Genomic DNA, 115,343 nt, shown 5'->3' on the forward strand with positions numbered 1-115,343 from the left:
CCGCGGCCGCTTGAGAAACGAAACCGTCGCCTACTCGAATTCAAGGACAGAGACCGCGCAAGAAGATTAAGTCGTGCGACAAAAAACGGATCGCAGCCTCAATCGACACCAGGTGCAACTCCGACACCTGCCGCCAGTGTCGTATCGACACCACAACTAGGAACTACCGTCTTAGGAAGTAATAAAGAGATGCTTCCGCCGACGACCGACGGAGCAGCAATCGATGACTTAACAAATGCGAGTCTGAAGAACGCGGCAGACGAGCGTTTAGAAGAACTCGATGCATATCGAATCGATCCGAATGAACGCGAGATCGTTTTTCACACGCTGGCGCAATTTGCGGCTGCCGTGGATCGGGATGCAGTGACCCGGATCATTGTTGAGTGTCGCAGGGCAATGCCGTTGTGTACCGCTGAGGACATTCAGCTTGCGATCGTTGCAAAAGGGCGTCAGATGCAGTTCTCTAGATCCATAGAAAATCCCCTCGGCCTGTTGATTTCAAAAGTGCCCCTTCTCATCGAGAGTGCCTGCCAACGCAGAAGGCGCACCAAGATTCAGGACGATGACGAAGCCGCGAAGCAGCGTCTGTCGGAAAAAGTTCATCGATACCTTGCCTCCCGCGATGATGACAATCCTTGGCACGCGTTCCTCGCCTGGGCCCAAATACATATAAACCCCCACAGCTTCGAAACCTGGCTGAAGCCCACGCGTTTCGCGGCGCTTGAGAACGGCATTCTGTCTGTTTGGGTGCCTGCTGTTGAATTCAAAACCATTGCGACGAAATACGAATCGCATTTAGCACAGGCAAAAGAAGAACTGAGTCTCGATGTTTCCACTTTTAGATTTGTGACGTCAGAGGACCTGTCGCGCGAACTTGCCAACATCGCCGAGGTGGAGGCGATCCGATGAGTTCGACAGGTGCCCTTCACGGTATTACCGCCACGACCTTTGAACAATCAGCAGATGTCGTCGACTTGCGTTACAAACGCTCTGATGCCGCCGCGCACGAGCGTCACACGTTGCAGATATTTTCTGTTTTTCTTCCCTCGTGCGGATTGTTTCGATTATCTGAAATCGAGACGCGGTCCGCATTGGATACGCGATACGTCAGCAAAGTTCAGCCACTTGACTCCGGCTCTGGTGCGGTTCACAGAAGTTCGCACCGAGGTAACCGAGGAAGACGATTAGTCGCTGATTCGCCTACTCGCCTGAGATCTTCGGCCTGCTGCGACAGAACGGCCACAGCGGTCGCCTACCACACTGCTTGTTGGCTAGCAGGAACCCATGCCGTCCGCCTACAGTCGCTACGCTCCTTGCGGTGGTCGGCGGGTTCCCAAGGGCTTTGCCCCTGTAACCCACGCGTACTTAGTAGTGCGCAAAAGGAGACTCAACACCATGTATGACACACCGAATGTTCAAGAACCCGATTTGTCGCAAGCGCGTCAGCATCGAAGAGCACCCCGCGACCACGTTAGCAGCTTTCGATGCAACGCCATCGATCTCGACCTGTGCAAGAGGAAAGCGGCTGCGCAAGGTATGTCACTTTCCGCCTACGCAGTGGCCGCTATGCTGAACCGCCGTGACAGACGGCCCTGCGTGCCCGAGATCAACAAGCGCGCCCACGCGACTCTAGGACGAGGGATTGGCTGCCTCAATCAGATTGCCCTTCAGATCAACAGGATTGCTGCCGACGAAAAGCGCTCCGCAAAAGAGGTGCTCGCCGACATCTTGGGACAGTACGCCGAGGTGTGGATTGAAACCCTGTCGAAGCACCGCGAGGAAATAAAACGCCTACGACTCGCTCTTGTCGGGATCGGTCTCAAGGAACAAGACCGAACCCTGAAGGGATTGAATGAGCGCGTCGAAACAACTGTGGAGAGCACCCAACCGTCGATGCAAGAGGTCCTGTGAATGCCGATCGGAACCGCGCATACGGGTTCGAGCTTTCGCGGTGTTCTTAACTACGCGCTGGGCAAGGACCGTACAACTAGCAATCCGGAGATCATTGGCGGCACGATGTCGGGCGAGACTGCCCGCGAACTGGCGAAGGAATTCGCCTACACGCGGGGCATGCGCCCAGACGTCACCAAGCCGGTACACCACCTCACCTTGAGCGGGTGCCCGTATGAGGTTGTTGGTAACGAGCGATGGATCCAGATAGCTGTTACCCACCTCCAAAATCTCGGCTACAACCTCGATGAAACCCAGTACGTAGTGGTCCGACACCACGACACCGATTCAGACCACTGGTCTAGGCCTGCCGGAAAAAAGCGCGAGATCGTCTACCTTGAGCCAGCAGACAGTGCCGGATGGAAATTTCATGAGGGAAAAGAGCACATACACATCATTGCATCGCGTATTCAGACAAACGAACGTTTGATTCGTAACAGCAATGACCGGTACAGGGTGATGTCTTCGTGCCGAGTTCTAGAGCAGACATTCGGCCTTGAAAAGGGCGCAGTGGAACTGGACGGCCCGAGTGAAAAGAGGCGCAGGGCCGCAGAAATTGGAGACCGCCTTCCAACACCCAGGGAGGTAGTGGCCCTTAAAAAGACGGGGGTGATACCCCTTCGAGTTCAGTTGCAAGCACACATAAAGCAAGCAGCGCAGGGTGAGCCGACCGTTCAACTGTATGTCAAACGACTGGAGGAGATTGGGGTCAGGGTGCATGCAACAGTTGGTGGAGGCAAGTGCACCGGGCTCTCGTACACGTTCGGAGGTCAGCGTTTCAAGGGTCAAGACCTTGGAGAGCGTTTTAAGTGGGCAAAGTTGCAGTCACAGATGGGAGTGAAATATGAGCCGGATCGAGACAGGGAGTTCCTCGAAAGACGAAGCACTGGAAGAAATGTACGAACGAGCGAACAGCACGGCAAAGCGGCAGAGAAGAGCGGTAAACCTGAGCCGACGAATCGCTCAATCTCAACAGCTAAGGAAGAGACTATCAATGGCAGTTACAACCACGGAGGCCCTATGTCAGCAGATCGAGATGGTAGCGGACGACGCAGCAGAAGCTACGAAGGAATGCCAGAACACACTGAAGCTGATGAGCGAAGCAGTCACGAAGCAAGAGAAACAGCTACTTCAAATTCAGCAAAGGATGGAAATGATGATTTCCACGGCCCAGTCAGCGGAACAGTCACTGAAGGCCGCGGTCAACAAAATCGAAGACGCAAAGCATTCGGCCTTCCGACAGATGGTCGAGAACTGGGCAGTCTGGGCAGCGATGGTTTTGATAGCGTTCTCCGCGACTTGGTTCCTGACATGGCGCGAGATCGGACCGATTGCCGCGCAGGTCAATTCGCTCCATCACTGGATGCAGACTTCCCAATCAAATGCGAATCGCAGGCCTCCGACACAGCATTCCAGTCAATAGAGCCGGTCGCTCCAATCCTGCAGTTCGGAGCCGCCGCCGACAAGGATGAACGACCGGAATCCGAATGGAACGTCATGTCAGAAGAGTCGATCGCCGGAATCCAGCGGAAGATAGCGCTGTCTCAACGACTTGCGACAGTGCGCACTTCAGTGAATCGTCGTGGCTTCCGAGAATACTCGATCGGCTCGAAGCTTTCAGTGATTGACAAGGGCAGCGTTGTAGCTGTGATGGACGGTGATGACGATTCGATCATGCTTGCTTTGCAGTTGGCAATCCAGAAATACGGGAACGTGTTAACTGCCAATGGTTCGTCAGAGTGGAAATCAAAGGTCGCAAAGCTCGCAGCACAGAATGGCGTGATTGTGCGCTTCGCGGACAGAGACATGGAGCAGATCCAATATGAGGAAAAGCTTAGAACTCATCCGGAATCGCAGATCGCACAGCACATGAGTGAGTTGCGGCAATCGCTGCAGCACGATGCAGGTTCTACTTTGAGGTTCCTCAACCGACGCGCAGCGGAGTCGTTTCTGGACGGCGTTTACGGATCCGGCAGAGGACGCGGCTTGATCGCGGACATGCATCACGGTCTCGGCTTGAATGAAACCCGGGTCGTAAACATAAGAAAAATAATGAAAATGGAAGTGATCCGGAAAGCCGATGATAGCTACATTTATCGTTTGATAAGCAACAAAGGGCGGGATCAGCAGGTGTTGAACGCTCTGTCGCAAGCAGAAAAGCTAGCGACAATCAAGGCCGAACGAGCAATGACTACGCCAGTACGGGTAAGCTCCAACTCGCGATGTAGAGCCAAGGAGGGAGTCACACGATAGATCGCGGGCTCGCAGTGTACTCTCGACATTCTCCGACCAGGACCGAATTGTACGAGTTCACGAAGAGCGCTACGGCGCTCTTCGCTTGCAAGCGGAATACTGCGTCTTTGGAGTGACCGATGGCTGATATAGATAATGCCGGAAGCGACACGCTACTGTTCCATCAAGGTTCTAAGCAGATTTGCGCTCACATAAGCGGCATATGCGTGATGTGAATCATTCTTCTGTCCGTCAGCGAAATCAACAATGCCCTTAATCACGAAAGGGATCGGCCGCGGCCTGGGAGATTCATCTGCCACCGCGAAGATTGCATATGCTTCCATATCAATGCCGATCACCTTTCGCTGCTGTGATTGAATGAACAACGAATGGGTATCGTCAGCCAGAACGCTCGCCCCTGAAGCCATTGGAGCAATGTGAAGTCGTAACAGCGTCCCAACTGGTTCGCCGGGCCACTCACTCCTTATGATGTCTAGAGCAGCGGCGTTTTGCGACAGAGCCTTAATCTTCGTCCTTATGAACGCATCCAAGGAGAGCTGCTCTGGCGCCGGCTCGAATGAAGGCATCCCGTCTGAAGTCTTGAATTTGCCACTTCCCCAATCCCAGCATGGATCCGCAGCTACAGCGTCACCCAAGGAACATTTGCCTTTGATTCCCGCCGCGATTCCAACCATAGCGAGATACTTCGGACGGAATCGATGAACCATCTTCATCGCTAGAGTTGCCGCGTATGGCATTCCCATCTTGGTGGCTGAGGCGGCCACTACCCTCTTTGTATCTTCACCGGCATTGAAGCGACCTTCCCAGTATTCCGCGGAATCTTGGCAACACTGTGATTTCTTCCAGTCCCAAGGAAGGCGCAGCACAGCTTTCAGTTCTGGGTCGTGCAGAGCAGTCACAACACACAGTTCGGCTTCATGCTCTGGTATCGCGGTTTTGTGAGCAGCTTCCGTTAGATACTGAATCTTCGCTCTCAACTGTTCTGCCCATGCTTCAGATGAGCGATCAAAGTGAACTAGAGTCCAGAGTTGATTCGAGAATTCTTGGCCCGCTTCCTGCGCCAAGTTATCGTAGGCAGTGAGTCCGACTATTTCTCGCGGCTTGATGTAGCGGTTGCCTCTCCCGATTGCTTTCAAAAGCTCCAGGCCACCTTTTGGATTTGGGTGTGATTCAGCGTTTTGAGGTAAGGCAACATCAAGTATCAGCAGATCGTACTGGGTTTCGAGCAACGCACGCTTCGCCTGCGCTGCGTTTTGGGCCGTATCGATCTGCAGCACGACTCCTTCAGCCTTCATCAACGCAGATGCGACCAGTTGAATCTTGTTTGCGTCGTCGTCCACCACTAGGATTCTCATTCCGATCGCTCCTGCTCCAAGTTCACAATTGCTTGCTGCAACTGCCGCTTCCACGCATCTACGGCACTGTTGTAATAGATCGTCTGCACACACAGACCTTCAAATCTCTGTGCGAGTGAGGCCCGCAACGTCTCAAGATCTAATCGTTCGTCTCCGTTGCCGAAGCTTTCAAATTGCGTTAGCACTATAACGGGCGTTCGCACATTCCGGCGCTTCATCTTCCTCAGGAATTCCTGTCCGCCTAAAGGATGAATAATGCCGCCGTCTTCATCAGTGTCTTGATCGAAATTTGGAAGCGTCATGTCGAGTATCACGAGATCTGCAACCCGCTTGAATACGGCGGCAAGTCCAGAATGCAGAGAATGTGCTATTTCAGTCTCTGTTTGGGGGAACGTCTCATTGAGGAAAGCCAAAATTTGAGAACATTTGTTCTCATCATCTTCGACAACGAGGACAGTCTTCATGGATCACACTCCCTTAGGTAACGATCGTGAACGGTAAGTCAAGTCTGACGCTAAAGCGATCGCCTACGACACCAAAATCCAGCTTCGAATCTTTTCCCGGATTGTCCGTTCTTATAATGTTCCAGAGTTTGACTAGGCCAGTCCCGCCCTCTGACCTAACTACATGTTGGTACCTTCCGCTCGCAATAATTTCTCGGATTTTCGCGAGTCGCGGCTCCGGATCTTCGATCATGTGGAAGTCGCTTACAACCTCTATCAGCATGTGTGCTCCTTGTTCGCTGATCGTCAAGTCGACCCTCGGCTGATACGACATCCCGCAGTGTTTCTGAATGTTCTCGAATATAATAAAGAACACATCCGAGAACCGACGTAGCTCAAGAATTTGTGTCGATACGGAGATGTTGCGAGATATATCGGGATCGAAGTTTGGGTGCAGTCGACGAATCTGTTGCAAGCTGATTTCAGCGATTTCGTCCATCGTGAACAGTTCTGTAGAGGCGGACTTTGGCGGATGAAACCAGGACTGCAGGCTAGCTAGCGCCTGATTCAACCGCGTCTGTGAGTGACGGACTGCACTGATCACTTCATCTACTGAATCAGTAAATTGACGAAGCGCTTCGATTTCTGAAACAAGTTTCCCGGTCACACTCATCAGGTCAGTCCGCAGTTCCGAATCTATGATCTCCCTGACATTAGAGAGTGAATGTTCTAGGTTGGCCCAGAACACATCAATGCATCCGTTAACGAACAGTGGGAATGCCGAGTCTGAGCGAATCTCTGCGGACACCTGAAGAAGGTCAAGGTTAAAGATGTTGTAGGTGAACAGCCCTTCTGATTTATCAGAAGTCTTGATTTGCAGTCTTCTATCCGCAAAGCTCTTCACGATCTTGTCAAAGCTCTCAGAGAACCGCTTAAGACTTTGGTCAAGTTGCTCAGCCACCCAGGGTTCTAGCGGAAGCCGCGTCATCCAGAACTGGTTTGACTGGTATTGGTTGTTGCCCTCTGCGCGCTGCGTAATGATATGCCCCTCTTCTAACGGTGCCCTAAGTTGTCCTGAGAGGGCACCGTGTCGCGTACGCAAGCTGAGATAAGAATCCAGGCCATAGAACGAATTGGTATAGCTTTCGTATAGAAAGCTGTCGATCATTTCCGTCAACAGGGTTACCGTTTCATCGCTAGCCATGTCCGGTAATGTGACTTTATCGTCAGCATTGACCGTTGCGTGCACAGTCGATGGTTTCACACCTGCAAATCGGAGCGCCTGCAATCGGGCGAACCCCTCCTTCAGGTTCTTCTCCGCCCACCTTCGGAGCGGATTGAGATCGATAGCGAATTTGCTTCTCTCAACATCTCGCAGCCCCTCACTAACAATTTGCTTTCGAGTAATCTCACGTAGTTCCGATTCGTATGCCGCGGCATTTTCCAAATCGATACCACGCAGCAGTTTACAAACTTCGATACGCTCAGATTCAAGACTCTTGGAGGTTTCGAAGTATGCCGAAGAAGACATCACCTCGGGGACACAGACGTAACGGAGAAAATAGATGATGTATCTTCGTCGATCCGCGGCGAAGTGTTCTAGATTGAGTTGGGAAGGTCTCTCGACACCCTGCACGGATAAAAAGTCTTCGTATGCGTCGTTTCGAATAAACGGGCGATCATCGCCAAAGTAGCGTAAATACAGGTCATAAACGATCGCCAAGAACAGTGGATCACCTGTAGTCTCTGCAATCTCGTCTTCGTCTAGCATCTCAACCGCCCGTGAGATCGGCAACATTATCAGCATTTGCGGATCTTCGAGGTAACCTTTGGCGATTGAGAAGAGTGCGTCCTCGATCTTCGATTCATCTAGCTGGAAATGAATTTTGCGCCGGATGACTTGGCGGGCCAAGCGCCTGAACTCCGCTGCAACAGGTAAGGAGCCGTCGGACAGTGCAGAGCGGTCCTCCGGGTCCATCATTCGCCACCTTAGGTCGCAGGGTGCAACGTTCGAACCTCGCTTAGCAGACTCGCCCAACTTGTAGCCGAGCCGGTGAAGAGCCAGGGTGAACGCACGCCGAGATGCATCTGGGATAATTGGCAAGACGAGCGGGTTCAGTTCTCCAGTTGACAAGAAATAACGCCTTCTAAGTGAGTCGTTGAAGTACCACTTCTCGGACGCGAGTTCCATCATCGTCGGTCTAATCGAGTCGGCAAAACGGAACGGCACGTAACATTCGGCGATGCGCAAAAGTTCATACAGATCGTCCTCATATCCTTCCGCTTTCGTCGCGACGTTGAACACTAAGGAAAGAATAGCCTGCCGGGGTGTGGGTGATTCAAAGACGGGAGGCTTATCGGAATCGCAGCGGGCCAGTGCTTCGACTATGGTGCTACCAATGTCGCTTGTGTTCGTCACATCACCTTCTATCGATTCGATTGCGCCGTGAGGGTTTAAGGAATCCAGTTGGAATTGAGCCTGGACAAAGAGCGACGGTGACACAGAATCCGGCAACGGTTTTATCCCAAAAAGAACTCGCAAGTGCTCCAGACGTGGGTCGTCTATACACGTAGAAAGGAGCTCTAGGGCCGCTGTCCCTTCCTGTGAATCTGCCGAGGTTGCCAGAGCGAGCAAAAGCGTTTCGTATTGATCGACTAAAGATGAGTTTTCGTCGTGACGAATGACAGCGGACAGCACGTCGCGGTCAGCAGATAGGTCCCGAAACAGCCGAAATCGCAGGTACTCTCGCAGGGGTTCATCAGCATCCGTGTGGACAATCGCCGATTCCACTCTGTGCTTGAAGAGTATTTGATTCGTAGCGCTTTCGTTCTTCTGGCTAAGGTAATGCGCGGTGAACTGCACAATTCCAGAACGTGCAACCTTTCTCACTTGAGCCAGGTATGACTTCTGAGGCTCAAGACCCTTCCAATGTTGCAAAAACGCAAGCTTTGTTTCGAGTAGGAAGAACGAGACGCCATATCCCATCTCGATTTGGTTGAGGAGACGTTCAGCCGAGACTTCCTCACCGTCGAGCCACGCTTGTTCCAGTGCGTCCTTCAGTTGAACAAACGCGTTGATGCGTGCTGCAGATAAGGCAACTCTGGTCGCAACCCATAGAAACTCCAGACCCAAGGGGATAGGATCCAAAGCAACCGACTGGGGCATCAGATAATCGTAGGAGCTTGGGAACGCGGGATTTAGTGGCCGTAACGACCCTTTACCAGCTAGACTTGGCAGCCAAGTAAATAGTTGGCGGTAGCTTTTCGGTGAAATCTCGTCTCGTAAGTGCGACAGTACAGCATGCGGATTTCGAGCTCCCCTAAGTACGTTCTTGAGGTTGTTGGACACGTTGGGCCTCCAGCAAAGCGCAATCAGCTCTTGCCGAAGGTGGGGGGTAGACCCGTGGCCAGAGAGGATCTAAAGCTGCAACAAAGTGAGTTGAACCATAATAGTACGAAGCTCGATTCGTAACGAGATGCAATATGAAAATTCAGATCTGCGATCCCGTGCGTTACACGTTGAGGGTTGATGCCCGACTTTGGAAGCTGAATTTGCTGCGTTATTGTCGAGAGATTCGGCATGAATGCCGAAGTGGTCTACCGAGCGACTCTTGTTAAGATTGGCCGCCGCTAGTAGTAACCGGTACTTTCACGGTACAGCAGTCAGTTCTGTCCAGCTTGTTAAAAGTACGCTAAATTACATTTCATCAGTTACTTACGGTTTCGCCACATTTCGGAGCATTTCGCTGCATTATCAATGGTTTACAGTATTCGTAGAAAACTCATAATCCTTTGGTTGTAGGTTCGAATCCTACCAGGCCCACCAATCCTTCATTCCCTATCCAGCAACCCAGATCAGCCGCGCACGTCGCTCGCTGTTTCAGCTTCCCTCGCTGGCAGTGCTGGTTTTTAACCGCAAAGACTCATCGCAACGCAGCACCGAACTGACGCGTGCTCACCCAGGCGATCCACTTCAGAATCCCGGGATGTTGACGGATCTGTTCAAGGTTGTTGTACTCGCGCTCGAGTTCCTTTTTGGTGAAGAGAGCATGGATCTGGTTATGACAGGGACGGCATAGAGCAACCGTCTGGTTACGCTCTGCGGAACTCGTCTCTCGCTTGACTCGTTTGTTGCTGTGCCGCGTGCGCGGAATCAGGTGATGGCGAGTGAGTCGCATTCCGTCCCGCCCGCAGAGAACGCAGATTCCAGTCATCAACTCATTCGATGAGCAGGAGCAATATTTAGATCTCAACCTGAGTAGAAGCTCTCTCTTCTTCCATCTCTGTTCCAAAGGGAGACTCTGCCCTGCCCTGTCTCTAAACGGTTCGAGCCGCTCAGGGAATCTCGGAACTGACGACTAAATCTCGCAGTTCCTTTGCTACATTACACATCTCGAGCATGTAAGTTCGCATCAAAATAGTTACCGGAGTAGTAGCGATTTTTTCTCTTATTTTTGCCGCGGATTGCGGCTCAGCGAGGGTCTATATATGCTGTCGAAGTGCTTCAACTCAAAGTGTTCAGCTACGTTTCAATACCTTGGACAGGGCCGTCTGTTCAAGATTGACTTCAGTGAAGCAGGCAAGAGGAACTCAGCGCACGGCAATTCAGCTACAAAGTTGAACCCGGCGCGCAGCAAAACGTATCCGATCGAACATTTCTGGCTGTGTGACAAATGCGCGAGCAAGATGGACCTCATCCTGAGCGAGAGCGGAGAGGTTCGCGTGGTTCCACTTCAAAAGCGAGTGGTAGTACCCGTCAAGAGCATTCAGAAGGTTCAGCGCGCAGCAGCCTCCTGATTTATGTCTGCGGCTTGCCCGGCGTGAGCACGGTTTCAGGCGTGGACGACACGACCTGGAACGTGGGCCGAGTATAGTGCCCTGTCAGTGCGTTCAGGCGTATCTTCATCAACTCAAGAAACATCTTTACGCCGTCCACAAGCGGATTGATCTTCGAGCGGTCGTCATTTGCCCATTCGACCGCCACCTCTGTCATCTTGAACCCAAACCTACGCGCGATGAATAGCAGTTCGGGATCGAATCCCCAACGCTCGATCTGCTGGCGGGTGAAGATGACCTCGGCTGCGTTTCGGGTGAAGGCTTTGAATCCGCACTGCGTATCTTTGTAGGGCAGATTCAGCATCAACCGGAGCAGAACGTTGTAGGCGCGTCCCACGAATTGACGCAAGAGGGACTGGCGACGGGTTTGCGTTTCGGCCAATAGCCAGCGCGAGCCGAACGCAACATCGGCACCCTTCTCGATGGCATCGATCAACTTCAGCGATTCTTGAATGGGCGAGGAGAAATCGGCATCACTGAACATCAGGATGTCGCCGTGAGCATTCAGCATGCCGTTGCGCACGCTGTAGCCCTTGCCGCGATTCCCTGGATTTTCGAGAAGACGGAGTTCGGGAGCATCGATCATCAACTGCTTTACGATCTCGGCAGTGTCATCTCTCGATCCATCGTTGACGACAACAATCTCAAAACTCCAATTGTGTGCACGTCCAAACGCGAGCGCCTTCTCGAGTCCCGGGCGAATTCGCGCACTTTCGTTGTAAGCAGGCAGAATGATGGAATATTGCACTGGCATTCACTAGTTGGACGCACTCAGATTGAAAAGCAGTTGTAAGTGCGATTGTAGCAAATAGCCTTAGTTCAAGCTGCGTGTTCGCGTAACGCAAGCATGGAGAAGAACTCGGAGACGATCGATTCGTCCCAAAGTCCCTGCTGTGCCTCGGAATGCATAGTCTCGCGCGCTTCCTCGTGAGTATGCGCAGGCTTGTAGGGACGCTCGGTGCGCAGAGCGTCGTAAACGTCCACAACCTGAAGGATGCGCGCAAGCAATGGGATCGCTTCGCCGGAAAGGTGATCGGGATAACCGCTGCCGTTCCAGTGCTCATGATGATGGCGAATGATGGGAAGCACCATGCGCAGGGATCGTAGCGGCTTGCAGATGTTTTCGCCAATGAGTGGATGCTGGCGCATGATGCGCCACTCCTCCGGCGAGAGCAGGCCGTGCTTTTTGAGAATTTCATCGGAGATGGCGATTTTGCCGAGGTCGTGGAGGAAGCCTCCGCGACGCAAAGCGAGTTGCTCATCCTCACCAAGTCCCATGTGGGCGCCGAGAGCGCTTGCGTACTCGGCGAGTCGTTCGCAATGTCCTTCGGTGTAGGGATCACGTGACTCTACACTGCGGCCAAGAGTGCACAGAACGGTGTCCGCATTTTCGAGCTCGTCGGTGTAGTCCTTGACCCGCAGGAGAGAGGCAACACGCGCGAAAAGCTCGACGGGAAAAATGGGCTTGTTCAGGAAATCATCAGCGCCGGACTCGATACCGCGAATCTTGTCTTCGCGGTCGCTCAGTCCGGTGATCATGACCACGGGAATGAGACGAGTCTCGGGAGAATCCTTCCACTCACGACAGAGCTCGTACCCGCTCTTTCCTGGCATGATGACGTCGAGCAGCACGAGATCGGGCGTGGAATTGCGCATGATCTCTTCGGCCTTCGCAGCGTTGTCCGCGATGGCGACGTCATATCCTTGGCGAGTCAGCAGTTCCTGCATGAGCAGAGTGTTATCGACATGATCGTCCACGACGAGAATCCGCTGGGAACGGTGACGAGTTCTCTCTGCCATTTGTAAGTGTGAGCACTGTCTCAAGGTGATTGGTTGCCAAGGTGACCAAAGAGAATTGCGGAAAACTCGAACCAGAGCTAGCCTCGAAATTGCGATGACCCTACGACAACTACGCTCAACTGTTTTTGCGCTGCTGCTATGCGCGCCGATTGCGGCGATCGGTGCAGGCAAGCCAAAGGTGCATGTAATCAGCTACGGAAAGATCATGACAGTGAAACTGTATCTTGGTCCGGACGAGGATCACACAGCCCCGATGAAGGTGCGCGCGCTTTATGTCGACTCGAAGCTGAAGGAGTTCGTGACCGGAGAGGCGCATGAAGTGACGGACCGTTTGTTCGTCGTACGGCGTGCTTACAGGCTGAATAACAATTTGCCGATTGATGAATCGAAGGCGCCGAACTGGGTATGGCAGCGCGGCGGATGGCTGCTGATCGATCGGCTGACGGCGCATGTGGCGCAGGTGCCGCTGGTGGAGTTCGATCCGTTTTACTCGCAGGCAAGCTGGTTTCGCGACTATGTGGCGTACTGCGGAGTGAGCGACAACGGCGAGAAGCTGAGCGCAGTGGTGATGCAGTTGGGGCGCAGAAAACCTGTGCTGAAAAAGGATTTGGGCGCGGCGAGCCAGGGAGATATGCCGGATTCGGAGTGCGAAGCGCCGACGTGGGAGAAGAAGCCGACGAGGGTGACATTCCTGCCGAAGCGCGGAGAAAAGCAGTCGTTTTCGATTTTCGGCCATGCGTGGGACGCGGCTCCGGGATCGGATGAAGAGTAGGCGCAAGAGTGAACGGAGAATGGGCGGGGAGTTTACGGGTGGTAAATAGGGTTGGCGTATGGTGGCAGGATTGACCATCTGGTTCATGGTTCGGCGTAGAGGGTTATAGATGTGTAGATGACTGGGCGGTTAATAACCGCTTGGGGTGAGAGCGAGCCCACGAATGCGAACCGAACGCAAAAGTGGAGCACCGATTTTTTAGTTCAACGGAGACGACAAAGGCCCCGGCCGGGACTCGAGATTGAGTCTGGTCGGGGCCTTTGTCGCGACGGAGAAATCTAGTCCTTCGGATTGGGAAGAGGAAGCGCGATGGTCTGCCCATCCCGGTGGAGTTCGAGGGTGTACTGCTTGGCTCGCTTCCCGTCGATTGGGAAATAGAGATATCCGGCGACAGGCTGCGTCATGTTTCCCTGCGGCAGGGCTTTGTCGCGGAGCTCCATCAGCATTACCTGGCGATTGATGGGCATGCGGCGCGGATATGGGCCGGCGGGGCCGACGCCTACTCCGACGCCGGTGGCGACACCGCTTCCCCAAGGTCCGTGTTCATAGCCGACGCCTACGCTGGGATAGACGCGCGGGCCGGAATGGTGCCTGATGTCGGTAACGACCTCGTCGGGAGGAGCGGGAAAGAATGCCTGGTCATCGTGGTTGGCGCGAAGAGTGAAGCTCTCGGTGCGCAGGTCCACGGTTTGCGCCTGGGCTGGATAGAAGCCGACCTCGACAACGAGGTAGTGCTTGCCAAGCGGAGTGCTGATGCGGCGCTCCACCTCTTCAGGAGAAAGCAGGCGAGCGCCGACGGCGAACTGCGCCTCTTCACGATAAGCCGGGTAGGCAGAGGGCTCGGGGCGCGGCAAAACGGCTGGCCGAACTGGGCGCTGCGGAGCTACGCGGACATGCGGCTGCGGATAGTACACGGGCGGAGCCTGCGGAGGCTGATCCGGATATTGTCCCTGCGGCGGATAGGGCTGCTGAGGATAAGGAGCCTGGCCGCCACCGTACGTGGGCTGGTCCGGTGCTGGCTGCGGATACTGCGACTGCGGCGCCGGGTATGGCTGCTGCTGCGGGTACTGTTGCTGCTGCGGTGGATAGGACTGAGGTGGATAAGGCTGCTGCTGTCCGGCGTAGGGCGGCTGTGGCTGAGGTTGCGGGTAGGGCGCCTCATCCGGATACGGCTGCTGCGCTGGCGGCGGCGGATACTGCTGAGCCGAGGACTGCGCAGGAGGATAAGCATCGGGCGCGGGCTGCGGCGGGTACTGCTGGTCAGCGTAGTCCTGATCGTCTTCGGCAGCGGCTTGTGCTTGCGCGTCGGCTTGCGACATTCCGGCGGGGGCCGGGGCTTCAGCAGAGGGTTCAGCAGACGAATTGCTTGCAGGCGGCTGGGGCTGAGACACGCCAGCAGTGGTCTGGGACTGAGCAGGTTGCGGGTCCCAGTAATCCGGCGGAACCGATGGCACGCCGGGTGTCTGCGCCGCGGCCGGAGCAAGCAGCGCGAAAAAAGCGAAAGTGCAGACGAGTGACTTCATGATTTTGCCTTTGCTTACGGTCTCTACTGTACCTGTACCTGCGAAGCCGGGACGACCCGAGCCGAGCTGGCCGGCGCCGGAGAGGATGGCACTGGCTGCTGGTTCATCGGCGGAGGCGGAGGAGGCGCTTGGTTAAGGCTCGTGTGCGGGCCGGGCTTCTCGAATTCCAATTTGACGCTGCGATTGGCGAGCACATAAACGCGCTCGTGCTGTGAGTCAGGACCGATGCGCTGCTCGATGTCGTAGGTGCCGGGAGCGAGATAGATGGTCTTCAGGTCGTGAGCGCGTCCGGCATAAGCGCCATTGATGTAAATGGCGGCGTTGGGGTCGGGACTCTTGAGGTGCACCTCTCCCACGGGACGGCCATAGTAGCCGTATCCTGCAGGCGGATAGGCATAGGGACCGTAGAAGCCGTAATAAGGATACGGATAGGCCCAGGGACCATAGTAGGGATAGTAAGGACCGCCGAAAAATCCGACGCCGACACCAACACGCGTGCGCGCGGCAGCCGAGGCGGGCAACATCATCGCCACGGCCAGCGCCGCGAAGACGAATGCTCTTGAAAAACGAATGTGGGACACGGGAAACACTCCTTTCATTCCCCCCTGTACTCCATTGTCTTGAGCAGAGAAGAAGGTTCCAAAACCTATTCGGAACCTGAACAGCTCGGAAGTTCGCTCCGCTCAAGCTTCGCTTGGAATAAACACGTGGACGGAGGTGAAGTTGCGGGAAAATCGCGAGGTGGTCAGGAGGACGACAATTTCGTCGCGGGGGTAGGGGTCCTTCGCTGCGCTCAGGATGACACCAAAGATCGATGGCAAGGACAAAACAAAGGCAAAGGCAAGGACAAAGTCAATAACAAGAACAAGAGAAGAACCAGTGGAGCGCGCTCGCGCGTTCTGTATTAGATCCCAACACACGCTCGCCAAAAGAGGCGAGCGGATGTGGGGCACCCGCGGTGCTTGGGTTCGTGCTGGCATCGAGGTCTTGCTCGCATGCCGCGTAGTTCTGCGCGCAAGAAAAAGCCCACCTCTAACAAGGTGGGCTGATGGTTATCGCCGAAGTGTTATGGCGTGGGGACGGTGGCGCTGGCCTGGGAGGAGTAGGAGCTCTCGCTGCCGCTCGTGTTCACCGTGGTGGCGACGTAATAGTACTTCGTGCCGGCCGCGACGTTGTTGTCAGTGTAGTTGGTTCCTGCAACGGGGCTGCTGGTGAGCTTGGTGTAGGAACCACTGGAGGTCGTCGCACGGTACACGTTGTAGCCCTTGATGCTGGAGGAGGTGCTGGCGGTCCAGTTCAAGGTGACGTAGTGGCTATTGGTCGGGGCGGAGACTCCGGTGCCGTTCATGGAGACGGTGGCTGTGGAGTTGGAGGCGCTGCTGAGCACGGTGAGGCTGCCACCGAGGGTTGCAGCAGTGGTCGGCTTGAAGGTGACGTTGAAGGTTGCGCTCTGTCCGGCGGCGAGTGTGACGGGCAGGGTGATGCCGCTGACGGTGAATCCAGAGGTGGCGCTGATCTGAGACACGCTGACGCTGGAGTTCGAGGCTTTCAAGGTGACGGACTGGGTGGAACTGCTGCCGACGGTCACGTTGCCAAAGCTCAGAGCCGTGGGGCTGACGGTGAGCGTGGGCGCGGTGGTGTTGGAGACGGTGATGTTGCGCGCGGTCTTGTAGATGCCGCCTGCGCTGTCCCAAGCCTGCACGACGATGTAGTGCGAACCGGCGGCCATGGAGAGTGACGTGTTGATGGATGAAGAGCTCGTAACGTAGGCGCTGACGTTGTCGACGTAAACGCGCATGGAGGTGATGGTGCGTCCGGTGGGAGCTTTGGCAGTGGCCACCACGGAGACGGGTGAGGTGACGGTGGCTCCGTTGGCAGGCGAGGTGACGGTGACGCCCGCAGTGGTGCTGGTGCTGCTGCCGACGGTGATGCTGATGCTCTTGGAGTAAGCCTTGCCGGATCGATCCCAGGCAACGATGGTGACGTTGTGCGCTCCGGTCGAGAGTGCGACGGAGGTGTTGAGGCTGGCGGCACCGACCGTGTACTTGCTGACGCTGTCAACGTAGAGACGCATGGAGCTGATGGGATAGGTGGTGCTTCCGCTGTAGGCGGACGCGATGAAGGTGACAGGCGATGAAACGGTGGCACCAGCAGTGGGAGAAGTGATGGTGACTCCGACGGTGGCGGCAGCAGTGGTGGAGTTGGGAGTGGCAGACTTCGAGAGAGATGACGTCGAGCTGGTGGTGAAGAACTCGCTCATCAGGGGAGCGGTGGCTGAGGCTGCAGGAGCGGTGGTGACGCCGAGGGCGGAGAGAACGGTGCGAAGCAGGCTCTGGTGCTGGTAAACGGTGGTGGACTTGTGCGAGAGCACGGCCTGCGGTCCGATGACGAGCGTGGCAACGTGTCCGCCGCCGTGGGCGGTGTCAGCGGAGGTGGACTCCTCAAAGGTAATGATGAGGATGCCGTCCTTCTGGAACGAAGGGTCGGCGAGAAGAGGTGCGATGTTGGTCTTGAGCCAGTTATCAGCCTGCGTGAGCGTGCCGCTTTGTCCGTTGTTGACGACGTTAGGGACGATGTAGCTGAAGTCGGGCAACTGGTTGCTGGCGAGATCAGCGGAGAACTGCGAGAACGGCACGAGGTTCATTTTTTGCGTGCTGCTGTTCTGAACGGTGGTGAAGTAAGCGAACGGATTGTTGCGAACGACGTAGTTGCCGCTGTTGCCTCCGGTGTAGCCGACCGAGGGGAGATCTTCGGCGTAGGACTTCCAGGTTTTACCGGCGAGCAATAAGGAATCAACGATGTTGTCGGCCTTGACCGGAAAACTGGCTGGCGTGACGGTGTTGTCGCTGGTCAGCGTGGCCCCGGTTGTCATCTCGAAGTAGTTGCCGATGGCTGGATGGGTATTCGCATAGTACTGGGTCGCAAGTCCGTACTTGGACGCCAGCGAATTGAGGTAAGGCATGGCGCTGCTTCCAATCACGCTGGAGTAGCTGCGATTCCCTTCTACAACCATGACGACATGGTTGCTGGTGGGAACTTGAGCGAAAGAGATCGCAGTTATTAGCAATAAGAATGAAACGGTAAGCCAGGTCCTCATCAAATCCTCGCATTCGGAATATCAACTGCGAGGAGCTTAGGGGACCATCAATTCTGCTTATATGCAGCGTCCGCACTAGTGGGTCTGCGTATTGACGCTAAGAGCGGACACGAATCGAACACTTAATGTTGCGCAGATTCTTGCGTAAGGTTTCGTCAGATGCTGAGCTCAGTTTTCATCAGTGAGTTATCCAGTACCGCTCGGTGGTTCGCATTATCATCTGAAGATATAGGCCGGAAGGAGGGCCCGCATTCATGGCACACAATGCAGAGATTCCGCGTCGCGAGCTTGGCTCGACGGGAGAAACAGTTTCGGCAATCGGCATGGGAGGCTGGCATCTGGGGCTGCCCAAAGTGGATGAGAAGCTTGCGATTCGCTTGATTCATGAGGCAATCGATCGCGGCATCACGTTCATGGATAACTGCTGGGACTACAACGAAGGAACAAGCGAGATGCGCATGGGACGCGCACTGAAAGAAAATAACTCGCGCGAAAAAGTCTTCCTGATGACGAAGATCGATGGGCGCTCAAAAAAGGAAGCACGGCGGCAGCTGGAGCAATCGCTGGAGAGGCTGCAAACAGATTGCATCGATCTGGTGCAGCATCATGAGATTTTGCGATATGAAGATCCGAACAGGATCTTTGCCAAAGACGGCGCGCAGGAAGCGTTGCTCGAAGCAAAGCAGGAAGGCAAACTGCGACATATCGGATTCACCGGGCACAAGGACCCGAGGATACACTTGTACATGCTCGAGGTGGCGAAGGAGAACGGATACAAGTTCGACACGGCGCAGATGCCGATCAATGTGATGGACGCGCATTTTCGGAGCTTCTCGAAGATGGTGGTGCCGGAGATGGTGAACCAAGGAATCGGCGTGCTGGCGATGAAGACGCTGGCAAATGGATCGATTGTGAAGTCGAAGACCGTTACACCGATTGAGGCAATTCAATATGCGCTGAATTTGCCGACATCGACCGTGATCTGCGGAATCGATAGTGAGGAGATTCTGGAGCAGGCAGTGAAGGCGGTGACGACGTTCAAGCCGTTTACGGAAGATCAACTGCATGCACTGCTGACGAAGACGGAAAAGGCGGCGGCGAAGGGAGAGTTTGAGCCGTTTAAGACTTCGTCGATTTATGACGGAACGGCGCAGAATCAGGACTGGTTGGGAGAGGAGCCGGAGTATTTGAAGGCTCTGATGTTGCAGGAATAGGGGAAGAGCAAAGGCAAGAGCAAGAGCAAAGGTAAAGGCAAGAGCAAGAGCAAAGGCAAAGGCAAGAACAAGAGCAAAGGCAAAGGCAAGAACAAGAGCAACCCCGAGGTCCTTCGCTGCGCTCAGGATGAAACCTCAAAAACCAAACCAAAGCAAAGGCAAAGGAAAAGCAAGGGCAAGAGCAAATGCAACTACCCACCCGGTAACACCATGCATGTTGCTATCCCACATTCGCCAAAAGAGGGCGGATGTGGGCCACCTTAAATTGGGAGAAATGAGAAAGCCGCATCGTGGGATGCGGCCTTTTCTATTGAAGATGGGAAGCAGGTTAGCCGGCGCGGCGCTCTTCGGCGAGTACTTCGTCGAGAGCGGAGTCAAGAGCGCGGCCGAGGTATCCGGCGCGGCTGGTGAGTTCGCTTTCGATTCCTTCGTACTTGCGCTTGAGCTGGTAGTAGTCGTCGGCAATGTTGAGCGCGGCGAGCACGGCGACGCGCAAAGAGTCAACGGTGCTGGCGTGCTGGGCGATGGCGCGCATCTTGGAATCGACAACGTCGGCCAGGCGCTGAATGTAAGCTGGATCAGAACCGCGCAGATGATAGCTCTCGTCGTAAATTTCAACGCGAATGCTTTTTTCGTTTTCTGCCACTTGGTTCCCTCGCTTTCTCCGGGTGATCGAGGTCACGCAGAAAGTTCAACATCAAAGCGCCAGAAGCGCAATGTAAAAACAACGTCAGAGCCCGTAGGGGCTGAAAATGCGATGACAACGCGAGGATTGCTCCTCCCGCGAAACGCGCGTGGAGCTACTGCTCGAGAATTGCGTCCACGTCGCCGAGAAGCTTCTCGACACGGCTGCGGACTTCGGTGCGCTCGCGATGCAGAGCGTCGAGCTCTTTGCGGGTGGCCTCGGCCTCGGCGGTTTTGGCGCTGAGCTGTTCACGGGTGGCCGCGAGTTCCTGCTCGGCCGCGGCTTTTTGGGCGCGTGCGGTCTTGAGCAGTTCGATGGTGCGATAGATCTTTTCCTCCAGCAGATGGAAATCGCTGTTGGAGCCTTCAAATGCGAACTGGCCTTCAGCCAAAGAAGCCATGAGTACCCTCGTTCGGAACTGGTAACTTTGGGCAGTATAACGCAGAAAGACACACCGAAAGCCGCTCAGGATGTGGAGAAGTCGGATTCCAGAACGAGATGTGCGGGATTTAGCACATCGAGAGCTGGGGGAGGGAGGTTGGTGACCTGGGGTGCGGGGTGAAGATGCCAGCGGCGGCTGGGATCCTTCGCTGCGCTCAGGATGACACCTAAATACACAAGCAAAGGCAAAGGCAAGAGCAAGAGCAACGGCAACGGCAAAGGCAAGAACGACCATTTACTACGACGACAAGAGCAAAACACCCACCTCTGCCAGAGGCGGGCAGAGGTGGGGCACCAGCCAGTGGGGCAAGGGCGGATAAGGAGTTGTTATGCAGCTGTAAAATTAGCAATTGCGGAAGTTTAGAGTAGGAGTTTTGTGCAACCCCTGCTGTAACGGAAGTTCTAATATGGATAGGGTTGTCTCAGCCCTGAAGGCAAAACGATGAAATCGAAATTTGCGCTGTTGCTCACGTTGGTTCTTTCGCTGGCCTGCTACGGAGTGGCCGAGAGCAAAACGGACAAGCCAGACAAGACGGACAAGCAGGAAAAAAGCGAGTTGGACTTTCCGCACGACGGTAAGACCGACGACGTAAGCGCAATTGGCAATCGCAATGTGGGATGCAGCAAGGGCCTGGGAAACTGGTATTCGCTGGAAAGCCAGGTGTCGATGGGCAAGAGTTTTGCCGTGCAGGTGGAGCAAAGCGCCAAGCTCATCAACGATCCGGTGATCAACGAGTACATCAACCGTATGGCCCAGAACATTGTGCGTAACTCGGACGCGAAGGTTCCGTTTACGGTCAAGGTGCTGGATGATGATTCGGTGAATGCCTTTGCCCTGCCGGGCGGCTACTTCTATGTACAGAGCGGGCTGATTCTGGCGGCGGACAACGAAGCAGAACTGGCGGGCGTGATGGCTCACGAGATCGCACACGTGGCGGCTTGCCATGCAGCGCGTCAGCAGACGCGAGGGAACCTGGCGAACCTAGCTTCGATTCCGCTGATTTTTATGGGCGGCGGGTTGGGATACGGATTGTATGAGGCGGCGGGAATTGGCGTGCCGCTGACGTTTATGAAGTTCCAGCGCAACTTTGAGGCTCAGGCGGATTACCTGGGTGTGCAGTATCTGTATGCCAGCGGCTATGATCCGCAGGCATTCCCGCAGTTCTTCGAAAAGATTCAGGCGCTGGAGAAGAAGAAGCCGGGAGCGATCGCGAAAGCTTTTGAGACGCATCCGCCGACGCCGGCCCGCATGGAGCACACGCAGCAGGAGATTGAGAAGATTCTGCCTCCGAAGCAGCAGTATGTGGAAGACACGTCGGAGTTTCAGGAAGTGAAAGCACGGCTGGCGGCGCTGGAAAATCGCAGGAAGATCGATCAGGGGAAGGACAAGGGTCCGAGCCTGAGGAGAGCGTCTTCCACGCAGAACGATCCGAACAGCAAGACGGATGACCAGACGAAGAGTGGAGATGATCGTCCGACGCTGAAGAGAAGAGATTAGGAAAATTTGGTGTGGTGAGGCCCTCCCGGTGGGAGGGCCTTTTTGTTTGGTGTGACCCGCGCCGGTGGGGGAGGGTAGGGGTCCTTCGCTGCGCTCAGGATGACACTTCTAAAAGCAACAGCAAGGGCAGGAACAACAGCAAGACACCCACCTCTGCCAACGACGGGCAGAGGCGGGGCACCACATCGGAGCTGGCGCAGGATGGCAGAGGTGGGGCACCACATCGGAGCTGGCGCAGGATGGCTGAGGTGGGGCACCACATCGGAGCTGGCGCAGGATGGCTGAGGTGGGGCACCACATCGGAGCTGGCGCAGGACGGCGGAGGTGGGACACCACGGGGCAGCCGCAGTTGTTCGCTCGCGGGCGCTCATGCGACTACGTTGGTGCTTAGAGGCCGGCTTCGATGCGGGAGCGGGGGTCGAGGTAGTCGCGCATGGCGTCGCCGACGAAGTTGAAAGCCAGGACGGCAAGCATGACGGCTGCGGCAGGAAAGAGGATGACGTGCGGTGAGTCGAATAGGTGCGAGCGTCCGTCGTTGAGCATGGCTCCCCAACTTGGGACCGGAGGAGGGACGCCGAGTCCGAGGAAGCTCATGGTGCCTTCGGCAAGGATCGCTCCGGCCATGCCGATGGCGGCCTGCACGATGACGGGCTGCATGATGTTGGGCAGGATGTGGCGGGCAAGGATGCGGAGGTCGGTCGCTCCGAGTGCGCGGGCAGCCTCGACATATTCACGCTCACGGGCGGCGAGGACCTGGGCGCGGACGAGGCGAGCGTAGCCGACCCATCCGCCGATGACGAGGGCGAGAATAAGGTTCCAGAGGCCGGGTCCTAGAAAGGCGACAAAGGCGATGGCCAAGAGGATTCCGGGGAACGATAAGAACGCGTTCATCACGATGACGTTGACGAAGCGGTCGAGACGGCCTCCGTAGTATCCGGCGAGCGACCCGACGATGGTGCCGAGGAGAAGCGATCCGGCGACGACGGAGGTGCCGACGAGCATGGAGATGCGCGCTCCGTAGAGGATGCGCGAGAGGATGTCGCGGCCGAGTTCGTCGGTTCCGAAGAGATGATGCAGGGACGGGCCCTGCAGGCGCGAAGGGAGATCGATGGACGCAGGATCGCGCGGGGCGATGGTGGGTCCGAAGACGGCGGCGATGAGGAAGAGCGCGATGATGAGGGCTCCGAAGGTCGCAAGGGGGTTGCGGGAGAGGATGCGCGCGAAGTTGGAGCCGGTGGGGTGCAAGGTTTCATGATAAAGCAGGGGAGGAGCTTTGCGCTGATAGGCAAGAGCGAAGGTAGGTGACCTGGGTCGGAGGTGGAGATCGGAGTGGGGGCAGGGGTCCTTCGCTTCGCGAAGGATGACCGGGAAAGCAAAGGCAAAAGCAACAAGCAACAAGCAGGAGCAAAAGCAAGAGCAAAAGCTAACCCCGAGGTCCTTCGCTTCGCTCAGGATGACACAACAATCGAAAACAAGAGCAAGAGCAAGGACAACAGCTAGAGCAAGGGCAAAAGCAAGAGCAAGAGCAAAAGCAAGAGCAAGAGCAAGAGCAAGAGCAAGAGCAAGAGCAAGAGCAAGAGCAACTACCCCACTCAAGCCAAAAGAAGGCTTGAATGGGGCACCGGCAAAAATGGGGCACCCGGAGGTAGCGGTAGCGTGACGGCGGGTAGGGTTACTGGCGGATGCGGGGGTTGAGAGCGGAGTAGAGGAGGTCGGTGAGGAAGTTGACGGCTACGTAGGTGAGGCCGATGCAGAGAAGGCATCCCTGGACGAGAGTGTAGTCGCGGTTGCTGATGGCGGAGATGGTGAGGCGTCCGATGCCGGGCCAGGAAAAGATGGTTTCGGTGACGATGGCTCCGGCGAGAAGGGCTCCGAACTGGAGTCCGATGACGGTGACTACGGGGATCATGGCGTTGCGCAGGGCATGTCGATAGACGACGGCTCGCTCGGTGAGTCCCTTGGCGCGGGCGGTGCGGATGTAGTCCTGTCCGAGTTCTTCGAGCATGGAGGTGCGGACCATGCGCGTGAGAATGGCGGCGAGCGACGCACCCATGGTGATGGCCGGGAGGATGAGGCTGCGCCAGCTTCCCGTGCCGGAAACGGGGAGCAGGTTGAGCTTGATGGCAAAGATGAGGATGAGGATGGGTCCGAGAGCGAAATTAGGAAACGAAAGGCCGAGAAGGCTGACGAAGCTGAGCGAACGATCGTCCCAACGATTGCGGCGGGTGGCGGAACGGACTCCGGCGGGAATGGATAGCAGGATCGCCACGGCGAGCGCCGCGAGGGTGAGCGAGAGCGTCGCGGGATAGGCCTGGGCGACGAGGTCCTTCACGGGTTTGTTGAGGCGCAGGGAACGTCCGAGATCGCCGTGGAGGACGCCGCGCCAGTAGCGGACGTATTGCGTGGGTAGAGGCACGTCGAGGCCGTAGGCATGGCGGGCGGCCTGGATGTCGGTTCCGGCAGCGCCTTCGCCGAGCATGGCTTGGATGGGGTCTCCGGGGACGAGGTGGATGAGAAGGAACACCACGGAGACGACAAGCCAGACGACAGGCAGCATGTAGGAGAGGCGAACGAAAAGATAGCGGATCATCAGGCGGGGCGCCTCCCGCCGGGAGTGTCGGCATCGAGGGCTTCGGTGCCGGCAGGAGAGTCGGGAACGAGATCGATCTTGACGACACCGACTCGGCGGTCCTCCATCTCGACTACGGTGTAACGGCGCTGCTGGTAGAGGAACGAGTCGCCGGGCTTGGGAATGCGCTGAAGCTGGGTAAGGACGAATCCGGCGAGCGTCTCGAAACCCTCTTCGCGAGGAAGGTGGAGGTTGTACTGCGTCTCGAGATCGCGGATGTTGAGCGCGGCGTCGAGCACGAGCGAAGAGGCGTTGCCGTGATTTGCGCGAGGAACGACATCGAATTCGTCTTCAATTTCACCGACAAGTTGCTCGAGAACGTCTTCGACGGTGACGACGCCGACGGTGGAGCCGTATTCATCGACAACGACGGCGAGATGGCGACGACGGTACTTGAATTCGTCGAGCAGGTCGGGGAGCGGTTTGGTTTCGGGAACCACGAGCACGTCGCGCATGATGTGTCGGACGGCGAGCGAAGGCAAGGTGGGCGGCGTGGACGAGGCGCGACGCATGCGGAACTGCATCCAGCGCATGAGGTCCTTGGAGTAAAGCACGCCGATGATGGCTTCGGGGCCGCGGGTGGCGTCGTAAACGGGAACGCGGGAGTGCTGCTCTTCGACGACCTTGACGATCGCTTCCTCTAAAGGCATGTCGCCGGGAATGGAAAAGATATCAGGGCGCGGGACCATGATTTCGCGGACGGTGATGTTTTCGAGGTCGAGCGCGCGGTGGAGAAGCTCCTGCTGCAAGGTCGAGATGAGGCCGTAGCGATGAGATGCCGTAACACTGAGCTTGAGCTCTTCGGGAGTGTGCACGCCGCCTTCGCGAATCTGATTCCATCCAAAAAAGCGCAGGACGAAGCGCGAGGACGCGGCCATGGTGCGCGTGACGGGGCTGAAGATGGTGATAAACACGTCGAGCGGAGCGGCGACGGCGAGCGCAACTTGTTCCGCTTTCTGAAGCGCGATGGACTTGGGAACGACTTCGCCGAGGATGACGTGCATGTAAGTAATCGTCGTAAAGGCGAGCACGGCAGAGAGCGCGTGTGCGTAGATGTGAGCGTGAGGAAGGCGCGCAAAGGGGACTTCGAGGACGCGCGCCATGGACTCTTCACCGATCCAGCCGAGGGCGAGGCTGGCCATGGTGACGCCGATCTGGATGCCGTTGAGGACCTGGTCGAGTTTCTGGTGGAGCTTGCGGATGGTGCGCGCGCCGATGCGTCCCTGCTCGATTAATTGCTGCACGCGGGTGTCGCGGATGGAAACCAATGCGTATTCGCCCGCGGCAAAGAAGGCGTTGGCCGCAACGAGCAGGATCACAGCAATGACCCGCATCAGAACGAACGTGAACAAGAGCGCTCCTCGAAAGCACGATTTTAGCAAGGTTTGGGGAGGGAGAGGGGAAGCGAGGTTTCGCGAGGTGGGCGAGGTTTCGCGAGGTTGAGAGTCAAAAGCAACAGCAAAGGCGAGGTCAACTGCCCCACCCTAAACTCGCAAAAGGGGCGAGTTTACAGGGTGGGCACCCGGCGATGATCAGCGCAGGCTTCGTCTCAGGAATAGGAAAAAGATGCCCAGGATGATGGCGACTATAGCAGCCAGCGAAAGGAAGCCTGTTCCGCTTCCGTCAACGAAAGCTCTGTAAATATGGGACACGGCAAAAACGATATAAAAAACTGCGACAATGCCGAAGCCGACTAGTGCCGGAGTCGAAAGCTGGGGAAAGCGCCGGTTCCGCATCGCTTGATAGAACTGTTTCTCAGGAGTGTCCGCAGGCAGCTCACGCCCGCTTACAGGCAGCGGGAGGATTTGTTTCCGCAGTTTGTAGCGCCTGCGGACAGATTGTTCATCAGGAGGGGGCGTATTCTGCGGCATTCTCGCTGCCTCTCAAAAGACCGGTGACATTGGATTCTAGCATCGGGCGGAGGGGATGCTCGTTATGGGTCACCGGGGGAAATCTCGAATTCCCGAAAAGTTCATGTGATTGCGGAACCAGATCACATCTGCGTGCGTACATGGGGATGTAAGCAGTAGAGTTTCGCGTGGAAGAGTGCGTGGAGGCAATCATGGCAAACGGCAATGGAAAGCGCCGTCGCAAGACGATTTGGATTGTGGCAATCATCGCTGTGGTGTGTCTGGTGGCGGTCGCGGGATTGATGGCGGCGCGAGGCTCGGGTGCGAAGATCGATCCGACGAAGCTGGCGAAGGTAGAGCGCGGCGACCTAGTGAAGAGTGTCGTAGCCACCGGAAAAGTTGAGCCGATCACGAAGGTCGAGATCAAGAGCAAGGCCAGCGGCATTGTGAAGAAGCTCTACATCGAAGCGGGCGATCATGTGAAGGCCGGGCAGGTGTTGGCGGAACTCGATCGCGTGGAGATGGAAGCGCAGGTACGTCAGTCGGAAGCGCAGTTGCAATCGGCCGAGGCAACGCAACGCTCGGCGGAGGCAGACCTGTCGCGCTCCAAGGTGGATGCTGAGGGCGTGGACGTTCCGATGCTGAAGCGGACGTATGAGCGCGCGCTGTCGATGGCGAAGGATGGAGTGGTGTCGCATCAGGCGCTGGATGATGCGGAGAAGAATTACCAACTGGCAGTGAACAAGCAGCATGTGGCGCAGGCGCAGGTGCAGGTGAATACCGCGAAGGTTATGCAATCGCGGGCAGATGTGAAGCGAGCGCAGGCTACGCTGTCTCAGTTGCGCGAGCAGTTGAGCTACACGACGATTGTGGCTCCTATTGACGGAATCGTGCTGTCGCGCGATGTGGAAGTGGGAGACGCGGTGAGCTCGATCCTGGTGATGGGCTCTTCGGCGACGCTGGTGATGACGATTGGCGATACGCGCGAGGTGTACGTCAAAGGCAAGGTGGACGAGAGCGACATTGGCAAAGTCTATCTGGGACAGCCGGCGAGGATTCGCGTGGAGTCGTTTAAGGACAAGACGTTCGAGGGCAAGGTGACGAAGATTTCTCCGATGGGCGTGGAGAAGGAAAATGTGACCACCTTTGAAGTGAGAGTGTCGATCAATAATCCGGGCGGCGAGTTGAAGGCAATGATGACGGCGAATGCGGAGATGATTCTGGAAGAGCACAAGAACGTGTTGAGCGTGCCGGAAAGCTCGCTGATCTATGACCAGAACAAGTCGGCTTCGGTGGAGATTCCTGATGCGAAGGCAAAGGATGGAAAAGCGAAGATCGCGGTAAAGGCAGGGATTTCGAATGGAGCGAAGACGGAGATTCTGAGCGGGTTGAAAGAGGGACAGCAGGTGGTGTTGCAATAGGGCGAGGTTTCAAGGTTTCGCGAGGTTGGTGGTGGGGCGAATGTCGTGCTCACCTGAGGTTTGGAGGTGGAAGTAGGGGTCCTTCGCTTCGCTCAGGATGATACTGAAGAGCAAAAGCAAGAGCAAAGGCAAGAGCACGAATAGGAGCAACCCCGAGGTCCTTCGCTGCGCTCAGGATGACACTGAAATTTAGAATGATAGTTGCGCCTGCTGCGGTTCGTGGCAGGCGTTTTTATTTGTGAAACAATTGTGAGGCAATTGTGGAGGAAGATTTGGCGGCTGGACGATTGATTACGCTTACGACGGATTTTGGGGCTTCGGATCACTTTGTGGGGACCATGCGCGGCGTGATTCTGGGAGTGAATCCTGCGGCGGAGATTGTGGACATCTGCAATGCAGTGAGTTCGTTTGACGTGCTGGATGGGGCGCTGACGATTGCGCAGGCGTACAAGTATTTTCCGGCAGACACGATTCATGTGGTGGTGGTCGATCCGGGCGTGGGGTCGGCGCGGAGGCCGCTGCTGGTAACGACTTCGAAGCACTATTTCGTTGCTCCGGATAATGGCGTGCTGTCGCTGGTGATGGAGCAGGAAGAGCGCGTGTCGGTGAGGCATATTACGGCGGATCACTATTTCTTGCAGCCGGTGAGCAATACGTTTCATGGTCGCGATGTGTTCGCTCCGTGTGCGGGATGGCTGAGCAAGGGAGTGGAGGCGGCGAAGTTCGGCGAGGAGATTATGGATTATGTCCGGTTTACGCTGCCGAAGCCGAAGCGGGTGGCAGAGCGAGCGATCAAGGGCGCGGTGCTGAAGGTGGACAAGTTCGGAAACCTGATCACGAATCTGACGCCAGAAAATGCGGAAGAGGTGTTCGCGGCAGGGACGCAGGTGAGGATCTCGGTGGGTCAGGGGAAGGCGACGGGGATTGGCAATAACTATGCGCAGGGGAAGCCGGGAGAGCTGTTTGGTGTGCTGAATAGCATGGGCTTTCTGGAGATTGCGGCGAACCGCGGAGCGGCAGCACATGCGGCGAAGGCGGGGAGAGGAAGCGAAGTGCTAGTGGAGTGGTGAGCCTAAGAGCTACTGCAACGGCAAGAGCAAGAGCAACTGCAACGGCAACCCCGAGGTCCTTCGCTGCGCTCAGGATGACACCTTTTTTAAGAACAACAGCAAAACGACAGCGCTCAGGATTGGGATTTCTTGGCTTCGAGATATTGCTTGAGGAGTAGGGCGCTGTTGTGTTCGGGGTCGCGCGCGGCGTAGATGAGAGTGACGCGGCCGTGGCGCGAGGCGTCGAGAATTGGCTTCCATGCGGCGGGGTTGGCGTCGAGTTCGGCGCGGTAGCGTTGCTGGAATTCGGGCCACTTGGCGGGGTCGTGAGCGAACCACTTGCGCAGAGCGGGGCTCGGTGAGACGTCCTTGAGCCAGTCGTCGAGAGGCAGGTCGGTTTTCTTGATGCCACGAGGCCAGAGGCGTTCGACGAGGTAGCGGATACCATCGGTTTTGGTTGCGGGGTCGTAGGCGCGCTTGATCTGGATCATCGTGCGGTATTCACCAATTCAATTTGATCAGCCCCAGTCCTGCGTGGATGGGTTGCGTGGCTTGACGCGGGCGTAGTTGTCCATCTTCGCGGTCCACAGCAGGAAACGCCACATCTGGCGGTAGTCGCGGGCCATCAGGCCGGCAATTTCGAGCAGGCCGATCTTCTCCATCTTGAGCCCAGTGTAGGTTTCGAGGCGCCACTTGAGGTATGGGCTGCGCCAGGGAGCAAGGCGGTGTCCGCGAGTCGCGTTCCAGAGGAAGCGGAGGATGTACCACATAAGGCAAGGGTAGCAAGGTTGGGGGAGATTGGCGAGGGAGAGGCGGAGGTTGGTGACCTGGATCGGTGTTTGAGATTGAGGTGAAAGTAGGGGTCCTTCGCTGCGCTCAGGATGACACCTAAATACAACAGCAAAGGCAAGAGCAAACCCTTAACTTCAACGACAAGAGCAAGAGCAAAACACCCACCTCTGCCAAAAACGGGCAGAGGTGGGGCACCGGGCACCGGGGGCACCGGAGGCTACCGGACTATGCCAAGTGAGGCATAGCGGCCAGACGGAGGATCAGAGGATCGAGAGCGTCGAATACTCGATCAGGAGAGGTCGTATTTTTTCATCATGTGGCGGAAGCTGCGGTAGCTGAGCTTGAGGAGTTCGGCGGCGCGGGTTTGGACTCCGTTGGAGCGGCGCAGGGCGGACTGGAGAAGACTCTTTTCGAGGTCGGCGATGTAGCGCTCGAGGTCGAGGCCTTCGGGAGGAAGGGCGACGCCGAGGGCTCCGGCGCTGCCGACGGCAGTGGGGATGGAGCTGGCGGTGGAATTGGGAAGTTCGACGCGGAGCTCTTCTTCGTTGGAGAGGGCGACGGCACGCTCGATGGTGTTTTCGAGGACACGGACGTTGCCGGGCCAATCGTAGCCCTTCATGAGTTGCAGGCTTTCACGTGAGAGACGCAGGACCTGTTTGCCCATCTGCACGGCGAACTTCTTGAGGAAGTGATTGGCGAGAAGGACGACATCGTCTCCGCGGTCGCGCAGGGGCGGGACCTCGACGGGGATGACGCTGAGGCGGTAATAGAGGTCTTCGCGGAAGGTGCCTTCCTGCACTTGCTTGAGCAGGTTCTTGTTGGTGGCGGCGATGACGCGAACATCGATGGGCGTTTCCTGGCCGCCGCCGACGGGACGGATACAGCGCTCCTGAAGGACACGCAGGAGCTTGACCTGCATGCCGAGAGTGGTTTCGCTGATTTCGTCGAGGAAGATGGTGCCGGCAGAAGCGAGTTCGAAGAGGCCGCGCTTGTTGGACGTGGCTCCGGTGAAGGCTCCCTTAACGTAGCCGAAGAGTTCGCTTTCGAGCAGGGTTTCGGGAAAAGCTCCGCAGTTGACGCTGACGAAGGGGTTACCTGAGCGCGGCGAGCAGGTGTGGATGGCGCGCGCGACGAGTTCCTTGCCGGTGCCGCTCTCGCCGCTGACGATGACGGTGCTGTTGGTGGTGGCGATGGTGCGGATAGTTTCCTTGAGTTTGCGCATGGGCTCGCTCTCGCCAATGATGTTGTCGAGCGAGTTGTGCTGGGCGGCATCGCGCAGAAGAGCGGCGTTCTGCTGACGAAGCTGCGAGCGGTCCATGGCAAGGGCGGCGGCGCTGAGGACGTCTTCGAGGAGCTTGGGGCCTTTGCGGATGTAGTAGAAGGCTCCGGCGTTGAGGGCCTCGATGGGGACTTCGCTGTCATCGACGGCGGTGATGACGATGACGAGGGTGTCGGGAGAGACGCGACGCGAGTGCTGAAGGACTTCCATGCCGGTGACGTTGGGCATGCGAACGTCGGTGACGACGATGTCGTAGAGGTTGGAATCGATTTTGCGGCAGGCCTGCTCGCCGGAGGTCACGGTTTCAACGCGGTGGCCCTGGTTTTGAAACGCGATCTGCAACATCTGGCAGATGGAGCGCTCGTCATCACAGACAAGAATGTATCCCATGATTACCTGCTTTCGTGGCTGTGACCAAGGCCGTGAGTGTTGGATAGGTCTTCAAGTGGAACAGCAGTCGCGGTTTCCGGAGGCGCAGGCCGGAACAGCAAAGTGAACTCGGTCTGGCCGGGCTCGGAGCGCACGCTGATGGCGGCATCGTGAGCCTGCATGATGCGATAGACAATCGCAAGGCCAAGGCCGGTGCCGCCTTCAAAGCCGGACTGAAAGGGTTCGAAAATCTTTTCCAAGATGTGAGGAGCGATGCCGGCGCCGCTGTCGCGGAAACGCACGCGGAACTGCTGCTCGTGCTCGTCGAGCAGAACGGTGAGGGTGCCACCGTTGGGCATGGCACGCATGGCATTGCTGGCAAGATTCCAGAAGACTTGCTTGAGTTTGTCGCCGTCACCCTGAATGAATGCCCGCGGCCGCGAGAAGCGGTGCTCGATCTGAATGCTGGAGTCGCGATTGCCGAGAAGGGTGAGAGTGTCGGCGAGAAGCTGGCAGAGATCGATGCGCGAGCTCTGAAAATTGCGATCGCGCGAGTAGGTGAGGAAGTCGGTGATGATGGCGTTAAGGCGTTCAGATTCGCGGGTGACGATGTCGAGCAGGGCACGCTGATCGTCATTTAGGGCGGGAACGCGCGTGAGCATCTTTACCGAACCGGCGATGGAGGAAAGCGGATTGCGAATCTCGTGGGCGATGCCGGAGGCGAGGCGTCCGACGGCGGCGAGACGGTCGCGAAGGCGAAGCTCGCGCTCGAGACGGCGGATCTCGGTGAGATCGGTGAAGGTATAGATGTAGCCGATGGTGGCGCCCTTGGTGTTCTTGAGAGCGCTGCAGCCAATGCCAAACATTTTGTCGGCTCCGCCAGGGGTGCGGGTACGCACCTCGATGCGCGGAGAGCCGGGCGTGGGGAGCGGTTCGAAAAACAGCTTGTTGGCGTTGATGCGGACGAGTTCCCACTCGTTGCGGCCTAACAGAAGCTGCGCGGCAGGATTGACGAGCTTGATGTTGCCTTCGAGATCGGTGGTGATGAGGCCACTGGAGATGGAATGAACGATGTTCTCCTGCAGGGCCTGGAGGTTTTCGAGTTCGGAGCTTTTGTCCGCAAGTTCGAGACCGGCCTGCCGCATGCGGTTCGCCAGTTTGTTGGCGAGGTAGGCGATAGAGAAGTAGGCGAAAAGATTGATGAAGATGACGGCCTGAAGCGATTTGAGATCGGGCCGCGTGTAGGAATAAGAGTGAATGAGGTCGAAGTAGGAGAGCTCAAGAATGCTGCCCATCATGACGAACGACAGGCCGGCGGTGATGTAGGCCCAGCTCTCCGACAGGAGCGTGCTGGCAACAATGATGATGAGCGGGTAGAGGAAGTTGAACGATGTATCGATGCCACCGGTGATGTAGATGATGATGGTGGCAAAGATCAGGTCGGTGACGACCTGCAACTTCGATTGCAGTCGCCAGTCCCGCTGGCGGATGAACAGAAAAATGTGTACGGCGGCGACCACGTACCAGGCAACGATAACCAGCACGAAAAGGTGCCGGTTAACGTTGCTCGTGGTGAGAGTGGTGATCGCAAGCTCGATGGCGAGCAGGACGGTGATGATGATAACGCGGACCTTAACCAGCCACTCCAGCCAGATCCGCTCATTGATGCCTGATGCCATGCACCCTTCTCCCGATTAGCCTGCGAGCTTGGCAATCATGGAGAATAACGGCAAGTACAGGGAGATAACAATACCGCCGACGGCGACGCCCAGGAAACTGATGAGCATGGGTTCCATGAGGGCCAGCATGTCACGTGTAGCAGCATCGACTTCGTCTTCATAGAAGTCGGCAATCTTCTGAAGCATGCTGTCCATGGCACCGGTGGCTTCGCCGACACCGATCATCTGCGTCACCATGTTGGGGAAGACGCCACTCTCGCGAAGCGGATCGACGATGGTGCGGCCCTCTTCGATGGAGCTGCGAACCTTCATGAGCGCGCGTTCGAGAACAGCATTGCCCGAGGTACGGGCGGTGATGGCAAGGCCATCGAGAATGGGAACGCCCGAGGAAATGAGGGTTCCGAGGGTACGGGTGAAGCGGGCAACGGCGATCTTGCGGAGTACCTGTCCGAAGACGGGGAGACCTAGAAGGACCTTATCGGTATGAAATAAGCCCTGCGGCGTTTTGCGAATGTACTTGAGGGCAACGACGAGCAAACCGACGCCGAGGAAAATGAGCCACCAGAATTCCTGAACAAACTTAGAAAGATTCATGACGAACTGAGTAGGAGCGGGAAGCGGTACTCCGAGTCCGACAAAGAGGTTGGCGAAGATAGGCACGACGAACTTGAGCAGCGCTCCGACGACGAGAATGGCGATGACGATGACCGAGACAGGGTAAACAAGCGCAGACTTGATGGCCGCCTTCATCTTGACAGACTTCTCAACGTACGACGAGATGCGCTGGAGAATCGTGTCGAGAATACCGCCGGATTCACCAGCCTCGATCATGTTGGTGGTGAGTTCGTCGAAGATCTTGGGATAGGCGCGCAGAGCGTTGGCAAGAGTGGAACCACCCTCGACCGAGGTGCGGACGCCGAGCAGGGCACTCTTGAAGGTCGGGTTCTCCTGGTTGTTGCCGAGGATCTCGAGACACTGCACGAGAGGCAATCCGGCGTCGATCATGACGGAGAACTGCTTGAAGAAGACAGCAAGTTCCTTGGCTTTGACACTGCCGCCGCCAAGCTTGATGTTGAAGCCCTTGCCGCCCTTTTCCTTGATGACCTTGGCCTGAATGCGCTCGCGAGCGAGCGCGGCGCGTAACACCTGCTTGTTTTCAGCAGCGCGTTCGCCCTGCACTTTCTCGCCTGTTGCACTGGTTCCCTGCCATGTATAAACCGGCATTTTGCCCTCTCTACTCGATCGAACTTAGCTGCTACTTGCGGCCAGCGTAGCCAGCGGTGGACTTGCCGGCGTTATTGTTGGCGCGGTTAATCATTTCCTGCAGTTCATCAGCGTTGGAGGAGCGCATGAGAGCGGTCTCCAAGGTGATGGCCTTCTGCATGTACAAAGTCATGAGCGATTGATTGAACGTCTGCATGCCGTGCTTGTCCTGACCAGACTGCATGGACGAATAAATCTGGTGGATCTTGTCCTCGCGGATCAGGTTGCGGATGGCGGGGTTGGGGACAAGGATCTCCATGGCCATGGCACGGCCCTGACCTCCAGCCTTGGGCAACAAGGCCTGGCAGAGTACGCCCTCAAGCACGAGCGAAAGCTGGGCGCGAATCTGCGGCTGCTGGTGGGCGGGGAAAACGTCGATCACACGATTGATGGTGGACGCCGCCGAATTCGTGTGCAAGGTGCCGAAGGTCAAGTGTCCGGTTTCCGCGATGCGCAGGGCGGACTCGATGGTCTCAAGATCGCGCATTTCGCCGATGAGCACGACGTCGGGATCTTCGCGGAGCGCAGCACGCAAGGCGGCGGAGAATCCCTTGGTGTCCTGATGCACTTCGCGCTGGTTCACGAGGCAATTCTTGTGCGGATGCACAAACTCGATCGGGTCCTCGATGGTGATGATGTGCTCGTGACGCTCGCTGTTGATCTTGTCGATCATGGCGGCGAGCGTGGTGGACTTGCCCGAGCCGGTAGGACCGGTGACGAGAATCAATCCGCGTGGACGGTCGCACAACTTCGACACCACGGGCGGCAGATTAAGCTGCGAAAACGACTTGATCTCGAAGGGAATGACACGGAAGACGGCAGCAACGGCTCCACGCTGATTGAAGATGTTGGCGCGGAAACGGGCGAGTCCCTTGAGTCCGAACGAGAAGTCGAGTTCGAGATCCTCTTCAAAGCGATGCTTCTGAGCATCGGTCATGACGGAATAGGCGAGCTGCTTGGTGTCGGCGGGCGCCAGAGGAGGCATATCCAAAGGCTGGAGATGTCCGTGGACACGCACCTGCGGAGGTGAATTGGTGGTGATGTGAAGATCGCTTCCGCTGAGTTCAAGCAGCTTCTTCAACAGATCGCTGAGTGTTACCGGCATTGCTACTCCGTAGTTTCGTTATGCAGTTGCGACAGCGGGCGCGAGGGTACGCACCCGGAGCACAACGGTTAAAGCACAGTCTCGCGCAGGACCTCGTCCATGGTGGTGAGACCTAGCAGAATTTTGGTGATGCCGCTGCGGCGCAGTGTCATCATGCCGTTCTCGATGGCCTTCTTCTTCAACTCAAGCGAAGACGCGCCGATGAGGATGAGCTCGCGGAGGGAATCGTCGACCTCCATGACCTCGTAGAGCGCGGTGCGGCCCTTGTATCCCGAACCATTGCACTTTTCGCAGCCGCGGCCCTTCATGACTCGGGCGGTGCGGGCTTCCTGCTGGGTGAATCCTGCCTTGAGCAGCACGCTGACAGGAACATCGACGGGCTGGGCGCATCCGGTGCAGACGCGGCGAATGAGGCGCTGTGCCAGGATGAGGTGAATCGAAGTAGCGACAAGGAACGGCTCGATGCCCATGTTCATGAGGCGGGAGACGGTCTCAGGCGCGCCGTTGGTGTGCAGCGTGCTGAGCACAAGGTGTCCGGTGAGCGCGGCCTTGATGGCAATTTCAGCGGTTTCGAAGTCGCGGATTTCGCCGACGAGGATGATGTTGGGATCCTGGCGAAGGAAGGAACGAAGAGCGGCAGCAAAGTTGAGGCCGATCTGCTCCTTCATTTGAACCTGATTGACACCCTGCAACTGGAACTCGACCGGGTCTTCGGCGGTCATGATGTTGGTGTCGGGCTTGTTGAGCAGCGAGATCGCCGAGTACAACGTATTCGTCTTGCCGGAACCGGTGGGGCCGGTGACGAGCACCATGCCGTAGGGCTTGAGGATGGCTTTCTGAAAACGCTCAAGCGACTCGGGCTCGAAACCAAGCTGCGTCATGTCGAGACGCAGGTTGTCCTTGTCGAGCAAGCGCATGACGATCTTTTCGCCCCAGAGCGTGGGCAGTGTGCTGACACGATAGTCGAGCTGGCGGCGACGGCCGTTGATGCGCATGCGCATCATGATGCGACCGTCCTGCGGGAGGCGCTTTTCGCTGATGTCGAGCCGAGCGAGGATCTTGATGCGGGAAATGATGGCATCGCGCAGCTTGAGCGAGGGCTTCATGAGCTCCTGAAGCACACCGTCAACCCGGAGGCGAACGCGGTACTCCTTTTCGTAGGGCTCGAGATGAATGTCGCTGGCTCCGGCCTTGACGGCTTCGCTGAGGATGACGTTGACGACGCGAATGATGTTGACGTCTTCGGCAGCTGCTTCGAGATCGGCAAGCGAAGCTTCCTCACCTTCGAATTCGCCCTCATCGGCATCGAAGTCATCGCTGTAGTCGGCGAGGGGGTCGCCTGCATCGGGATCACGCTCGATGGTGCCTGGTTCGGGCGCGTTGTAGGCGTACTCGATGGCTTCGAGAATGGCGGCTTCATTGCCGACAAGCGGCTCGATGTTGTAGCCGGTAATGAACTTAAGGTCATCAAGGGCGCGATAGTTGGTGGGATCAACCATGGCGACCTGCAAGGATTGACCAACACGTCCGAGAGGCAGGATCTTGTACTTACGCGCGACCTCGATGGAGACCGATTTCACGATCTTGGGGTCGATCACGTAATTATTAGGATCGAATGCTGCGACTAAGGGACCTTTCGGTGGCGTAGCCAAAATCTTTCCTCACTTCAGAAAATCAAAATTGAGGTGGCTGGGAGATGCCGGGCGTAGCAATCCCATAGACGAAGTACGCGCATTTGACCACCGTGAATGCAGAGTAGCAGCTTGACATTAATTGTCAATTACATGGAACTCGGATAGTCATGACGAAGGGACTACAACAGAGCGGCAACCGGACTGAACCTATTCGCTACACTGAACCCGTGAGAAGTGAAACAGCACGGGGAGAGAAGATCCGGCAGATCTTTTTGACCTTGGAATCCGCAATGGGGCGCCAGCACTGGTGGCCAGCTGAGTCCGCTTTCGAGGTCGTAGTGGGCGCATACCTGACCCAGAATACGTCGTGGAAGAACGTGGAGCACGCGATGCGGAACCTGGGGCGGGCAGGAGTGCTCTCAGTGGAGGGGATCAGGCGGACGGGAATCGGGGAACTCGAGGAGCTGGTGAGACCTGCCGGGTACTTCCGGCAGAAAGCGGCACGGCTGAAGCTGTTTGTTGCGCATCTTGACGACCATTATGGCGGCTCGCTGGAAGCGATGTTTCAGGTGCCGACCGAGAAACTGCGCGAGGAACTGCTGGGGATGACGGGGATTGGGCCGGAGACGGCGGACTCGATCCTGCTGTATGCGGCGAACCGCGAGGTGTTCGTTGTGGACACGTACACACGTCGCATCCTGGGGCGGCATGGGCTGATCAAGGAAGGCGTGGGATACGAGGAGATTCGGCTGGCGGTGCAGGAGGCGCTTTCGCAGAGATGCGTCGCTCGGGAACCGGCCGGAGTGAGGGCTTCCCTGCCCCAAGGATTCGCCGTGCATGCGCCCTCGGCGACATCGCAGATGGAGCGGAGCGAGCTGGCGCAGAGATACAACGAATTCCACGCGCTGACCGTGCAGACAGCGAAACACTTTTGCGTGAAGGGAATGCCGCTGTGCGAGGAATGCCCGCTGCGCGGCGTGCTGAGCGGGTTTGGGACGGGAGAGAGTGGCGGAAAAGCCTTTTGATATTTGAGCATCGCTGAGATCCTTCGCCTGCGGCTCAGGATGACACATTTAAAAACAAGAACAAAGGCAAGGAACAACCCCGACATCCTTCGCTGCGCTCAACCATGAGAGTCTCAAATACTTCGCCGGGACGAGCCTGAAATCGAACTCAAGGGATGCGGGGATGGAGTTGCCGGCCTGTTTGGGAGACAAAAAGGAAAGAGTAGATGATGCAGGGTTTTTCTTGACGGACTACTCCAGATATGGAGAAATGATTCATCCCAATTTGGGAGTGCCATGAACGAGACACGAACATTAAGGTTATGCGAGGCGAGGATTGCGCCATATCGTAAGGCGTTGTTGCTTGGCAGCCCTGTCAGGAGATAGGAGTCTGCAATGAAAGCAAAACGCGTCTTGTTCGTGGACGACGAGGCGGGCCTCCGTCTTACCTTTCCCGAGATTCTCAAAGCCAAAGGATTTGAAGTAACAACCGCAGCTACGGTTTCAGAAGCTCTGCGGGAAATTACTACGCAACAATTCGACATTCTGATTTCAGACCTGAATATTGGCGAGCCGGGAGACGGGTTCACTGTGGTAAGCGCGATGCGGCGGACACAGCCGGATTGCATCAACCTGATCATGACGGGCTTCCCTGCCTTTGAAGATGCGCTCTCGGCAATCCAGCGGCAGGTGGATGATTTTGTAGTAAAGCCGGCGAGAGTGGCGGAGCTGGTGAGCAGGATTGAGAAGCTCGCAGAAAAGCCTCCGCACCACGAACGAAAGCGCCCGATCAGGCTGGCAACTCTGATACGAGATAACGTGCAGAGCATCAGTAAGAAGATTCTGCTGAGGATGAAGGTGGATCCTACGCTCGCTTCGGTGCCCCTGAGCGATGACGCACGGATCGATCATCTGCACTCGATGTTGATGGAGATTGCGATTCAACTGGAATCGAACGATCCGGACGAACCTACAGACCAGTCGCTGATTACAAGCTTTATCCATGGCAAGCAGCGGATGCACGAGGGATACAGCATCTCGATGCTGGTAACGGATACGTCGGTGATCGACGAGGTGGTGTATGACGAAGTACGCGAGAGCCTGCTGCTGATGGATACGAGCAATCTGGTGATCGACCTAAAACGATTCAACCTGGCGCTGCAAACACATCTGAAACGCGCGATTCATGCATTCTGGGCAGAGAGCGGGAGTCCGGCGACGAGGATTGATCGCGGGTAGATGCGCAAGTCCAAAGACACCCGGTTTGTGTAGGTTACCTTGGGCGGTAGATGAGATTGTATGGCCTGCTGGGATCCTTCGCCTGCGGCTCAGGATGACACCGCAAGGAACAAAGGCAAAAGCAAACCAGCCTAAGCTCGCGATGCGGGTTTTAGGATGGAGCACCCGGTCGCGAGCATCCAACTGGAAATGATGGGTCGTAGAGCTCTGCCCAGGGCGGGGGAACTGATAGGCGGTGGCGAGCCGGTGTCGAAAACGGCTTGGACGGTCGCACTCGGATTTGCGATTGGGATGTTTCCGCTAGTGGGAGTGACGACGATCGCATGCGCGGCAGTGGCAGGGGTGTTGCGGCTGAGGCAAGCCGCGATCCAGGTGGGGAACTATGCGGCACTGCCGCTGCAGATCATTCTGCTGATTCCATTCCTACGGCTGGGTGAGCAGGTGGCGGGGGCGGAGAGGTTTGTGTTTGACCCACCGGCGCTGCTGCGAGGATTTCCGAATATTCCAGAGTCAACGGCTCGAGCAGTAGTGGTGGCTCAGTGGCACATGATCGAGGGCTGGGCGGTGGTGGCTCCTGCGGCCCTGGTGATTGCGTGGCTGGTTGTGAGGGCGCTACTGAGGAGGAAAGAGCGGTTGGAGATGGTGGATGTGCGCAGGGCGGCGTAGGGGTCTTTCGCCTGCGGCTCAGGATGACACCTCGAGAAACGAAGCAGAAGCAAAGTCAAAAGCAAGTCGGGCGGAAGAGGTATTTGCATTCTTGCGACAGATTGTGTCTTTTCTGCAATAGAATGGCGGGGTAGAGGTTTCGTTGACTACTACTCAGCCAAATCGCTCCCGTAGGCGCAGGCTTTCGTGGCTTGGTGCAGGAATCGCGCTGCTGGTGTTCGTGATCTTCTCGCAGCAGTGGTTCAACCTGAAGTTTCTGCGACCGGATTCGCTAATCCAGACATTTGTATTTGCGGCACTGTCGGCGCTGATCTTTTTGGCGCTGGTGGCGCTGATCTTTGTGCTGTTGCGCACGCTGCTGAAACTGTATCTAGAGCGGCAGGCGGGGGCTGCTGGGTCGCGCTTCCGAAGCAAGATGGTGCTGGGGGCGCTGGTGCTCTCGTTCGGGCCGGTGATCGCCATGTTCCTGTTTGCCTATGGGCTGATGAACAGGTCGATCGACAAGTGGTTTTCGCAGCCGATTGAGGAAGTGCATGGAAGAAGCACGGCTGTCGCCGAATTGCTGAGCAGCTATGCGGGGCAGAATGCGATTGCCGAGGCGCGGGCGATTGCGACCAGTCCGGAGGCGCTCAGGACGTATCACTCTGGGAAATTTGGCACGCTGTTGCAGCAGTTCCGCGAGCATGAGATTACACTGCAGGGCGGGTTTGCGCTGGCGTTCTACAAGGGCGAGATCGAAGCGAGTTATGGCGCGCCTGCTCCGTGGAGCACGCTGCGCAAGTCGATGCCTGACATCGCGAGCGTTCAGAACAAGCCTCGGCAGTTCGCGCTGAACAGTCGGGTTTTCATCCTGGGCGTCGCTCCGGTGGAAGACATTGGGTACGTGGCGGTGGCGCTGCCGCTGCCGGCGAACTACAGCCAGGCGCTCTCGCAACTGGATGAGAGCGAGCGGCACTACCAGGAATTGCGGCGCAATAACAAGCTGATAAGGCAGACCTATATGCAGGCTCTGCTGCTGATCACGTTGCTGGTGCTGTTTGGCACGACGTGGTCGGCGCTGGCGCTGAGCAAGGTGGTGACGCGTCCGGTGACGGCGCTGGCGGAGGGCACGCAGGCGATCTCGGCGGGCAAGCTCGACTATCGCGTGGATGTGAATGCAGGCGACGAGCTGGGGCAGTTGGTGGGCTCGTTCAACACGATGGCCGCCGAGCTGGAGAGCAACAGACGGCAACTCGAAGACGTAAACGCGCGGCTGGATGAACGCAGGCTGCACATGGAAACCATTCTGGAAAGTATTCCGTCGGGAGTGCTTTCGCTGGATGATGCGGGGCAGGTGACACGCGTGAACGCGGCGCTGATTCGCATGTTCAGGCCGAAGGAGGTAACGCAGCCGGGAATACAGAACGGACTGCGGCTGGTGGACCTGTTCCCTGCCGATGCGGACGTGGCGGAAGACATTCGAAGGCTGACGCGCAAGGCCGACCGCATGGGCATGACGACGACGCAGATGGAAATTGCGACCGGCGAAGGAACACTTGAAGTCAGCGTTACGGTGGCTTCGATGGCGGTTCCGCATCAACGTCGGCGGCTGGGATACGTGATCGTATTCGAAGATATGAGCGACCTGCTGAAAGCGCAGAAGCAGGTGGCGTGGCGTGAAGTGGCGCGGAGAGTGGCGCATGAAATCAAGAATCCGCTGACGCCGATTGCACTGTCGGCAGAACGCATCAAGCGGCACATCGACCGCGGACTACGGGGCGATGCGCAGTCGCGCACGATTATTGAAAACTGCACGGACACGATCAGCAGCGCAGTGGAGACGGTACGCAAGCTGGTGGATGAGTTCTCGACTTTGGCGCGATTCCCGCAGTCGCAACCGCATCCGGCGGATTTGAACCGCATTGTGATGAGCGCAATGACGCTGTTTGATGGACGATTGGCAGGGGTGAATGTGCGGCTCAACCTGGCGGAGCACCTGCCGAATGTGATGGCCGATCCGGAGGCGATCAAGCGCGTGGTGGCGAACCTGGTGGACAACGCAGCCGAGAGCATGAAGGACGCGGTGGTGCGCGAGATCTGCATTACGACGACGCTGCTGGATTCGCGCGATGCGGTGGAGATCGAGGTCGCGGATACGGGCGAGGGAGTTTCGGCGGAAACGAAAGAGAAGCTCTTTCTGCCGTACTTCTCAACGAAGGCGCGTGGGACGGGATTGGGGCTGGCGATTGTGGCGCGAATCCTGGAAGACCATAACGCGACGATTCGCGTGGAACAGAATCATCCGGTGGGAACGCGGTTTCTGGTGGAGTTGCCGGTGGCAGGCACCGCCGAGGCGGCGGTGGAAGTCAAGGCCGAAACACGCGAGCAAGCTTAACGAACAGGAAAGGTAAATGATGACGCACATCCTGGTGGTGGATGACGAACCCAGCATTCGCGAGACACTGGGCGGCATTCTGGAAGACGAAGGATATCGCGTGACTCCCGCTGAAGATGGCGAAAGCGGGCTGGCGCTGATGCGGGATCAGCATTTCGATGTCGTACTGCTGGACATCTGGATGCCGCAGATGGATGGGCTGGCCGTGCTGCAAAAGGTGAAAGACCTGGAAGACCGTCCGGAGGTGGTGATGATTTCCGGACACGGCACGGTGGAGACGGCGGTGAAGGCGACGAAGCTGGGCGCTTATGACTTTCTGGAAAAGCCGCTGTCGCTGGACAAGACTCTGATTGTGGTGAAGAACGCGGCAGAGGCGCGCAAGCTGCGCTCGCAAAATCAGGAACTGAAACGGCAGATGTCGCACACGGAAATCGCGGGCGACAGCATTCCGATGAAAGCGCTGAGGCAGCAGATCGCGCTGATGGCTCCGACAAATGGGCGCGTGCTGATATACGGCGAAAGCGGGACGGGCAAGGAGTTGGTGGCAAGAGCGATCCATGCGCAGAGCTTGCGCAAGGATGAAATGTTCGTCGAAGTGAACTGCGCGGCGATTCCGGAAGACCTGATCGAAAGCGAACTGTTTGGGTATTGCAAGGGCGCGTTTCCGGGAGCAGACACGGAGAAGGAAGGCAAGCTGCGCAAGGCAGATGGGGGAACGCTCTTTCTGGATGAAGTAGGCGACATGAGCCTGAAGACGCAGTCAAAAGTGCTGCGCATGTTGGACGAAGGACGATTCGCTCCGGTGGGAATGGAAGAGCCAATCACGGTAAATGTGAGGGTGATTGCCGCAACGAATAAGGACCTGGAAGAGGAGATTGCAAGAGGGAATTTCCGCGAAGACCTGTTCTATCGGCTGAATGTGGTTCCGTTTGTGGTGCCTCCGCTGCGGGAGCGGAAGGAAGATATTGCGGTGCTGGTGAAGCATTTTGTGAAAGAGTTCTCGAGCCAATACAGCCGCAGGACAAAAGAGATTACGGACGAAGCACTCGACGTGCTGACTCGCTACTCGTGGCCGGGAAACGTGCGCGAATTACGCAACGTGATCGAGCGCGTAGTGATTATGAATCCGACGGTGCAGAGGCTGGAGCGTAAGCATCTGCCATCGATGCTGTATCGCGAGGGAACGCGGCGATCGCTGGGTGAATTCACGACACTACACCAGGCACGGGCGGCGTATGAGCGCGACTACATTCTGAAGAAGCTCGATGAGAACAATGGCAATGTGAGCCGCACGGCGGAGGTGCTGGGACTGGAGCGCAGCCATCTGTATCGCAAGATGAAGACGCTGGGGATCGCGGTGAAAGAGTAGCTGACGCAAAACGATAAAGGCCTCGTTCGTGTATGGTGCGCGAAGCGAGGCCTTTTTTATTGCGGCGGAACTTTGTTTGCGGAACTAGGCGGCTTCCTTCTTTTCGTTGGGCAGCCAGGGAATGGCTTTGCTGGCCCAAACGGTGTCGGGATAGCTCCGACGAAGTTCGTCGGCTACCTTGCCGAGAACGGTGTGATCGTTGGTGGCTTGATACTGCGATACGGCACGCCAGTACATGGCTCCGGCAGCGGAGTGCGACTTGCCGTAGCGAGTGACCACATCGTTGTACCAACGCTCGGAATCGTCGTACTTCTTGTGCACGAATGCAATGCGGCCAAGCGCGCTCTCGAGAGCGGCGAGGAAGTCTTCGCGGGTGAGATATCCCTCAAGACGGACTTGCTCATGGCCTTCGCTGTCAAGGACGAGCACGGTGGGCGTCCAGACGGCTCCGAATCGATGGAACCAGGCAGGATGCTCCTTGATGTGGGCTTTGACGGGGATGAAGTTCTTGTGGATGAAGTCAGCGGTGTTCTGATTTTCGTATGATTCGGCATCCAGCCGAGCGCAAGCGCCTCAAGCGGGAGCAGCACTGAAATCGAGCAGGATGGGGCGGTTCTGCTGCTTGGCTTCGGCGAGAGCACCATCGACATCTTTACTCCAATTGATCGCCATGTGGCATCCTCCTGAGAATGAGATGCTCAAAGTTAGCGGAGGATGCGAGTCACGAGCGCAATGTGAGCGCCTCAAGTTTGCGGAGAGTGTCGAGCATCTCGGCCAAACGTGACTTGCCAACCTGATTCTCGAAATCGGCTTGCAGGCGGTCGAAGGCACGAATGACGCGCAGAGCAGATTTTCTACCCTGAGGCTTCAAGGACAACAAGTAGGAACGGGCGTCGGCAGGGTCGATTTCGCGCTGCAGCAGGCCGCGGGCTTCGAGCGAAGAAATACAGTGGCTCACGTTGCCACGAGTGGTGGCGAAGGTTTCGGCTAGTTGCGAGGGCTTGGCTGAGACGGGGGCGTCGAAGAAGATGGCGGCGAGGACAAGTCCCTCAAGAAACGTGAGGCCGTCGGAGGAGAGGGCGTCGGCGGCAAGGGCATCAAAACGGCGTGCGGCACGGTTGATGGCGAACATCGGGCTTTGGCGGAGGAAGGCATCGATGCGCATGGTTCGATTGTACATAATTGAGATTGTCAATTATATGGAATGGGATTGAATCATCGTTGTGGAGGGAGGTACACGCGATGAGAATGAGTTTGAGGTGCACGGGTGGTTGGTGACCTAGGTCGGTGGTTCAGATTTGGGTGGCAGTAGGGATCCTTCGCTACGCTCAGGATGACACCTGCATTTATAGAGGCGAGGAATTATGAAGATTTGGGTATTCATATTGATTTGTTGTTCGGCGGCACTGGGGCAGGGGATGCCGGAGGCGAGTCCGGCGGCGCAAAACAAGATTCCTCGGCACGAGGAGCAGGTAGTGGTGACGGGGAGCTATGACGTGGTTCCGCTGGAGGAGACAGATCGCAGCGTGAGCACCGTGGAGGTGGGGCAGTCGCCCGCGCAGTATCGCAACTGGGCTGATGCGTTGCAGCAGGATTCGTCGCTCGATGTGCGCGAGCGGGCACCGGGAACCTCGGCGGATGTGTCGATACGCGGGGCATCGTTTGGCGAGACATTGATACTTGTCAATGGATTGCGGATCAATGATGTGCAGACGGGCCACAACAATCTGGATATTCCCTTCCCTTTCGAATCGGTCGAGAGGGTGGAGGTGTTGAAAGGTTCGGGCTCGACGCTCTATGGGTCGGACGCGATGGGCGGGGCGGTGAACTTCATTACGCGCGTGCCGCAGACGAGCGAGATCAGGCTGGGCGCGGGGATCGGGAACTTTGGGACGAATCAGCAGAATGGGGCGCTGACCTATGCGCGAGAGAAGTTTGGCGAGCAGTTGACGTTTGTGCGCGAGCTCTCGACGGGATTCATTCCGAATCGCGATTACCGCAACCTGGCGATTGCCTCGGAAACATCGATTACGACGGCGCTGGGGCGCAGCGATGTGCTGCTCGGCATCAGCGATCGGCCTTATGGGGCGCAGGGATTCTATGGGCCGTATCCGAGTTGGGAGCGAGGCAAAGGGTGGCTGGGGGCGTGGACGCAGCCGATAGGAATGCAGACGCTGGCGGACTTTGCGTACCGGCGGCACACGGATGAGTTTGTGCTGTTTCGCGCGCGGCCCTCGGTGTATGAGAACAATCACATCGATGAGTCGTATCAAGGAGCGTTAAGGAGATTTGAGAAAGTCGGCGAGACGATGCGCGTGTATTACGGCGTGGACGCGATGAGGGAGTCGATTGCGAGCACAAACCTGGGACGGCACGTGCGCGATCAGGGTGGATGGTATGCGAGCTTTGATGCCCGGGCTTTGAGACGATTTTCGTTGAACGTGGGCGCGAGAGAAGAGCTGTACACCGGAGGACGGCAGGTGTTCAGTCCGTCGGTGTCGGGAGCGTACTGGGTGAACAGCAGGATGAAGCTGCGGGCATCGGCTTCGCACGCGTTCCGGCTGCCGACCTATACGGATTTGTATTACAGCGATCCGGCGAATATTGGGAATCCGAATCTGAAACCGGAGTCGGCGTGGAGCTTCGAGGGCGGGGTGCAGGTGTCGCTGGCGCGAGGAGTGGTGCTGGAAGCAGATGTGTTTCATCGGCGCGACCGCGACGTGATTGATTATGTGCGCGCGGCGGGATCGACGGGAGCGTACACGGCGGAGAACATCGACAACCTGAACTTTACTGGCGTGGAAGTCGATGTGCGATGCGAGTTGCCGAGGCAACAGAGAATCGCACTGGCATACACGGGAATGCATGGCACGGCAGCGGCGCTGAATGGGCTGCAGTCGAAGTACGTGTTCAACTACCCGGTACACGCGGCGGTGGCGACATGGTGGAGCAGGACGGCGGGATTCGATTCACGATTCAGAGTGGCGGCGCTGCAGAGATTTGAGAGCGGCGCTTATCCACTGGTGGAATGGACAGTCGGGCGCGAGTTTCGGTATGTGAAGCCGTATGTGCAACTGACGAACCTGACGGACACGAAGTATGAAGAAATTCCGGGAGTGCCAATGCCGGGGCGCGGCGTGATCGCGGGCTTGGAATTAAGGTGGCGGGCTAAGTAGAAGATCGCTACATTCGCCAACGGCGGGCGATGTGGACCACCTGCGTAACTCGGCTGTCCGCAATGGGTGTGGGCAGCCTCGTCGAGACTGGTGGCGATGAAGACAGAACATTTCACTAAAGCCAACCTCCCGGTACGCCGACAATGTTGGGATGCGCGTGCTCAGGCGCGTGGAGCTTTGGCTTTCTTCGCCTGAGTCTTGCGCGGTCTGGGCTCGGAACCGTGGTCGTCGGGGTCCTTGCGCGTGAGCACGTCGAGCTGCTTGCGCCAGTCGATGGCTTCATCGACGTCGTTGGCGTTGTCGCGCCAACCCTTGCGAACGCGGACGAAGAGCTCGAGGAACACTTTGACACCGAGGATGCGCTCGATCTGCTGGCGGGCGCGGGTGCCGATGTGCTTGAGCATCGTTCCCTGCTTGCCGATGACAATGGCCTTCTGGCCGTCGCGCTCGACAAAGATAACGGCGGAAATCTTGGTGAGCTTCTTACCCTCTTCGAATCTCTCGACAAGCACGCCACTGGCGTAGGGAACTTCCTGCGCGGTGTTGATGAGGATCTGCTCGCGGATGAGTTCGGCGACGATGAAGCGCTCGGGTTGATCCGTGATCTGATCTTCGGGGAAATACTTGGGGCCTTCGGGAAGAGCATCGACAACGGCGGTGAGCAGTTCGTCTTTGCCGGTTTCTTTTTCGGCGGAGATGGGGATGATCTGCGCGAAATCGTAACGCGCAGACCATTGCTCAATTTCAGGGAGGAGGCGGGCCTTCTCGATGAGATCGATCTTGTTCAGCAGCAGGAAGGTTTTGACCTTGGCGCGCTTAACGATGTCAAGGACGAATTCGTCTCCGGTGCCGAACTTCTGGGTGACATCAACGATGAGAAGGACGAGGTCGCAGCCTTCGAGGGAGTCATAGACCTCCTGCATCATGCGGCGGTTGAGCTGGTCTTCGGGCTTGTGGACGCCGGGGGTATCGACGAGAACGATCTGCCCAGCGGAATGCTTACCGCGACGCTTGACGTTGACGATGCCGGTGATGCGGCTGCGCGTGGTTTGCGCCTTGTGGGTGACGATGGCGAGTTTTTCGCCGACGAGCGAGTTGAGCAGCGTCGATTTGCCCGCGTTGGGGCGGCCGATGATGGTTACGAATCCTGAATGCACTTATAGATGCTATTCCACCGGGCCGTTCTTGGGAATGGGGGACGGCTGTTTGGTGAGCACACGGAGCTTTTCGACACGGCGCGCGGTGGACTCGAGAATCTCGAAGCGGAGATCGCCTTCGTTGACGACTTCGCCGGGTAGAGGGATGTGTCCGGCGATTTCAGTGACGAGGCCGCCGACGGTGGTGGCGTGATGGTCCTCGGGAAGATGCAGGCCAAAGAGCTCTTCGAGGCGGTCGGCATCGAGCGTGCCGAGGACGATGTAGCTGCTGTCGCTCTCGCGCACGACTTCGTTGCGCTGCTCGCCTTCATTGCTGAGCTCGCCAACGATTTCTTCGATGAGGTCTTCGACGGTGACGAGTCCGGCGACGCCGCCGTATTCATCCACGACGATGGCCATGCGGCGGTTCGCGCGCTGCATCTCGTTGAGCAGTTCGTTGGCACGCTTGGTTTCGGGGACAAAGTACACGTCGGATTTCATGAGGCTGCTGGCGATGCGGCGCGGAGCTTCGCTGTCGGCAACTTGAAGAAGATCGCGGGCGGAGATGATGCCGACGATGTGATCGACATCGTTTCGATAGACGGGCAGACGCGAGAATGGATGCTGCGAGAGCAACTGGGTAATCTGCTCGATGGTGGTGTCGGCAGAAACGGCGATAACCGCGGGGCGAGGAGTCATGACGTCGCGCACGGTCTTGTCGCCGAACTCGACAACCGAGTGAATCAGCTCGCGATCACTTTCCTCGAGAATGCCCTCGTCCTGGCCAGCTTCAATGAGTGCATCGACAGCTTCGGAGGGGTGCTCGGGTTCTTCGTCGGCGTTCTCGGGACGGGTGAGAGAGACGACGGACTGGAGGAATCCGAGGAAGAGAGTGAGCGGGAAAACAGCCCAGATGAGCAGGCGCAGAAGCAGCGTGAAGCGGATGAGCCAGCCTCCGCGAGTGCGCGAAAAAAACAGATAGGGCAGAAAGCGGTCGAAGATGAGTACGACAACGACGGCGAAGAACACGGTCTCTGCCAGCTCTTCGGCGTTCCACGCGGGACGCGAAAAAAGCGAGTAGGCCAGCAGGAAGCAGATCGATGCCGTAAGAAGCTGCTCGAGCAGAGCAAAAGACAGAGCGGCGCGATGGTGGTTGAATCCGAGGCGCGGCTCAATGTGGTGCTCGAAGATCTCGATGTTCTCCTGGAACTCGCGCGAAAGGAATTTTCCACTCTCGGTGTAGAGGCGCGAGGCATATGCGCTGATGACGAGCAGTGCGGAAAGCAGGAGAAAAGCAAAAGCGAGGGCCATAGACTACGGCCTTCCCCGGCCAGCGGCGGCAGAGATGGTGCGCGGCTTGCCGGAAGTTTTACGCTTGGCTTTCGCAACCCTGGGAGCGGGTTGCTTGTCGTCCACTGTGCGCTCGATGAGGCCGGCGGGGAGATTCAACTCGGCGCGAAGGCGGCGCTCAAGGCGGAGCATCTGGCCGCGATCAGTCTCGTGGTCGTGTCCGGCGAGGTGCAGCATGCCGTGGAGGATGAGAACCTTGACCTCGGTATGGAGGTCGTGGCCGATCTCAATGGCCTGAGCACGTGCGGTCTGGAGCGAGATGGCGATATCGCCGCCGTCTCCAGAGGGGAAGGAAAGCACGTCGGTGGGCTTGTCCTTGTGGCGGAACTGCGCGTTGAGGCGCTGGATTTCAGCATCGCCGGTGAGCAGGATATTGACTTCACCGGTGAGTCCGGCGACCTTCTGAGCGCGGTTGGCAAAACGTGCGAGGGCCAAGCGGCTCAGGTCTTTCGATTTTCGTCGTTCGAGGATCACGATTCTCAGTTCCGGGCTGCACCCGGATTCCACGGAAAAAGGAAAAGGGGAGAGCACAAGGCTCTCCCGCTATTGTACCGAAACGGCTACTGCTGGACGGTCGTTGTCGGATTTACCTTCTCAGTCATGGGCGTCAGTTCAGCGGCGGTACGCGAAGCATCGTTCTCCAACTGGAGGCTAAGCTGGCGTTCGTCGCGCACCTTAAAATCCTCATAGGCACGAATGATGCGCTGCACGAGGTGATGGCGGACGACATCGTGCTCGTTGAACATCTGGAAGCGAATGCCTTCTACTCCCTGCAACACGCTCATGGCCTCAACCAGACCGCTGCGGCCAGGGTTGGGAAGGTCGATCTGAGTGACGTCGCCGGTAATGACCGCCTTGGAACCAAAGCCGAGGCGAGTGACGAACATCTTCATCTGCTCGCTGGTGGTGTTCTGGGCTTCGTCGAGAATGACAAACGAATCATTGAGAGTGCGGCCACGCATGAACGCGATGGGAGCGATCTCGATGACGTTCTTCTCGAGGAAGCGGTCCACCTTCTCGGGCTCCAACAGGTCGTAAAGCGCGTCGTATAACGGGCGTAGGTAGGGATCGACCTTTTCCTGCAAGGTGCCGGGCAGGAAACCAAGCCGCTCGCCAGCCTCGACCGCGGGACGTGCCAGAATAATGCGCGAAACTTTCTTGGACAACAGGGCCGAAATCGCCATGGCCACGGCAAGATATGTCTTACCGGTTCCGGCGGGTCCAATGCCGAAGACCATGTCGCTCTGCTCAATTGCATCCAGGTACTGCCGCTGATTCAGGCTCTTGGGCTGCACCTGACGTTTGCTGCCAGCAGAGCGCTGCTTGCCTGCCTCGGCAAGCTGACGCAGGGTGACGGCAGGATCGGCAACCAACACGCGCAGCATGGACGTGAGCTCTCCATTGAAGAGATTGTGCCCATGAGAGCGCAGGTAATCAAAGTCGGTGAAAACCTGCTCCACGCGGTCTACATCTTCGGCGGAGCCGTCAATCTGGATGGAATTGGGCTTGAGCTCGACCGTTACGTTCAGTCCGTCCTCAAGCAGATGAAGGTTCTCGTCACGCGTACCGAATAGGGTTTCGACATTGGGACGAAGTTCAATATTTTTCTTCATCTAGAGTTTCGATTCACCTCTGGCGCAGAAATGCGCGGATACGAAGCGCTGAAGCCATTTGAGTTTTTGAGGCGGAGACGCGAGAGTGCGGAGCCAACGGAAATGCCGCTTCGGAATGAAAGCAGTACCATTGGGCAGGAGCGTAACCCCATCGTCGCCCCGAGTCAACAAAAGAAGCGCAGGCGAGGGAGAGAACGCGAATTGGCCGACCACTGGTGCTGCCATCTGTGCCACTTATTAGATGTGGACTGGGGCAAATAGTCGCCTGATGTAGAAGAAATCCAGACCTCAAGGCAAAAACTTAATCGAGAAAATCTACGAAGCTGTCGGTGATCTCGGCGCCATGATTGTTGGCAATGCGGAGAGCTGCGGACTCGACCTGCTTCATCATGCCTTCAAGGTAGTCACGTGAAGGAGAAACGGCAACGACTCCTAACATCGCGGTTTGCCACAGGTCGGAGGGCTCGATCTCGGCAACAGAGACATTGAATCCGGAACGAAGGCGGTCCTTAAGGCTGCGCAAGACCTGACGACGATCCTTGAGCGATTGCGCTGCTTCGATGCGGAGTTCCAGGGTGAGATAAGCGATGGGCATGGCTTGGGCGCCCAGTGTAGAGACAAGCTAGAGGCAAAAGCAAGCGAAGAAACGAAAGGCTTCGCTCAGAGAACGAAGCCTTTGTCCCTGCTGTGGCGATGGTTACTTTGTGACGTTCTTACCGAAGCTGAACGTGGGACCGACGGAAACACGCACGCTGTTGCGCGAGTCCTTGAGGAGATCGCTGTACAGGAACACGTGCACGAACTCGACATCGGCACGCAGGTGGAAGTGCTTGGTCAAATTGTAGTCAGCACCGCCGCCAAGACCATAGAAGTAAGTCGTGTCGTTGGGCTTGGTGCTGTTCAGGATTCCAGCCTGCACCAGTTTCGGAACGATCAGCGTTGCATAAGGCTGGGGCGAGCCCTCGGTTGCATTCAGAGAAATGTTCTCGTGGATGATGCCGATGGAAGGGTGTGCGAAGAATGTGACCTTCTTGAAGTGCCGGTAGGTGACCTGTGGGCCAATGGTGTAGGTCTGGGTGGTGGCATCGAAGGGTACGGACAGCGCACCGGCTACCGTGGGTCCGACGAAACCAGTGAGCGTCGTCTGCAGCGAAGGCTTGAGGTCGCGGGTGACGAGAGAGGCGCGGCCTTCCTGAATGCTGTAATCAACGCCGAAGGCCAGCCAGCGCGTGAGATTGGCGCCGATCTGTGTGTTGAATCCGCGCTGCTGAAGGTTCAGCTTGGGCGAGTTGAGATAGCTAAATCCAGTGAATACGTCGTAACGGCCGACGTAGTCCTGCTGTGCGAAAGCGCCGGTACAAAGGGCAAAAAGCAGCGCTGAAATAATAAAGAGTTTCTTCATTCCTGGGCTCCCCTGATTGCAAATTGAGCTTCCCGATCGTTGCTAGTCATGAAATCGAGAATGAACTCTGAATTTTCTTACTGAATCCTCGGGCATTGCTTAGACCTGCCCGCCGAACTGAATCCTTTATCTCTCAACAAAAAGACTGGATTTGGCAAGCGTTACAAAGCGCTGCTCCTCCAGCTAAAGGCGTATCCACTTCCCCATTCTCAGCAATTCACTCAAAGTAGCTGAATTAAGCGCAGGAATGGTACACCGAACCCGCCACGGCGATCGAGAAAATTGTCACTGAGTACCACATTCACCAAGGTCAAAGGCGGAACTGTACCTTGGGCCGCAAAAATCCCGAACCTCAAAAATGAAATTCGGGACTTTTCACATCGGTCGTAAAGGGTGCCAGTGTCGCCACTGGCACTCGATACGTTTAAGCCAGTTGCGTTGCTACCTTCTCGCTGTGGAAGGCCTCAATAACGTCTCCGACCTTCACATCGTTGTAGTTCTGGATACCGATACCGCACTCCATGCCGTTGCGGACTTCGCTGGCGTCATCCTTGAAACGCTTGAGCGAGGAAACCTTGCCCTTGAAGACAACCACGTTGTCGCGGAGCAACCGCACTTCGGCATCGCGCTTGATGAGACCATCGATCACCTGGCAGCCGGCGATGGTGCCGACCTTGGGGATACGGAAGGTGTCCCTGACCTCGGCGCGGCCAAGGTAGGTTTCCTTGATGGTCGGATCGAGCAGTCCGGTCATCGCCTTCTTAATTTCATCCTGCAATTCGTAGATGATCGAGTGGAGACGGATATCGACCTTCTCCTGCTCGGCCATTTCCTGCGCCTTGCGTTCAGGACGAACGTTGAAGCCGATGATGATGGCGTTCGACGCAGCAGCCAGCAGAACATCGCTCTCGGTGATGGCGCCGACAGAGTAGCGCAGCACATTGATGCGAACCTGTTCGTTGGAGAGCTTGGTCAGCAGGTCGTTGATGACCTCGACCGAACCCTGCACGTCACCCTTGAGAATGATGTCGAGCTGCTTGGTACCTTCGTTCTTGATCTTCTGCGCCAGACCCTCCAGCGAAACGCGGGCGGTCTTGGCCAGCACGGCTTCACGCGCCTTGGCTTCGCGGTAATCGGCGATTTCGCGGGCCTTCTCGCGCTCGGCCACGACCACGAACTGATCGCCTGCCTGCGGCAGACCTTCGAGTCCGAGGATCTCGACCGGGGTCGAGGGACCAGCCTCTTCGATGGAACGTCCACGATCGTCAAACATGGCGCGAACCTTGCCGAAGATGTTGCCCACGACGAAGTTTTCGCCAGCGTGAAGGGTGCCGTTATCGATGAGGACGGTAGCAACCGGGCCGCGTCCACGATCAAGCTTGGCTTCGAGTACGCTGCCGGTAGCGAGGCGCTCGGGCGTGGCCTTGAGCTCCTTCATGTCAGCCACGAGGCAGATCATTTCGAGAACCTGGTTGAGGTTCGTGTGCTTCTTGGCCGAAACGTCCACAAAGATGGTGTCGCCGCCCCAGTCTTCCGGGAGCAGGCCACGGTCGGCCAACTGCTTCTTCACACGATCAGGCTGCGCGTCAGGCTTATCGATCTTGTTGACCGCGACGATCAGCGGAACGTTGGCGGCCTTGGCGTGATCGATGGCCTCAATGGTCTGTGGCATGACACCGTCATCGGCTGCAACGACCAGCACGACAATGTCGGTCACCTTGGCACCGCGAGCACGCATGCGGGTGAACGCTTCGTGGCCCGGGGTATCGAGGAAGACGATCTCGCGCCCCAAGGCAGGCGAGTTTGGATCGGTGATCTTCACCTTGTAAGCGCCGATGTGCTGGGTGATGCCGCCAGCTTCGCCTTCGGCAACGTTGGTGGAGCGAATCGCGTCGAGCAGGCTGGTTTTGCCGTGGTCGACGTGGCCCATGATGGTGACTACCGGAGGACGGGTAACGGTGTTGAACACCGCTTCGTTCTCCTGCTCGATGGCCTGTGCATCGTATTCCTGCTGAATCTGGTCTTCAAAGCTGATGACCGAGCTCTCGGCACCGAAATGGCGAGCCATGTCGCGAGCAAGCTCTTCACTGAGCGTCTGGTTGATGGTGGCGAATACGCCACGAGCCAGCAGGCGCGCGATGAGATCCTTGGCGCGGATTTCGAGCTTTTCTGCCAAATCCTTTACGCTGACACCCTCGGAGATGGTGATATTCCGAGTAATCGGCATGGGCTCATTGCTGAGCGACAGCCGTGGTGGCGGCGTGAAACCCTTCATCGGCCCTTCCTGCTTGCCGCGAGGAGCCTGATAACGCTGTCCGGGACGGCGGGAAGGCGCACCAGCACGAGCTCCGGGACGCGGAGCAGTGCCTGGAGGCGGAGCTCCGGCAGCAGGACCTAAGAGGCCGCCTGGACGTCCGGGACCACCAGGACGCGCACCCATGCCGGGACGTCCGCCCATGGGAGGACGACCGCCAGGAGTCGGCGCACTGCGAGTCGGGTGCATGGGACGACGCTCGCCAGGACGGAACGGCGGACGCGAGCCAGGTGCTCCCTGAGCTCCGGCCGGACCTTGTCCGGGACGAGGACGCTGGAAAATGGGCTGTCCGCGCACGGGCAGACCGGTGCGGTTACCCATGGAGGACGGCGGCTGCGGCGCGCGAGGTGGCGGCGGTGGCGGCGCGGTGTAAACCGGACGCGGCCCCGTCTGCGGCACGATCATGCGGCGCGGCGGAGGTGCAGGCTGGCCGGGCAGCGGCGGACGTGTAGAGCCGGGAGCGTTCTGAACCGGCTTTGCAGGCGCCTGTTTCGCCGGAGCGCCAGGAGCTGTGACCGACGCGGCGGGCGCAGGTTCGGCCTCCTTGGCGGGCGGTGCAGCGGGAGCCTTGGCGTTGCCATCCGAAGGCGGCGCGGCCGTAACTGGAGCCGGTGTGGAAGGTGCTGCCGCGGCGGGCGCAGCCGGGGCTGGCGCGGCCGGAGCCTTTTCGGGCTCGGCGGTCTCGACTGCCGTTGGCTTGGCCGGAGCCTCGGTCACGCGCTCAGCGGGAGGAGCCGCAGGCGTCGCGGATGCAACCGGAGCCTCGGGAACCTCAACCGCAGGAGTAACGGGAGCCTTGGGCGGTTCGACACGAGCATGATGCGCGCGCTGCGCGACCGATTCCGGCGTGACGAGGCGCGGAGCGCGCTCGGGGGTCGGAGGTGCGGCAGGCGGCGTCGCCTGGGCAGCCGGAGGTACAACCTTCGGCGCCGTCGGCTTGTTGACAATCGCCTTGGGCGGCGCGGGCGGAGGAGCAACCGGAGGCTTCACGGTGGTTGCAGCCTTCTCAGCCTGCTCCTTGCGCGCCAAAATTGCTTTCAGAGCGTCGCCGGGCTTGGAGATCTTGGAGAGATCGATCTTGGGACGGAACTCTTCTCCGCCGGTGCGATGACGGGCCGATGCACCGCTGATCTCATGGAAATATTTGCGTACCCTGTCGGCTTCATCGGCTTCCACGGAGCTGGAATGGGTCTTCTTCTCCGTGACGCCCACCTTAACGAGCACGTCGAGAATCTGTTTGCTTTTAACTTCCAGCTCGCGAGCCAGATCGTTGATTCGAATCTTCATCCGCCGTTCATTTCCTTATGCCACGCCGGTCTCCACCTGCCCGGATTCGGTGTGGCTGCGCGTGAGCGCGATACATCTACTGGAGATGTCTTGATTGAAGACATCCATGCTGCGTTTGCCTGGACACTCGGCGAACCGGCCCAGGAACTGCTTCCCAAAACAACCGCAGGCGTGGCCCGAAAGCCACACCCAAAAACCTATTTATTCGCCGGGTCGGCGTGCTCACCCGGGTGCTCCTCGTGCGTTTCTTCCAATGAAGCTGTCTCTTCAGCCTGCGCCTCTGCCTGCTCATCGGAAGCGTTTGCATCCGGAGCTTCAACCTCGGACTCGGCAGCAAGCATCGGGTCCGAAGGATACTCAACATCAACAGCTTCAGCTTCGGCCTCGGCTGCGGGCGCCTGCTGGGCATCAAGCCGCAAGAAGTAGTTGTTGACCGCAACCGAAATCTTTTCGACCGTCTCCGGACCGATACCGGGAATGGCTTCTAGTTCCTCGGGAGTCATGTCGGCCAGCGACTCGACGGTGCTGATGCCGGCTTCGGTCAGCTTCTCAAGAACCGGTTCGCTCAACTCGTCGCCAATCTGATCAAGCGAGGTCGATGTGCCGCCGACCAGCGAATTCATCTGCTGCTCGACTTCCTGACGCTTCTCTTCTTCGCTCTTGATGTCGATCTTCCAGCCGAGAAGCTTGGCGGCCAGACGAACGTTCTGCCCCTTCTTGCCGATGGCAAGCGAGAGCTGGGTGTCGTCAACGATGACCTCGAGATGCTTGTCCTGACTGCTCACAATGGAAACCCTGGAGACCTTGGCAGGTTGCAGTGCCTTTTCGGCAAAGACCACGGGGTCCTCGTGATATTCGATGATGTCGATCTTCTCGCCGCGCAGTTCGCGAATGATGGACTGCACGCGCATGCCTTTCATGCCAACACAGGCGCCAACGGCGTCCACATCCTTATCGCGCGACATGACGGCGATCTTGGTACGCTCGCCGGCTTCACGGGCAATGGCACGAATGACGACGGTGTTGTCGTAGATTTCCGGCACTTCGGTCTGGAACAGGTTGATCACCAGTTCCGGAGCGGCGCGCGAAACAATAACACCAGGTCCCTTGGTCGCCTTCTCGACGCGAACAATGACGACGCGAACGCGCTCGCCGACAGCGAAGGACTCTAGCTTGGACTGCTCCTTGCGCGGCATGCGAGCCTCGGCCTTGCTCAACTCGAAGATGTAGTCCGGGCCTTCGATGCGCTTGACGGTCGCGTTCACAACCTCATTGACGCGGCTGTGATACTCGTTGAATACCGTGTCACGCTCGGCCTCGCGCACCTTCTGGAAGATGACCTGCTTGGCGAGTTGGGCGGCAATGCGGCCCAAACCTTCAATGGATTTTTCCTGCAAAAGCTCGCCGCCGACAACGGCGTCTTCGCTGATCTTGAGCGCCTCTTCGAGCGAGATCTGAATCTGAGGGTCCTCGATGTCGTCTTCGCTGGGAAGGATCTCCTTCACGGAGTAGGCGCGGATGGCACCGGTCTCGCGATCAAGGACGGCACGGAGGCTTTCCTGAGTCTTATAGAACTTGCGCGTGGCGACAACAATGGCATCCTCAACAGCGGAGACGACGATCTCGGGATCGATTCCCTTCTCGCGGCTCAACGCGTCGATCACGTTATAAAGTTCACTTGCCATAATTTCCTGCCACCTCAACGTATGCGGGGCACGGCCCCGGTTGTATTCTTCCCTGCCCCGGCCTCGCACCGGAATCAGCTTGTTGGATGTTGCACGCGGTCACCACCGCGCTGAGTGGAACGACTGCGAAACTAAAACTCGGGTACCAGGCTGGCTTTCTCGACGTTGGTGAAAGGCACGACGATGACGCCGCCCCCCTGAGTCTTGGCCTTCTTGCGGCTGGCGACCTGATCCAGATCGACCGTAAGCTGGCCGTCGGCAAAACTTACCAGGCGTCCCTCAAAATGACGATTGCCATTCAGCAAGTCGCGGGTGCTGAACTTTACGAGACTGCCCGTGAACTGCGAAAAATGCTCCGGACGAAACAACTTGCGGTCGAGTCCGGGAGAGGAAACCTCGAGCAGATACGCACCGCCCGGCACCGCTTCTTCGACATCGAAGATGGTCGATACCTCGCGGCTGTAATCGGCACAGTCTTCATGCGTTACGCCTTCGGGTTTGTCGATATAGATGCGCAGGGTGCGATTTGCACCGCTTCCCTTCATCTCCAGATCCCATACGATCAGACCGTTGGACTGGGCGACTCTCTCGGCAATCTCACGAACTTTATCGAACGCAAAAGCCATGCTTAAATTCAGGACTCCGCAGCGAACTTACGCTGCCAACTGTGAACGACCGTAGCTCCCCTTTACAGGCCTGACGGCTGCCTGCCTTCGCCAACGTCGCAAATGGACAGGGGTTTGAAACCAGGACGCGGACCAGAAAAGGTTCCGCCGCTGCTCTCATCCGGCCCTACCCGAGGGCACAGAGGGATACCACCCGCAGCTACCACCTAAGAGTATAGCGCTGGTTCTATAGGGATTACAACCAAGGCCGACAGACTATACAGAATCCATCACCTGGAAGCCGCCTAAGGTGAAGCGCAACCGAATCCGAGAAATTTGATATTCGCAAGGTGGAAAAAGATTCAGGCAAGCTAATCATCCCCCGGCCACTGAATAGAATCGAAACTGATGTCCCACTCACACGGAGTATGCCGAGTTTTGCGCTTATCGATGGCCGCGACGCTTATCCTATCCTCTGCCCTGTGCTTTGCGCAGTCACAAACCACACCCAGCGATGCGCCTGCAGCAGAAACCTCGGCGGCTCCCGCGGTCGCCACGGATAAGCCTGAACTGCCGGACGCTCCGGAACCGAAGGACTCACAGGACTCCAAGGTGACGCCGCAGAACCAGCAGGTCGCGCCTTCAAAGCAGCAACCGAAGCGCATTCTGGGGATCATGCCCAACTACCGGGCCGTGAGCGCCGGGGCTCCTCGCACCGAACCGACAGCGAAACAGGCGTTCATGCTGGCGACCCGAAACAGCTTCGACTACTCGGCATTTCTCTTCAGCGGACTTACCTCGATGATCGCGAAAGGTGAAGATACTCACCCGCAACTCGGCAAGGGAGTCCCGGGATTCTGGCGTTATGCGTGGCGCGGCTATGTAGATAAGACAGACGGCAATTACCTTGTCCTGTTCGCCTTGCCTACGATCTTTCACCAGGACCCGCGCTTTTACACTAAGGGCAGCGGCAGCATCCCAAGCCGAACTTTGTACGCGCTGTCGACGATTGTGATTGCACCCACTTACAAGGGCAACAAGACGGTCAATGTGTCCGAACTGATGGGACGAGGGATCGCACAGGCAGTCTCGACCACCTACTACCCCGCGAAAGACAGGACGGTGGGAGAAGTAGCCAGCAAGTACGCCCTGGCACTCATGCGCGATGCGCTGACAAATACTTTTCGTGAATTTTGGCCAGATATCGCAACCCACGTACTTCACCGACATCCATAAAGACAGAATTTTAGGTGACCGGGATACGTCTCAGCACCAAGAAAATATATCAATTGATATAATTAAGTTGATCGATTGATTTTTATTTGTCGCCGGTTCTCCGGAACGTATTGGAGCAGAAGTGAAGATTCGAAACCTCTGGTTGGCTATGGCTTTGGTATTTGTCTTTGGGTCACTGGTCGAAGCTCAGGATCAGCCCACGCCTCAGGCGGCGAGCATGATTGGCACAGTTACGGACGTGAACAATGACCCAGTTCCCAGAGCCGCCGTCGTTGTGGATGGATTGAATTCGACTGACCGCCACATGCTACGGACTGACGACAGGGGTTTCTTTGAAGCTCACGATCTAAAGCCCGAGATTCCCTACCGGGTTCACGTTACGGCAGATGGTTTCGCTAAATGGGATTCGCCTGAGATCGTTCTTGCCGCTGGACAGTACAAGATTCTGACTGGAGCCAAACTGCGGATTGCGGAGGCGACCACGACGGTGGATGTGACCTACTCGCCGGAGGAGATCGCCACACAGCAAGTCGAGGTAGAGGAAGCACAGCGAGTGTTTGGAATCATTCCGAACTTCTACGTTGTGTATGAGCCCAATGCCGAGCCAATGACGACGAAGCTGAAGTTTCGGCTGGCGATGCGCGTGGCACGCGATCCCATTACGGTAGCCGGAATCGGATTTCTGGCGGGCGTCGAGCAGGCGGCAAATACGCCTGATTTCCAGCAGGGATTCAAGGGCTATGGCCAGCGATTTGGAGTGATTGCCGCCGACGGATTCTCGGACATTATGATCGGCGGCGCGATTCTGCCGTCGCTACTGCACCAGGACCCGCGCTACTTCTACCAGGGGCCGGGGAGCAAGCACCGCGCCATGAAGGCGATGATGCATCCGTTTGTCTGCAAGGGCGATAACGGAAAATGGCAGCCAAATTACTCCAGCATGGGCGGCGACCTGGCTTCGTCGGCGATCTCAAACCTGTACTATCCGGAGTCGAACCGAGGGGCTGGCCTGGTGCTTGGGAATTTTGCCATCAGCACGGCGGAGCGCGTGGCGAGCGCACTGGTTCAGGAATATGTGTTGCCGAGGTTCACATCGCGAGGAAAAGTGAAGTAAAAAAGGTGGCCGGAGTAAGCGGTCGTCACCGCCTTCCGGCCTAGGAGGAACTTTGGTAAACCCTGCTGTATTGCCTACGAGTTAGAGAATGCACCAGGATTTGCGGCTTGTGAAATCGGAAGTTTTTATCGCTGCTATAACGTATGGCGGCGCACAAAAGAGAGCTTGGTTTGCATGAGGTGAATGGACTTCATACAATGCTGTATGACCTCCCTCTTGGACAATCTGCATGATTAACTTCCCGGTTCCAGAGGCCCTGACCTTCGATGACGTGCTGCTGTTGCCAGCAAAGTCCGATGTGGTTCCGGCCGAAACCAACACACAGGTCCAGCTCACAAGCGATATTCGCCTGAATATTCCAATCATCAGCTCCGCCATGGACACGGTTACCGAGTCGCGCATGGCAATTGCATTGGCACAGCAGGGCGGATTGGGCATTGTGCATCGGAACCTGACGATCGAGCAGCAGGCGGGCGAGATTGACAAGGTAAAGCGCTCGGAAAGCGGAATGATCGTCGATCCGGTGACGATTGAGCCGGAACGCAATATCAGCGACGCACTGGAGTTGATGAAGCGCTACAGGATCAGCGGCGTCCCGGTAACGAAGGGCAAGAAGCTGGTTGGCATTCTTACGAACCGCGATTTGAGATTTGAAACGCGCACGGACATTCCCATCTCGCAAGTGATGACCAAAGACAACCTGATCACCGTGCCGGTGGGAACCACGCTGGAAGAAGCCGAATTCATACTGCATCAGCATCGCGTGGAAAAACTGCTGGTGGTCGATGAGCACTACGAGCTCAAGGGACTGATCACGGTAAAAGATATCCAGAAGAAGCTGAAGTATCCGGGTGCAGCCAAGGACAAGCAGGGACGCTTGCGTGTAGGCGCAGCGATTGGCGCCACGGGCGATTACCTGGAACGCGCGCAGGAGATGGTGAGACTGAAGTGCGATGTGCTGGCGATTGACAGCGCGCACGGGCACTCGACACGCGTGATGGAAGCCGTAAAGCGCATCAAGCACGCGCTGCCGGACGTGGCGCTGCTGGCAGGCAATGTCGCTACGTACGAAGGCACGAAAGAGTTGATCGAGTGCGGCGCAGACGGCGTGAAGGTCGGCATTGGGCCGGGATCGATCTGCACGACGCGCGTGGTAACCGGCGCGGGCGTTCCACAGATCACCGCTATCGCCGAAGCGGCGAGGGCGGCACGTGAAACCGGAGTTCCGGTGATCGCAGACGGCGGCATCAAGTACTCGGGCGATATTTCGAAGGCAATTGCGGCGGGAGCGAGCGTGGTTATGGTCGGCTCGTTGCTGGCGGGAACCGAAGAGAGCCCGGGCGAAACGATTCTGTACCAGGGTCGAACGTTTAAGGCATACCGCGGGATGGGTTCGCTGGGGGCAATGGCCCAGGGCTCGAGCGAGCGCTACTTCCAGAGTTTGGACGATCCGGGGCTTACCCATGGACGTCTCGACGCGGGCAGCGACGAGGGCAACCGCCTGGCGAAGCTGGTGCCGGAAGGCATTGAGGGACGCGTTCCATATCGTGGAACTGTGGCCATGATGATTCACCAGCTGGTGGGCGGACTGCGCAGCGGCATGGGATACGTAGGATGCAAGACAATTGAAGATATGCATCACAATGCACGGTTTATTCGCATCACCGGCGCTGGATTGAAGGAAAGCCACGTTCACGACGTGACGATCACGCGCGAAGCTCCGAATTACCGTGCAGAGTAGGCACGAGGCGGTAGCGATCGCATCTGATGAAGCAGACGAGCAGGGGCTTAGGTTTGGGCTCTTGCTCGTTCCGTCTAACGAACTGGGTAACTGCATCCGGTTTCTGCGAGGAAGATTGAAACACGCACGAGAACTCTTTTGGCATTACTGGGTGCCTTTGCTGGTAATGCTGACGCTGATCAAGATCGAGTCCACGGACGCCTTCTCGGGAGCGCACACAGGACACCAGTTGCAGGAGCTGCTTCTTGCGCTGGGGATTCACCTCGGAGCACGCCAGCTCGATCTGGTAAACCTGGTATTGCGCAAGTGCGGGCACGCCATTGGCTATGGCACGCTAGGCTTCTGCTGGATGATGCTGCTGCGAGGAACGTACTGGATGCAGCACGATTATGCAGGGTATATCAAGACGGCCGGCATCCAGGTGCGGAGGCTATGGTGGCGCGCCGAGTGGGCTGCGCTTGCGGTGTTGTTCACCTTTTGCGTTGCGGCTTCCGATGAACTGCACCAGATGAGCATTGCCAGCCGCACAGGAGCATGGCATGACGTGGTGCTCGATACCAGCGCCGCAGTAGTTGCCGTGAGCCTGGTGTGGGTTAAGGCAAACTGGATTTGCCAGAGCGCACCCTCAGCCTCGTGGAGTCGCGAAGAACAAGTCGCGGGAGATTAGCAGTTTTTCATGCACGATCAGCGGCGCTGGATATCTGCGCCGCTTTCTCGAAATAGGACTATCCTGATAGGAAAGCGACGCTGCTCAGTGATTGGCGAACTGAGCGCCTCAGGGTTCTCCTGACCCGCCCTCCAGATCTCCTCATCACTGAATCCGGCGACTGCGCTCTGGCACATGCGAAGAGCGCAAGCTGTGCGGCGCAACGCACCTTCAGAGGAGGAGTCATGGATACGAATCAGAAGGACGCGAATATAACGAACGACGTGCTCCACAACGAGAGCCACAGCAAGCTTTCGTCGGACGAAATTGCGAAAGCCGTGAAACGCCACAACCGCGAACACAAGGGCGATGCTCAGAAAGCCACGATGAAAGCCAAATCACCAAAACAGCGCTAGAGACCCCTAGGCGCTCTCCCGTGCTAAGCACTGCGGGAGGGCGCCAGAATCGCCCACCTCAAATTGTTATGGCCTGCCTACGTTGATCCACGCCCGGGTCTGATGATCACTGGTTCGTCCTATGGCGAAGGTGACGACGCCGAGCGGCGAGTTGTACAGCACTCCAATCGATCCACTTTGCGCGCTCTGCCATGATTGCGAGGGCTGGCGAAGGCCCGCTGCGTTGTACCAGAGTCCGAATTGCGGACGCTCTCCCCAAAACTTCATATTGCGAAATGGCGTGCGATAGGCAAGCGTTCCCGTGGCATGGGAAAGCGTGTGGAACTGCTGGAAACGGAAGGCCTGGAGATCTGTGGGGCCGCCGAGCGGGAAAAGATCGAAATAGTTCAGAGCGGTGCCGAAACTCGATGCCGCACTTACGGAAGCGGTCAGAGTGCCGAAGAACGCGGGCATGTGCTCGGCGAAGGAAAACTGGCCGAGAGGAACGGTGCGGCTTTCGGGCTGGCGATAGCGCGCGGCGATGCTGCCGGTAAAGACGGCGCCGCGGGTGGGGAGCGATGGATCGTTGAGAGTGTTCCAGTCAGCAGTGAGGTGAGGAGTGAGGAAGGCACCGTCGCGGGCAAGGCGAGCGCCCGCGAACTGCACGGCGGAGAACTGGTCGTATCCAGCTTCGAGGCCAAGGCGGAGGCGGAAGTGGCGGCGAATGTCGCGTCCGAAGTCGAATGCGGCAGAGTAGTGATCCTGCCAATGCGTGAAGTGCTGATCGCCCGCGTAGGTTGCGGTGTTCACGCGTTGGAGGTTGGCAGATGGAGACCAGAACCACGAACTGGCGGCGATGGGATGTTCGTACTGCGAGGCGATGAATGGGCTGTAGCCGATTGCAAACTGGACGCGGTAGCGAGCGCGATATTCATCGCGAGGCAGCAAAGTGGCAAATCCACGAAGCGCGCCGCGAGTGGGCTCACCGTTGGCGATGGCAAGATCGAGCGCGGGACGCACGAAGAGCTGGCTGCCGGAGCGGGGTTCGACCTCGGCGGTGAGTGCGGGTGAGTCGGAATTGGAAGCCTCGGCTGGCGAAAGGCGGTAGAAAGCTCCGGGAAGCGCGGCAGAGGCGACGAAGCTGGAAAGATCATCCTCGAGGCTGTCGAGCGATAGCGGCCCGCTGGATCGATTGAGGTTCGATTGCGCATAACGTTGGAGCGGCGGGTTGGTGGACTGCGCGACCAAGCGCGAGGCCTGCTGCGGAGCTTGTTTTATGCGGCTTTGGCGTTGCTGCTGGTAGGCGGCCCATTCGGCATCGCTTAGGCGCAGGGTTTCAAGGAAGCGCGCTTTTTGAGCGGCGGCCTGATACCCGCGCTCGATCAACTCGCGCGCGTGGCTGGGATCGGTGCCGCCGATTCCGGTGAGCGATGGTGCGAGCACAAGGTCGGCATTGCGAAGATTCTCGCGCTCGGTAACAGAGACAGCGACGGAGACGGCCTGCGTGAGCACGGCGGAGAGCGTTTGAAGCTGACGCGCCTGCGGCAGCGGTGTGGTGAAGTGCACGGCGATGACAACGTCGGCTCCCATGTCGCGAGCGACATCAGTGGGCAAGTTATCGACGAGACCTCCGTCAACGAGCACGTGCCCTTCCCACTCGACGGGGCTGAAGATGCCGGGTACGGCCATGGTGGCGCGCATGGCGCGAGCGAGATTGCCGCGACGAAGCACGAACTGCTCGCCGGTCTCAAGCTGAGTGGCGACGCAGCGGAATGGCGTGGGGAGTTTCGCGAAATCGTCTTCGCGCGAATAGGCAAGCACCTGTCGCGAGAGGAAGAGGTCGAGCGCATCGGCGGTGCTGATTCCAGATGGCAATGAAAGGCTGCGGCCGAGGCGCAAGGTGTAGCTGCCGGGATGACGGGCGCGATCCTGCTTGGGAACGATGGGCAGATCCTGATAGCGCGGCTGGGCTCGCAAAAGCTCTTGCCACCCGGCTTCGGCGAAGGATGACTCGATTTGCTGTGGGCTATGACCTGTTGCGTAGAGGCCTCCGACGATGCCGCCCATGCTGGTGCCGGCAATGGCATCGACCGGAATGTGATGCTCCTCGAAATAATGCAAGACACCGATATGCGCGAGTCCGAGAGAGCCCCCGCCGGAGAGGGCAAGAGCTACTCGCGGGCGCTTCGATGGTGAGGTCTGCGCTATGGACAGCGAGGCAAGCAGAAAGGTCGCGATGAGAAATGACGCGCGAAGGAATTTCATGGGAAGCGCTCGCCATTAGCATACCGCGAAGAGCAAGTAACGAGCGTATTACGCGATGCGCGCAGAACATTGCGGTCGCATGAAAGATACGAATAGGCGCTAGAATTCGTTTTTATGCAGTAAATATCTACACTTCCAGCACTGGGTCTGTGAAACTTTTCGACGCTCCGCGAGTCGTATGGGTATGGGTCCGAAATCAGTGATTCCATAGAGACCGACGACGCAAGGAAGGAGTACCTGGTAGATGTTGAAGTTTCCGTACATGGCTTCGGTGATTTTGCTTGGCGCAGGGATGGCGGTGGCACAATGCAGTACGGCGAGTCCGAAAGGCCAAAGCGAGAGCGCAAATGATCGCACACCCTCGGCGATCAATCCTCAAACAAACTCTCCTGATTCCATCGCAAGATTCAATCCGGTAACGGGTCAGAACGCCGACTCGCAGCGAAGCCCCAATGCAGTGCCGAAGACGGCTACTCACGAAGAAACCACGCCCTTGAATAGCGCAAGCGGCGTGAACACTACGGTCACGGAAGACCCGCATAACAGCAACTCCGCGGTGGTCAACAACGATGAAGAGTCGGATACGGTGATTGTCGTCTCTAGCGGCGCGGAATCGGGATCGCAGGAATAACTCACGAACATCTCAGAAAAGAAGAAGGGCACCGGACAGGTGCCCTTCTAAGTTCCGACTACTACGGACTACAACTGCATCTGTGCGAGAACCAGATTGTCTTCGAGATCCGGTGTGCTCAATTGGAATCCGAGCTTCTTGCACAGGCGCTGCATTTCCTTGTTTTCACCGAGCATGTTGGAGTGCACGGTGCGCAGACGCTGATCGCGAGCAACCTGAATCAAGCGGCGATAAAGCTCAGGTCCAAGGCCCTTGCGCTGGAACTCATCCTGCACCAGGGCAGCAAGTTCCGCTTCGGGGCGTCCGTGGATCTTGCTCATGCGTCCCACGGCGATGACTTCACAGCTTCCGTCGGCCTTCTTATGCTCGACGACGAGTGCCATCTCGCGATCGTAGTCGATGAAGCAGATGCGGGTCATGCGCTCGTGCGCCGTGCGCTGCGTGAGCTTTAAGGGCTGGAAGTAACGCAGGTACACGCTGCGTTCGCTCAGCTTCTTGTGGAACTCGACCATCAGCGGCTCGTCTTCGGGACGGATTGGACGGATCGTTACTTCTTCGCCGTCTTTCATCGTCCAGTTGGAAAGGTACTGCGTGGGATAGGGCTGAATGGCCGACTTCGGCAGCTTGTCGTCGGGCACATCCTTGTCAAACACCACGACACGAGCATCGAGGGCGAGCAAGCGCTCGGGGGAGGCCAGCACAGGATTGATGTCGATTTCCTTGATGCACGGATTCTCGATGACGAGATCGCTGAAGCGAACCATCAACTCCTCGAGTCCAGCGAGGTCCACAGGCTTGCGCCCGCGAACACCCTTCAGAGCCTTATAAATGCGAGTCTGCTCCATCATGCGGCGGGCAAGCGTGGTGTTGAGTGGCGGCAAGGCCAGCGAGCGATCTTCGAAGACCTCCACCAACTGTCCACCGGTGCCGAACAACAGCACGGGGCCAAACTGCGGATCGATGGACGAGCCGAGGATCAGTTCGTAGCCCTCCTGCTTGGCAAAGGGCTGCACGGTGACGCCCTGAAAGTGCCCTTCTCCGGCTTTGGCGGCGACATTGGTGCGAATCTGCGTGAAGGCCTTGCGCACACTGGCCGCGTCGGGAAGATTCAGGATGACACCGCCCACGTCCGTCTTGTGGGTGATGGTGAAGGAGTGCAGCTTGAGAACGACCGGGTAGCCGATCTTGTTGGCGGCCTGCTCGGCGGCTTCCTCTGTCTCTGCGATTTCGGTGGGCACGCTCGGAATGCCATAGGCTTCGAGCAGCTTCTTCGATTCGTACTCGGTCAGAATCGAACGGCCGCTTTCGCGTACGCCGTTGAGAATCTCGGAGGCACGCTGGCGGTCGGGCTGCTGCGAGGCCGAGTTGAGCGAAGGCGTTTCGTAAATGCCGCGCAGATTGTAGGCGTAACGCCACATGTAATTGAACGCGCGCACGGCGGTGTCGGGATAGTAGAAGCTCGGGATTCCGGCACGGTTGAGAATGTCTTCTCCATCCGCTACGGTTTCGCCGCCCATCCAGCTTGCAAGCACCGGCTTGCCGAGGCCCTTGGCATAGGGCTGAAGTTGCTCGGCAATCTGCGTGGGATTGGTCATTCCCTGAGGGGTCATGATGACCAGCATGCCGTCGATGTTCGGGTCCTTAGCAGCGATCTCAAGCGATTTGGCGTAACGCTCGGGTTCGGCATCGCCGAGGATGTCAACGGGGTTGGAGTGGCTCCACGCGGCGGGCAGGAAGGAGTTGAAGGCCGACATGCTCTCGGTCGAGAGCTCGGCGAGTTCGCCTCCGCCCTGGATGAGAGCGTCGGTAGAAAGCACGCCAGGGCCTCCGGCATTTGTAACGATGCAGAGGCGATTGCCCTTGGGACGCGGCTGCTTCGCCAGCACGTCGGTCATGTAGAAGATTTCAGAGATGGAGTTAACGCGCAGCACGCCAGCACGGCGGAAAGCAGCCTCAAGCACATCGTCGGAGCCGGTGAGCGATCCGGTGTGAGAAGCGGCAGCCTTGGCGGCGGCGGCCGTGCGACCAGCCTTGATCACGATGATGGGCTTGGTGAGCGAGACTTCGCGGGCGGCAGAGAGGAAAGAGCGCGCGTCACCGATGGATTCCATGTAGATGATGATCGAGTGCGTGCGCGGGTCATTGCCGAAGTAATCGATGAGATCGCCCCAGTTCACATCGAGCATGGAGCCGATGGAGACGAAGCCGCTGAATCCGACGTTTTCACGAATGGACCAGTCGAGAACCGCAGTACAGAGAGCGCCGCTCTGGCTGATGAAACCTACGCTGCCGGGACGCGCCATGGAGTTAGCAAAGGTGGCATTGAGGCCAAGTATTGGATTCATGACGCCGAGGCAGTTGGGACCGATGATGCGCATGCGGCCCTCAATAGCGTCCATGATCTGGTTCTCAAGCTGTACGCCGTGCTCTCCGGTTTCCTTGAAGCCTGCAGAGATGACGATGCCGCCGGGGACTCCCATGTCCACGCACTCTTTCAGCAGCGTCGGAACCCCGTCGGCAGGAGTGCACACAATCACCAGGTCCGGAACCTCAGGGAGCGCCTGCATGGAGGCGTAGGCACGGATGCCGAGAATGTTGCTGCGCTTGGGATTGACGGGATAAATGGTTCCACCAAAGGGGCTGCTGATCAGATTCCAGAGCACATTGCGACCCACCGAACCCGCTCTTTCACTGGCTCCCACAAGGGCCACGCTGGTCGGTTTGAAGATTGGGTCAAGAGGGTGACGGTCGGCTCTAAGGACATCATGGGCAGGGCTGACGTTGGAGACAGGGAGCTTACCTACGGGAGTCATGGGCAATACCTCTCACTGATTCACAAACTGGTTTTTAGCTTTTTGCTTGGTGTTGCTTTTGATTGGCTTCATCCTACAACGCAGCTTGCGCAATATCCACAAAGAGTTGTCTGACAAGCTGACAATTGCGTCCCATTTCTGCACGAAATCTGGTTCAACTAAGCCGTCCTCCTGAGTCTTTCGATTGTTCAAAACACCATCCGGCAGAAGCGGCATCCGAAAAGATAACCCAAATCTAGATTGAGGCTGACAGATATGTCGGAAATCAAAGCTCCGCGACGCCCGAACGCGGAAATCAAAGGGAATGGAATGAATGGTCACCAGGCAAGTTGGGCGAGACGAAGCAGCACGGTCGGCAGCATTCTCGCCGGCAGCGCGCTGGCCGTCTATGGCGCCACGCGAAAGAGCGCTGGAGGACTTGGATTAGCAGCAGCCGGGGGCTTTCTGGCGATTCGCGGTATTCGCCATGCGACCGCGCCGAAGAGCATACACGTCGAACGCAGTTTTACGATCAACCGCCCAGTTGAAGAGGTTTACAGCTTCTTCCGCAATTTTGAAAACCTGCCGAAATTCATGCAGCACCTGCGCGAAGTAAGAGTCACCAACGAACGTACTTCTCACTGGGTGGCTGAAGCTCCGCTGGGACTTGATACGGAGTGGGACGCAGAGATCATCGATGAAGAACCGAACCGTCACCTGATATGGCGATCGCTGCCGGGAGCCGTGATTCCCAATCGCGGGTCGGTGACATTCCGTCCGGCAAGCGAGTTCCACGGCGGCACCGAGATGACTTGCGTGCTGGAGTACGATCCGCCAGCAGGACGTGGCGGACAGCTCTTTGCCAAGCTCTTCGGGCGCGAACCGGAAATGCAGATACGCGAAGACCTGAGGCGCTTCAAGCAGTTGCTCGAAGCCGGTGAAATTCCCACCACGGATGGACAGCCGCATGGCAGGCGCACCGCTTTTGTACGCATGCTGGAAGCGGCAAACCAGCAACCGAAACATCGCGCAAAGCCGACGAAAGCAACCCAGGAACAACTGGTCAGCTAACGTGCACGGCTGTTGCTTATAAGGCGTTTTGAGTTCATCTCCTACGCACAGTAGGGCATCACGAAAGGAAGAGTTCTGATGAAAGCAGTTTGCTGGTTTGGCAAGCGGGACATGCGCGTCGAAAATGTACCCGACCCGAGAATTCTGAATCCGCGCGATTGCGTTGTGCGAATTACACGCACGGCGATCTGCGGCTCCGACCTGCATCTTTACAACGGATTCATTCCGACGATGGAGCAGGGCGACATTGTAGGGCATGAGTTCATGGGTGAGGTCGTCGAGATTGGCAGCGAAGTGAAGAAACTGAAAGTCGGCGACAAGGTCGTTGTTCCCTTCACTATCGCATGTGGGCAATGCTTCTTCTGCAAGCAGGGCATCTGGTCTGCGTGCGACAACACGAACCCTAACGCATGGATGCTCGAAGCGCAGTACGGACACAACGCTTCGGCACTCTTTGGCTACTCGCACCTGTATGGCGGGTATGCGGGAGGGCAGGCACAGTATGCGCGCGTGCCGTTCGCTGATGTGGGGCCCATCAAGGTTCCCGATGGAATGGATGACGAGAAGGTGCTGTTCCTCTCCGACATTTTCCCCACGGGCTATCAGGCGGCGGAACAATGCAACATCCAGCCGGGACAGGTGATCGCAATCTGGGGATGCGGGCCGGTGGGACTGTTCGCAATTCGCTCGGCGCAGTTGCTGGGCGCCGCGAGAGTGATTGCCATTGATCGCTTCCCTGACAGGCTGCGGCTGGCCGAGCAGGCGGGAGCCGAGACAATCGACTACTCGCAAACGGAAGACCTGATCGAACAACTGAAGGTGATGACCGGAGGCCGAGGTCCGGATGCGTGCATTGACGCTGTGGGGCTGGAAGCACATGGGCACTCGGTCGATTACTACATCGACTCGGCAAAACAAAAGATGATGCTGCAGTTCGAGCGCGCAAATGTGCTGCGGCAGTGCATCCAGGCGTGCCGCCCGGGTGGAACGGTTTCGGTACCGGGCGTGTATGCGAGCTTCATCGACAAGTTCCCGTTTGGCGCAGCGTTTGGCAAAGGGCTGACGATGCGCATGGGACAGACGAACATGATGCGCTATATGCAACCGCTGCTGGAGCGAGTGGAGAAGGGCGAAATCGATCCGAGCTTTTTGATTACGCATCGCGTGGCTCTGGAAGATGTGCCGCAGATGTATAAGACCTTCGTCAACAAAGAGGATCACTGCGTGAAGGTGGTCATCGATCCCTGGGCGCAACGAGCGGCATAGCAGAAAAAACGCCCCTGCTGAATATGTCAGGGGCGTTTTGCGCTTCAACACACACTCGCTGACCAGACATCCTGCGAGTGATAGGGAGCACGGCAGGATGTGACCGGATTTCACTACACATGGTCCCGAGTGCTAATCAAGCGATTGAACAACTCTGCTTTTGCTAGCACAATGTTGGCATGCGAAAAAGCGTAGGTGTGTTCTCTCTACTGATCCTCCTGTTGAACCTGTTTGCAATGGCGAAGAGCTCCGGGCCGGTTCCGGTGAAGGTCAAACGCGTCGATGACGGCTGGGTACTGTTGCGCGATGGCAAGCCTTACTACATCTATGGGGCGGGCGGCAGCGGCAGTCTCGAACTGGCGGCGCAACTGGGCGCGAATTCGATCCGGACGTGGGGCGTGCCAAGCCTTGCGCATGGAGACCTGCTGGCAAAGACGCAAAAGCTGAACCTGACGATTGCCGCAGGAATCGGGCTGGGACACGAACGGCACGGTTTCAGCTATGCGGATGCAGCACAGGTGAAAAAGCAGTACGACGAAGCAATCGCCGCAGTCGAGAAATACAAGAACGAGCCATCGATTCTGGTATGGGGCATTGGGAATGAGATGGAAGCGGACGGATCGAATGTCGCGATCTGGAAAGCGATCAACGATATCGCCCGCGAGATTCATCGCCGCGATCCCAACCATCCCACGATGACCGTTATTGCGGGGATTGGGCGCGATGGGTACAAGCTGAAGCAGTTTATGACCTACTGTCCGGACGTGGATATTCTGGGCATCAACACCTATGGCGGAATCGCGACGCTGGTGGACGAGGTAAAGGCAAAAAAGCTCGATCGTCCGTACATTGTGACCGAATTCGGACCGGTTGGGTGGTGGGAGCGCCCGAAAACCTCCTGGGGAGCGCCGCTGGAAAACACCAGCACGGAGAAATCAGAGACGTATCAGAAAGGGTACGAGCACTCGATCAAGGGCGCGGGAAATCTGGCGTTTGGCAGCTACGCGTTCATCTGGGGACACAAGCAGGAGCGCACCCATACATGGTTTGGGTTGCTGATTCCGGACGGCAAGGGCGGAGTGGAAAAGACCGCTGCGGTGGACGCACTGAGCTACGAGTGGACCGGCAAGTGGCCCGCAAACCGCGCACCGGAGATTTCGCCGATCGAGTCGGCGATCAACCAGAAGGAAGTGGCTCCGGGCTCGGAGTGGACGGCGACGGTTGCGGCCAAGGACTCCGATGGCGATACGCTGACCTACGACTGGGAAGTGCGGGAGGAAACGCACGACGCTCGCGAGGGAGGCGATGCGGAGGCCGTGCCGCCAACACATCCTGAGGCTATCGTGAAGGCCAGCGGGGCGAGTTTGAGTTTCCGGGCGCCGAAGCAGACGGGAGCGTATCGACTGTTCCTGACGGTTCACGATGGACACGGAAGTGCCGCTACGGCGAATGTTCCGTTCTTTGTGAAGGCGGACTGACGAATCAAGCGTGAAGACGGACTAACAACTAAAAGGGGCACTCCGATGCGGGTGCCCCTTTTCCATTCTCAAATATTCGGCCTTAGCGCAGTTCGAGAACCTTCTTTGGGAGCGATTGCTGAAGGTAAGTCCGCGTACGCTGCGTCTTTTTGTTATTTACCTGCGCCCTGACCAGAGATACAGCCCCGATGGCCGCACAGAAACCTCCGATGGTGCCGGTCCACCATGGAAGGCGAGTCAGGTCCACGGTCATCTGCACGGCAAAGAACGCTCCCATGAACAGGAAGCAGGCGCCCAGGAGCCGGATTTGCGACTCAGCCAGGGCATCGATCTGCAACTCGGTCCACGCGCCAGGCCATGCAATGTCGCGGGTTCGGGCGGGCAACAGGCGCTCAGGATGGAACTGGAGCCATCCGCCTGTGACGGCCACTGCCGCTCCGAAAATCACCAGTATCCAGTCGAGAAGTACCATCGTTCCTGATTTGCGCAGAGATATCCATGGCGTCGGAAAACGGCTGACATGGGTGAGTTGATCCTTTCCAGTATCGTGCCAACCATGGCAGGTGGGCAAACCCGGGAGTCGCTGTCCACTGGGAAGAGGCGGAATTGGTATGTGGGCCATGACTGCCGGTGCCGCGTGAATGCTACAATCGTGATGCGGCACCCACCGAACAATTCCTCACGGACGTGATTACCTTGGCTGACGATATTGAACAGAAAAGTCTGACCTACGCCGATGCGGGCGTGGACATTGAGCAGGCAAATCGCACGAAGCAGCGCATCAAGTACCTCGCCCATCGCACATTCAACAAGTGTGTGCTCAGCGAAATTGGCGGCTTTGGCGGGCTGTTCCAAGTAGATAAGAAAAAGTTTGTCGATCCAGTCATGGTGTCGAGCGTTGATGGAGTCGGCACAAAGCTGAAGCTCGCCTTCGAGATGAACGTGCACCACACGGTGGGCGGCGACCTGGTGAACCACTGCGTAAACGACATTGCCGTGCAGGGCGCGACGCCACTGTTCTTCATGGACTACCTGGCAGTCGGCAAGCTTGAACTGGAGATCGCCGAAAAGGTGGTCAGCGGATTGGCCGATGCGTGCAAGCACAATGGATGCGCGTTGATTGGCGGCGAAACGGCGGAGATGCCGGGCTTCTACCCCGAGGGCGAATACGATCTGGCCGGGTTCATCGTGGGCGCAGTCGAGCGCGACAAGATCCTTACGGGAAAAGACGTGCAGATCGGCGATGTGCTGGTGGGTCTGCCCTCCACCGGACTGCACACGAACGGCTACTCGCTGGCCCGCAAGCTGATGTTCAATGTGGCCGGGTACACGCCCGACACCTATGTGAACGAGATGAAAGGCAAGGTCGGCACCGAACTGATGAAGCAGCACAAGAGCTACTGGCCCATTGTGCGCCGCGTGGTGGATGCCGAGGCCGTGAGCGCCATGGCACACATCACCGGAGGCGGCATCACTGAGAACCTGCCGCGCGTGCTGCCCAAAGGCGTTGGCGCACTGGTGGAAATGGGAAGCTGGCCCGTCCTGCCGATCTTCGAGCATCTGCAGAAGATTGGAAACATCGAACAGGCAGAGATGATGCGCACATTCAACATGGGCATCGGGATGATCCTGGTGGTGCCGGCGAAAAAGTTCAAGAAGGTGCAGTCGATCCTGGATCGCGCCGGAGAAAAGGGCTACGTCATTGGCCGCATCGTCAAGGGCGAGCGCAAGGTACAGTACACGTAAATCGCGCGTTTAGGTACGACATGCCCCGCAGAACAGCGGGGCATTCTCATTTAGTTCCTTCTTTTGTTACTTCGCGGGCCAGATGCCGAGCAGGCGGCGGAGGGCGAGCAGTTCTCCGACGTGGTAGGCGCTGTGATCGATGATGAGCATCGCCTCGCGAAGCAGGTTCTGACCGTCGCCCCAAGGAAATGGCGTTGCAAGGTCCTGCCCTTTGTCCTGAACTAGCTTGATGACGGCATCGCGGTCGGCCAGGACCTTGTTGATGGATTCGTCCCATGCTGCGGCGGTGGGAGGCTCGGCAGAAGTGGGCCAGTAGTCGTCGGGCCACTTCATCTCCTTATAACTGCCGTCGTGATTGCGGATGAAGCGCAGAATGTCGTCTTGAGCAATTCTGATGTGCTCAAGCAGTTGCCACGCTGAGTATGGAAGGCTGATGCCGTTTCCACCTTCGACTTTTGCTCCGCGCAGCTTTTCGGGGAAGTTCTCCACCACGTCTTCGAAGGTCGCGTGCGCATGGCCGCCCTTTAGAGCGGCAACGAGCTCTTTGCGCAGCGCGCTTTCCGTGTCTTTTGCCATGAATGCCAGGCCTCCTGAGTGCTAGATTGCACGCGGACTGCGGGCGATGCACCCCAGCACAGAAATCGCGCGGCTTGAGCATCTCCCGCACGGGGCGATATGCTGAAAGTCCATGAATCGAAAATCGATGATTCGACTCGGGATACTTATTTCCGGACGCGGCTCGAACTTCCTGGCCATTGCGGACAATATAGTCAGCGGCAGGCTACAAGCGGAAATTGCCGTGGTCATCAGCAATCGCGAAGACGCAGCAGGGATCGAGGCGGCGCGAGAACGCGGATTGAAAACGCTGGTTCTACCAAGCCGCGGTCGCAAGCGCGAAGATCACGATCGCGCGGTGTCCGAAGCCCTCCGCGAGGCTGGAGTTGAACTGGTCGTGCTCGCGGGATATCTGCGACTTCTTTCGCCATGGTTCGTGCAACAGTATCCGGGGAAAATCCTGAATATTCATCCCTCGCTTTTACCCGCATTCCCGGGACTCGAAGCGCAGAAGCAGGCACTGGAATATGGAGTGCAATTCAGCGGATGTACGGTGCACTTTGTGGATGAGCATCTGGACCACGGCGCGATTGTGCTGCAGAAGGTGGTCCCGGTGCTGGCATCGGACGACGAACATGCACTTTCGGAACGAATTCTTGCGCAGGAGCATGTGGCGTATAGCGAAGCAATTGCGTTGGTGGCGAGCGGGGACTATCGAGTTGAGGGCCGCCGCGTGTTGCTGACCGGGGCAACGAGCCGGGCTAAAGATACCTCTAATGACTAAAACACGCCGAGAGGATATCGCTCAATATGCCAGACTTTCGTTTTGGGGATTATCAGTTTTCACGTCGTCAAAGAAATTTCACGTCGGCGATCGGCTTTCTTATGATTGGCTTGGGAGTGGGAGCCCTCGCCACATTGTTGTTCACCCCTAAGACCGGGCGCCAGGTAAGGAAAGAATTCCGTCGCCGGTATGAAGATGCCCGCGACACGATGGGCGACTGGACTGATCGCGCAGCAGATATGTGGGATCGTCGCGAGGAGTGGGCTGAGGCCGCAAAGCGCAAAACCGAGCCTGTAACCCGGGCATTCCGCAGCGCAAAGGGCTAAAGCAGGTTTCCGAAAATTGGCGCAGAAGCGCGCGCGGAAAGACTAGAGCTGAGGTTTCGGACACCGAAACCTCTTTGCCTTTTAGTAGAGGTGGAAGTTGACTTCCATGTTGACTTCCACGGGAACGGGCTTGCCGTCCTTCTGGCCGGGCTCAAATCGCCAGAGGCGTGCCGCCTCGATGGCCTTTTCGTCCAATCCCATGCCGAGCGAACGCACGACATTGATCTCGTGGGTCTTGCCGTCGGTGCCGATGATGACGCGCAGCACCACAACGCCCTGCCACTTGTTCTTGCGAGCTTCTTCGCTGAATTCGGGATCGACCTTATAGATGACTTTGGGAGCGCTGACACCGCCACCAACGCGATAAGCGCCGCCGCCGATTCCGCCGCCCCAGCCGGGACCGACACCGGGGCCACGGCCAGAACCAACACCACCGCCAGTGCCACTGCCGATTCCACCACCCGTGCCCGTACCATTCGAGGCCGGTCCGAGAACTTTCGATAGCGGATCGCCCATGGGGCCGACTTGCGGCATTTTGATCTCTGGAGGGACTACCACGGTGGGCGGTACGGCCAGTTTCGGCCTTTCCATCGGCAACACCGTGGGAGGCGCGATCTGCGTTTTCGCGAATTTGGGCAGCGCGCCCTTGGACGCCTGAAGCTTATCATGCGACCCGCCGCCACCTCCTCCGCCGGATACGGTTTTGGAAGATGGCATGACGTAGGGACTGATGTCCACAGCCGCACCGATGGTCTGCTTGATTTCGGGAGCGTGGGACGCCGTCCAGCTTCCGACCCAGATAAGGGAAGCCAGGATCGCCGAATTGAGCAGAAACGAGGCTACGAACGAGCCCTTCTTGACTTCGTAGAGCCCAGTTCCGTCTCCAAAAAGTGTCGGCAGCACATCGTGTTTTTGCTCGCCAGGGAGCGCCTGGCTCACCGGATTTTTCAATTCCGAGGTGGACATTAGTGAGTTCAAGTATAAATCGGCGCACTGTGAACTGCTTCAGAAAAACACCTGACAGGCGGCTGCGATTCGTCTCACTACGGTTCATGGCCAAATTAGGCAATTTGGGAATTGGAGGCAGGACTGTAGGATATGGCGGCTTACAGGGGCACGATGACGCGCAGGGCCCGGGGTGAAACCGAAATTTCCGCCGGAGCGTGGCATAGGTACTCGCCATCGGCATACATGGGCAGTGGAGTGTCACTCTCGACAAATACCTGTCGGGTGCGAAAGTAGCGCACGCCAGGAACCTTGAGGTGGGTGCCGGAGTAGATCCGATGGAAATGGCGCAATACCGCGCCCCTGGACATTGCCGGAACGAAACACAAATCGAGCTGGCCGTCATCGAGTTGGGCCTCCGGCAACATTCGGATGCCGCTACCATATTCGGGCGCATTGCCAACCGCCATCAGCAGAACCGAGCCGTCAAGACGGCATTCGCGGCCTGCGGCGTCATAGCTGTGCACGGTGACCGTGGGCGGAGTGTACCGCGTCAGCGCGCGCAAGGCCGCCAGCCCGTAGCCACCATGACGGCGAAGCCACGACGGCATCTGACTGGCACGCTGGTTGGTTTCCGAATCGAGCCCCAGCCCGGCGATTCCGGTGAAGTAAATCATGCGCTGCTGCCGCGCCGCCGTCTCCGCATGACGCAGGTGATGGCGCATGACCACAGGCCCGAGGGGAAGCTGCGGTTGCGGGATGCGGCCGTCAACGTCGGGGAAGGTGGTGGAATCCAGCGGCTCGAAGTCATCCTCTCCTCCCGGGTCGGCCATGGGACGCACGGTGCCAAGGTCGATGGTGCGCACGTTATCCCGGCGGTCAAGATAGCGGCGCCAAGCACGTAGCGCCTGGGTGAGATCCGGAATTCCGATGCAGCGCGCAAAGTCATTGGCAGTACCGGTGGGCACTATTAGGAGCGGTGTTTCCGCATAGGCGAGTGATGGAAGAACGCGATGGACTGATCCGTCTCCCCCGAAGACGACGGCCACGTCAGGAAGGTCAGCAGGGTCGAGCGCGTTGCCACGAAACACGTTGACCCGCGCGTCGCGAAAGGGCTCGACAACGCTGGGCTTCAGATACGAATGGACGATGGCTGCGGCTCGCACCGGGGAATTGTACAGCGGCCTGAAGCGCGAAAAACAAAAACCGTGAGCTGCTTAAAAACAGCATCTGGAGGCAGACCCGCCCAACAGAGCTACCCGGTCACCAGGCCGACCTGAAGGTCCTGAGCTGCCTGTTCGAGACTAGTCGCAGTGCCCAGGTCGCGCCAGTAGAAGTTGCTGGCGTCGAAGGCAACAACCCTGCCTCCCTCGTCGGCTATCCGAAGGTACACGGGAATAATGGGGAAAGGGCGGTCACTCTTCATGGCACCGCCGCTGCGCCGGAAGAACCCTGGCGAGATGACGTGAATTCCGGTGAATCCGAAAGGCTGGAACTCTGCTGAGACTCTCGCTAAATGTGGTCGCCCATCGAGCACGCGCCCGCAGAGAACGCCTTTATGGTCGAAGAGCAGCTGGCGCGAACTCTGGCGATGCTGCACGGCGAGAGTTACAAGCGCCTGCTGCTGATGATGAGACCTCACCATGGCTCCGAGATCGATGTTGCTGAGCACATCCACGTTGTGGACGATGAATGGCTCGGTCTCGTGCTCAAAAAAATGCGCGGCTTTTTGTAGTCCGCCTCCGGTGTCGAGGAGAACATCTTCATGAGAGATCTCGATGTGCATGCCGAAATTACGGTGCGCATGTAGATAGTCGATGACCATGTCGGCAAAATGATGCACGTTGATGATGACTTCGTGAATGCCAAAACCTCGCAGGCGGGAAAGCGTGATCTCGAGCAGGGTGCGACCGTCGAGTTCGACCAACGCCTTGGGACGTGTATCGGTCAGGGGACGCAAGCGGGTGCCGAGTCCGGCAGCGAAGACCATAGCCCTCATCGCACCCACCTCTCCTGCTCGCGATGCTGCACTACAACGTTTACTCCACGCGCTCGGAGGCGCTTTGCGACCTGCTCGGCAAGAAACACCGAGCGATGCTGTCCGCCGGTGCAGCCGAAGGACACCATTAGGTGGCGGAATCCGCGGCTGGTGTAGTTGCTGACACTGGCATCCACTAGCGACATGACAGAGGCGAGGAACTGGTGCACACTCTCCTGCTGGTTGAGGTAGTCGATGACAGGGGCGTCCTGACCGGAAAGCTTCTTGAAGCGCTCTTCCCGGCCGGGATTGGGCAGACTGCGCGCATCGAAGACGAAGCCTCCGCCGTTTCCGCTTTCATCCGATAGCGGCCCGCGATGAAAGGAAAAGCTTGAGACGAGCACCGTGAGTTTTGGCGGCTCGGCAACGATGCCTTGCAGCTTTTCCGAACCGACCATGCCGGTGAAGGCCTCCATGAGCGTGGGCAGCGCGATAGGTAGCGTGACGTTGTGCAGCAGCCATCGCAGGTTTCTCAGCGCATAGGGCACCGATTGCAGAAAGTGCGACTTGCGCTCGTAGAATCCGCGGAAACCGTAGGCCCCCAGAGCCTGCATGATTCGGATGTAAACGTAGGCGTAGTAATAGTTCATGAACTGCTCGCGATCTACGCTAATGAAGCGGGAGATCGCGTCGAGGTAATGTTCGAGCAGTTGTGCGCGCAGTTCGGGCGGCAGGTCGGCCTTGCCATCAAACAGCAATGAGGCGATGTCATATTGCAGGGCGCCGCGGCGTCCGCCCTGGTAATCGACGAACCAGGGCTCGCCGTCGAGCAGCATGATGTTGCGTGATTGGAAATCGCGGTACAGGAAATAGTTGTGATCGGCGCTCAGCAAGAATTTCGTGAGGCGGCTGAAATCCTCTTCGAGCGCTTGCTCGTTGAAAGCGATGCCCGCGAGCCGGAGGAAGTAGTACTTGAAGTAGTTGAGGTCCCACGCAATCGATTGACGGTCGAAATGCGCGCGCGGATAGCAGACTTTGTAGTTCAGGTCTTGTCCCGCCTCGACCTGGAAACGAGGCAGCACCTCGACTACCTTGCGATAAGCTTCGACCACCTGCGGTGCGATCTCGGCTCCGGCACGATGGCTGGAGAGAAACTGATAGAGCGTTGTGTCTCCGAGGTCCTCTTCGAGATATGCGCCTTGGCTGAGGTCATCGGCATAAATCTCAGGAACTGGAAGTCCATGTCTGCGAAAGTGACGAGAAAACTCAAGAAACGCGACGTTCTCCTCACGCACATCGTGAATGACACCGATCGCTTTGCAGTTGTCATTGGAAAGGCGGAGGATCTTGCGGCCCGATCCGCCAAGCTCGCCCTGTACGGCCTTGACTTCGGTGGCGGAGGAGTGAAAATGCTGCTCAAAGAGCTTTCTGAGAACGTCCATCGATTTGATTATTCCTGACCGTCTGCTGCTGCACTTCAACGTTAGCAGATTGTAACGGCAGAAACAGTTGGAACACCGTGCCGCTCGAACCCTCTTTGCGGCTGCTGCGGAAACGCAATCGCCCGCCGTGCTTGCGCGCAATCTCCGCGGAAATCCAAAGGCCAAGCCCTGTTCCCTTGATGCCTTTGGTTGTGAAGAAGGCCTCGAACAGACGTTTCTTGGTCAACTCGTTCATGCCCTCGCCGGTGTCGGCGATCGTGAGACGCAGGGTCTTGCGCCCATCGAGCCAGTCGGTCGCGATCTGGCTGCGCAAGAGCAAGCGGCCTCCGCGCCACAAGGCATCGACGGAATTTCCTATGAGATTGTTGACCACCTGACGAATTTCGCCATCGAAACACATGACCCGCTGATCCGTTCGATAATCCTTCTCGACCTTGATGCCCGAACTGCTCAATCGGCTCATATGCAGGGCGAGAATCGGATCGATCATCTCCGCCGCGTTCGTCTCAGTGGCCTTGGTCGATTGGCGATGGAAGCGAAGCGTATGGGTCACGATCTGCGAAACCCGCGCCAGTTCGCGCTCGGCGGCCTCAAGATACTGCTGACCTTCGCACGAAAGATTTTCTTCGCGAAGGAGGTAGAGGAGATTGGTCACTGCCTCCAGAGGATTGTTGATCTCGTGCGAGATGGAGCTAGCAAGCCGTCCGACGGCGGCAATCTTTTCGCTTTGGATCAGCGCTAACTCGGCACGCTTCTGCGCAGTGATCTCGAGAGAAGCCGCTGAAATTGCCTGAATTGTGCCGTCGGCGTCATAAACGGGATAGTAATTCACCGTCCAATAGCGATGCTCGCCGGGGCTCATGGGCAACTCGCCTTCGAGCAGAGCGTTGCTGATCGGCTTGCCGCGCGCTACCTGCTCGAACATCTCGCGCAGTCCCTCGATGGGCGCGATTTCGGTGAGCGTCTTGCCGAGGATCTCCTCCGGGGGGAGTCCTACGATTTCAGCTTGACGGCTGTTTAACCGGAGATATCGAAACTCAACGGGATCGAACAGAGCGAGTCCGATGGGCGCGGTGCGATAGATGGCCTCGAGTTCGGCCCACTGCTGCTGGGCTTCCTTGCGGCTCGCCTTCAACTCTTTTTCCGCGCGCTTGCGTTCGGTGATGTCCACAACGCTTCCCACAATGCGTTCGACAGAGCCAGAAACATTGCGGTGGATGTGCCCGGTCAGAGCAACCCAGCGTTCGCCTCCCTGCGCATCGACCAAGCGGTGATCGTGAACCTTCAGCAATTCGCCAGGTTGTGCGACAGTGGCGCGCAACTCGTGATCGAGCCGCTCGCGGTCGTGCGGATGCACCTGCGAAACGTAATACCGCCAATCGGGCTCTTGCGAGCAATCGAAGCCAACGGCGTCGCAAAACTCAGGCGACCACTCGATGGTTCCATTTGTCAGATCCCAGTGGAACATTCCGAGGTGGGCCGCCTTCTGGGCCAGATGCAGGCGTTCGCCGACGACCTCTAACTTGCGACGTGCGGCTACCTGCTCGGTCACTTCAGATGACACATTGAGAAGATCGCCATTCGCCAATCTTGTTACAGACCAACGCCAGTAGGTAGATCCGCGCGTGAAGCCAGCGTGTTCGTATTCGGTGCTGACAAAGGGCTCATGCGTATCGCGCACACGCTCCAAGATATGGAGCACCTCGGAAACATTCGGGGCGATGTCAGACAGCTTGCGTCCGATGAGGCTCTCGCCAGCCCATTCCTCATCAAAGAAATGGACGAAGTAGGGATTGCACCATTTCACGCGCAGCTCACTGTCGAAGACGGCGATGCCCGCAGGAGCGTTCTCCACAATACTGGCTAAGAGCTCGCGCTGCTGATCAACGGTCGCGAACAACTCCATGCTCTGAGCCTGTGCGGTATTGCGCTGCTCGAGATGAGCCTCACTCGAAAGCAGGCCGCTCATTCTGTTCGCTACGAGTTGGAAAAACAGTGCGTACTTGGCATCGAAGACCAGACGCGGATTGGCGCCAAGCAGCAACACATAACGGGCCTCTACGTCGCCGTCAACCGGCTCGAGATAAGCGGTTTGAATCTCTTCGGGCCATTGCTCGTCGAAGATAGGGCCAACGCGAGAGCTGAGATCATCGACGCGGCGGGGTCGGCCAGTAAGCGCTGCTTCCACTACGGGCAACCGCTCGGCCAAAAGCTGCGCGTCGGCTGACAGTCCAGTCTGCGCCACTACGCGCGGAATCCAATCGTCGAGGCGATACAGAACCGCAAAAGGGATGTCTCCTCGATTGGTGTCGAGCGTTCGCAGGAGCTGAATGGCGACCTCGTCCGTCGTCTCTGCGGTGACATCTTCCTGCTCGATAGTAAGCAGGGTTCGGAGTCGGCGGTCGTTCAATACCTGCTCGGTCGTCTCATGGCAGGTGACCAGAACCCCGCGTGCGCAGCCTTCGGAGTTGCGGACAGGACTATAGGAATATACCCAGAACACTTCCTCCATCTTTCCGTTGCGAAAGATGGGGACCAGCTTATTGACGTTCCAGACGGCCTCGCCTGTCCGGAGTACCTGCTCTACCTCAGCACCGACAATGGGCCAAACTTCTTTCCAGCACTCTCTTCCAGCCTGGCCTAAGGCATGGGGATGCTTGCCGGATCCGAGGATGGTGCGCGATCCATCGTTGTAGAACTGGATAAGTTCGGGGCCCCACCAGAGAAACATGGGGAACTTCGAGGCGAGCAGCAGATTGACCGTGGCGACCAGCTCGCCGGGCCATTGCGAGATCGGACCCAGGGGCGTGTTTTCCCACGCAAATCTCCGCGTAAGTTCCGCCATCTCACCCGAGCTGACGATTCGGTTGGGCACCGTCGTTCTCCATCGCCGTTTCCTGCACAGAAAGTCGCCCAGGAAACAGATCAAGCATTGCAGCAAGTATCCAGAACCGCCGCCTTAATGTAAAGTCCGCTCTGAACGGGCAGAACAGGTTTGAACAGTCGTGAACATTTCACCATTCCGATTCAAATCCGCTGGTGTTCGCTGGTAATTTCCGCTACTCTTGCCGGTCGAAAGAGAGTTCATGATGATTAAACTTCGCGTGGTTCTCGCAGGGGTTCTCGGCGGCATTGTCCTGTTTCTTTGGCTCAGCATCGCCCATATGGCCACACCACTCGGAGCAGCCGGAATTAGCCAGATTCCCGCAGACCAGGCTGTGATGGATAGCCTGCGTGCAAACGTGCCAGCCGAAGGACTGTATCTCTACCCCAGCCTGGGAGTTCCCTTCGACGCGCCGCGCGCTCAACGCCAGGCCGCGATGAATACCTATCTTCAGCGTTACTCCTCCGGCCCCGCCGGGATGCTCGTGTACAAGCCTGTCGGCGGCAGCATGATGACACCTGGACAGTTAATGGCAGAGCTGCTCAACAATCTCGTCCAAGGACTGGCGTTGGCTATGATCCTTGCCCTGCTCGCCTCGCACACGATCGCCTCAGGCATTTATGTCGGATTCGCCGCGGGCGTTTGCGCCGCTACGGCCACCAACGTTTCCTACTGGAACTGGTATGGATTCCCGGCCAAATTCACAGCCGCGGCCATCATCACCGAACTTATCGGTTACATATTGATGGGAATGACATGCGGTTGGCTTCTGAAACGGATGGCGAGAAGAACGGCTGGCGCATAAATGCGTATGGCTGCCCAGCGCACTTCCGCATTCGCGGACCGACGGCTATGATGAGGATCACCATGCAAGAGGGTAAGACAATGGCTCCGCGGGAACCCGAGCGCAACTTCTTCCAGAAGGCGGTCTATAGCTTCTTCGCTCTATACCTCGGGGTTACACCACCTGCGCCCGGGCAGGAAGGCTTCTACGCCGGACTGATCATCGCCATTCTGCTGGCGCTGGCCGGGGTAGGCTACCTCATCGTGCACTTCCTGCTCAGGCAAATGCTCGGTTAACGCTGGTCAGGCGGCCGGCTCCAGTACATCCATCTCCAACAGGTTCGGGCTGATGATCAGCTTGGGCTCGGTGGCGGCCTGCACCTGCTCGACTGTTACTCCAGGCGCAATCTCCTCCAGCACTAGACCTTCGCGACGCACGCGGATGAAGCCCATCTCGGTCACAATTGTGTCCACCACTTTGAGTCCGGTAATAGGCAGCCTGCAATGGTTCAGTATTTTCGGGTGCCCGTGCTTGTTGGTGTGCTCCATGGCGACGATGACACGGCGCGCGGCAGCAACGAGATCCATGGCTCCGCCCATGCCCTTCACCATCTTGCCTGGAATCATCCAGTTGGCCAGATTGCCCTCGGCATCGACTTCCATGGCGCCCAACACGGAAAGATCGACGTGGCCGCCACGAATCATTGCAAACGACTCGACAGAAGAGAAGAACGCAGTTCCGGGAAGTTCGGTGACGGTTTCCTTGCCAGCGTTGATGAGGTCGGGGTCCTCGTGGCCTTCTAGCGGATACGGGCCGACGCCGAGCATGCCATTCTCACTCTGCAGAATCACCCTGATCCCCTTGGGAACATGGTTGGCGATCAAGGTAGGCATGCCGATGCCGAGGTTTACGTAGTAGCCGTCCTTCAGCTCGCGTGCGATGCGCCGCACGATATATTCACGAATGTCGATTTTTGCTTCCGGAGTCTTGTTCATCATTTCCCTCTTAAGCTGCATGCTTGCGCACCTTGCGGCGCTCGATCCGCTTCTCTTCGCCCACCGCCTGGAAGATGCGATGCACATAAATGCTCGGCGTGTGAATCTGATCGGGCGGAATTTCTCCGGGCTCTACGAGTTCCTCGACCTCGGCGATGGTGACGCGGCCAGCGGTGGCGATCATGGGATTGAAGTTCTGCGCCGTCTTGCGATAGACGAGATTGCCCCACTTGTCGCCCTTCCACGCTTTCACGAGCGAGAAGTCGGCTTTCAGGGCGCGCTCCATGACGTAAGTGCGTCCATCGAACTCGCGCGTCTCCTTGCCTTCGGCAACGATTGTTCCTACGCCGGTGGGTGTAAAGAATGCAGGAATCCCGGCACCCCCGGCGCGAATACGCTCGGCTAAAGTGCCCTGTGGAATCAGTTCAAGTTGCAGCTTGCCGCTAAGAACCATTTCCTCGAAGAGCTTGTTCTCGCCAACGTAGCTGCCCTTGTGGCTGCGTATCTGCCCTTTGCGCAATAGCAGTCCAAGGCCGAAGTCATCGACGCCCATGTTGTTGCTGATCGTATCCAGATTGCGCACGCCTTTCTTCTCGAGCGCTGCAATCAGATTCTCTGGAATTCCGCATAGGCCGAAGCCGCCGACCATGAGCGTGGCGCCATCAGGAATATCGAAGATCGCTTCCTCGGCGTTCGCAAACACTTTATTCATGTTGTCTCGCTTTTCCCCTGAGTTTCAGCAGGCTGGAGTTGCCTGCCTCGTCGCGCTTGATTCACACGAGTGGATGCGGGCCTCCCCACAAGGCCGCCGCGCAACAGCCATTTAGATGCAGAGTTGTCTTCGAAGTTATCCGGGAGAAACAAGAAAACAAAGAGCGGATAGAGTGGACAGCGTTGGACGGCTAGCGCTAAACGAGCGGAGGTGCAGAAGAGCCCAGATTTGGGAACGTAGCTACTCGTCCACCGTATGAAACTCAACCATGTGGTCGTTGAGTTCTTCGCGCGAGCACGCAACGAAATCGCAACCAGGGCACTTCAGTTCACGACTGCTACACCCGGAGCGGCTGCAACCGGATTTCAGGTCGGATTTAAGTTGAGACTTCATTCGGAAGGGGAGGATGGTAGCCATACCTATGAAAATAGGCGCTCCAGCTCACCTCCACAATGAGCGATACCACTCAATCCTTGTCTCGGAAACCCTAGTCGCGTTTCCAGAGTTGAGTCGCACGAGTCGTGAGTGCAATCTGTACCAATGTATGGTGCCTGGCAACGTTGTAGGATCAATGGATGACCGAACGAATCGAGAACAGAAGGTGAGAGACTGGCCAGCATATCCGGTGGCCCGAAGGGTTTCCGAGCTCATTTACCCACGTTTCATGCGCGGGCTCGCGAACAACAACAACGGGCGTGCCGACTCGCCACATCGGCCCGAACTGGCCGACATCGAAGCCATGATCGACGCCACGTTCTGGGCGAGCCTGCGTCGCGAAGAAAGCTATGTTCCTACGATCTCCGCGGCATTTCTCGATCCCGATTCGGCGCGGGTACCATTGCGCTTCGCGCAGCCACTTCCCTTCGCGCCTGACGCTCTCGCACGGCTGGCTCCGGCGGTGGAGCGTCCTGGGGTACATCTTGGAGTGTGGCGCCGAGATGGAGAGCTGCAGGTATGGGGCACAGCAACGCGCATCCCGAAGCACTGCTTCGTCGTTGAAGTCACATCGCCGGGGTTGCTGGTGATCAAGGAGAGCCGCGGCGAGGACACGGGCAAATTTGCCAACGTGGCCGTGCTTGAGGGCGACCTGATCAAGGTGCTGAGCGAAGACTCGATGAATCTTCCCGAGTGCCTGCCAATGGTGCGCAACATGCTCGGCTTTGGGACGGAAACGACCCCAGCGGACGACCTGAATGTGCTGTTGCAGCTTGCAATCTCAATGCGCCTGCATGGGCGCGGTGGTTCCCTGCTGATTGTGCCGGGCGAAAGCACGAGTTGGAGCGAATCGATTGTGCCGCCTATCCAATACGGCGTGTCGCCGCCATTCCTCGGACTTCCCGAACTGCTTGCAACCGGACCCGCCGCACCTGATGCGGCATGGAAGAATTCGCTGCGTAGAACCGTGGACGCTGTAGCCGGACTGACCGCGGTGGACGGCGCAACAGTCATGAGCGACAACTATCAACTGATCGCTTTTGGCGCAAAGATCGGACGCCGCCCGGGAGGGACCCGGGTAGAACAGGTTGTCGTGACCGAACCTGTCGCAGGCTCGGCACCTGAAATCGTGCACCCTGCGCAACTCGGAGGAACGCGACATCTCTCGGCTGCGCAATTTGCGCAGGATCAACCTGACTCGATGGCACTGGTTGCATCACAGGATGGGCGCTTTACGATCTTCGCGTGGTCGCCGTGCGAAGACATGGTGCACGCCCGCCGCATCGAGGCGCTATTGCGATGAAAGGCTAGCGCGGACACCGCTACGGAGTTTGCAACAATGTGCCGAAACATAAGGGGACTCTTTAACTTCGATCCTCCGGCCACGCCGGAGGAGATACACGCCGCGTCACTGCAGTTTGTGCGGAAGATCAGCGGTTTCAATAAGCCTTCGAAGGCAAATGAGGAAGCGTTTCAACGCGCAGTGGACGAGGTGGCGGAGGCTTCCGCACGCCTGCTGCGCTCACTAGAAACTACAGCCTCACCCAAGAACCGCGAAGAAGAGGCGGCGAAGGCAAAGGCACGGAGCGCGGCAAGATTCCAGACATAAGAAGAATCAGCAGTGGCCACGCCTCGCATCGCGAATGCAGCTGATGCGAGCCTGATGGACCCGTTTCCGAATCTCAGGTGCGCTGGGAGCGCACGCCGATCCAGCTCAGCAGGGGTGTCGTCATGAAGGTGGTGACCAGCGCCATGATCACCATGAGCGCAAACATCTCTTTGGAGATGACCCCGAGATCGTAGCCGACATTGAGTACCACCAGCTCAACCAGCCCTCTCGTGTTTAGCAGAACACCGAGCCCGGTCGATTCGCGCCAACTAAGTCCGTTGGATCGCGCAACAATCATGCTGCTGTCGAGTTTTCCGGCTACGGCCACGGCAAGAACCGCGGCAAGCGCCAGCCACATGCCTGCTCCCCGCACGAGTCCGAACCTGGTGCGCAGGCCCGTGTGCGAAGAAGACCGGAAGCAAAAGCGTGGTGCTTAGAGGGTTGGCAATGCCATAGAGTGGCTCGACCGACATGCCGCGGCGGTCATAGATCTCGCATCTGGCGTGATCGACGCGCTCGACCAGCTCAGTCGAAAACTGTTTTGCTTCGGCGAGGTTGTCGAAGATATAGCAGCACTCCGCCCGCTGCGGGGCGAGGGGAGCTCCAGTTGCATCGAGAACGACGGATGTATGGACGTCGAGAATGAAGACCGCGTATTGGGCGTCGCCCAGCAATTCCATCCAGTGCTTGGGCACCCTGCGTGGATCATAGATGGCCACTTCACGCATGCAGCTGCGGCTACCTCCACGACTCTGATTACTTCTTGAGAAACTTCGAAAATTCCCTTGCAGACTCGAAGCTGCTGCGAAATTCCGCATCGCCTAACGCGTGGCGAATACGCCTCAACTCGGCTTCCATCGCTTCGAGCGCCACACTGATGTTCTCCCGGTTGCTGGCAGCGATTTGCTCCCACATGGCTGGATCGCTCTCGGCCAGGCGTAACATGCTGCGCAATCCGCCTGCATGGATTTGCAGCGAAGGATTGGAAGGCGAGCGGAACGCAACCTCAAGAGTGAGTGACAACGCCGTCGAAAGCATCTGCGGAAGATGGCTGGTGTAGGCAAGCGTGCGGTCGTGCTCTCCGGGAGTGTTGAAGACAACACGCGCCCCAAGCGCTTCAAGCACCGTGCGCAGCCGCAAGTGCGACGGGATTTCGAGAGCCGGCAGGGTAGCATCCACCGGAGTCAACACCCAAACACAACCCGAGTAGAGATTGGCTTCAGCATGGTCCAGTCCGGAGACTTCGCGGCCTGCCAGCGGGTGTCCCGGGAGAACTCGCGCGCTCGCGTCGGCACCGAAAATCCAATGTGCGGCTGCGGCAAACGCTGCTTTCGTGCTTCCGACGTCGGTGACCAGCGCTCCGGGCTTAAGCCTGGGCGCGATCTGTTGCAGCAGCTTTATGCTGGTCTCGACCGGGGTGCAGAGGAAGATGAAATCGCTCTCTGCGACCGCTTCGCACGCGTCGGTCGCACCGGAATCAATGGCGCCCAGCTCAACCGCACGCGACTGCAGCGCTTCGCGTCCACAACCGACGATGTGCTGCGCCAGTCCAGCGTGACGCAAGGCGAGCCCCAATGAGCCACCCATCAGCCCGAGGCCTATGATGGTGACACGGTTGAGGCCGGGGGCGGTAGAGGTCACGGACGCTCCAGCACGTCAGGCGATTGCAGCCGGCGCATGGCGGCAAGGATGGCCGTGTAGATGGTCGCAAGTTCTTCGTCAGGCATGGGACCGTTGTTGCACCGGGCTACATTAGCCATGACGACGGCTTCGCGCTTGGGTTCGTACACCGAGAGGTGTTTTTGCTGCTTGTAACGGCCGATTTCCAGCACGCAACGAGCACGCTGATTGAAGAGCTCCACCAACTTTTCGTCGATTGAGTCGATTTCACTGCGCAGTTGATTCAGGTCGGTCGGCGTCATGTCGCTCCCGTTCGTCGCTATTGTCCGTACTGCTTCACCCAGGCGTCCTGCTCGGCCTGAAGTGTCTTGTCGATCCAGCCTATGTATTTGCGCCCGTTTTCGTCTTTGCCAACCCACACGCGGGTCGAAGGATCAAGGTGTGCTTCGCCGTCGGCAAGGGACAGTTTCTGGCCGGCTTCGACTGCGGAGCGCGCGGCAGCAACATCAACAGGGAAAAACTGCGAGGTCATGAGCCGATCGTTAAAGAACGTCAGCACCAGTTCCCCAGATTGCCCATCGATGCTCGCGTTCTTTTTCGAGATGACCAGCAACCGGTATGGCGGCCGCGAATCGCTGGGCAGCGGCGCGCGATCAAGAAGAATATCGAAGTTGCCGCCCATCATATCGAGCTTGCGTTCGGCAGTCTGCAGACTTTGTCCGCTATAGAGATTGCCAGCCAGCTTGCTTGGCTTGAAGTTCTTCTCGCTCTGGCGCTTGCACGAGCTCACGAGGCACAGCATGAATACAAGGGCGCAGCATAACAGTCGTCTGTCGTAGGTCATAATAGCTGCTCAAAGTATAAATTCACCGCGCCAGAGTTGCCCAGTTTTGCTGGCGAGATACGCACTAGTCGGCAAGAACCCGCTGATTCCATCACGCGAATTCGCTTTTCATTCACCGCGCGCGCGAAATCTCTGCCTTTTACCGGAGGCTTTCCTACGGTCACCGTCCCACGAAAGCACAATCGGATGTAGCATGTTGAGTCGCGCTTTTGAGCGCGTACTCCAGGAGATAGCAATGCAAAGATCGGCAAAAGCCCATTGGCAGGGCGGACTTAAAGATGGACGCGGAACTCTGACAACGGACAGCGGAGTTTTATCTCAAACGCAATATTCGTTCAGCACGCGTTTTGAAAACGGCGCCGGCACCAATCCCGAAGAACTCATTGCAGCCGCGCACGCAGGATGTTTCTCAATGGCGCTCTCCGCACAACTCGACGGAGTAGGGCTGAAAGCGGAGGCCATCGACACCACAGCCGCACTGACGCTGGAAAAGACCGACGCGGGGTTCACCATCACGAAGATTCATCTCGACCTGCGTGCCAAGATTCCGAATGCCGACGAAGCCAAGTTCCAGAAGGCGGCGGCGGATGCAAAGGCGGGGTGCCCGGTTTCTCGCGTGCTGAAAGGCGCGGAGATCACGATGGACGCCAAACTGGTATAGTTTCCAATTCTCGATTGAGGGACTCGGCGCCCGCCGAGTCCTTTGTTATTGGAGAGCTCTGTAGGAATATCAGCAAACATCTGGGGCGTGACCTTCATCCAAACCTGAGCAGAATCGGTTTATGGGTCCGCGAATCGCGAGTGCGGAACCGGATGGTGCTTTTTGAAGATCACAGTCTTCGGCCTGACCTTGTCGTCTTCGTGGGGCAACGGTCACGCCACTCCGTATCGTGCAATCCTACGCGCTCTGGATCGCCTGGGGCATGATGTCACTTTTTATGAGCGCGACGTTCCTTACTATGCCAGGCATCGAGACTTCAGTGCGTGCAGCTACTGCGACCTGAAGCTCTATTCATCGTGGGATGAGATCCGCTGCGAGGCACTGCAGGACGCGGCAGAGTCCGACGTGGTGATGACCGCCAGCTATGTTCCCGAGGGCGATCGCATTGCTGACGAATTGCTCGTGATGGATGGGCCGCTTTGCGTTTTCTACGATTTGGATACTCCCATCACCTTGCAGCGGCTCGCAGAGGGCGATCTCGACTATCTCAGGGCGGAACAGCTGTCGGAGTTTGACCTGGTGCTCTCGTGGACCGGCGGGAAGGCGCTGGAATCGCTTGTCGGAGACTTCGAGGTGAAGCTCGCGCGGCCGTTGTTCGGCTGCGTCGATCCGGATGTGTACCTTCCGATAGAGCCGCGCAATGACCTGCGCTGCGCACTCAGTTATATGGGAACGTATGCTGCCGATCGACAGGCGAAGCTCGACACATTGTTCCTGGGGCCGGCGCGGCAGCGAACAGGGTTGTCATTCCTGCTGGCGGGCTCGATGTATCCGCCAGAGTGGCAGTGGCCGCAGAATGTCAGGCGCGAAGAGCACCTCACGGTTGCAGATCATCCGGCGCTGTACTGTTCTTCGCGGCTTACGCTGAATTTAACGCGTGAGGCAATGGCGGCCTCGGGATATTGCCCTTCTGGAAGATTCTTTGAGGCTGCGGCTTGCGGAGCGCCGATTGTGAGCGACTGGTTCCGCGGACTCGATTTCTTCTTCGAACCGGGTGAGGAACTGTTGATTGTGAACGATGCAAATGACGTGATGGGAGCGCTCGAGCTGCCCGATCGTGAACTGTTGAAGATGGCACAGAGAGCGCGCCAGCGAACGCTCGACGAGCACACGGGCGTCGAACGCGCACGCACGATGCTGGCGGCGTTTGAGGCTGCACGCTCACCTAACCCAAGCAAGCCAGAGATGGAGGCCGCATGATTGGCATAATTCCCGCAGCAGGCGCAGGATCGCGCATTCAGCCGCTCGGATGCAGTAAGGAACTCTTGCCTGTAGGTTCGCGCGAGATAGCGGGAGTGGAACGGCCAAAGGCCGTGTCGGAATACCTGGTGGAACGCATGATCGCCGCAGGCGCGACGCAGATCTGCATGGTGATTTCGGCGGAAAAGAGCGACATTGTCCGGTACTACGCAGAGCGCGACTATGCAGCAGAGATCTTCTACGTCGTGCAGCAGCACCCGAAAGGGCTGTGCGATGCGCTGTTTCGGGCTGAGCCGTTTGTGCGCGCCGAGGAACCGGTGCTGATTGGATTGCCGGATACGATCTGGTTTCCGGAGAACGCGTTTCGCGCATCGGTGGAGCAGGGTCCGGATGTGAGTCTCGTGCTGTTTCCGGTAGAAAATCCCAGCGTGTTCGATGCAGTGCTTTGCGATGAAATGGGGCGAGTGGAGCAAGTCGTGGTGAAGCAGCCGAATCCCGGTACGAATTGGGTGTGGGGAGCAGTCACGGCACTGGGACGCACATTCCACGAATTGCGTTTGCTATGGGAGGCGCGGCATCGCGAGGATGAGTATCTTGGACATTTGCTCAACGCATACATCGCGGCAGGAAACTCGGTTCACGCTGTGACAAATGGCGAGCACTACATGGACGTGGGTACGATGGAGGGCTACCATAAGGCACAGGATTTTTTGCGAGCGCGGAACCGCCAAGCAGCGGTGCATGCGAGCGAGCAGAAGCTGAGTGCCGCATAGTTCTGCGACGGAGGAATTGTCGCTCGCATCTAGGAACTATGTCCACAACGACAGAGAAAGACCGCACTACTTTCGAAACACGTCAACTCGGCAATTCAGACCTAAAACTTACTCCCATCGGCTTTGGCGCGTGGGCGATTGGCGGCGGAAACTGGGACTTTGGCTGGGGACCGCAAGACGATCGCGAGTCGGTCGAGGCCATTCTGCGCGCGCTCGATGGCGGACTCAACTGGATCGACACCGCTGCAATCTATGGGCTGGGGCATTCGGAAGAGATTGTTGCCAAGGCGCTGGCGCAAACATCACACAAGCCGTACGTTTTTACGAAATGCTCGATGCGGTGGCACGAGAACCGGCAGATCTATCGCAGTCTGAAGAGAGATTCGCTGCGGGAAGAGGCTGAGAACTCTCTGCGGCGGCTCAAGGCGGATGTGATCGATTTGTATCAAGTCCACTGGCCCGATCCTGATCCAGAGATTGAGGAAGGTTGGGAGGCGCTGGCGCGCATCAAGGAAGAAGGCAAGGTGCGTTACATTGGCGTCTCGAACTTCAATGTTTCGCAGATTAAGCGCGCGCTGAAGATTGCACCAATCACTTCTTTGCAGCCTCCCTACTCGCTGGTGAACCCTGCAGTGCAGGATGAGATTCTTCCCTTCTGCAAGCAGAATAGTATCGGCGTGATCAATTACTCTCCCATGGCGAGCGGACTGCTGACAGGCAAAATGACAGCGGAACGAATCGCCGCGATGCCGGAAGATGACTGGCGTCGGCGCGCTCCGCAGTTCGGGGAGCCGAAGCTGTCACGCAATCTGAAACTCGTCGAGTTGCTGCGCGAAGTTGGAAAATCGCACAACGTCGAACCGGGCGTGGTGGCAATCGCGTGGACGCTGAGAAATCCGGCTGTAACGGCGGCAATTGTCGGAGCACGCCGGGCGGGCCAGGTGGACGGAATTCTTCCGGCAGCGACGTTCCGGCTGAGCGATGAGGAGTTCTCACGAATCAACGATTTTGTGAGGGCGAATCCGGCGTAGAGAGCCAGGCTTTGTCGGTTGTGTAAGAGCAGAAGATAGAACTACAAGAGCAAAAACAACTACCCACCCTGAACTCGAAAGGCGCGAGTTCAAGGGTGGGGCACCCGAATTCACCGTCCAGTGACGTTCTATCTGCGGGTACTCGTAATCATCCGAACATTTTGACGAACATGACGATCGCGATGGTGAAGCCAACGCCGATGACGAAGCGGCGCACGACCACCTTGCCGATGCGGCGCGCAACTCCCGCAGCTGCGTAGCCTCCAAAAAGGGCGGCGAACATCATGGCCAGCACGTAAGGCCACACGACCATGTGCGAGGCAGCGAAGAGAATGGACGCGACGCCATTGGTGCAGAAGCCGAGAAAGCTGGTGTTGGCGCTCATCTTCAGAATGTCTTCCATGCCCATGAAGGCGAGCACAGTAAGCATCATGATGCTCATGCCTGCGCCGAAATAGCCTCCGTAAACACCAACCGCGAGTTGTGCAAGCGTGGCTCCGACGATCCACGTGGTGCTGCGTCTGCCATCCGGATGAGGTGTGGTTTGCAGCCGACGCTGGATGGGTGCCTGGATGGTGAAGAGCACCGTGGCGAAAAGGATGAGGAACGGGACGAGGTGATCGAAGACTCCGGGCGGCGTGCGGCGCAGGAGGTAGGCTCCTACGAGGCCTCCGATAACGCTGGGTATGGCAAGAAGGCGGAAGCGGGGATTCGTGTCGCGAATCTCGCGGCGAAAACCCCACATGCTGCCGAGCGATCCGGGCCAGATGGCGACGGTGCTTGTTGCGTTGGCGGCAATAGAGGGAAGGCCAAGTGCAATGAGTGCGGGGAACGTCACAAGCGTGCCGCCTCCGGCAACGGAGTTGATGCCGCCGGCAAGAAATGCAGCAGCCATGGCGATCAGGATATGCGGTGCGGAGAGCGTCACGTGCGGTAGGAAGAGGCTCAGCATGCTGACCTAAGACTACCAGTCGCGCAGGGCCAAGGTGAACAGAAACGAGAAGGGCGGCACGAGGCTGCCCTTCTCGATTTATGTCTATGGACGTTACACGACGACAGCTTTGGTCGGCGCGAGCTCGCGTAGAGACTGCTCAAACGGAGCAGTGGCGACACCTCGCTCGGTGATGATCGCCTTGATATAGCGCGCAGGGGTGACATCAAATGCGGGGTTCTCGACTTGAACACCTGTAGGCGCCATCTGCTTGCCGCCGATATGCGTAACCTCGGTCGAGGCACGCTGCTCGATGGGAATTCCGGAACCATCAGGCGTATCAAGATCGACGGTCGAGAACGGCGCAGCGATATAAACCGGGATGTTGTGCTCCTTCGCGAGAATGGCAACGGAGTAGGTGCCGATCTTATTGGCCGTATCGCCATTGGCGGCAATGCGGTCAGCTCCGACGATAACAGCCTGGATCTTGCCCTGCGCCATCATGGCTCCCGCCATGTTGTCAGAGATAAGCGTGACTGGGATGTTGTCCTTCATCAGTTCCCACGCGGTCAGGCGCGCGCCTTGAAGGAATGGGCGAGTTTCATCGGCGAAGACATGGATGTTCTTTCCGGATTCAACGGCGGCCCGGATAACGCCCAGGGCGGTGCCGTAACCGGCAGTGGCCAGGGCTCCCGCGTTGCAATGGGTCAGCACGCCACCCGCTTCGGGGAGCAAAGGAGCACCATAAGCTCCCATGGTGCGATTGGTGGCAATGTCTTCAGAGTAGATAGACAAGGCCTCATCAATAAGCGCCTGCTTGATAAGCGGGATGGGGCGTCCGCTGATGTCTTCAAAACGTCGCTGCATGCGGCGGATGGCCCAGAAGAGATTCACGGCCGTAGGACGCGTTTCGCCCATGGTGCGGCAGATCTGGCCGATGCCGTTACGGAATTCCGAAATGCTGGTTACATCGAGCTCGCGCGCGCCCAAGGCGATTCCCATGGCGGCGGCAACGCCAATGGCGGGAGCGCCACGCACGATCATGGTGCGGATGGCGTCAGCTACAGCTTCGTAGTTGCTGCAGGTGACCCAGATCTCCTCGGTCGGCAGCTTTGTTTGATCGATGAACAGAACACCGGCATCGGTCCACTTCAGGGTTTCGATCACAGGGAAAATTCCAGTCAGTTGAATTAAACCTAGTGTAACCGCTGGCGGTGAAATTGAAAACGAAAGGCCAGTGCTATGAGGCAAAAAGCATTTGGACCAGAGTGATCAACCTTAGCCGTTTAAAGACACCTTAGAGGGATGGAAAGTTGCCGCTCGAAGTGCTAGAAACAGAGTGGACGCCCAAAGTGACGTTCGTTGGAGGATGCAAAGTTGAAGAAATCGATTATCGCCGTACTCGCCGGTGTCCTGCTGCTGAGCGCAGCCATGCCCGCGTTTGCTAAGAAGCACCACAAGAAGCATCATCATCACCACCACCACGTCAGCCAGCGCGCCCAATAAGACCCGCACAGATACGAAAACCCTCCGCCACGGCGGAGGGTTTTCCTTTGCGGTGAGCTATTCGGCAACGGGCTCGGCGGGGAGCTTGTGCTGGCTGCGAAGGCTGCGCGCCATCTCGATGATCTGGATGCAGTAGCCATCGGGATCGAAGACCAGCGCCCAACGGCCGAAGGGCTCCTGCCGCGGGCCTACCGCGATTTTGCCGAAGCGTCGGCGAATCTCGGTGACGGCTTTGTCGATGTCGTCCACGTAGATTCCGATGCTCATGCCGGTCGTAGGACTGACCTTGACCTCGTCGCCGTCGGGGTGAAGTCCGATGAGGACATTGCCGGCATCAAGCTGGCTCCAGTTTTTTTGATGGATGAGAAGTTTAAGGCCGAGGACATCGCGATAGAAGGCGACACTGCGCTCCATGTCACGCACTACGACCATGATGAGACCGAGTTTGCCGAACATCATTTCCAGGATTCACCTCGGGCCACGCGTACTGATTACGGCCACGCAAACATCGTAGTCCGACGCGAGTTCGGAGGCAATTGTCAGCTCAGACCTGCTGACTTCAGGTGCTCGGCACGCACGTCAGAAGCAGTGAAGATGGAAACGAATGGCGCACCTGCGGCCGCCTGTTCAACAGCGGGACGGCCTTTAGATTCCTCACGTTCCACCAGACACATAACGCCGACGACCTCAAAACCAAACTCACGGGCGGCTTCGATGGCCTGAATCGTGGATCCGCCAGTGGTGCAGACGTCATCGACGATAACGACGCGGGCAGGTTTCTCGCGGAAACCCTCAATGCGCTGTCCGGTGCCGTGTGCTTTTTCGGACTTGCGGACGAGGAAGCCGTGAATCAGATCGTGCGTTGCGGGAGGCTGCGTCTCGGTAGAGCGCAAATGGGTTTCCTGCGCGCTGAGCATGGCGACGGCGACAACGATGGGATCGGCGCCCATGGTGAGTCCCCCGATGGCTTGCGGACGCCAGTTGCGGCGCTCGATTTCATCGAGGAAGACGCGTCCGGTGAGGCGAGCGCCCTCAGCGTGCAACGTGGTAGTGCGGCAGTCAATGTAGTAGTCGCTGGTGCCGCCACTGGATAGCTTGAAGTTGCCGAGACGGAAGGACTGCTGAGAAATGAGAGACAGGAGTTGCTGGCGCGCGTCAGACATGGTTTTCAACATAGCAAGGGGAGAAGAGGACGGCAAGGTGGAGGAAGAAGCAACTACTCCACTCAATGAAAGGAGCGTTGAGTGGAAACCTGCGAATTAGTGCGGAGTGAAGTTGGTGAAGCCGTGGGTCTCGATGAACAGCGCGGCAAAAAGCGCTCCGTTGTAGCCGACGTGGACAAGTGTGGAAGAGGCTAGCGAGCGGAAACGCCAGCGCACCAGGGTAAGGACGGCGCCAACAAGAACGATGCAGGTGACCTGGATCCAGGCGCCGGCGAGTTGCTGCCCGTGGATGGCTCCGAAGAGGACGGAGGTGGCAACGAGCGCGAGAACGGCACCAGCGCGGCGGGCGAGCGCGGGAAATAGCAGTCCACGAAACATGACTTCCTCGACAAAAGGCGCGATGAAGACACCGAAAATGCTCATCAACCAGGCGTCAGCCGCGGTGCGCAACATCTTGTCAATGGGAAGCTCTGGAGGCCGGGGCAGGAAATGCGAGCTGAGCAAAACGATGATCGCGAGCGCGGCGCCCGAAGCGAGAAATACGGGCCACCGCTGTGGCCAACGCCAGGAGAGGGCGCGGAAAAATCCGATGCCGAAATGATGCGAGAAAAGCCGCCACAAGGCGGTGAAGACGATGAGATATGCCGCAAACTGCGCGGGGACAAGGACTCGTGGATTGGTTGCGAGCTCGACGGGAGTGATGTGGCTGAGCGACGGAATGTGATGTGAAACGGCGATAGCCACTCCGCCGCAAAGAATGATTGCAAACAGGGTCGCCGCAAAAGTAACAGCGACCATCGCGATTCCGAACACCGGCTCCGGCTCAGGAGCCAAGGGCCAGGGGCGCGGGGCGGGCTGTGGAGGAAACTGCTCGCTCGAGGTGGACACAGATCACCGACTGCGATTGTACAAGAGTTGCTGGTGCGGGAGAAAAAGCGTGGCTGACAAGCGGGATTTGTTGGCGGGTGATCTGGATTTCACGGAGAGGATGTTGAGATTCTTCGCTTTGCACGATGATTGCAAGAAAAGCAAGAGCCCCGCCCTAGCTCAGCTGGGACGGGGCATCAAAAGTTCTTCTTCTCTTCCCTGTTAGGCTCCGGCTTTCTTCTCGATCTTGGCCCAAGTGTCTTTGAGCGGCAAGGTTCGATTGAAGACCAGATGCTCGGGCTTGGAGTCGGGATCGACACAGAAGTAGCCGATGCGCTCGAACTGGTAGCGGTCTTCGACTTTGGCCGAGGAGAGCGACGGTTCGAGTTTGGCATTCGCGATGACTTCAAGCGAGTTTGGATTGAGGTTGGCAGTGAAGTCTTCGCCGGGAGCCAGGTCGCTGGGATCAGGCTTGGTGAAAAGCTTGTCGTAAATGCGAACTTCGGCTTCGATGGCGTGTTTGGCCGAGACCCAGTGTATGGTGGACTTCACCTTGCGTCCGTCGGGCGAGTTGCCACCACGGCTGGCCGGGTCGTAGGTGCAGTGCACTTCGACGACGTTTCCTGCTGAATCCTTCACCACGGACTGTGCGGTGATGAAGTAGGCGTTGCGCAAACGAACTTCCTTGCCCGGAGACAGGCGATAGTACTTCGGCGGGGGAACTTCGCGGAAGTCATCCTGCTCGATGTAGATTTCACGCGAGAACGGAACCCGGCGATTTCCGGCCGAGGGGTCCTCGGGATTGTTTGCGACTTCGACGAACTCTTCGCCTTCCGTATAGTTGTCGATAACAACCTTGAGCGGGCGCAGCACGGCCATAGCTCGCGGAGAACGCTTGTTCAGATCTTCACGCTGGAAGTGCTCAAGCATTTCGATGTCGGTGGTGCCGTTGGTGCGCGAGGCTCCGATGGAGCCGCAGAAGGTGCGAATTGCTTCGGCGGTGAAGCCGCGGCGTCGAATGCCGGAAATGGTTGGCATGCGAGGATCGTCCCATCCACTGACGCGCTTCTCCTGAACGAGCTGCAGCAGTTTGCGCTTGCTCAGCAGAGTGTAGGTCAGGTTGAGGCGGTCGAATTCGATCTGCTGCGAGGGGAAGATTCCAAGCTGCTCGATGTACCACTTATAGAGCGGTTGGTGATCGGCGAACTCGAGGGTGCACATGGAGTGCGTAACGCGCTCGAGTGAGTCGGACTGGCCATGCGCAAAGTCGTACATCGGGTAGATGGGCCACTTGTTGCCTGTACGGTGATGCTCGGCGTGCAGAATGCGGTACATCACGGGATCGCGCATGTTGAGGTTGGGCGAGGCCATGTCGATCTTGGCGCGAAGAACACGCGAGCCATCGGGGAACTCACCGTTGCGCATGCGTGTGAACAGGTCAAGATTCTCCTCGACGCTGCGGTTGCGGTAAGGGCTATCCTTACCGGGCTCGGTGAGCGTGCCGCGATGTTGCCGGATCTCCTCGGCGGTGAGATCGTCCACGTAGGCCTTGCCAGCTTTGATCAGTTGCAGCGCCCATTCATAGAGCTGGTCAAAATAGTCAGAGGCGTAGCAGAGGCGCTCCCACTCGAAGCCGAGCCAGCGAACATCTTTCTGGATGGAATCGACGTACTCCTGCTCTTCCTTTTCAGGATTGGTGTCGTCAAAGCGCAGGTTGGTCTTGCCGCCGAACTCATCGGCCAAGCCGAAATCCAGGCAAATGGCCTTAGCATGGCCGATATGAAGATAGCCGTTGGGCTCCGGAGGAAAGCGCGTCTGAACGACGGCATCGCCGTACTTTTTCGTCTTAAGATCCTCGATGAAAATATCGCGGATGAAATTGGACGGACGAGGGGCAGACTCGGCCGGTGTGTTGGCAGCAGCTTTGGATTCCGGTTTTGTAACGTTCATGACTCAATCCTTAAAAGCGAAAAACGATCAGCTATAAAGCAACAGACGCTTCGAGTTTGGCATTTGCCTGTGCGATGCGTTCAAGGCAAACCTCGCGCCCAAGTACTTCCATGGTTTCGAAAAGCGGAGGAGCATTCTTGCGTCCGCAGACGGCAACACGAATGGGCTGAAACATGGGCCCAGCTTTCACTCCGAGACGCTGAGCGGCATCGCGCAGAGCTGACTCGAGCGAGGCATGATCGAAAGGCGTTGCAGCCAGCAGTTCCTGTGCCTCGGTGAGGATCTTACGCGCCAAGGCAGCATCGCCCTTCTGGGGGATGAGTTCGTTGTGATCGTAGGGCGCAAGCTCTGTGGCGAAGAAGAAATCTGCCGTGGTTGTGACATCGCGCAGGAACTTGATGCGTTCACGAATGAGCGGCGTAACCTGCTGCAGCTTTTGCGGCTCCGCGGACATACCCGCATCCTGCAAGAACGGCGATATGCGCTCGGAGAGCTGATCGACCGAAAGAGCGCGGATGTGCTCGGCGTTGAGCCACACGGCCTTGGGGTCAAACGGATCTTCCTCGGTAAAGTTCACGACGGCATTGGCGCGATTGACGCCTTCGAGGGTGAAGAGCGATTGCAGTTCAGGCAGGGTCAGGAAATCGCGGTCGTTCTTGGGCGACCAGCCGAGCAGGCACAGAAAATTGATGAACGCCTCGGGCAGGAATCCGGCGTCGCGATAAGTCGTGACGCTGACGACAGGGCCGTGACGGCGCTTGGAAAGCTTGGTGCCATCGGGAGCCACCAGCAAAGGAAGATGTGCGAATTGCGGGACATCGGCACCTGCACCTTCAAAGATGAGAAGGTGCTTGAAGGTATTCGAGAGATGATCCTGACCGCGGATGATGTGGCTGATTCGTAGGTCGGCATCGTCGGCGCAGGAGGCAAGATGATAGGTCGGCATGCCATCGCTGCGCAGCAGGGCGAAGTCCTCGACCTCGTCGGCAAGCTTTGTTTGCTCGCCATAGACGGAGTCCACGAAACGCAGTACCCGGTTCTGTTCGCGAGGAACGCGGAAACGCAGAGCAAAGGGCTCACCGGCTTGCGCGCGGCGTTCGCTCTCTTCGCGTGACATGTCGCGCATACCGGGGTTGAAGAGCCACGCTCCCTGCGGGCCAGACTTATCGCCCTCCTCGGCGTGGGCGGGAGTGAAATCGCGATAAGCGAGACCTTTGGCGAAAATGGCCTCGGCAACCTGACGATGAAGGGCGAGGCGCTCGGACTGCTTGTACTCTTCGTCCCAGGAAAGACCAAGCCAGCGAAGACCCTCGAAGATGGACTGCACGCTGGCGTCGGAGTTGCGCTCGACATCCGTGTCGTCGAGACGGAAGACCATGGTGCCGCCATTGTGGCGAGCATAGAGCCAATTGAATATGAAGGTGCGCGCGGAGCCCACATGCAAAAACCCCGTGGGAGAGGGCGCAAAACGTACTCTCAGCATAAACATTGAGTATAAACCGCTGGCATGGGACTGTGGAGTTTAGGCCGAAAATGCAAGCAGAGCTGAGGAAACCCACTTCTGCCTTAGGAGACAGAAGTGGGTTCTACGTAGATCAGGCAGCTTTTGGCTGAGTTTGCCGGGGCTGCATGACTTCCGGCTGCGCAGGAGCGGTAGTGGAGCGGAAGAGACGGAGTTTGTTGCGGCGAGCGAGTTTCAACTTGCGGAGCCGGTGGTGTCGTGCTTTATCGCCATGCGTTGCGGACATGTGTTCACCTTTGCGGAAGATTGTTGCCGAGTATTGGGATGCGTGGCGTGTGGGCGAGGAAACTTCCAGCAGAAATGTCGTGAATGGATTCACGAGCAGAACTCGCCTGCTTGCGTCCGCTACAATGGAGGAAAGGAATGTTACGAGATGAAGTTGAAATTACCCGCCGGCGAGTTTGAGGCGTACTTGTTCGACTGCGACGGCACGATTGTCGATTCAATGCCGCTCCACTACATTGCGTGGACACTGGCCTTGAAAGAGTGGAACTGCGAGTTTGATGAAGAACTCTTCTACGAATGGGGCGGAAAGCCGGCGATGGAGATTATCGCTGACTTGAACGCTCTGCACGGGCTCTCAATGCCGGTGAAAGAGGTTGCTGAGCGCAAGGAAAAGATGTATTTCGAGTTGCTGCCCGAGCTAAGGATTGTGCCGGAGGTTCTGGAACATATTGAGGCACAGCAAGGGCGAATTCCTTATGCGGTGGTTACCGGGAGCAGGCGCAACTCGGTGACGAAGTCGCTGGGGACGGTCGGCCTGCTGGATCGCTTCGACACGATTGTGTGCGCGGGCGAATATGCGCGCAGCAAGCCGCATCCTGATCCGTTTTTGATGGCAGCAGAAAAGCTGGGCGTCGCGCCGCAGAAGTGCCTGGTATTCGAAGACACGGACATGGGCATCCAGGCGGCGACGGCGGCAGGAATGGCTTCAGTGCGGGTTCCGACGCCCCTCGAAAGAAGGCAGGCTGCGCAAGTGAACTAAGCGCGGCAGCGCTGGTTTGCGGAAAACTCGGAAAATACCGTAAAATAAGTTGTTCGGGACGAAGGTTCCAGTTTTGACTATTAAGGACATAAGGTAAGTATGGCGAATCATGTTTCGGCGCTGAAGCGCGCACGACAGACGGAAACGAAAACGGCGACTAACCGCGCCAACAAGTCGCGTATGCGTTCGGCGCTGCGCAATCTGCGCACCGCACTGACCTCCGGCGATAAGACCGCGCTGGACACGACATTCCGCGAGACGGTTTCGGCTCTGGACAAGAGCGTGCAGAAGGGCATCCTGCACAAGAACACGGCATCGCGTTACAAGAGCCGTCTCTCGGCTCGCGTGAAGGCCGCAACCAAGTAACTGAGATTGCTTTGAGAGACGGCAGGCTTCGGCCTGCCGTTTTCGTTTGCCACGATTACGATCGCGGCTTGCGTGGCACGACGAGTTTAGCAGTGAGTACCTGAAGCAGCGTGTCGTTCTGGTTGCGAGTTTCGCTGCGCATCAGGACGATGCCGCGGTCGGGCCTGGTGCGTGAGGGCGTCGCCTGCTGAACCTCACTGATGACGCGCAGTTCATCGCCGGGACGGGCCGGGTTTGGCCAGTTGATCTCAACTCCGGCTCCGACCATGCCGCCGGAGATGGAACAGCTTGTGACCAGCAATCGCATGGTTGCGGCGGCCGTGTGCCATCCGCTTGCGGCAAGGCCAGCGAAGAGCGACGTCGAGGCAGCCTCCTCGTCAAGATGGAATGGCTGTGGGTCGAACTCGCTCGCAAACTGCTTAATCTGATCCTCGGTCAACACATACGTTTCACTGGTGAAGCGCCGTCCGATAGTGAAGTCTTCGAAATAGAGCTGGCCGTCCATTGCGTCCCCGATCTCCTCTGATGCAACACTCAACTTTATTGGATTCGCGAACTCAGGCGAAGAAGCGCATTAGCCAGTCGTTTGCGACCGAGATGAGGTCGGGGGGGGGTGAGAAGCCTCTTGGGGTCGCGATAGTTTGGAGTGCGCGAGGATACTTGGCCGTGCTCAGGATGACAGCTTTTCGGAAATGAGTCAGTCGATCAGCGCTTCCTGCTGCCAGGCGGGGAGCTGTTCCTTAGGCTCGGCGGCGAGGTCGAGTACCAGGTTCTCAAGCACGAGGCGCTTGCTCGGCGGATTGGTACGCAAGGCTGCGTCGGCACGAGAGATGAGGCGGAGCGCACGCGTGAGTTCGCGGCGAGATTTGTAGCGGCGAGCCTGACGGATGACGTCTTCGGCAGCAAAAGGCGGGATGCGGAAGCCCTGCCAGAGGACCTGGTAGAGCGTGCGCGTATCGCGGACATTGCGCTCAAGAATGACAAGCATCTGGCGGAAAGTGCGGGCCAACATGTATAGATGTCCGATGGCAGCTTCGTCGCCGTCCCCGGTGTTGAGCATTGCATCAAGGATCTCAAGGGCGCGCGCGCGATTGTGCGACGAGAGTGCGTCGGTCAGCTCGTACAGAGTGCGCTGCTTGGCGGCGAGCACCATGGTTTCGACATCGCCGAGCGTAATGCGCTTTTTCTCTCCAACATAGAGCAGAAGCTTCTCGAGTTCGTTGGAGATCATCATCATGTCTCCGCCGAGGGAATCGACGAGCTCGCGCGAGGCGTCCTGCTCGATTTTGGCGGAGTGCTGCGCGGCGGTCTCGTTGAGCCACTTGATAGCCTCGCCCTCGTCAACGCGGGCAAACTCAATGATGGTGAACGAGTCGCCAAGTGTTTCGCGAATGCGCTCGTAGCGCTCCTTGTCGGTCATCTCCATGCGCCGCAGGTCGGCGGGGATGCTTATGTGGTCGGCGACGAAGATCAGAAGCGCATCCGGATTTGGATTCTTGGCGTAGTCGCCAATGGCAGCAAACTCCGCGTCGTGCTTGCCGCGGCCATAGAGCGCTTTTACCCCGCGAACGAAGAACACTTGGAAGGGCGCCATCAGCGATGGCGTGCGGGCACGGTCGAGAATCTCGACAACTTCGCAGCTTTCAAGATCAAACTCGTAGAAGCTGAACTCGCGCAGGCCTTCGGGGACGAGGTGCTTCAAAATCGCTTCGCGGCAGGTGCGGCGGAAGAATCCTTCATCGCCGACAAAGACATAGCCAGCCTGCAGCTTGCCGGAGCTGACATCGTTGACAAAGCGTTCCACTGGAGCAAATGACTTCAATGCTAGAACGCCTCCAGGATGTTACTGACCAGCGTGCGAGAGAAGTCACGCGAAAGGCGATCGAGAGCAGGCCCCTGCTCCTCAAAGAAGCTGGAGAGCTCGTTGGAAATCTGGTACTGATCGCGGAATACGTAGTTGGGATTGCTGTACAGCACGCGCCCGTCCTGTGCGGTTAAGGTGACCTTCATGTTGATGGTGACCAAACCCGTTGCGGCACGACCAGTAACGGAGTCGTATGCCACAGGAGCAACCTCAACCGCGGTCACAGTACCGTTGAGAACGGCGTCGGCGTTGGCTTCCGAGTGAACAACGCGATAATGCGTACGGGTATTGAATTCGCGGATAACAGCGTTGGTCAGCCCGGTCTCAACGTGGTACGTGCGTGTTTGATTGAGAAACGAGGACACGGCAAGTGTCTTGATATTGGGCGGCAGCTGCAAAGCCTTGCCTGCGGCGTGATAGCCGCAGGAGGCGGTCAGCAGCGATATTGCGATCGCAAAGGAGATAGCGAACCGCCGCGCGCGAGATGACCACGAGCTCATTGGAGCTGGCCTCGCGGACGGGTCTGCACCATGCCTTCGGCGCACTCGACGGCCTGGAGAGCCGATACACGAAGATTGTCGCAGGCAGCCCAGATCCAGAAGCCATCGCCGGAACTGTCAGGACGAACGCTGGCGAGGATTTCTGACGAGCCGGCGATATTGGCGTTGCTGGGAAGGTCTTCCTCGGCTTTGGTCACGGTCACGTGCGGGCCTGTGAGGGCAGATTCCAGTGCGGTGGTGGTAACGGGCGCGCTGGTCTTGATGTAGATGGCAATGATGTAGCCGTGGAAGACCGGAGCCTGAACCAGTAGCAGCGCGGGGCGAAGGAGTTCCTCGTGCGTGATCACCTTATAGTGACGCACGATGCGAGACTCGACCTCAGCCAATGTTGGGTTGGCGCTGGCACCCGGCTGTACCGAGAGATTGAAGGCCACCTGAGTTCCAAAAGTGGTGGTCGGCATTTGCTGGAAGCTGAGCAGATTGATGGTCTGATCATGCAGCTCGTCCAGCCCGCGACGGCCGTATTCGGAAGCCGGTTGCGTGACAACAGCTGTCGCCATCGCGAGAGGCGACGCTTTCTGAAGCCGAGCGAGCAGCAGGGCGAGAACGACGGCGGCGGGATGCGCAATGACCACCGGTGCTGATTTCAGTTCGACCTCGGGCGTGCTGCCAAGCTCGCGCTCGATCCACGGTGCGCGGAAGACGACGTCAGTGTTGTTCTCCAGGGCGTAGCTGAGATCGATGATTTCAGAACCCGAGTCGCGCACGGTCGCCCAGGTCTGCGCGATGTAGGATTCATCGGCGGTGAGGAACGAAAAATCGACGCCTTCAAGGTGCTCAGGGAGGACGCCCTGAATCACCGTGGGTTCGTCATTTACTGCGTCGAGTTGTCCGAGGGCTTCATCCTCGTCCAGCAGCTTGTAATCAACCGCAGGAAAGCTGCGCTCGCTGAGCACATCACGAACTTCCTTGCCCTTAAGGGCAGAGGCTCCAACGAGTGCGACTCGAAATAGATTGGAATTCCTGGCAGATGTCATGATTCCCCAAGGACCGCTGGTGGTGTAGGCGACACGGGATCTCTACGCCGAAATGCATAAGTGAGGCGGAAGAATACACCCGAAATCATATAGGTGACTGCGAGAACAAACAGAACGTAGCGGTGGAAAAACCAAATGGCCGCGAGAATGGGAGCAAACACCACGAACAGTCGCGAAGCCTGGCGATTATGGAAATCAATGCTCTTGGCGCTCCAAAAACGCCAAGTGCTCACCATCAAAAACGCGCAGAGGAAGATGTAAACCATCCATATGATGGAGCTCCACCATGCCTGCACGGGATAACCAAGCCGCAGGTGAACCACGGCTGCCAAACATCCGGCACCGCCAGGGATGGGCATACCCACGAAATATTTGCGATCGGGACGACCTGGGTTCTTGGGCTGCGGGTTCAGAGTGATGTTGAAGCGTGCGAGACGGCAAGCGCCAGCGGTGAGAAATGCGAAGGCGACAATGGCTCCAAACTGGATTAGCTTGTCGCGTAAGTCAACGTCGAGCGAAGCCGGAAGGCAGAGGAAACCCCACATCCACGCCAGAATCGCCGGAGCGACGCCAAAGGTAACAACATCTGCAAGCGAGTCGAGTTCCTTGCCAAAGTCGCTGGTGGTGTGGGTGAGGCGAGCAATTGCTCCATCCATCCCGTCGAAGAAAACGGCGAAACCGATGGCGATGGCGGCATGATTGAAATACGTGGAGGCAAATTGCAGAGGATCGGATCCGCCGCCGATCATGCCGAGGGCGTGAGCCGCACCAACGGCAGTCTGGCCAATAGCGTAGAAGCCAGCCGCTAGATTCGCCGTGGTGAACAGCGAGGGCAGAATGTACATGCCCTTGCGCAGCCGGCGTGATTGCCCGTCGCTCATGCGACGATTCGGCAGTTCCATCTCAGATTTCTCCTTGCGCCGGCGGCAGAACGGCTAACGTCGAAGAGCCGCAATACACGGCGTCGCCCACCTTTACCAATACCTCGGCACAGGCAGGCATAATGACGTCACAACGCGACCCGAACTTGATGAGTCCAATGCGCTCGCCGCGTGCGACGCGATCTCCGACCTGGCGCGAGAAGACGATACGACGCGCCAGCAGTCCGGCGATCTGCTTGAAGACAATACTGTAGCCCTCCTCGGTCTTGAGGGTGCAGACGTTTTGCTCGTTCTCTTCTGCCGAGGCGGGGTTCATCGCGTTCAGGTATTTGCCGCGATGGTACTGCACGGCGGTAATGACACCGCCAGTCGGAGAGCGGTTCACATGAACATTGAATACGTTGAGGAAGATGCTGATGCTGAGACACGGTTCGCCGGAGACCTGAATGGTGGAAACCGAGGTCACCTTGCCATCAGCGGGAGAAACAACGGCGCCAAGCGTGGACGGAATGACGCGCTCCGGATCACGAAAAAACCAGAGGAAGAAGGCCGCTAACAAGAGCGGCACGAGGGCGAGCAGCGGCGTGGTCCAAACAGCAATAAGGACCGCCACTGCAACCAAAGCCAGCGCGTAATAGATTCCGTCGCGTACCATGAGGACCTCTCGATTATAACGAAGCGTGACGCGGAGTGGCCCGGAAAGGCTAAGGGGCTCGACAAGGTTACTGCTCGTCGAGCAGTTTCTCGATTGTGCGCTCGAAGCTCTGCCTGACTTCATCGATTCTACCCGTGGCAGGGCCGGAGAATCCGGCATGGATGAGACGCACGCGCCCGTGGCGGTCGAGGAAGATCGTCGTGGGATAAGCTCCAAAGTTTCGCAACTGCGGAAGTGTCTTGGCGATCTGCCCAGAATCGGTGGTGCCGGCGAGCAGCAACGGGAACTGAATGCCGTATTTGTTGCGATAAATTCCGAGCAGCCGCTGGTTGCGGGCACGGTCGTCCACATATTCATAGCTGAGGCCGAGAATCTCAAGGCCGCGGGCGTGGAATTTCGTATAGAGCGACTCAAGCAGAGGCGCTTCGTCGTGGCAGTTCGGGCACCAGGTCCCGAAGATGTCCACCAGCACCACTTTGCCGCGAAAACGAGGGTCATCCTGGGTAATGTTGACGCCAGCAGGATCGAGTCCCTGGAAGTGAAATGGTGCCGAGGGATCCTGCACGGTGGTCATGTGCTCAGCTTCGTCAAACCCGGCGGAAGCAGCGGCCGTGCGAGTGGCTACAAAATTCAGCGTGCTGGTGGGAGCCTCGTGAAAGACACCCTCCAAGCGATCGGGGGCGCCTAGGTGGCCATCAAGACGCAGGGCGTGGATTCCATCAAAGCGCGAGAGGTGAAGCTCTCGACCTCCGACCAATTCGCCGGAGAGCAAGCCGTAGTCTCCGCTGATGGGAGCGATAGTGCCCTCAACATAAAGGGAGCGTTGGGTGAAATGAGCTGGTGCGGTGGGTTCGGCGGCGGGCTTGCCAGCTTGGTCGGTGAAGGTGAAATGCCAGTCGCCACTTATATTCGCGTTGGGATCGACCAATGTGGAGGATGCGATAGACCCTTTGCATCTGGCGCTGAACGCGTAGCGCGAAACGGACGATCCTTTCTGTCGTTCGTATTGGCCTTGGATCTCGATGCAACGCCCGCTGGTGAGTTCTGCGACGTTGGATGAGGTGCAACGGGCCGTGAGCGTGGAATCGTATTGATCCAGGCGCAGGACGATTTCGTTTCCGTTCTGTATAGCGGAGGAGAACGGGATACGGTCGCTGCCGTTCACCAGTTCCGCATGAAGACCAGAGCTAGTCCTTCCAATTTCGAGATCGAAAGGAACAATGTAGCCGTCGCTCTGTCCGGGACGCGCTGCGGTGAGTTGTGCAGACCAGTTGCACGCGAAGCTAGGGGTGGGCGGTTGCTGCGCGGGAGCAATGCACGGGGCAAGCAGGATCAGGGCGAACAGGAAAGCCTTACGCATACTGCATTGGAACATACTCCGAAATCTGATTGGAAGTAACGGTGGAGTGAGCAGAAATAGCGAGAGGATGACCAGTCACGCGATGGGAGTGGTCATCCCCTGGCGGAGTTTCGGCTCGGCGAGCGCAATGCGCTCAGGGGCGCCGGTTACTCAGGCGATACGTTGAGCTCGAGCTCTAAGAGACTCCATTTCATCCTTTAAGCGCAATTTCAGCTTTTTAAGTCGGACTTCTTCGAGTTTTTCTTCTTCGGAAAGGTACTTTTTGTTGGCGAGGGATTCGATACGCTGGGAGTAATTACGGTGTTCGTCCGCCAGCCTGCGAAATTCATCGCTGCTGGCCAGGAGCTGTTCGCGTACTGGAGCTTCCATCAGCACCTCCAAGCCTGAAATCAGGTGTTAGACAAGCTAGCACCGGACTCTGAACTGCGGCAAGCGAAATCGCAAGCTACTTCTTGAGCGAAAGCACCAGTATTAGTGCATCTTCGGAAGGTTTTTCGTAATAGGCGCGACGGCACGCTAGTTGCTGAAATCCATTCATCAAATAAAACCGAGCTGCCGATATGTTTGAGGCTCGAACCTCGAGCAAAATGCGCTCCGCATTCTCCGAACGAGCTTTGGCAATCAACGTCGAGAGAAGCTGGCGTCCTACGCCAAGCCGACGGAACTCCGGCAGGACAGCGATGTTCTCGAGCTCCCAATCAGGACCGTTGTGCTGAGCTACTGCAAACCCTACATCGCCACCCTTCGGCTCTTGGGCGAGCCAAGCGTGACGCGGAGGAGCTTGGGTGCGGAAAATATCCAGCCACTGCTGCTCGGTCCAGTGTGCGGCGGAATCTACGACTGAGCTGAGGGCCATCAGAGACTGCAAGTCAGATTCAGCGGCGGCTCGGATGTGCATGGCTATCGGGGAACGATGCCGAATTTGGGAGCTGCAACGATCTCAGCATCGGAGCGGCGCACGTAGTTAGCATCGAGGACAGAAACGTCACTGCGCTCGCCATGTAGGAATTTGCTGAATGCGAGATGCGCGAAGACCTCGGGCGAAGGACGCGCAATTAGCGTAGCTGCTATGCCCGCCTCTGCGAGACCCGTGACAACCGACTGATCTGGAGTGAAAACAGGCTCGCGAGAGTTATTGGACTCAAGATGCTGGATCAAATCGGAAGCTTTAGAGATCGCCTCGCGGTCGATCAACACCGGAGCTGCAGATGTCAGATCGTATGAGGCGAAAAAAACCTCATTACGCTGGGCATCGAGAGCGGCGAGCACCTTGCCTTGCGCACCGGAGGCGCTTGCGATCGCCTCGAGCACGGAAACGGCAATAACGGGGGTTCCGAAGGCCTCGGCCAAGCCTTTCACCGTGGCGATGGCGACGCGAAGGCCGGTAAAAGAACCAGGGCCGCTGGCGACAGCGATGAGTTCGACTGAGCTCTTATTAAGGCCGTGACGGGCGAGCATGTCGGCAATGCCCGCAACGAGAACCTCAGAGTAGCGTCCGCCGGGGAGCGTTGTGGAATCGAGGGTCTCGAGTCCGTGCTGCTGGGCGCGGAGCAGAGCAACACTTCCCTGCCGTCCGGCGGTGTCGATGGCAAGTATCAGCACACCAGCACCTAACGGGATAGCTTACCGACGATGTCGTCGATGAGTGAATAAGGGTCGCACTGGTGTCCGGCGACCTGCGCCGCGTATTCGCTCACGGCCTCGTCAGAAAACGCGCCGCGAACAATGCGACGAAGAACTTCGTCGCGCAGCATCTCGCGAAGGCGGTTGCGCCAGTTGTCGATGCGGCGCTGCTTGCCGAGTTCGCTGGTGGAGAGAAACTCCTCGTACTGATCGATGGCTGAGGCGAGTTCGGGAATACCAGTGCCGTTGCTGGCGATGGTCTTAAGAACGGGAGGTACCCAGTTGTCGCTGCGCATCGAGAGTGACTGCATTGCCTTAATCTCGCGCTCGACGCGTTCGGCTCCCTCACGGTCGGCCTTATTAATAACGAAGATGTCGGCAATTTCCATGATGCCGGCCTTGATCGACTGCACGTCATCGCCCATGCCGGGGACGAGAATGACGATAGTGACATCGGCGAGACGAACAATGTCCACCTCATCCTGCCCAACTCCCACGGTTTCGATGATGACAAGGTCGCGGCCAGCGGCATCGAGCACAGTGGCGACGTCGGCAGTGGTGCTGGAGAGGCCTCCGAGGGCGCCACGGGTGGCCATGCTGCGAATAAACGTTCCGTTGTCTCCACAATGCGATTGCATGCGAATGCGGTCGCCGAGAATCGCGCCTCCGGTGTAAGGCGAAGTGGGATCGATGGCGATAATGCCGACCGTCTGCTGGCGCTTGCGATACTGGGCAGCGAGGGCGTCCACCAGCGTGCTTTTACCTGCGCCGGGAGCACCGGTGAGGCCAACGATGCGAGCCGAACCGGAGTGCGCGAACAGAGCCTTCAACAGCTCATTCGAAGCAGATGTGCGGTTCTCGACCGCAGTGATGGCACGCGAAAGGGCTCGGAGATCGCCCGAGCGGATCTGTTCAACCCAGCTTGAGATAGAGGAAGTCACGGTATAAGTCTCGCGCCACTAGTGTAACAAAGCACGAGAGCAAAACCTCATGCAGAATACCGCCGAAACCGGGCGCGTTTACCTGTCGAGCAGATTACGCGCAATGACCAGGCGCTGGATCTCGCTCGTGCCTTCGCCAATGGTGCAGAGCTTGACATCCCGATAGAACTTCTCGGCCGGGTAGTCCTTGATGAAACCGTAGCCGCCGTGGATCTGGACGGCCTCGTTTGCCACCTTCACGGCAACCTCAGAGGAGTAGAGCTTGGCCATCGAGGACTCGAGGGTGGTCTTGCAGTGGTGGTCCTTGAGCCAAGCAGCTCGCATGGTGAGCAGGCGGGCGGCGTCGATCTCTGTAGCCATATCGGCAAGTTTCCACTGGATGCCCTGAAATTCGCTGATTGCCTGACCGAACTGCTTGCGCTGCCGGCTGTACTGGAGCGCGCAATTGTAGGCTCCGGTGGCCATGCCGAGGCCAAGCGCGGCGATGGAGATGCGCCCGCCATCGAGGATGCGCATGGCATCGATGAAGCCCTCACCCTCTTTGCCCAGCAAGTTTTCTGCCGGGATCTCGCAGTCTTCAAGGATCAGCTCGGAGGTGTCGGACGCTCGCAAGCCAAGCTTGTTTTCTTTTTTTCCGGCACGAAAGCCGGGAGTGCCACGCTCGACGATGAAGGCAGAGAGGCCGCGAGTGCCCTGGGACTTGTCGGTAACGGCGACAATGACCGAAACGTCGGCATGGCCACCATTGGTGATGAAGGTCTTTGTGCCATTGATCACCCAGCGGTCGCCTTTGCGGGTAGCGGAACAACGCGCTCCAGCAGCATCGGAACCGCTGCCGGGTTCGGTAAGTGCCCAGGCTCCGATGTATTCTCCGGAGGCGAGCAGCGGAATGTACTTGCGCTTTTGCTGCTCGGTGCCAGCGATAAAAATGTGGTTGGAGCAGAGCGAAGTGTGCGCGGCAACGATGATGCCGACGGAGCCGTCCACCTTCGAGAGTTCCTCAATGGCGATTACGTACTCGATGTAGCCATATCCCGCGCCGCCGTACTCGTCGGGGAAGATGCACCCCATCAGGCCGAGCTTTCCGAGTTCCTTCAGAGTCTCGAGCGGAAAATGAGAGCTTTCGTCCCACTCGTGAACGTGCGGGGCGATTTCGCGCGCAGCAAACTCTCGTACTGTGCTCTGAAGTTGCAATTGCTCGTCGGTGAGTTGGAAGTCCACACTTCCTCCGTTACTGGGATGAACTGATGGCACTCGCGCCTTGGAGAGCCGAGGCAAACGGATGGTTATACCACACGATCCAGAGTCATAGATGCAGGACGAGAGCCGAATGCCGCATGCCAGAGGAGCACGTTAGTCGCGTTTGGGAAGCGGTGGATCGCCGGCGGGAGGAGTCGGGTCAACCGAAGGCGGCACGGGATCGCCTACGGGTGGGGGCGCCGGATCGCCCGAGGCTGGAACGGGATCGCCGACCGGACGATGCTCTTGATCGCCCGGATCGTGTTCTGGTTCCCGTCGGAGATCGATAGGACACGCCATTTGTGCAGGCGGGGTGGCCTCGCTCGCAGAGTGCGGGATTGGAGTGGCTTCGATCCGCGCGAGGTACTCGGCTTCCCGCACGACACGGGAAAACATGTTTCTGATACCGGCTTCGAGAGCAGGTTTGACCGCTCGCCCGAGCAACTTCAGCGCCGCACCCTGGAACTGCTGCAGAGTCCGCACCTCGGTAGTTTGCGCATCACCCAGCCAGCGGAAGATGTAAAACTGCTCCCCCGAGATTCCCTTCCCCTCACCGCGCAGGTGAACGTAGATGGGAGGCTCAACTTCCATGATCTCAGGAGTGAGGTGGAAGGACATCGGTTTCTGCATCTGGATGGTGAACCGCGCACCCTTGGTCCACGGTGAACCGCTCACCCATCGCACATCGCTGATGGCCTGAGGGTCCCATCGCGGCCAGCGCTCAATTTCTTCGAAGACTTGCCAGATGTGAGTGGGGGCACATTGAGCGACGGCGGCGTATTCGATCCTGAGGGACATGGCAGGCTTGGATGCGACCGGAAGCGGACTGCGCCGCTCCGGTCAGCACCACGCAGCAAAACCAGAACTCAGGCTGTGACGCGAGGGTGGCAGATGGTGCGAAGAACTTGCAGAGCCTTCTCGCAATCTGCCGGAGAAACATTGAGGTGGGTGACAAAGCGAACAGATGTCGCATTCACTGTGCCGGAGAAAACGCCTTCGGACTTGAGCGCTGCGACAATCTCCGATGAGGATTTGCCCGTGCCGCTCACGTCGCAGATGACGATGTTGGTCTGCACTGTATCGAGGTCAATGCTGATGCCGGGAATTTCAGCCAATCCCCGGGCGAGCACTTTTGCGTTGTCGTGATCTTCGTGAAGGCGTGTAGGGCCGTACTCAAGTGCAATAAGACCCGCTGCGGCGAGAATTCCGGCCTGGCGCATGCCGCCGCCAAGAGCTTTGCGCACGGAACGCGCTTCCTGAATGAATTCCTTGTTGCCGACGAGCAGTGAGCCGACAGGAGCACCCAGGCCTTTCGAGAGGCAGAACATGATGGAGTCAAAGCTGCGCGTGACCTCCGCGACAGGCTTGCCGAGGAACGCTGCGGCATTGAAGACGCGCGCTCCATCGAGATGGACGGGGAGGCCGATTTCATGCGCTTTGGAGCAGATTTCATCCATCGCAGCAATGGGAGTGACGGTGCCTCCAGCCATGTTGTGGGTGTTCTCCATGGAGATAAGGCCGGTTTGCGCGAGGTAATACGTCGGGCCGGCGATCTTGGGAGCAATGACGTCCCATGACAGAATGCCCTGCGGCGCGGAAATCGGGCGCACGATGCATCCGCTGAACCAGCTCAGCATCGCCATTTCATAGTTGAAGATGTGGCCGCGCTCTTCGCACAGGATTTCCTGGCCCGGACGCGTGTGCAACTTGATCGCGATCTGGTTTCCCATGGTTCCGGAGGGGACAAAGATGCCCGCTTCACGTCCGAAGATCTCCG

105 protein-coding genes (2 of these 105 cut by a window edge) are annotated in these 115,343 nt (G+C 57.8%); 37 read left to right on the forward strand and 68 right to left on the reverse strand.

Translation table 11 applies throughout. The annotated features are described in order from the left end of the window. The 3 genes from AC6IY8_RS12115 to AC6IY8_RS12125 form a co-directional block, all read left to right on the forward strand. Nucleotides 1-909, forward strand: the 3' portion of a protein-coding gene (locus tag AC6IY8_RS12115; RefSeq protein WP_497774745.1) for a hypothetical protein. Its footprint begins 675 nt before the window's first position; 909 of the gene's 1,584 nt are visible here — the last part of the coding sequence; its start codon lies beyond the left edge, outside the window; it ends in the stop codon at nt 907-909. Between the two features lie 486 nt (nt 910-1,395). After that, nucleotides 1,396-1,911 carry a plasmid mobilization protein gene (locus tag AC6IY8_RS12120; protein ID WP_497774746.1) on the forward strand — a complete coding sequence of 172 codons (516 nt, stop codon included), beginning with the start codon at nt 1,396-1,398 and terminating at the stop codon, nt 1,909-1,911. Next, a complete protein-coding gene (locus AC6IY8_RS12125; protein ID WP_497774747.1) occupies nt 1,912-4,203 on the forward strand; it encodes a relaxase/mobilization nuclease domain-containing protein in 2,292 nt (763 codons plus the stop codon). Nucleotides 4,204-4,355: 152 nt separating this feature from the next. On the opposite strand, the gene AC6IY8_RS12130 is transcribed toward AC6IY8_RS12125, so the two are convergent. The 6 genes from AC6IY8_RS12130 to AC6IY8_RS12155 all read right to left on the reverse strand — a co-directional run bounded on the left by AC6IY8_RS12130 (nt 4,356) and on the right by AC6IY8_RS12155 (nt 12,637). Then, nucleotides 4,356-5,558 (reverse strand): phosphorylase family protein, encoded by a 1,203-nt coding sequence (locus AC6IY8_RS12130; RefSeq protein WP_497774748.1) that lies wholly within the window; start codon nt 5,556-5,558, stop codon nt 4,356-4,358. Then, a complete protein-coding gene (locus tag AC6IY8_RS12135) occupies nt 5,555-6,022 on the reverse strand; it encodes a response regulator (protein ID WP_497774749.1) in 468 nt (155 codons plus the stop codon). The genes AC6IY8_RS12130 and AC6IY8_RS12135 overlap by 4 nt, the downstream gene beginning before the upstream one ends. 13 nt (nt 6,023-6,035) lie before the next feature. Beyond that, the gene (locus AC6IY8_RS12140) at nt 6,036-9,350 is read right to left on the reverse strand and encodes a hypothetical protein (RefSeq protein WP_497774750.1); all 3,315 of its coding nucleotides are present in this window, start codon (nt 9,348-9,350) and stop codon (nt 6,036-6,038) included. 574 nt (nt 9,351-9,924) lie between these two features. After that, nucleotides 9,925-10,215, reverse strand: coding sequence for a hypothetical protein (locus tag AC6IY8_RS12145; RefSeq protein WP_497774751.1), 291 nt, complete (start codon nt 10,213-10,215; stop codon nt 9,925-9,927). A 584-nt stretch (nt 10,216-10,799) separates the two neighbouring features. Further along, entirely contained in the window at nt 10,800-11,591 is a 792-nt protein-coding gene (locus AC6IY8_RS12150; protein WP_497774752.1) for a dolichyl-phosphate beta-glucosyltransferase, read from the reverse strand. 65 nt (nt 11,592-11,656) lie between these two features. Then, nucleotides 11,657-12,637, reverse strand: coding sequence for an HD domain-containing phosphohydrolase (locus tag AC6IY8_RS12155; protein WP_497774753.1), 981 nt, complete (start codon nt 12,635-12,637; stop codon nt 11,657-11,659). A 94-nt stretch (nt 12,638-12,731) separates the two neighbouring features. On the opposite strand from AC6IY8_RS12155, the gene AC6IY8_RS12160 reads away from it, so the two are divergent. Further along, nucleotides 12,732-13,409, forward strand: a complete 678-nt coding sequence (locus AC6IY8_RS12160; RefSeq protein ID WP_497774754.1) for a hypothetical protein — start codon at nt 12,732-12,734, stop codon at nt 13,407-13,409. 278 nt (nt 13,410-13,687) lie between these two features. On the opposite strand, the gene AC6IY8_RS12165 is transcribed toward AC6IY8_RS12160, so the two are convergent. The 3 genes from AC6IY8_RS12165 to AC6IY8_RS12175 all read right to left on the reverse strand — a co-directional run bounded on the left by AC6IY8_RS12165 (nt 13,688) and on the right by AC6IY8_RS12175 (nt 18,029). Further along, the gene (locus AC6IY8_RS12165) at nt 13,688-14,932 is read right to left on the reverse strand and encodes a hypothetical protein (protein ID WP_497774756.1); all 1,245 of its coding nucleotides are present in this window, start codon (nt 14,930-14,932) and stop codon (nt 13,688-13,690) included. 23 nt (nt 14,933-14,955) lie between these two features. Then, entirely contained in the window at nt 14,956-15,513 is a 558-nt protein-coding gene (locus tag AC6IY8_RS12170; RefSeq protein ID WP_497774758.1) for a hypothetical protein, read from the reverse strand. A gap of 485 nt (nt 15,514-15,998) precedes the next feature. Beyond that, entirely contained in the window at nt 15,999-18,029 is a 2,031-nt protein-coding gene (locus AC6IY8_RS12175; RefSeq protein WP_497774759.1) for an alkaline phosphatase family protein, read from the reverse strand. Nucleotides 18,030-18,283: 254 nt separating this feature from the next. On the opposite strand from AC6IY8_RS12175, the gene AC6IY8_RS12180 reads away from it, so the two are divergent. Then, nucleotides 18,284-19,243, forward strand: a complete 960-nt coding sequence (locus AC6IY8_RS12180; protein WP_497774760.1) for an aldo/keto reductase — start codon at nt 18,284-18,286, stop codon at nt 19,241-19,243. 328 nt (nt 19,244-19,571) lie between these two features. Here AC6IY8_RS12180 and AC6IY8_RS12185 read toward each other — a convergent pair whose 3' ends face one another. Then, the gene (locus AC6IY8_RS12185) at nt 19,572-19,889 is read right to left on the reverse strand and encodes a cell division protein ZapA (RefSeq protein ID WP_497774761.1); all 318 of its coding nucleotides are present in this window, start codon (nt 19,887-19,889) and stop codon (nt 19,572-19,574) included. Nucleotides 19,890-20,043: 154 nt separating this feature from the next. Continuing rightward, nucleotides 20,044-20,328 (reverse strand): hypothetical protein, encoded by a 285-nt coding sequence (locus AC6IY8_RS12190; protein ID WP_497774762.1) that lies wholly within the window; start codon nt 20,326-20,328, stop codon nt 20,044-20,046. 483 nt (nt 20,329-20,811) lie between these two features. Here AC6IY8_RS12190 and AC6IY8_RS12195 point away from each other — a divergent pair, with 483 nt between their 5' ends. Continuing rightward, nucleotides 20,812-21,867 (forward strand): M48 family metallopeptidase, encoded by a 1,056-nt coding sequence (locus tag AC6IY8_RS12195; protein ID WP_497774763.1) that lies wholly within the window; start codon nt 20,812-20,814, stop codon nt 21,865-21,867. Nucleotides 21,868-22,254: 387 nt separating this feature from the next. On the opposite strand, the gene AC6IY8_RS12200 is transcribed toward AC6IY8_RS12195, so the two are convergent. The 3 genes from AC6IY8_RS12200 to AC6IY8_RS12210 form a co-directional block, all read right to left on the reverse strand. Continuing rightward, nucleotides 22,255-23,112: an ABC transporter permease gene (locus AC6IY8_RS12200; protein ID WP_497774764.1), complete on the reverse strand. Its 858-nt coding sequence runs from the start codon at nt 23,110-23,112 to the stop codon at nt 22,255-22,257. 427 nt (nt 23,113-23,539) lie between these two features. Beyond that, on the reverse strand, nt 23,540-24,457 hold the full coding sequence (nikB, locus tag AC6IY8_RS12205; RefSeq protein ID WP_497774765.1) for a nickel ABC transporter permease: 918 nt from the start codon (nt 24,455-24,457) through the stop codon (nt 23,540-23,542). After that, a complete protein-coding gene (locus AC6IY8_RS12210) occupies nt 24,457-25,848 on the reverse strand; it encodes a hemolysin family protein (RefSeq protein ID WP_497774766.1) in 1,392 nt (463 codons plus the stop codon). The genes nikB and AC6IY8_RS12210 overlap by 1 nt, the downstream gene beginning before the upstream one ends. 710 nt (nt 25,849-26,558) lie before the next feature. Here AC6IY8_RS12210 and AC6IY8_RS12215 point away from each other — a divergent pair. Both AC6IY8_RS12215 and AC6IY8_RS12220 read left to right on the forward strand, forming a co-directional pair. Then, nucleotides 26,559-27,767: an efflux RND transporter periplasmic adaptor subunit gene (locus AC6IY8_RS12215; protein ID WP_497774767.1), complete on the forward strand. Its 1,209-nt coding sequence runs from the start codon at nt 26,559-26,561 to the stop codon at nt 27,765-27,767. Nucleotides 27,768-28,039: 272 nt separating this feature from the next. Next, nucleotides 28,040-28,837: an SAM hydrolase/SAM-dependent halogenase family protein gene (locus tag AC6IY8_RS12220; protein ID WP_497774768.1), complete on the forward strand. Its 798-nt coding sequence runs from the start codon at nt 28,040-28,042 to the stop codon at nt 28,835-28,837. 113 nt (nt 28,838-28,950) lie between these two features. On the opposite strand, the gene AC6IY8_RS12225 is transcribed toward AC6IY8_RS12220, so the two are convergent. From AC6IY8_RS12225 to pilB, 7 genes are all read right to left on the reverse strand, one after another. Continuing rightward, nucleotides 28,951-29,307 (reverse strand): DUF488 domain-containing protein, encoded by a 357-nt coding sequence (locus AC6IY8_RS12225; protein WP_497774769.1) that lies wholly within the window; start codon nt 29,305-29,307, stop codon nt 28,951-28,953. Nucleotides 29,308-29,334: 27 nt separating this feature from the next. Further along, nucleotides 29,335-29,586: a hypothetical protein gene (locus AC6IY8_RS12230; protein ID WP_497774770.1), complete on the reverse strand. Its 252-nt coding sequence runs from the start codon at nt 29,584-29,586 to the stop codon at nt 29,335-29,337. Nucleotides 29,587-29,897: 311 nt separating this feature from the next. Then, a complete protein-coding gene (locus AC6IY8_RS12235; protein WP_497774771.1) occupies nt 29,898-31,277 on the reverse strand; it encodes a sigma-54-dependent transcriptional regulator in 1,380 nt (459 codons plus the stop codon). A 2-nt stretch (nt 31,278-31,279) separates the two neighbouring features. Continuing rightward, on the reverse strand, nt 31,280-32,935 hold the full coding sequence (locus AC6IY8_RS12240; RefSeq protein ID WP_497774772.1) for a two-component system sensor histidine kinase NtrB: 1,656 nt from the start codon (nt 32,933-32,935) through the stop codon (nt 31,280-31,282). Between the two features lie 15 nt (nt 32,936-32,950). After that, entirely contained in the window at nt 32,951-34,159 is a 1,209-nt protein-coding gene (locus AC6IY8_RS12245) for a type II secretion system F family protein (protein WP_497774773.1), read from the reverse strand. A 31-nt stretch (nt 34,160-34,190) separates the two neighbouring features. Further along, the gene (locus AC6IY8_RS12250; protein WP_497774774.1) at nt 34,191-35,303 is read right to left on the reverse strand and encodes a type IV pilus twitching motility protein PilT; all 1,113 of its coding nucleotides are present in this window, start codon (nt 35,301-35,303) and stop codon (nt 34,191-34,193) included. Nucleotides 35,304-35,371: 68 nt separating this feature from the next. Next, a complete protein-coding gene (gene pilB, locus AC6IY8_RS12255) occupies nt 35,372-36,955 on the reverse strand; it encodes a type IV-A pilus assembly ATPase PilB (protein WP_497774775.1) in 1,584 nt (527 codons plus the stop codon). 254 nt (nt 36,956-37,209) lie between these two features. Here pilB and AC6IY8_RS12260 point away from each other — a divergent pair, with 254 nt between their 5' ends. The 5 genes from AC6IY8_RS12260 to AC6IY8_RS12280 all read left to right on the forward strand — a co-directional run bounded on the left by AC6IY8_RS12260 (nt 37,210) and on the right by AC6IY8_RS12280 (nt 43,589). After that, nucleotides 37,210-37,962 (forward strand): endonuclease III domain-containing protein, encoded by a 753-nt coding sequence (locus tag AC6IY8_RS12260; protein ID WP_497774776.1) that lies wholly within the window; start codon nt 37,210-37,212, stop codon nt 37,960-37,962. Between the two features lie 375 nt (nt 37,963-38,337). Further along, entirely contained in the window at nt 38,338-39,180 is an 843-nt protein-coding gene (locus AC6IY8_RS12265; protein ID WP_497774777.1) for a response regulator, read from the forward strand. Nucleotides 39,181-39,369: 189 nt separating this feature from the next. Further along, nucleotides 39,370-39,846: a DUF2062 domain-containing protein gene (locus tag AC6IY8_RS12270; protein ID WP_497774778.1), complete on the forward strand. Its 477-nt coding sequence runs from the start codon at nt 39,370-39,372 to the stop codon at nt 39,844-39,846. Between the two features lie 142 nt (nt 39,847-39,988). Further along, nucleotides 39,989-42,220 carry a sensor histidine kinase gene (locus tag AC6IY8_RS12275; protein ID WP_497774779.1) on the forward strand — a complete coding sequence of 744 codons (2,232 nt, stop codon included), beginning with the start codon at nt 39,989-39,991 and terminating at the stop codon, nt 42,218-42,220. A 19-nt stretch (nt 42,221-42,239) separates the two neighbouring features. Further along, nucleotides 42,240-43,589 carry a sigma-54-dependent transcriptional regulator gene (locus tag AC6IY8_RS12280; RefSeq protein WP_497778628.1) on the forward strand — a complete coding sequence of 450 codons (1,350 nt, stop codon included), beginning with the start codon at nt 42,240-42,242 and terminating at the stop codon, nt 43,587-43,589. 84 nt (nt 43,590-43,673) lie between these two features. On the opposite strand, the gene AC6IY8_RS12285 is transcribed toward AC6IY8_RS12280, so the two are convergent. Together AC6IY8_RS12285 and AC6IY8_RS12290 are read right to left on the reverse strand one after the other, a co-directional pair. Next, complete coding sequence (locus AC6IY8_RS12285) at nt 43,674-44,147, reverse strand: thioredoxin fold domain-containing protein (RefSeq protein WP_497778629.1); 474 nt, start codon at nt 44,145-44,147, stop codon at nt 43,674-43,676. Between the two features lie 163 nt (nt 44,148-44,310). Next, complete coding sequence (locus AC6IY8_RS12290; protein ID WP_497774780.1) at nt 44,311-44,769, reverse strand: MarR family winged helix-turn-helix transcriptional regulator; 459 nt, start codon at nt 44,767-44,769, stop codon at nt 44,311-44,313. A gap of 184 nt (nt 44,770-44,953) precedes the next feature. Here AC6IY8_RS12290 and AC6IY8_RS12295 point away from each other — a divergent pair, with 184 nt between their 5' ends. Further along, nucleotides 44,954-46,765 carry a TonB-dependent receptor plug domain-containing protein gene (locus AC6IY8_RS12295; RefSeq protein WP_497774781.1) on the forward strand — a complete coding sequence of 604 codons (1,812 nt, stop codon included), beginning with the start codon at nt 44,954-44,956 and terminating at the stop codon, nt 46,763-46,765. A gap of 161 nt (nt 46,766-46,926) precedes the next feature. Here AC6IY8_RS12295 and era read toward each other — a convergent pair whose 3' ends face one another. The 9 genes from era to rimP form a co-directional block, all read right to left on the reverse strand. Next, nucleotides 46,927-47,922: a GTPase Era gene (gene era, locus AC6IY8_RS12300; RefSeq protein ID WP_497774782.1), complete on the reverse strand. Its 996-nt coding sequence runs from the start codon at nt 47,920-47,922 to the stop codon at nt 46,927-46,929. Between the two features lie 9 nt (nt 47,923-47,931). Further along, nucleotides 47,932-49,212, reverse strand: coding sequence for a hemolysin family protein (locus tag AC6IY8_RS12305; RefSeq protein WP_497774783.1), 1,281 nt, complete (start codon nt 49,210-49,212; stop codon nt 47,932-47,934). A gap of 3 nt (nt 49,213-49,215) precedes the next feature. Then, nucleotides 49,216-49,725, reverse strand: coding sequence for an rRNA maturation RNase YbeY (ybeY, locus tag AC6IY8_RS12310; protein WP_497774785.1), 510 nt, complete (start codon nt 49,723-49,725; stop codon nt 49,216-49,218). 86 nt (nt 49,726-49,811) lie between these two features. Further along, entirely contained in the window at nt 49,812-50,864 is a 1,053-nt protein-coding gene (locus AC6IY8_RS12315) for a PhoH family protein (protein WP_497774786.1), read from the reverse strand. 301 nt (nt 50,865-51,165) lie between these two features. Then, nucleotides 51,166-51,459 carry a DUF503 domain-containing protein gene (locus tag AC6IY8_RS12320; protein WP_497774787.1) on the reverse strand — a complete coding sequence of 98 codons (294 nt, stop codon included), beginning with the start codon at nt 51,457-51,459 and terminating at the stop codon, nt 51,166-51,168. Nucleotides 51,460-51,561: 102 nt separating this feature from the next. Then, nucleotides 51,562-52,266, reverse strand: coding sequence for an outer membrane beta-barrel protein (locus AC6IY8_RS12325; RefSeq protein WP_497774788.1), 705 nt, complete (start codon nt 52,264-52,266; stop codon nt 51,562-51,564). A 424-nt stretch (nt 52,267-52,690) separates the two neighbouring features. Further along, nucleotides 52,691-55,867, reverse strand: coding sequence for a translation initiation factor IF-2 (infB, locus tag AC6IY8_RS12330; protein WP_497774789.1), 3,177 nt, complete (start codon nt 55,865-55,867; stop codon nt 52,691-52,693). A gap of 197 nt (nt 55,868-56,064) precedes the next feature. Further along, a complete protein-coding gene (gene nusA / locus AC6IY8_RS12335) occupies nt 56,065-57,552 on the reverse strand; it encodes a transcription termination factor NusA (RefSeq protein WP_497774790.1) in 1,488 nt (495 codons plus the stop codon). A 131-nt stretch (nt 57,553-57,683) separates the two neighbouring features. Next, nucleotides 57,684-58,178 carry a ribosome maturation factor RimP gene (rimP, locus tag AC6IY8_RS12340; RefSeq protein WP_497774791.1) on the reverse strand — a complete coding sequence of 165 codons (495 nt, stop codon included), beginning with the start codon at nt 58,176-58,178 and terminating at the stop codon, nt 57,684-57,686. Nucleotides 58,179-58,607: 429 nt separating this feature from the next. On the opposite strand from rimP, the gene AC6IY8_RS12345 reads away from it, so the two are divergent. The 5 genes from AC6IY8_RS12345 (at nt 58,608) to AC6IY8_RS12365 (ending at nt 63,310) form a co-directional block, all read left to right on the forward strand. Then, a complete protein-coding gene (locus AC6IY8_RS12345; protein WP_497774792.1) occupies nt 58,608-59,393 on the forward strand; it encodes a hypothetical protein in 786 nt (261 codons plus the stop codon). 121 nt (nt 59,394-59,514) lie between these two features. After that, nucleotides 59,515-60,507, forward strand: a complete 993-nt coding sequence (locus tag AC6IY8_RS12350) for a carboxypeptidase-like regulatory domain-containing protein (RefSeq protein WP_497774793.1) — start codon at nt 59,515-59,517, stop codon at nt 60,505-60,507. Between the two features lie 229 nt (nt 60,508-60,736). Beyond that, nucleotides 60,737-62,248, forward strand: coding sequence for an IMP dehydrogenase (guaB, locus tag AC6IY8_RS12355; RefSeq protein WP_497774794.1), 1,512 nt, complete (start codon nt 60,737-60,739; stop codon nt 62,246-62,248). 115 nt (nt 62,249-62,363) lie between these two features. Next, on the forward strand, nt 62,364-62,915 hold the full coding sequence (locus AC6IY8_RS12360; protein ID WP_497774795.1) for a VanZ family protein: 552 nt from the start codon (nt 62,364-62,366) through the stop codon (nt 62,913-62,915). 224 nt (nt 62,916-63,139) lie between these two features. Then, a complete protein-coding gene (locus AC6IY8_RS12365; protein WP_497774796.1) occupies nt 63,140-63,310 on the forward strand; it encodes a hypothetical protein in 171 nt (56 codons plus the stop codon). Between the two features lie 66 nt (nt 63,311-63,376). Here AC6IY8_RS12365 and AC6IY8_RS12370 read toward each other — a convergent pair whose 3' ends face one another. Beyond that, on the reverse strand, nt 63,377-65,554 hold the full coding sequence (locus AC6IY8_RS12370; RefSeq protein WP_497774797.1) for a patatin-like phospholipase family protein: 2,178 nt from the start codon (nt 65,552-65,554) through the stop codon (nt 63,377-63,379). Nucleotides 65,555-65,798: 244 nt separating this feature from the next. On the opposite strand from AC6IY8_RS12370, the gene AC6IY8_RS12375 reads away from it, so the two are divergent. Beyond that, complete coding sequence (locus AC6IY8_RS12375; protein WP_497774798.1) at nt 65,799-66,185, forward strand: hypothetical protein; 387 nt, start codon at nt 65,799-65,801, stop codon at nt 66,183-66,185. Between the two features lie 68 nt (nt 66,186-66,253). Here AC6IY8_RS12375 and AC6IY8_RS12380 read toward each other — a convergent pair whose 3' ends face one another. After that, a complete protein-coding gene (locus AC6IY8_RS12380; RefSeq protein ID WP_497774799.1) occupies nt 66,254-68,998 on the reverse strand; it encodes a bifunctional acetate--CoA ligase family protein/GNAT family N-acetyltransferase in 2,745 nt (914 codons plus the stop codon). Between the two features lie 255 nt (nt 68,999-69,253). Here AC6IY8_RS12380 and AC6IY8_RS12385 point away from each other — a divergent pair, with 255 nt between their 5' ends. From AC6IY8_RS12385 to AC6IY8_RS12395, 3 genes are all read left to right on the forward strand, one after another. Beyond that, the gene (locus tag AC6IY8_RS12385) at nt 69,254-70,048 is read left to right on the forward strand and encodes an SRPBCC family protein (RefSeq protein ID WP_497774800.1); all 795 of its coding nucleotides are present in this window, start codon (nt 69,254-69,256) and stop codon (nt 70,046-70,048) included. 78 nt (nt 70,049-70,126) lie between these two features. Further along, a complete protein-coding gene (locus AC6IY8_RS12390) occupies nt 70,127-71,314 on the forward strand; it encodes a zinc-dependent alcohol dehydrogenase (RefSeq protein WP_497774801.1) in 1,188 nt (395 codons plus the stop codon). A 179-nt stretch (nt 71,315-71,493) separates the two neighbouring features. Next, nucleotides 71,494-72,792: a glycoside hydrolase family 2 TIM barrel-domain containing protein gene (locus AC6IY8_RS12395; RefSeq protein ID WP_497774802.1), complete on the forward strand. Its 1,299-nt coding sequence runs from the start codon at nt 71,494-71,496 to the stop codon at nt 72,790-72,792. 82 nt (nt 72,793-72,874) lie between these two features. Here the strand turns inward: AC6IY8_RS12395 and AC6IY8_RS12400 are convergent, their stop codons facing one another. Next, nucleotides 72,875-73,264: a hypothetical protein gene (locus AC6IY8_RS12400; RefSeq protein WP_497774803.1), complete on the reverse strand. Its 390-nt coding sequence runs from the start codon at nt 73,262-73,264 to the stop codon at nt 72,875-72,877. A gap of 224 nt (nt 73,265-73,488) precedes the next feature. Between AC6IY8_RS12400 and purM the strand changes: the two genes are divergently transcribed. Beyond that, entirely contained in the window at nt 73,489-74,538 is a 1,050-nt protein-coding gene (purM, locus tag AC6IY8_RS12405; protein WP_497774804.1) for a phosphoribosylformylglycinamidine cyclo-ligase, read from the forward strand. A 66-nt stretch (nt 74,539-74,604) separates the two neighbouring features. Here the strand turns inward: purM and AC6IY8_RS12410 are convergent, their stop codons facing one another. Then, nucleotides 74,605-75,114 carry a DinB family protein gene (locus tag AC6IY8_RS12410; protein WP_497774805.1) on the reverse strand — a complete coding sequence of 170 codons (510 nt, stop codon included), beginning with the start codon at nt 75,112-75,114 and terminating at the stop codon, nt 74,605-74,607. Between the two features lie 127 nt (nt 75,115-75,241). Here AC6IY8_RS12410 and purN point away from each other — a divergent pair, with 127 nt between their 5' ends. Together purN and AC6IY8_RS12420 are read left to right on the forward strand one after the other, a co-directional pair. Then, nucleotides 75,242-75,877, forward strand: coding sequence for a phosphoribosylglycinamide formyltransferase (gene purN / locus AC6IY8_RS12415; protein ID WP_497774806.1), 636 nt, complete (start codon nt 75,242-75,244; stop codon nt 75,875-75,877). Nucleotides 75,878-75,903: 26 nt separating this feature from the next. Next, on the forward strand, nt 75,904-76,203 hold the full coding sequence (locus AC6IY8_RS12420) for a YtxH domain-containing protein (RefSeq protein ID WP_497774808.1): 300 nt from the start codon (nt 75,904-75,906) through the stop codon (nt 76,201-76,203). 81 nt (nt 76,204-76,284) lie between these two features. Here AC6IY8_RS12420 and AC6IY8_RS12425 read toward each other — a convergent pair whose 3' ends face one another. From AC6IY8_RS12425 to AC6IY8_RS12445, 5 genes are all read right to left on the reverse strand, one after another. Next, the gene (locus AC6IY8_RS12425) at nt 76,285-77,169 is read right to left on the reverse strand and encodes an energy transducer TonB (protein ID WP_497774809.1); all 885 of its coding nucleotides are present in this window, start codon (nt 77,167-77,169) and stop codon (nt 76,285-76,287) included. 140 nt (nt 77,170-77,309) lie between these two features. Further along, entirely contained in the window at nt 77,310-78,314 is a 1,005-nt protein-coding gene (locus tag AC6IY8_RS12430) for a diacylglycerol/lipid kinase family protein (RefSeq protein WP_497774810.1), read from the reverse strand. Between the two features lie 89 nt (nt 78,315-78,403). Continuing rightward, a complete protein-coding gene (locus AC6IY8_RS12435) occupies nt 78,404-79,147 on the reverse strand; it encodes a nucleotidyltransferase family protein (protein ID WP_497774811.1) in 744 nt (247 codons plus the stop codon). Beyond that, nucleotides 79,144-80,568 carry a RapZ C-terminal domain-containing protein gene (locus AC6IY8_RS12440; RefSeq protein ID WP_497774812.1) on the reverse strand — a complete coding sequence of 475 codons (1,425 nt, stop codon included), beginning with the start codon at nt 80,566-80,568 and terminating at the stop codon, nt 79,144-79,146. Before AC6IY8_RS12440 ends, AC6IY8_RS12435 begins: the two co-directional genes overlap by 4 nt. Further along, nucleotides 80,543-83,443, reverse strand: coding sequence for a PAS domain-containing protein (locus AC6IY8_RS12445; RefSeq protein WP_497774813.1), 2,901 nt, complete (start codon nt 83,441-83,443; stop codon nt 80,543-80,545). The genes AC6IY8_RS12440 and AC6IY8_RS12445 overlap by 26 nt, the downstream gene beginning before the upstream one ends. A 211-nt stretch (nt 83,444-83,654) precedes the next feature. Here AC6IY8_RS12445 and AC6IY8_RS12450 point away from each other — a divergent pair, with 211 nt between their 5' ends. Both AC6IY8_RS12450 and AC6IY8_RS12455 read left to right on the forward strand, forming a co-directional pair. Further along, complete coding sequence (locus AC6IY8_RS12450) at nt 83,655-84,257, forward strand: hypothetical protein (RefSeq protein WP_497774814.1); 603 nt, start codon at nt 83,655-83,657, stop codon at nt 84,255-84,257. 62 nt (nt 84,258-84,319) lie between these two features. Then, complete coding sequence (locus tag AC6IY8_RS12455; RefSeq protein WP_497774815.1) at nt 84,320-84,532, forward strand: hypothetical protein; 213 nt, start codon at nt 84,320-84,322, stop codon at nt 84,530-84,532. Nucleotides 84,533-84,538: 6 nt separating this feature from the next. Here AC6IY8_RS12455 and AC6IY8_RS12460 read toward each other — a convergent pair whose 3' ends face one another. Then, on the reverse strand, nt 84,539-85,234 hold the full coding sequence (locus AC6IY8_RS12460; protein ID WP_497774816.1) for a 3-oxoacid CoA-transferase subunit B: 696 nt from the start codon (nt 85,232-85,234) through the stop codon (nt 84,539-84,541). A gap of 7 nt (nt 85,235-85,241) precedes the next feature. Further along, nucleotides 85,242-85,943 carry a CoA transferase subunit A gene (locus AC6IY8_RS12465; protein WP_497774817.1) on the reverse strand — a complete coding sequence of 234 codons (702 nt, stop codon included), beginning with the start codon at nt 85,941-85,943 and terminating at the stop codon, nt 85,242-85,244. 571 nt (nt 85,944-86,514) lie between these two features. Here AC6IY8_RS12465 and AC6IY8_RS12470 point away from each other — a divergent pair. Next, nucleotides 86,515-87,681 (forward strand): putative sensor domain DACNV-containing protein, encoded by a 1,167-nt coding sequence (locus AC6IY8_RS12470; protein ID WP_497774818.1) that lies wholly within the window; start codon nt 86,515-86,517, stop codon nt 87,679-87,681. 36 nt (nt 87,682-87,717) lie between these two features. Continuing rightward, nucleotides 87,718-87,987, forward strand: a complete 270-nt coding sequence (locus tag AC6IY8_RS12475; RefSeq protein WP_497774819.1) for a DUF2277 domain-containing protein — start codon at nt 87,718-87,720, stop codon at nt 87,985-87,987. Between the two features lie 73 nt (nt 87,988-88,060). Here the strand turns inward: AC6IY8_RS12475 and AC6IY8_RS12480 are convergent, their stop codons facing one another. The 4 genes from AC6IY8_RS12480 to AC6IY8_RS12495 all read right to left on the reverse strand — a co-directional run bounded on the left by AC6IY8_RS12480 (nt 88,061) and on the right by AC6IY8_RS12495 (nt 90,451). Continuing rightward, the gene (locus tag AC6IY8_RS12480) at nt 88,061-88,381 is read right to left on the reverse strand and encodes a cation:proton antiporter domain-containing protein (protein WP_497778630.1); all 321 of its coding nucleotides are present in this window, start codon (nt 88,379-88,381) and stop codon (nt 88,061-88,063) included. Between the two features lie 362 nt (nt 88,382-88,743). Then, nucleotides 88,744-89,628, reverse strand: coding sequence for a prephenate dehydrogenase (locus tag AC6IY8_RS12485; RefSeq protein ID WP_497774820.1), 885 nt, complete (start codon nt 89,626-89,628; stop codon nt 88,744-88,746). Then, on the reverse strand, nt 89,625-89,909 hold the full coding sequence (pheA, locus tag AC6IY8_RS12490) for a chorismate mutase (RefSeq protein WP_497774821.1): 285 nt from the start codon (nt 89,907-89,909) through the stop codon (nt 89,625-89,627). Before pheA ends, AC6IY8_RS12485 begins: the two co-directional genes overlap by 4 nt. Before the next feature lie 17 nt (nt 89,910-89,926). Beyond that, complete coding sequence (locus AC6IY8_RS12495) at nt 89,927-90,451, reverse strand: hypothetical protein (protein ID WP_497774822.1); 525 nt, start codon at nt 90,449-90,451, stop codon at nt 89,927-89,929. A gap of 235 nt (nt 90,452-90,686) precedes the next feature. Here AC6IY8_RS12495 and AC6IY8_RS12500 point away from each other — a divergent pair, with 235 nt between their 5' ends. From AC6IY8_RS12500 to AC6IY8_RS12515, 4 genes are all read left to right on the forward strand, one after another. After that, nucleotides 90,687-91,112, forward strand: a complete 426-nt coding sequence (locus AC6IY8_RS12500; protein WP_497774823.1) for an OsmC family protein — start codon at nt 90,687-90,689, stop codon at nt 91,110-91,112. 162 nt (nt 91,113-91,274) lie between these two features. Next, on the forward strand, nt 91,275-92,372 hold the full coding sequence (locus tag AC6IY8_RS12505; RefSeq protein WP_497774824.1) for a CgeB family protein: 1,098 nt from the start codon (nt 91,275-91,277) through the stop codon (nt 92,370-92,372). After that, on the forward strand, nt 92,369-93,145 hold the full coding sequence (locus AC6IY8_RS12510) for a sugar phosphate nucleotidyltransferase (protein ID WP_497774825.1): 777 nt from the start codon (nt 92,369-92,371) through the stop codon (nt 93,143-93,145). The genes AC6IY8_RS12505 and AC6IY8_RS12510 overlap by 4 nt, the downstream gene beginning before the upstream one ends. A gap of 38 nt (nt 93,146-93,183) precedes the next feature. Next, nucleotides 93,184-94,176, forward strand: coding sequence for an aldo/keto reductase (locus AC6IY8_RS12515; protein WP_497774827.1), 993 nt, complete (start codon nt 93,184-93,186; stop codon nt 94,174-94,176). A gap of 148 nt (nt 94,177-94,324) precedes the next feature. Here AC6IY8_RS12515 and AC6IY8_RS12520 read toward each other — a convergent pair whose 3' ends face one another. Beyond that, entirely contained in the window at nt 94,325-95,128 is an 804-nt protein-coding gene (locus tag AC6IY8_RS12520) for a sulfite exporter TauE/SafE family protein (protein ID WP_497774828.1), read from the reverse strand. Between the two features lie 93 nt (nt 95,129-95,221). Next, a complete protein-coding gene (gene mtnA / locus AC6IY8_RS12525) occupies nt 95,222-96,274 on the reverse strand; it encodes an S-methyl-5-thioribose-1-phosphate isomerase (RefSeq protein ID WP_497774829.1) in 1,053 nt (350 codons plus the stop codon). Nucleotides 96,275-96,484: 210 nt separating this feature from the next. On the opposite strand from mtnA, the gene AC6IY8_RS12530 reads away from it, so the two are divergent. After that, nucleotides 96,485-96,613 (forward strand): hypothetical protein, encoded by a 129-nt coding sequence (locus AC6IY8_RS12530; RefSeq protein WP_497774830.1) that lies wholly within the window; start codon nt 96,485-96,487, stop codon nt 96,611-96,613. 57 nt (nt 96,614-96,670) lie between these two features. Here the strand turns inward: AC6IY8_RS12530 and AC6IY8_RS12535 are convergent, their stop codons facing one another. The 5 genes from AC6IY8_RS12535 to gltX all read right to left on the reverse strand — a co-directional run bounded on the left by AC6IY8_RS12535 (nt 96,671) and on the right by gltX (nt 102,076). Beyond that, nucleotides 96,671-97,072 (reverse strand): VOC family protein, encoded by a 402-nt coding sequence (locus AC6IY8_RS12535; RefSeq protein WP_497774832.1) that lies wholly within the window; start codon nt 97,070-97,072, stop codon nt 96,671-96,673. A gap of 80 nt (nt 97,073-97,152) precedes the next feature. After that, entirely contained in the window at nt 97,153-97,776 is a 624-nt protein-coding gene (pyrE, locus tag AC6IY8_RS12540; protein WP_497774833.1) for an orotate phosphoribosyltransferase, read from the reverse strand. A gap of 96 nt (nt 97,777-97,872) precedes the next feature. Further along, nucleotides 97,873-98,664 carry a CPBP family intramembrane glutamic endopeptidase gene (locus AC6IY8_RS12545; RefSeq protein WP_497774834.1) on the reverse strand — a complete coding sequence of 264 codons (792 nt, stop codon included), beginning with the start codon at nt 98,662-98,664 and terminating at the stop codon, nt 97,873-97,875. A 201-nt stretch (nt 98,665-98,865) separates the two neighbouring features. Then, entirely contained in the window at nt 98,866-100,593 is a 1,728-nt protein-coding gene (locus AC6IY8_RS12550; protein WP_497774835.1) for a glutamine--tRNA ligase/YqeY domain fusion protein, read from the reverse strand. A gap of 31 nt (nt 100,594-100,624) precedes the next feature. After that, nucleotides 100,625-102,076, reverse strand: a complete 1,452-nt coding sequence (gene gltX, locus AC6IY8_RS12555) for a glutamate--tRNA ligase (protein WP_497774837.1) — start codon at nt 102,074-102,076, stop codon at nt 100,625-100,627. A gap of 412 nt (nt 102,077-102,488) precedes the next feature. On the opposite strand from gltX, the gene AC6IY8_RS12560 reads away from it, so the two are divergent. Together AC6IY8_RS12560 and rpsT are read left to right on the forward strand one after the other, a co-directional pair. Next, nucleotides 102,489-103,100 (forward strand): HAD family hydrolase, encoded by a 612-nt coding sequence (locus tag AC6IY8_RS12560; RefSeq protein WP_497774838.1) that lies wholly within the window; start codon nt 102,489-102,491, stop codon nt 103,098-103,100. Between the two features lie 99 nt (nt 103,101-103,199). Beyond that, entirely contained in the window at nt 103,200-103,466 is a 267-nt protein-coding gene (gene rpsT, locus AC6IY8_RS12565; RefSeq protein ID WP_497774839.1) for a 30S ribosomal protein S20, read from the forward strand. A 55-nt stretch (nt 103,467-103,521) separates the two neighbouring features. On the opposite strand, the gene AC6IY8_RS12570 is transcribed toward rpsT, so the two are convergent. From AC6IY8_RS12570 to AC6IY8_RS12635, 14 genes are all read right to left on the reverse strand, one after another. Then, nucleotides 103,522-103,971: a MaoC family dehydratase gene (locus tag AC6IY8_RS12570; protein WP_497774840.1), complete on the reverse strand. Its 450-nt coding sequence runs from the start codon at nt 103,969-103,971 to the stop codon at nt 103,522-103,524. A 192-nt stretch (nt 103,972-104,163) separates the two neighbouring features. Then, entirely contained in the window at nt 104,164-105,288 is a 1,125-nt protein-coding gene (holA, locus tag AC6IY8_RS12575) for a DNA polymerase III subunit delta (RefSeq protein ID WP_497774841.1), read from the reverse strand. A gap of 2 nt (nt 105,289-105,290) precedes the next feature. Further along, nucleotides 105,291-105,830, reverse strand: coding sequence for an LPS assembly lipoprotein LptE (gene lptE / locus AC6IY8_RS12580; RefSeq protein WP_497774842.1), 540 nt, complete (start codon nt 105,828-105,830; stop codon nt 105,291-105,293). Beyond that, a complete protein-coding gene (locus AC6IY8_RS12585) occupies nt 105,827-106,867 on the reverse strand; it encodes an Asd/ArgC dimerization domain-containing protein (RefSeq protein ID WP_497774843.1) in 1,041 nt (346 codons plus the stop codon). Before AC6IY8_RS12585 ends, lptE begins: the two co-directional genes overlap by 4 nt. Next, nucleotides 106,864-107,769: a CDP-alcohol phosphatidyltransferase family protein gene (locus tag AC6IY8_RS12590; RefSeq protein WP_497774844.1), complete on the reverse strand. Its 906-nt coding sequence runs from the start codon at nt 107,767-107,769 to the stop codon at nt 106,864-106,866. Before AC6IY8_RS12590 ends, AC6IY8_RS12585 begins: the two co-directional genes overlap by 4 nt. A 1-nt stretch (nt 107,770) precedes the next feature. Continuing rightward, nucleotides 107,771-108,403: a phosphatidylserine decarboxylase family protein gene (locus AC6IY8_RS12595; RefSeq protein ID WP_497774845.1), complete on the reverse strand. Its 633-nt coding sequence runs from the start codon at nt 108,401-108,403 to the stop codon at nt 107,771-107,773. Nucleotides 108,404-108,470: 67 nt separating this feature from the next. Continuing rightward, a complete protein-coding gene (locus AC6IY8_RS12600; RefSeq protein WP_497774846.1) occupies nt 108,471-109,763 on the reverse strand; it encodes a TlpA family protein disulfide reductase in 1,293 nt (430 codons plus the stop codon). Between the two features lie 150 nt (nt 109,764-109,913). Further along, a complete protein-coding gene (locus AC6IY8_RS12605; protein WP_497774847.1) occupies nt 109,914-110,132 on the reverse strand; it encodes a DUF465 domain-containing protein in 219 nt (72 codons plus the stop codon). Between the two features lie 76 nt (nt 110,133-110,208). After that, complete coding sequence (gene rimI, locus AC6IY8_RS12610; protein WP_497774848.1) at nt 110,209-110,619, reverse strand: ribosomal protein S18-alanine N-acetyltransferase; 411 nt, start codon at nt 110,617-110,619, stop codon at nt 110,209-110,211. 44 nt (nt 110,620-110,663) lie between these two features. After that, the gene (tsaB, locus tag AC6IY8_RS12615; RefSeq protein WP_497774849.1) at nt 110,664-111,365 is read right to left on the reverse strand and encodes a tRNA (adenosine(37)-N6)-threonylcarbamoyltransferase complex dimerization subunit type 1 TsaB; all 702 of its coding nucleotides are present in this window, start codon (nt 111,363-111,365) and stop codon (nt 110,664-110,666) included. Between the two features lie 8 nt (nt 111,366-111,373). Then, nucleotides 111,374-112,327, reverse strand: coding sequence for a methylmalonyl Co-A mutase-associated GTPase MeaB (meaB, locus tag AC6IY8_RS12620; protein WP_497774850.1), 954 nt, complete (start codon nt 112,325-112,327; stop codon nt 111,374-111,376). 78 nt (nt 112,328-112,405) lie between these two features. After that, nucleotides 112,406-113,548, reverse strand: a complete 1,143-nt coding sequence (locus AC6IY8_RS12625) for an acyl-CoA dehydrogenase (protein WP_497774851.1) — start codon at nt 113,546-113,548, stop codon at nt 112,406-112,408. Between the two features lie 132 nt (nt 113,549-113,680). Continuing rightward, nucleotides 113,681-114,364 carry an SRPBCC family protein gene (locus AC6IY8_RS12630; RefSeq protein ID WP_497774852.1) on the reverse strand — a complete coding sequence of 228 codons (684 nt, stop codon included), beginning with the start codon at nt 114,362-114,364 and terminating at the stop codon, nt 113,681-113,683. A gap of 68 nt (nt 114,365-114,432) precedes the next feature. Beyond that, on the reverse strand, nt 114,433-115,343 hold the 3' portion of the coding sequence (locus tag AC6IY8_RS12635) for a threonine aldolase family protein (RefSeq protein ID WP_497774853.1). It continues 142 nt past the right edge of the window; 911 of the gene's 1,053 nt are visible here — the last part of the coding sequence; its start codon lies off the right edge, out of view; its stop codon occupies nt 114,433-114,435.

Source organism: Koromonas soli, from assembly GCF_059726265.1.

Bases quoted from the DNA above. Each gene is read 5' to 3' on its own strand.
- AC6IY8_RS12535 (WP_497774832.1), bottom strand. From the start codon at position 97,072: ATGATGTTCGGCAAACTCGGTCTCATCATGGTCGTAGTGCGTGACATG.
- AC6IY8_RS12270 (WP_497774778.1), top strand. From the start codon at position 39,370: ATGATGGGTCGTAGAGCTCTGCCCAGGGCGGGGGAACTGATAGGCGGT.
- AC6IY8_RS12125 (WP_497774747.1), top strand. From the start codon at position 1,912: ATGCCGATCGGAACCGCGCATACGGGTTCGAGCTTTCGCGGTGTTCTT.
- AC6IY8_RS12305 (WP_497774783.1), bottom strand. From the start codon at position 49,212: ATGGCCCTCGCTTTTGCTTTTCTCCTGCTTTCCGCACTGCTCGTCATC.
- AC6IY8_RS12585 (WP_497774843.1), bottom strand. From the start codon at position 106,867: ATGACATCTGCCAGGAATTCCAATCTATTTCGAGTCGCACTCGTTGGA.
- pyrE (WP_497774833.1), bottom strand. From the start codon at position 97,776: ATGTCTGACGCGCGCCAGCAACTCCTGTCTCTCATTTCTCAGCAGTCC.
- AC6IY8_RS12295 (WP_497774781.1), top strand. From the start codon at position 44,954: ATGAAGATTTGGGTATTCATATTGATTTGTTGTTCGGCGGCACTGGGG.
- AC6IY8_RS12225 (WP_497774769.1), bottom strand. From the start codon at position 29,307: ATGATCCAGATCAAGCGCGCCTACGACCCCGCAACCAAAACCGATGGT.
- AC6IY8_RS12265 (WP_497774777.1), top strand. From the start codon at position 38,338: ATGAAAGCAAAACGCGTCTTGTTCGTGGACGACGAGGCGGGCCTCCGT.
- AC6IY8_RS12475 (WP_497774819.1), top strand. From the start codon at position 87,718: ATGTGCCGAAACATAAGGGGACTCTTTAACTTCGATCCTCCGGCCACG.
- AC6IY8_RS12165 (WP_497774756.1), bottom strand. From the start codon at position 14,932: ATGAAGTCACTCGTCTGCACTTTCGCTTTTTTCGCGCTGCTTGCTCCG.
- AC6IY8_RS12320 (WP_497774787.1), bottom strand. From the start codon at position 51,459: ATGCCCATCGCTTATCTCACCCTGGAACTCCGCATCGAAGCAGCGCAA.
- AC6IY8_RS12135 (WP_497774749.1), bottom strand. From the start codon at position 6,022: ATGAAGACTGTCCTCGTTGTCGAAGATGATGAGAACAAATGTTCTCAA.
- AC6IY8_RS12375 (WP_497774798.1), top strand. From the start codon at position 65,799: ATGTTGAAGTTTCCGTACATGGCTTCGGTGATTTTGCTTGGCGCAGGG.
- AC6IY8_RS12370 (WP_497774797.1), bottom strand. From the start codon at position 65,554: ATGAAATTCCTTCGCGCGTCATTTCTCATCGCGACCTTTCTGCTTGCC.
- gltX (WP_497774837.1), bottom strand. From the start codon at position 102,076: ATGCTGAGAGTACGTTTTGCGCCCTCTCCCACGGGGTTTTTGCATGTG.
- AC6IY8_RS12425 (WP_497774809.1), bottom strand. From the start codon at position 77,169: ATGTCCACCTCGGAATTGAAAAATCCGGTGAGCCAGGCGCTCCCTGGC.
- AC6IY8_RS12450 (WP_497774814.1), top strand. From the start codon at position 83,655: ATGATGATTAAACTTCGCGTGGTTCTCGCAGGGGTTCTCGGCGGCATT.
- AC6IY8_RS12155 (WP_497774753.1), bottom strand. From the start codon at position 12,637: ATGGCAGAGAGAACTCGTCACCGTTCCCAGCGGATTCTCGTCGTGGAC.
- AC6IY8_RS12130 (WP_497774748.1), bottom strand. From the start codon at position 5,558: ATGAGAATCCTAGTGGTGGACGACGACGCAAACAAGATTCAACTGGTC.
- pheA (WP_497774821.1), bottom strand. From the start codon at position 89,909: ATGACGCCGACCGACCTGAATCAACTGCGCAGTGAAATCGACTCAATC.
- nusA (WP_497774790.1), bottom strand. From the start codon at position 57,552: ATGGCAAGTGAACTTTATAACGTGATCGACGCGTTGAGCCGCGAGAAG.
- AC6IY8_RS12290 (WP_497774780.1), bottom strand. From the start codon at position 44,769: ATGTACAATCGAACCATGCGCATCGATGCCTTCCTCCGCCAAAGCCCG.
- infB (WP_497774789.1), bottom strand. From the start codon at position 55,867: ATGAAGATTCGAATCAACGATCTGGCTCGCGAGCTGGAAGTTAAAAGC.
- AC6IY8_RS12250 (WP_497774774.1), bottom strand. From the start codon at position 35,303: ATGCCGGTAACACTCAGCGATCTGTTGAAGAAGCTGCTTGAACTCAGC.
- AC6IY8_RS12595 (WP_497774845.1), bottom strand. From the start codon at position 108,403: ATGGTACGCGACGGAATCTATTACGCGCTGGCTTTGGTTGCAGTGGCG.
- AC6IY8_RS12190 (WP_497774762.1), bottom strand. From the start codon at position 20,328: ATGGCTTCTTTGGCTGAAGGCCAGTTCGCATTTGAAGGCTCCAACAGC.
- AC6IY8_RS12380 (WP_497774799.1), bottom strand. From the start codon at position 68,998: ATGACTCCCGTAGGTAAGCTCCCTGTCTCCAACGTCAGCCCTGCCCAT.
- lptE (WP_497774842.1), bottom strand. From the start codon at position 105,830: ATGAGCTCGTGGTCATCTCGCGCGCGGCGGTTCGCTATCTCCTTTGCG.
- AC6IY8_RS12460 (WP_497774816.1), bottom strand. From the start codon at position 85,234: ATGATGAACAAGACTCCGGAAGCAAAAATCGACATTCGTGAATATATC.
- AC6IY8_RS12395 (WP_497774802.1), top strand. From the start codon at position 71,494: ATGCGAAAAAGCGTAGGTGTGTTCTCTCTACTGATCCTCCTGTTGAAC.
- AC6IY8_RS12180 (WP_497774760.1), top strand. From the start codon at position 18,284: ATGGCACACAATGCAGAGATTCCGCGTCGCGAGCTTGGCTCGACGGGA.
- AC6IY8_RS12240 (WP_497774772.1), bottom strand. From the start codon at position 32,935: ATGGCATCAGGCATCAATGAGCGGATCTGGCTGGAGTGGCTGGTTAAG.
- AC6IY8_RS12420 (WP_497774808.1), top strand. From the start codon at position 75,904: ATGCCAGACTTTCGTTTTGGGGATTATCAGTTTTCACGTCGTCAAAGA.
- AC6IY8_RS12280 (WP_497778628.1), top strand. From the start codon at position 42,240: ATGACGCACATCCTGGTGGTGGATGACGAACCCAGCATTCGCGAGACA.
- AC6IY8_RS12410 (WP_497774805.1), bottom strand. From the start codon at position 75,114: ATGGCAAAAGACACGGAAAGCGCGCTGCGCAAAGAGCTCGTTGCCGCT.
- AC6IY8_RS12245 (WP_497774773.1), bottom strand. From the start codon at position 34,159: ATGCCGGTTTATACATGGCAGGGAACCAGTGCAACAGGCGAGAAAGTG.
- AC6IY8_RS12315 (WP_497774786.1), bottom strand. From the start codon at position 50,864: ATGAAGAAAAATATTGAACTTCGTCCCAATGTCGAAACCCTATTCGGT.
- AC6IY8_RS12400 (WP_497774803.1), bottom strand. From the start codon at position 73,264: ATGGTACTTCTCGACTGGATACTGGTGATTTTCGGAGCGGCAGTGGCC.
- AC6IY8_RS12560 (WP_497774838.1), top strand. From the start codon at position 102,489: ATGAAGTTGAAATTACCCGCCGGCGAGTTTGAGGCGTACTTGTTCGAC.
- AC6IY8_RS12120 (WP_497774746.1), top strand. From the start codon at position 1,396: ATGTATGACACACCGAATGTTCAAGAACCCGATTTGTCGCAAGCGCGT.
- AC6IY8_RS12195 (WP_497774763.1), top strand. From the start codon at position 20,812: ATGAAATCGAAATTTGCGCTGTTGCTCACGTTGGTTCTTTCGCTGGCC.
- AC6IY8_RS12520 (WP_497774828.1), bottom strand. From the start codon at position 95,128: ATGCTGAGCCTCTTCCTACCGCACGTGACGCTCTCCGCACCGCATATC.
- guaB (WP_497774794.1), top strand. From the start codon at position 60,737: ATGATTAACTTCCCGGTTCCAGAGGCCCTGACCTTCGATGACGTGCTG.
- AC6IY8_RS12230 (WP_497774770.1), bottom strand. From the start codon at position 29,586: ATGTGGTACATCCTCCGCTTCCTCTGGAACGCGACTCGCGGACACCGC.
- AC6IY8_RS12600 (WP_497774846.1), bottom strand. From the start codon at position 109,763: ATGCGTAAGGCTTTCCTGTTCGCCCTGATCCTGCTTGCCCCGTGCATT.
- AC6IY8_RS12150 (WP_497774752.1), bottom strand. From the start codon at position 11,591: ATGCCAGTGCAATATTCCATCATTCTGCCTGCTTACAACGAAAGTGCG.
- AC6IY8_RS12495 (WP_497774822.1), bottom strand. From the start codon at position 90,451: ATGACCTACGACAGACGACTGTTATGCTGCGCCCTTGTATTCATGCTG.
- AC6IY8_RS12550 (WP_497774835.1), bottom strand. From the start codon at position 100,593: ATGAACGTTACAAAACCGGAATCCAAAGCTGCTGCCAACACACCGGCC.
- AC6IY8_RS12465 (WP_497774817.1), bottom strand. From the start codon at position 85,943: ATGAATAAAGTGTTTGCGAACGCCGAGGAAGCGATCTTCGATATTCCT.
- AC6IY8_RS12515 (WP_497774827.1), top strand. From the start codon at position 93,184: ATGTCCACAACGACAGAGAAAGACCGCACTACTTTCGAAACACGTCAA.
- AC6IY8_RS12365 (WP_497774796.1), top strand. From the start codon at position 63,140: ATGGATACGAATCAGAAGGACGCGAATATAACGAACGACGTGCTCCAC.
- AC6IY8_RS12470 (WP_497774818.1), top strand. From the start codon at position 86,515: ATGGATGACCGAACGAATCGAGAACAGAAGGTGAGAGACTGGCCAGCA.
- AC6IY8_RS12145 (WP_497774751.1), bottom strand. From the start codon at position 10,215: ATGACTGGAATCTGCGTTCTCTGCGGGCGGGACGGAATGCGACTCACT.
- AC6IY8_RS12215 (WP_497774767.1), top strand. From the start codon at position 26,559: ATGGCAAACGGCAATGGAAAGCGCCGTCGCAAGACGATTTGGATTGTG.
- rimI (WP_497774848.1), bottom strand. From the start codon at position 110,619: ATGGCCCTCAGCTCAGTCGTAGATTCCGCCGCACACTGGACCGAGCAG.
- AC6IY8_RS12590 (WP_497774844.1), bottom strand. From the start codon at position 107,769: ATGGAACTGCCGAATCGTCGCATGAGCGACGGGCAATCACGCCGGCTG.
- AC6IY8_RS12510 (WP_497774825.1), top strand. From the start codon at position 92,369: ATGATTGGCATAATTCCCGCAGCAGGCGCAGGATCGCGCATTCAGCCG.
- AC6IY8_RS12440 (WP_497774812.1), bottom strand. From the start codon at position 80,568: ATGGACGTTCTCAGAAAGCTCTTTGAGCAGCATTTTCACTCCTCCGCC.
- AC6IY8_RS12455 (WP_497774815.1), top strand. From the start codon at position 84,320: ATGCAAGAGGGTAAGACAATGGCTCCGCGGGAACCCGAGCGCAACTTC.
- AC6IY8_RS12345 (WP_497774792.1), top strand. From the start codon at position 58,608: ATGGCCGCGACGCTTATCCTATCCTCTGCCCTGTGCTTTGCGCAGTCA.
- purN (WP_497774806.1), top strand. From the start codon at position 75,242: ATGATTCGACTCGGGATACTTATTTCCGGACGCGGCTCGAACTTCCTG.
- AC6IY8_RS12325 (WP_497774788.1), bottom strand. From the start codon at position 52,266: ATGAAGAAACTCTTTATTATTTCAGCGCTGCTTTTTGCCCTTTGTACC.
- AC6IY8_RS12605 (WP_497774847.1), bottom strand. From the start codon at position 110,132: ATGGAAGCTCCAGTACGCGAACAGCTCCTGGCCAGCAGCGATGAATTT.
- AC6IY8_RS12390 (WP_497774801.1), top strand. From the start codon at position 70,127: ATGAAAGCAGTTTGCTGGTTTGGCAAGCGGGACATGCGCGTCGAAAAT.
- AC6IY8_RS12175 (WP_497774759.1), bottom strand. From the start codon at position 18,029: ATGAGGACCTGGCTTACCGTTTCATTCTTATTGCTAATAACTGCGATC.
- AC6IY8_RS12570 (WP_497774840.1), bottom strand. From the start codon at position 103,971: ATGGACGGCCAGCTCTATTTCGAAGACTTCACTATCGGACGGCGCTTC.
- rpsT (WP_497774839.1), top strand. From the start codon at position 103,200: ATGGCGAATCATGTTTCGGCGCTGAAGCGCGCACGACAGACGGAAACG.
- AC6IY8_RS12235 (WP_497774771.1), bottom strand. From the start codon at position 31,277: ATGGGATACATTCTTGTCTGTGATGACGAGCGCTCCATCTGCCAGATG.
- AC6IY8_RS12385 (WP_497774800.1), top strand. From the start codon at position 69,254: ATGTCGGAAATCAAAGCTCCGCGACGCCCGAACGCGGAAATCAAAGGG.
- AC6IY8_RS12500 (WP_497774823.1), top strand. From the start codon at position 90,687: ATGCAAAGATCGGCAAAAGCCCATTGGCAGGGCGGACTTAAAGATGGA.
- AC6IY8_RS12435 (WP_497774811.1), bottom strand. From the start codon at position 79,147: ATGAGGGCTATGGTCTTCGCTGCCGGACTCGGCACCCGCTTGCGTCCC.
- AC6IY8_RS12630 (WP_497774852.1), bottom strand. From the start codon at position 114,364: ATGTCCCTCAGGATCGAATACGCCGCCGTCGCTCAATGTGCCCCCACT.
- AC6IY8_RS12160 (WP_497774754.1), top strand. From the start codon at position 12,732: ATGACCCTACGACAACTACGCTCAACTGTTTTTGCGCTGCTGCTATGC.
- nikB (WP_497774765.1), bottom strand. From the start codon at position 24,457: ATGATCCGCTATCTTTTCGTTCGCCTCTCCTACATGCTGCCTGTCGTC.
- rimP (WP_497774791.1), bottom strand. From the start codon at position 58,178: ATGGCTTTTGCGTTCGATAAAGTTCGTGAGATTGCCGAGAGAGTCGCC.